85 protein-coding genes and 2 pseudogenes (2 of these 87 running past the window's edge) are annotated in these 115343 nt (G+C 61.3%); 42 read left to right on the plus strand and 45 right to left on the minus strand.

Translation table 11 applies throughout. The features are described from left to right. A protein-coding gene (locus tag HBO09_RS07060; protein ID WP_169996387.1) for a carboxynorspermidine decarboxylase crosses the window boundary here: on the minus strand, positions 1-999 show its 5' portion. 99 nt of this gene lie to the left of the window's left edge; only the first 999 of its 1098 coding nucleotides appear in the window; it begins with the start codon at positions 997-999; the stop codon falls past the left edge of the window. 206 nt (positions 1000-1205) lie between these two features. Between HBO09_RS07060 and HBO09_RS07065 the strand changes: the two genes are divergently transcribed. Together HBO09_RS07065 and metE are read left to right on the plus strand one after the other, a co-directional pair. Continuing rightward, complete coding sequence (locus HBO09_RS07065; RefSeq protein ID WP_169996385.1) at positions 1206-2111, plus strand: DUF4238 domain-containing protein; 906 nt, start codon at positions 1206-1208, stop codon at positions 2109-2111. A 119-nt stretch (positions 2112-2230) separates the two neighbouring features. Next, on the plus strand, positions 2231-4519 hold the full coding sequence (gene metE, locus HBO09_RS07070) for a 5-methyltetrahydropteroyltriglutamate--homocysteine S-methyltransferase (RefSeq protein ID WP_169996383.1): 2289 nt from the start codon (positions 2231-2233) through the stop codon (positions 4517-4519). A gap of 422 nt (positions 4520-4941) precedes the next feature. Here metE and HBO09_RS07075 read toward each other — a convergent pair whose 3' ends face one another. Then, positions 4942-6093: a DUF1624 domain-containing protein gene (locus HBO09_RS07075; protein ID WP_169996381.1), complete on the minus strand. Its 1152-nt coding sequence runs from the start codon at positions 6091-6093 to the stop codon at positions 4942-4944. 133 nt (positions 6094-6226) lie between these two features. Between HBO09_RS07075 and HBO09_RS07080 the strand changes: the two genes are divergently transcribed. After that, entirely contained in the window at positions 6227-6772 is a 546-nt protein-coding gene (locus tag HBO09_RS07080) for a DUF924 family protein (protein WP_169996379.1), read from the plus strand. A gap of 109 nt (positions 6773-6881) precedes the next feature. After that, on the plus strand, positions 6882-7514 hold the full coding sequence (gene yfcF / locus HBO09_RS07085; RefSeq protein WP_169996377.1) for a glutathione transferase: 633 nt from the start codon (positions 6882-6884) through the stop codon (positions 7512-7514). Here the strand turns inward: yfcF and HBO09_RS07090 are convergent. From HBO09_RS07090 to HBO09_RS07100, 3 genes are all read right to left on the minus strand, one after another. Then, positions 7489-7764: a hypothetical protein gene (locus HBO09_RS07090; protein ID WP_169996375.1), complete on the minus strand. Its 276-nt coding sequence runs from the start codon at positions 7762-7764 to the stop codon at positions 7489-7491. The two genes, yfcF and HBO09_RS07090, sit on opposite strands and share 26 nt — an antisense overlap. Before the next feature lie 82 nt (positions 7765-7846). Continuing rightward, complete coding sequence (locus HBO09_RS07095) at positions 7847-8596, minus strand: creatininase family protein (RefSeq protein ID WP_169996373.1); 750 nt, start codon at positions 8594-8596, stop codon at positions 7847-7849. Positions 8597-8640: 44 nt separating this feature from the next. Further along, positions 8641-9339, minus strand: coding sequence for a murein L,D-transpeptidase catalytic domain family protein (locus tag HBO09_RS07100; RefSeq protein WP_169996371.1), 699 nt, complete (start codon positions 9337-9339; stop codon positions 8641-8643). A gap of 37 nt (positions 9340-9376) precedes the next feature. Between HBO09_RS07100 and HBO09_RS07105 the strand changes: the two genes are divergently transcribed. Both HBO09_RS07105 and HBO09_RS07110 read left to right on the plus strand, forming a co-directional pair. Next, positions 9377-10942 carry a L,D-transpeptidase family protein gene (locus HBO09_RS07105; protein ID WP_169996369.1) on the plus strand — a complete coding sequence of 522 codons (1566 nt, stop codon included), beginning with the start codon at positions 9377-9379 and terminating at the stop codon, positions 10940-10942. A 147-nt stretch (positions 10943-11089) separates the two neighbouring features. After that, entirely contained in the window at positions 11090-11473 is a 384-nt protein-coding gene (locus tag HBO09_RS07110) for a type 1 fimbrial protein (RefSeq protein WP_169996367.1), read from the plus strand. Here the strand turns inward: HBO09_RS07110 and HBO09_RS07115 are convergent. Then, the gene (locus HBO09_RS07115) at positions 11464-12666 is read right to left on the minus strand and encodes a PAS domain-containing sensor histidine kinase (protein WP_169996365.1); all 1203 of its coding nucleotides are present in this window, start codon (positions 12664-12666) and stop codon (positions 11464-11466) included. The two genes, HBO09_RS07110 and HBO09_RS07115, sit on opposite strands and share 10 nt — an antisense overlap. Next, positions 12656-13471, minus strand: coding sequence for an alpha/beta hydrolase (locus HBO09_RS07120; protein ID WP_169996364.1), 816 nt, complete (start codon positions 13469-13471; stop codon positions 12656-12658). The genes HBO09_RS07115 and HBO09_RS07120 overlap by 11 nt, the downstream gene beginning before the upstream one ends. A 131-nt stretch (positions 13472-13602) precedes the next feature. On the opposite strand from HBO09_RS07120, the gene HBO09_RS07125 reads away from it, so the two are divergent. After that, positions 13603-14814: a YgcG family protein gene (locus tag HBO09_RS07125; protein ID WP_170060859.1), complete on the plus strand. Its 1212-nt coding sequence runs from the start codon at positions 13603-13605 to the stop codon at positions 14812-14814. A 14-nt stretch (positions 14815-14828) separates the two neighbouring features. Here HBO09_RS07125 and HBO09_RS07130 read toward each other — a convergent pair whose 3' ends face one another. From HBO09_RS07130 to HBO09_RS07145, 4 genes and pseudogenes are all read right to left on the minus strand, one after another. Further along, entirely contained in the window at positions 14829-15320 is a 492-nt protein-coding gene (locus tag HBO09_RS07130) for a GNAT family N-acetyltransferase (RefSeq protein ID WP_169996360.1), read from the minus strand. Positions 15321-15444: 124 nt separating this feature from the next. Next, positions 15445-15882 (minus strand): GNAT family N-acetyltransferase, encoded by a 438-nt coding sequence (locus HBO09_RS07135; protein WP_169996548.1) that lies wholly within the window; start codon positions 15880-15882, stop codon positions 15445-15447. Between the two features lie 117 nt (positions 15883-15999). Beyond that, positions 16000-16227 (minus strand): annotated as a pseudogene (locus tag HBO09_RS07140) (ASCH domain-containing protein); the annotation flags it as partial. Between the two features lie 28 nt (positions 16228-16255). Further along, positions 16256-16858 (minus strand): response regulator transcription factor, encoded by a 603-nt coding sequence (locus HBO09_RS07145; protein WP_169996358.1) that lies wholly within the window; start codon positions 16856-16858, stop codon positions 16256-16258. 113 nt (positions 16859-16971) lie between these two features. Between HBO09_RS07145 and HBO09_RS07150 the strand changes: the two genes are divergently transcribed. Further along, positions 16972-18585 (plus strand): hybrid sensor histidine kinase/response regulator, encoded by a 1614-nt coding sequence (locus HBO09_RS07150; RefSeq protein WP_169996356.1) that lies wholly within the window; start codon positions 16972-16974, stop codon positions 18583-18585. Here HBO09_RS07150 and HBO09_RS07155 read toward each other — a convergent pair. After that, positions 18575-18910 (minus strand): hypothetical protein, encoded by a 336-nt coding sequence (locus HBO09_RS07155; RefSeq protein ID WP_169996354.1) that lies wholly within the window; start codon positions 18908-18910, stop codon positions 18575-18577. The two genes, HBO09_RS07150 and HBO09_RS07155, sit on opposite strands and share 11 nt — an antisense overlap. A gap of 193 nt (positions 18911-19103) precedes the next feature. Between HBO09_RS07155 and HBO09_RS07160 the strand changes: the two genes are divergently transcribed. Continuing rightward, positions 19104-19574 (plus strand): GNAT family N-acetyltransferase, encoded by a 471-nt coding sequence (locus HBO09_RS07160; RefSeq protein WP_169996352.1) that lies wholly within the window; start codon positions 19104-19106, stop codon positions 19572-19574. Here HBO09_RS07160 and HBO09_RS07165 read toward each other — a convergent pair. Next, positions 19555-19713, minus strand: coding sequence for a hypothetical protein (locus tag HBO09_RS07165; protein WP_169996350.1), 159 nt, complete (start codon positions 19711-19713; stop codon positions 19555-19557). The two genes, HBO09_RS07160 and HBO09_RS07165, sit on opposite strands and share 20 nt — an antisense overlap. A 94-nt stretch (positions 19714-19807) precedes the next feature. Here HBO09_RS07165 and HBO09_RS07170 point away from each other — a divergent pair, with 94 nt between their 5' ends. Further along, positions 19808-20137, plus strand: coding sequence for a DHCW motif cupin fold protein (locus tag HBO09_RS07170; RefSeq protein ID WP_169996348.1), 330 nt, complete (start codon positions 19808-19810; stop codon positions 20135-20137). Between the two features lie 272 nt (positions 20138-20409). Here HBO09_RS07170 and HBO09_RS07175 read toward each other — a convergent pair whose 3' ends face one another. Together HBO09_RS07175 and HBO09_RS07180 are read right to left on the minus strand one after the other, a co-directional pair. Beyond that, a complete protein-coding gene (locus tag HBO09_RS07175) occupies positions 20410-20880 on the minus strand; it encodes a copper chaperone PCu(A)C (RefSeq protein WP_169996346.1) in 471 nt (156 codons plus the stop codon). Then, a complete protein-coding gene (locus HBO09_RS07180; RefSeq protein WP_169996344.1) occupies positions 20880-21485 on the minus strand; it encodes an SCO family protein in 606 nt (201 codons plus the stop codon). Before HBO09_RS07180 ends, HBO09_RS07175 begins: the two co-directional genes overlap by 1 nt. Positions 21486-21805: 320 nt before the next feature. Here HBO09_RS07180 and HBO09_RS07185 point away from each other — a divergent pair, with 320 nt between their 5' ends. From HBO09_RS07185 to hemN, 3 genes are all read left to right on the plus strand, one after another. Beyond that, the gene (locus HBO09_RS07185) at positions 21806-22249 is read left to right on the plus strand and encodes a membrane protein (RefSeq protein WP_029292887.1); all 444 of its coding nucleotides are present in this window, start codon (positions 21806-21808) and stop codon (positions 22247-22249) included. 82 nt (positions 22250-22331) lie between these two features. Further along, positions 22332-23657: a coproporphyrinogen III oxidase gene (locus tag HBO09_RS07190; protein WP_170060860.1), complete on the plus strand. Its 1326-nt coding sequence runs from the start codon at positions 22332-22334 to the stop codon at positions 23655-23657. Further along, positions 23644-25029, plus strand: coding sequence for an oxygen-independent coproporphyrinogen III oxidase (gene hemN, locus HBO09_RS07195; protein ID WP_262381189.1), 1386 nt, complete (start codon positions 23644-23646; stop codon positions 25027-25029). The genes HBO09_RS07190 and hemN overlap by 14 nt, the downstream gene beginning before the upstream one ends. Positions 25030-25212: 183 nt before the next feature. Here hemN and HBO09_RS07200 read toward each other — a convergent pair whose 3' ends face one another. Genes HBO09_RS07200 through HBO09_RS07210 form a run of 3 tightly spaced genes read right to left on the minus strand, consistent with a single transcriptional unit; the run spans position 25213 to position 28501 of the window. Next, on the minus strand, positions 25213-26052 hold the full coding sequence (locus HBO09_RS07200) for a metal-dependent hydrolase (RefSeq protein WP_169996339.1): 840 nt from the start codon (positions 26050-26052) through the stop codon (positions 25213-25215). After that, positions 26052-26948: an SDR family oxidoreductase gene (locus HBO09_RS07205; RefSeq protein ID WP_169996337.1), complete on the minus strand. Its 897-nt coding sequence runs from the start codon at positions 26946-26948 to the stop codon at positions 26052-26054. The genes HBO09_RS07200 and HBO09_RS07205 overlap by 1 nt, the downstream gene beginning before the upstream one ends. Further along, positions 26945-28501, minus strand: coding sequence for an NAD(P)/FAD-dependent oxidoreductase (locus HBO09_RS07210; RefSeq protein ID WP_169996335.1), 1557 nt, complete (start codon positions 28499-28501; stop codon positions 26945-26947). Before HBO09_RS07210 ends, HBO09_RS07205 begins: the two co-directional genes overlap by 4 nt. A gap of 300 nt (positions 28502-28801) precedes the next feature. On the opposite strand from HBO09_RS07210, the gene HBO09_RS07215 reads away from it, so the two are divergent. The 10 genes from HBO09_RS07215 to HBO09_RS07260 all read left to right on the plus strand — a co-directional run bounded on the left by HBO09_RS07215 (position 28802) and on the right by HBO09_RS07260 (position 42479). Beyond that, complete coding sequence (locus HBO09_RS07215) at positions 28802-29800, plus strand: alpha/beta hydrolase (RefSeq protein ID WP_262381196.1); 999 nt, start codon at positions 28802-28804, stop codon at positions 29798-29800. A gap of 323 nt (positions 29801-30123) precedes the next feature. Beyond that, complete coding sequence (locus HBO09_RS07220; RefSeq protein ID WP_169996331.1) at positions 30124-31401, plus strand: alkane 1-monooxygenase; 1278 nt, start codon at positions 30124-30126, stop codon at positions 31399-31401. A gap of 145 nt (positions 31402-31546) precedes the next feature. After that, positions 31547-32041 carry an alkane oxidation protein activator PraA gene (gene praA / locus HBO09_RS07225; protein ID WP_169996329.1) on the plus strand — a complete coding sequence of 165 codons (495 nt, stop codon included), beginning with the start codon at positions 31547-31549 and terminating at the stop codon, positions 32039-32041. Between the two features lie 129 nt (positions 32042-32170). Further along, positions 32171-32677, plus strand: coding sequence for an alkane oxidation protein activator PraB (gene praB / locus HBO09_RS07230; RefSeq protein WP_169996327.1), 507 nt, complete (start codon positions 32171-32173; stop codon positions 32675-32677). A gap of 124 nt (positions 32678-32801) precedes the next feature. Further along, a complete protein-coding gene (locus tag HBO09_RS07235) occupies positions 32802-34241 on the plus strand; it encodes an outer membrane protein transport protein (protein ID WP_169996325.1) in 1440 nt (479 codons plus the stop codon). A 302-nt stretch (positions 34242-34543) separates the two neighbouring features. Further along, positions 34544-37069 (plus strand): acyl-CoA dehydrogenase, encoded by a 2526-nt coding sequence (locus HBO09_RS07240; RefSeq protein WP_169996323.1) that lies wholly within the window; start codon positions 34544-34546, stop codon positions 37067-37069. Positions 37070-37201: 132 nt separating this feature from the next. Next, positions 37202-38545 carry a 3-oxoacyl-ACP reductase gene (locus HBO09_RS07245; RefSeq protein WP_169996321.1) on the plus strand — a complete coding sequence of 448 codons (1344 nt, stop codon included), beginning with the start codon at positions 37202-37204 and terminating at the stop codon, positions 38543-38545. Positions 38546-38547: 2 nt separating this feature from the next. Next, positions 38548-39450: a MaoC/PaaZ C-terminal domain-containing protein gene (locus HBO09_RS07250; protein ID WP_169996319.1), complete on the plus strand. Its 903-nt coding sequence runs from the start codon at positions 38548-38550 to the stop codon at positions 39448-39450. After that, the gene (locus HBO09_RS07255; protein ID WP_169996317.1) at positions 39447-40745 is read left to right on the plus strand and encodes an acetyl-CoA C-acetyltransferase; all 1299 of its coding nucleotides are present in this window, start codon (positions 39447-39449) and stop codon (positions 40743-40745) included. The genes HBO09_RS07250 and HBO09_RS07255 overlap by 4 nt, the downstream gene beginning before the upstream one ends. A gap of 30 nt (positions 40746-40775) precedes the next feature. Then, entirely contained in the window at positions 40776-42479 is a 1704-nt protein-coding gene (locus HBO09_RS07260) for an AMP-binding protein (RefSeq protein ID WP_169996315.1), read from the plus strand. Positions 42480-42729: 250 nt separating this feature from the next. On the opposite strand, the gene HBO09_RS07265 is transcribed toward HBO09_RS07260, so the two are convergent. Then, positions 42730-43845: a Gfo/Idh/MocA family oxidoreductase gene (locus tag HBO09_RS07265; RefSeq protein WP_169998645.1), complete on the minus strand. Its 1116-nt coding sequence runs from the start codon at positions 43843-43845 to the stop codon at positions 42730-42732. A 429-nt stretch (positions 43846-44274) separates the two neighbouring features. Here HBO09_RS07265 and HBO09_RS07270 point away from each other — a divergent pair, with 429 nt between their 5' ends. Continuing rightward, complete coding sequence (locus HBO09_RS07270) at positions 44275-45315, plus strand: YCF48-related protein (RefSeq protein ID WP_169998722.1); 1041 nt, start codon at positions 44275-44277, stop codon at positions 45313-45315. A gap of 15 nt (positions 45316-45330) precedes the next feature. Then, a complete protein-coding gene (locus HBO09_RS07275) occupies positions 45331-47706 on the plus strand; it encodes an RND family transporter (RefSeq protein ID WP_169998647.1) in 2376 nt (791 codons plus the stop codon). A gap of 112 nt (positions 47707-47818) precedes the next feature. Here HBO09_RS07275 and HBO09_RS07280 read toward each other — a convergent pair whose 3' ends face one another. Both HBO09_RS07280 and HBO09_RS07285 read right to left on the minus strand, forming a co-directional pair. Further along, positions 47819-52723: a hypothetical protein gene (locus HBO09_RS07280; protein WP_169998649.1), complete on the minus strand. Its 4905-nt coding sequence runs from the start codon at positions 52721-52723 to the stop codon at positions 47819-47821. A 182-nt stretch (positions 52724-52905) separates the two neighbouring features. Continuing rightward, positions 52906-57552: a hypothetical protein gene (locus tag HBO09_RS07285; RefSeq protein WP_169998651.1), complete on the minus strand. Its 4647-nt coding sequence runs from the start codon at positions 57550-57552 to the stop codon at positions 52906-52908. Positions 57553-57705: 153 nt separating this feature from the next. Here HBO09_RS07285 and HBO09_RS07290 point away from each other — a divergent pair, with 153 nt between their 5' ends. The 3 genes from HBO09_RS07290 (at position 57706) to HBO09_RS07300 (ending at position 59485) form a co-directional block, all read left to right on the plus strand. Further along, complete coding sequence (locus tag HBO09_RS07290; RefSeq protein WP_169998653.1) at positions 57706-57993, plus strand: DUF5629 family protein; 288 nt, start codon at positions 57706-57708, stop codon at positions 57991-57993. Next, positions 57980-59143, plus strand: coding sequence for a lactonase family protein (locus HBO09_RS07295; RefSeq protein WP_169998656.1), 1164 nt, complete (start codon positions 57980-57982; stop codon positions 59141-59143). Before HBO09_RS07290 ends, HBO09_RS07295 begins: the two co-directional genes overlap by 14 nt. Before the next feature lie 162 nt (positions 59144-59305). Further along, the gene (locus tag HBO09_RS07300; RefSeq protein WP_092235762.1) at positions 59306-59485 is read left to right on the plus strand and encodes a hypothetical protein; all 180 of its coding nucleotides are present in this window, start codon (positions 59306-59308) and stop codon (positions 59483-59485) included. A 212-nt stretch (positions 59486-59697) separates the two neighbouring features. Here the strand turns inward: HBO09_RS07300 and HBO09_RS07305 are convergent, their stop codons facing one another. From HBO09_RS07305 to HBO09_RS07365, 13 genes are all read right to left on the minus strand, one after another. After that, positions 59698-60303, minus strand: coding sequence for a glutathione S-transferase (locus HBO09_RS07305; protein WP_169998658.1), 606 nt, complete (start codon positions 60301-60303; stop codon positions 59698-59700). Then, complete coding sequence (locus HBO09_RS07310) at positions 60300-63938, minus strand: AAA family ATPase (RefSeq protein ID WP_169998660.1); 3639 nt, start codon at positions 63936-63938, stop codon at positions 60300-60302. Before HBO09_RS07310 ends, HBO09_RS07305 begins: the two co-directional genes overlap by 4 nt. Next, positions 63935-65176: an exonuclease SbcCD subunit D C-terminal domain-containing protein gene (locus tag HBO09_RS07315; protein WP_169998662.1), complete on the minus strand. Its 1242-nt coding sequence runs from the start codon at positions 65174-65176 to the stop codon at positions 63935-63937. The genes HBO09_RS07310 and HBO09_RS07315 overlap by 4 nt, the downstream gene beginning before the upstream one ends. Positions 65177-65431: 255 nt before the next feature. Further along, entirely contained in the window at positions 65432-65734 is a 303-nt protein-coding gene (locus HBO09_RS07320; RefSeq protein WP_169998664.1) for a hypothetical protein, read from the minus strand. Positions 65735-66273: 539 nt separating this feature from the next. Continuing rightward, entirely contained in the window at positions 66274-70152 is a 3879-nt protein-coding gene (locus HBO09_RS07325; protein WP_169998666.1) for an Ig-like domain-containing protein, read from the minus strand. A 180-nt stretch (positions 70153-70332) separates the two neighbouring features. After that, positions 70333-71973: a BatD family protein gene (locus tag HBO09_RS07330; protein WP_169998668.1), complete on the minus strand. Its 1641-nt coding sequence runs from the start codon at positions 71971-71973 to the stop codon at positions 70333-70335. Continuing rightward, positions 71970-73706, minus strand: a complete 1737-nt coding sequence (locus tag HBO09_RS07335; RefSeq protein ID WP_169998670.1) for a VWA domain-containing protein — start codon at positions 73704-73706, stop codon at positions 71970-71972. The genes HBO09_RS07330 and HBO09_RS07335 overlap by 4 nt, the downstream gene beginning before the upstream one ends. Next, entirely contained in the window at positions 73703-74791 is a 1089-nt protein-coding gene (locus HBO09_RS07340; protein WP_169998671.1) for a VWA domain-containing protein, read from the minus strand. The genes HBO09_RS07335 and HBO09_RS07340 overlap by 4 nt, the downstream gene beginning before the upstream one ends. Then, entirely contained in the window at positions 74784-75278 is a 495-nt protein-coding gene (locus HBO09_RS07345) for a DUF4381 domain-containing protein (protein WP_169998673.1), read from the minus strand. The genes HBO09_RS07340 and HBO09_RS07345 overlap by 8 nt, the downstream gene beginning before the upstream one ends. Next, entirely contained in the window at positions 75275-76207 is a 933-nt protein-coding gene (locus HBO09_RS07350; protein ID WP_169998675.1) for a DUF58 domain-containing protein, read from the minus strand. Before HBO09_RS07350 ends, HBO09_RS07345 begins: the two co-directional genes overlap by 4 nt. Positions 76208-76212: 5 nt before the next feature. Beyond that, positions 76213-77172 (minus strand): MoxR family ATPase, encoded by a 960-nt coding sequence (locus HBO09_RS07355; protein WP_003218556.1) that lies wholly within the window; start codon positions 77170-77172, stop codon positions 76213-76215. A 251-nt stretch (positions 77173-77423) separates the two neighbouring features. Further along, positions 77424-77777 (minus strand): hypothetical protein, encoded by a 354-nt coding sequence (locus HBO09_RS07360; RefSeq protein WP_169998677.1) that lies wholly within the window; start codon positions 77775-77777, stop codon positions 77424-77426. Between the two features lie 126 nt (positions 77778-77903). Beyond that, entirely contained in the window at positions 77904-79652 is a 1749-nt protein-coding gene (locus tag HBO09_RS07365; protein ID WP_169998679.1) for a DUF6543 domain-containing protein, read from the minus strand. Positions 79653-80164: 512 nt separating this feature from the next. On the opposite strand from HBO09_RS07365, the gene HBO09_RS07370 reads away from it, so the two are divergent. Next, positions 80165-85024 carry an NAD-glutamate dehydrogenase gene (locus HBO09_RS07370; protein ID WP_169998681.1) on the plus strand — a complete coding sequence of 1620 codons (4860 nt, stop codon included), beginning with the start codon at positions 80165-80167 and terminating at the stop codon, positions 85022-85024. A 298-nt stretch (positions 85025-85322) separates the two neighbouring features. Here the strand turns inward: HBO09_RS07370 and HBO09_RS07375 are convergent, their stop codons facing one another. Both HBO09_RS07375 and HBO09_RS07380 read right to left on the minus strand, forming a co-directional pair. Then, positions 85323-86000: a GntR family transcriptional regulator gene (locus tag HBO09_RS07375; protein ID WP_169998683.1), complete on the minus strand. Its 678-nt coding sequence runs from the start codon at positions 85998-86000 to the stop codon at positions 85323-85325. A gap of 15 nt (positions 86001-86015) precedes the next feature. Further along, the gene (locus HBO09_RS07380; protein ID WP_169998685.1) at positions 86016-86717 is read right to left on the minus strand and encodes a FadR/GntR family transcriptional regulator; all 702 of its coding nucleotides are present in this window, start codon (positions 86715-86717) and stop codon (positions 86016-86018) included. 12 nt (positions 86718-86729) lie between these two features. Between HBO09_RS07380 and HBO09_RS28820 the strand changes: the two are divergent. Beyond that, a pseudogene (locus HBO09_RS28820) lies at positions 86730-86855 on the plus strand (outer membrane lipoprotein carrier protein LolA); the annotation flags it as partial. Positions 86856-86867: 12 nt separating this feature from the next. On the opposite strand, the gene HBO09_RS07385 reads toward HBO09_RS28820, so the two are convergent. Beyond that, entirely contained in the window at positions 86868-88193 is a 1326-nt protein-coding gene (locus HBO09_RS07385) for a C4-dicarboxylate transporter DctA (protein ID WP_169998724.1), read from the minus strand. A 217-nt stretch (positions 88194-88410) separates the two neighbouring features. Here HBO09_RS07385 and HBO09_RS07390 point away from each other — a divergent pair, with 217 nt between their 5' ends. Further along, the gene (locus tag HBO09_RS07390; RefSeq protein ID WP_169998687.1) at positions 88411-89064 is read left to right on the plus strand and encodes a DNA-3-methyladenine glycosylase I; all 654 of its coding nucleotides are present in this window, start codon (positions 88411-88413) and stop codon (positions 89062-89064) included. Positions 89065-89089: 25 nt separating this feature from the next. On the opposite strand, the gene HBO09_RS07395 is transcribed toward HBO09_RS07390, so the two are convergent. Continuing rightward, positions 89090-90523 carry a PLP-dependent aminotransferase family protein gene (locus HBO09_RS07395; protein WP_169998689.1) on the minus strand — a complete coding sequence of 478 codons (1434 nt, stop codon included), beginning with the start codon at positions 90521-90523 and terminating at the stop codon, positions 89090-89092. 163 nt (positions 90524-90686) lie between these two features. On the opposite strand from HBO09_RS07395, the gene HBO09_RS07400 reads away from it, so the two are divergent. The 3 genes from HBO09_RS07400 (at position 90687) to HBO09_RS07410 (ending at position 96383) form a co-directional block, all read left to right on the plus strand. Beyond that, positions 90687-91127 (plus strand): carboxymuconolactone decarboxylase family protein, encoded by a 441-nt coding sequence (locus HBO09_RS07400; RefSeq protein ID WP_169998691.1) that lies wholly within the window; start codon positions 90687-90689, stop codon positions 91125-91127. Positions 91128-91244: 117 nt separating this feature from the next. Continuing rightward, positions 91245-94610: a calcium-binding protein gene (locus tag HBO09_RS07405; protein ID WP_169998693.1), complete on the plus strand. Its 3366-nt coding sequence runs from the start codon at positions 91245-91247 to the stop codon at positions 94608-94610. A gap of 18 nt (positions 94611-94628) precedes the next feature. Continuing rightward, positions 94629-96383, plus strand: a complete 1755-nt coding sequence (locus tag HBO09_RS07410; RefSeq protein WP_169998695.1) for a hypothetical protein — start codon at positions 94629-94631, stop codon at positions 96381-96383. 199 nt (positions 96384-96582) lie between these two features. Here the strand turns inward: HBO09_RS07410 and HBO09_RS07415 are convergent, their stop codons facing one another. The 4 genes from HBO09_RS07415 to HBO09_RS07430 form a co-directional block, all read right to left on the minus strand. Then, positions 96583-97350 carry an SDR family oxidoreductase gene (locus HBO09_RS07415; protein WP_104912158.1) on the minus strand — a complete coding sequence of 256 codons (768 nt, stop codon included), beginning with the start codon at positions 97348-97350 and terminating at the stop codon, positions 96583-96585. 16 nt (positions 97351-97366) lie between these two features. Next, the gene (locus HBO09_RS07420) at positions 97367-98434 is read right to left on the minus strand and encodes a phosphotransferase family protein (protein ID WP_169998696.1); all 1068 of its coding nucleotides are present in this window, start codon (positions 98432-98434) and stop codon (positions 97367-97369) included. A 129-nt stretch (positions 98435-98563) separates the two neighbouring features. Beyond that, positions 98564-99517, minus strand: a complete 954-nt coding sequence (locus HBO09_RS07425) for a 2-hydroxyacid dehydrogenase (RefSeq protein WP_169998699.1) — start codon at positions 99515-99517, stop codon at positions 98564-98566. A gap of 116 nt (positions 99518-99633) precedes the next feature. Next, positions 99634-99843, minus strand: coding sequence for a hypothetical protein (locus HBO09_RS07430; RefSeq protein ID WP_169998701.1), 210 nt, complete (start codon positions 99841-99843; stop codon positions 99634-99636). A gap of 305 nt (positions 99844-100148) precedes the next feature. On the opposite strand from HBO09_RS07430, the gene HBO09_RS07435 reads away from it, so the two are divergent. After that, positions 100149-101426: an HAAAP family serine/threonine permease gene (locus HBO09_RS07435; protein WP_169998704.1), complete on the plus strand. Its 1278-nt coding sequence runs from the start codon at positions 100149-100151 to the stop codon at positions 101424-101426. A gap of 400 nt (positions 101427-101826) precedes the next feature. Here the strand turns inward: HBO09_RS07435 and acnB are convergent, their stop codons facing one another. Next, on the minus strand, positions 101827-104436 hold the full coding sequence (acnB, locus tag HBO09_RS07440; RefSeq protein ID WP_169998726.1) for a bifunctional aconitate hydratase 2/2-methylisocitrate dehydratase: 2610 nt from the start codon (positions 104434-104436) through the stop codon (positions 101827-101829). Positions 104437-104831: 395 nt separating this feature from the next. Between acnB and HBO09_RS07445 the strand changes: the two genes are divergently transcribed. Beyond that, complete coding sequence (locus HBO09_RS07445) at positions 104832-105302, plus strand: DUF1289 domain-containing protein (protein ID WP_029294834.1); 471 nt, start codon at positions 104832-104834, stop codon at positions 105300-105302. A gap of 117 nt (positions 105303-105419) precedes the next feature. Here HBO09_RS07445 and HBO09_RS07450 read toward each other — a convergent pair whose 3' ends face one another. Further along, positions 105420-106283, minus strand: a complete 864-nt coding sequence (locus tag HBO09_RS07450) for a universal stress protein (RefSeq protein ID WP_169998705.1) — start codon at positions 106281-106283, stop codon at positions 105420-105422. A gap of 157 nt (positions 106284-106440) precedes the next feature. On the opposite strand from HBO09_RS07450, the gene miaE reads away from it, so the two are divergent. The 3 genes from miaE to HBO09_RS07465 all read left to right on the plus strand — a co-directional run bounded on the left by miaE (position 106441) and on the right by HBO09_RS07465 (position 109188). Then, the gene (miaE, locus tag HBO09_RS07455) at positions 106441-107043 is read left to right on the plus strand and encodes a tRNA isopentenyl-2-thiomethyl-A-37 hydroxylase MiaE (protein ID WP_029294839.1); all 603 of its coding nucleotides are present in this window, start codon (positions 106441-106443) and stop codon (positions 107041-107043) included. Between the two features lie 149 nt (positions 107044-107192). Further along, the gene (locus HBO09_RS07460; RefSeq protein ID WP_169998707.1) at positions 107193-107900 is read left to right on the plus strand and encodes a winged helix-turn-helix domain-containing protein; all 708 of its coding nucleotides are present in this window, start codon (positions 107193-107195) and stop codon (positions 107898-107900) included. 4 nt (positions 107901-107904) lie between these two features. Then, positions 107905-109188, plus strand: coding sequence for an ATP-binding protein (locus HBO09_RS07465; RefSeq protein WP_169998709.1), 1284 nt, complete (start codon positions 107905-107907; stop codon positions 109186-109188). Between the two features lie 274 nt (positions 109189-109462). Here the strand turns inward: HBO09_RS07465 and HBO09_RS07470 are convergent, their stop codons facing one another. Further along, positions 109463-110254, minus strand: coding sequence for a MipA/OmpV family protein (locus tag HBO09_RS07470; protein WP_169998712.1), 792 nt, complete (start codon positions 110252-110254; stop codon positions 109463-109465). Between the two features lie 223 nt (positions 110255-110477). Between HBO09_RS07470 and HBO09_RS07475 the strand changes: the two genes are divergently transcribed. From HBO09_RS07475 to HBO09_RS07485, 3 genes are all read left to right on the plus strand, one after another. Then, positions 110478-112658 (plus strand): NosR/NirI family protein, encoded by a 2181-nt coding sequence (locus tag HBO09_RS07475; protein WP_169998714.1) that lies wholly within the window; start codon positions 110478-110480, stop codon positions 112656-112658. A 38-nt stretch (positions 112659-112696) separates the two neighbouring features. Continuing rightward, positions 112697-114619, plus strand: coding sequence for a TAT-dependent nitrous-oxide reductase (gene nosZ / locus HBO09_RS07480; RefSeq protein ID WP_169998716.1), 1923 nt, complete (start codon positions 112697-112699; stop codon positions 114617-114619). Positions 114620-114871: 252 nt separating this feature from the next. Further along, positions 114872-115343 carry the start of a nitrous oxide reductase family maturation protein NosD gene (locus HBO09_RS07485; RefSeq protein ID WP_169998728.1) on the plus strand. Its footprint extends 776 nt past the window's final position, so the window shows 472 of its 1248 coding nt (coding positions 1-472); the start codon lies at positions 114872-114874; its stop codon lies beyond the right edge, outside the window.

Consider the following 115343-nt stretch of genomic DNA (forward strand, 5'->3'; position numbering starts at 1 on the left):
GTTGAACCAGTTTTTCTTGACCATGGTGTAGCCTGCCGTGTCGATGAACGACAGTCGATCGCCGATGGCCAGCGGCTGATCAAATTGGTATTCGCCGAAGATGTCCCCGGCCAGGCACGACTTGCCGCACACCATGTACGTGTGCTCGCCGGTGCTTGGCGCCAGCTTGGCGTTGAGGCGATAAATCAGCAGGTCCAGCAAGTGGGCTTCGATGGAGCTGTCGACCACGGCGAGGTTCTTGCCGTTGTACAGGGTGTCGAGCACGGTGACTTCCAGGGAAGCGCTGTTGGTGATCGCCGCTTCGCCGGGTTCCAGGTACACCTGCACGTCGTACTTCTGCGAGAACGCCTTCAGGCGTTGGCAGAATGCATCGATCGCGTAGCCTTCACCGGTAAAGTGGATGCCGCCGCCGAGGCTGACCCAGTTGACCTTGTGCAGCAGCGCACCGAAGCGTTCTTCGATGGTTCCCAGCATCTTGTCGAACAGCTCGAAATCACCGTTCTCGCAGTTGTTGTGGAACATGAAGCCGGAGATCTGCTCGATCACGCCTTCGATCTTCACCGGGTCCCATTCGCCCAGGCGGCTGAAGGGGCGCGCCGGGTCGGCCAGCAGGTAGTCGGAGCTGCTCACTTGCGGGTTGACGCGCAGGCCGCGGGTCTTGCCCTCGCTGCGCTCGGCAAAGCGCTGCAGTTGGCTGATGGAGTTGAAGATGATCTTGTCGCAGTTGGCGAGCATCTCCTCGATCTCATCGTCGGCCCAGGCCACGCTATAGGCGTGGGCTTCACCTTCGAACTTCTGGCGACCGAGCTTGAGCTCATACAGCGACGAGGACGTGGTGCCGTCCATGTATTCCTGCATCAGATCGAACACCGACCAGGTGGCAAAGCACTTGAGTGCCAGCAGCGCCTTGGCGCCGGATTGCTCGCGCACGTAGGCGATCTTCTGCATGTTGGTCAGAAGTTTCTGTTTGTCGATGAGGTAATACGGGGTTTTGATCATTTTTCAGAGCCTGTGGCGGAGCCTGCCAAAAAAGGACAGGCATTGTGCCCGCACTTGGGGCAGATCGAAAGGTTCGTCAGCGGATTTTGCAGGGTAGCGGCCACTGTAGTCTGTCACTATGACTGTTTAACCTCGACGTGGCGCGCAGGGGTGGATGATCCATCTTTGTGTGGCCAGTTTTTACCGTGCGATCAAAGGACTGTTTCATGGCAAAGAAAAAGGGTGTTACGACCAACCTGGCTGGCAAATCGGCCAAGCATAAAAACCACACGGTACCCAAGGGGTTGCTCAAGCAGTGGTTGACGAAGAAAGACGAACAGGAAGGATACTGGGTGCTGGATTGCAACTCGGGCAACGTCCAGTTCCGTAAAGGCGATGGCGCCAGTTTTGCGATCAAGGAATTTCGGTATGTGCCAGTGCGCTATACGCCGGAGGGCACAGCCTATCGGGACGAATGGCTGGAGGATTGGTTCTCACAGGGCGAAAGTGACTTGGTGGTTGTCACGAAACAGCTATCGAGTGGCCAATTCGCAGCAGTAAAAGACAAAGCGCGGGACAATTTCATCACCGCAGCGATCATGCTGGGCTTTCGTAGTGCCTACGAGTTCGATTGTATGGAAATGAAATTAAGGCGTGAAAACCCGGACAGTTCGGATGAGGTAATCGGCCGTTGGGTCGTGGATCACTTTAGAAGCCTGCATGCGGCAAAGCTTGAGCAATTCAAGAACTGGGACTTTGCGCTCCACAGTGGGATGGCTGAGCGGTTGCTGATAGGGGATCGCCCATTGTTTGACATGACGATGAGTGACAGGCAGTTCCAAACCGTCGTGATCCCATTGACGCCAGATCATTTTTTATCGGGTTGCCCTCCAGAGAACCCTGCGCAAATCACTTGGCAACTTAAGTGTGGCCGCGCAGCAGGGGGAGCTGCAATCGGACTCAATAGTATGACGGCGAAACTTGCCCGGCAGTTTGTCGTCGGTGAGCATCAACAGTTACTGGCATTGAGCGATCTATTCACCCAGCAGCAGTTTACCGAGCGCAAGGCCAAGGATGTTTTTCTCGAATTTTCCAAGGAAAAGCACGTGGCCCGAACGCCGGTGAATGAGTAGAAAACTTCGCACTTATCTTCATGAGGAATATTCGTGATCATCTAAAATAAAATGAGTTTGTTTCACTATGACCATCTGCCGACAATAGCTCCCCTATCAACACATTGGAGTTTTTTGTCATGGCAGTCGCTCATTCCCTCGGATTTCCGCGCATTGGACGCGATCGTGAACTGAAAAAAGCGCAAGAAGCGTTTTGGAAGGGCGAGTTAGACGAAGCCGGTCTGCATGCTGTAGGCCGTGAGTTGCGCAAGACTCACTGGGACCTGCAGAAACAGGCCGGCATCGAGCTGTTGCCCGCCGGGGATTTTGCCTGGTACGACCAGGTGCTGACCCACTCGCTGATGTTCGGGGTGATCCCCGAGCGTTTTCGTCCGGCCGACGGCCATGCCACCTTGCACACCCTGTTTGCCATGGCCCGCGGTGTCAGTGACAGTTGCTGCGGCGGCGCCCACGCCCAGGAGATGACCAAGTGGTTCGATACCAACTACCACTACCTGGTGCCCGAATTCAGCGTTGACCAGCAGTTCCATCTGGGCTGGGATCAATTGTTCGAAGAAGTCCAAGAAGCCCGCGACCTGGGGCACACCGTCAAGCCGGTAGTGATCGGGCCACTGACTTACCTGTGGCTGGGCAAGGCCAAGGGCGCTGACTTCGACAAGCTCGACCTGCTCGATCGCCTGCTGTCGCTGTACGGCCAGATCTTCCAGCGCCTGGCGGACCTGGGCGTGGAGTGGGTGCAGATCGATGAACCGATCCTGGTGCTCGATTTGCCCCAGGACTGGAAAAATGCATTTGAGCGCGCCTACAACCTGATCCAGCGTGACCCCCTGAAAAAACTGGTGGCCACTTACTTTGGCGGCCTGGAAGAAAACCTGGGCCTGGCGGCCAACTTGCCGGTCGATGGCTTGCACATTGACCTGGTGCGTGCGCCTGATCAGTACCCGACGATCCTCGATCGCCTGCCGGCCTATAAAGTGCTGTCCCTGGGCGTGGTCAACGGGCGTAACGTCTGGCGCTGCGACCTGGAAAATGCCCTGGCCACCTTGCAACATGCCCATGAACGCCTGGGTGATCGCTTGTGGGTCGCGCCGTCTTGCTCGTTGCTGCATAGCCCGGTTGACCTGGGCCGTGAAGACAAGCTCGACGCCGAACTGAAAAGCTGGCTGGCCTTCGCCGTGCAGAAGTGTGCCGAAGTGGCGGTGCTGGCCCAGGCCATCAATCAGCCAGAAGCCGCGAACGTCGTGGCGGCCTTGGCCCAAAGCCGTGCCGTGCAGGCCGCCCGCGCCGCTTCGCCACGGATCCATAAACCGGCTGTACAAGCGCGTGTTGCGGCCATCACCGCCCAAGACAGCCAACGCCAGTCGCTGTTTGCCCAGCGGATCGCCAAGCAGCGCGTCGGCCTCGACCTGCCGTTGTTTCCGACCACCACCATTGGCTCGTTCCCGCAGACCGCCTCGATCCGCCTGGCACGCCAGTCGTTCAAGGCCGGCAAGTTGAGCGAGGCCGAATATGTCGAGGCGATGCACAGTGAGATCAAACACGCCGTGCAGGTGCAGGAAAATCTTGGCCTGGACGTGCTGGTGCATGGCGAAGCCGAGCGTAACGACATGGTTGAATATTTTGCCGAGCAACTGGATGGCTACGTGTTCACCCGCTTTGGCTGGGTGCAGAGCTACGGTTCGCGCTGCGTGAAACCGGCGGTGATCTTCGGTGACCTGAGCCGCCCGAAAGCCATGACAGTGGAGTGGATCCGCTACGCCCAAGGCCTGACCGACAAGGTGATGAAAGGCATGCTGACCGGCCCGGTGACCATGCTGATGTGGTCATTTCCCCGCGAAGACGTGAGCCGCGAGGTGCAGGCCCGGCAACTGGCGCTGGCGATTCGTGACGAAGTGCTGGACCTGGAAGCAGCGGGTATCAAGATCGTGCAGATCGATGAAGCGGCGTTCCGCGAAGGCTTGCCCCTGCGCCGGGCCCAATGGCAGCACTACCTGGACTGGGCCACCGAAGTCTTCCGCCTGTGCGCCTCTGGTGTGCGGGATGAAACCCAGATCCATACCCATATGTGCTACAGCGAATTCAACGACGTGATCGAGTCTATTGCGGCGATGGATGCCGACGTGATTACCATCGAGACCTCACGTTCGGATATGGAATTGCTGGATGCGTTCGAAGCCTTCGCTTACCCGAATGATATTGGCCCGGGCGTCTACGACATCCACTCGCCACGGGTACCGGACGCCTCGGAAATGGCCAACCTGCTGCGCAAGGCCGCACAGCGCATCCCGGCTGAGCGGCTGTGGGTGAACCCCGACTGCGGCCTGAAGACCCGCGCCTGGCCAGAGACGGAGGCGGCGCTGATTCATATGGTGGCGGCTGCGCGGCAACTGCGGGCCGAACTGGCATAGCAGCAGCTAACCCCAACCCCCCCTGTGGGAGCGGGCTTGCCCGCGAAAGCGGTGGTTCAGTCACTCTCGTTGGTGGAAGTTGCACCGCCATCGCAGGCAAGCCAGCTCCCACCTTTGTTTTGCAGCGTATGCAAAACTCCCTGCCGTACCGAGATCCCCTGTGGGAGCGGGCTTGCTCGCGAAAGCGGTGGTTCAGTCACTCTCTTGGGTGACAGGTCTACCGCCATCGCAGGCAAGCCAGCTCCCACCTTTGTTTTGCAGCGTATGCAAAACTCCCTGCCGCACCGAGATCCCCTGTGGGAGCGGGCTTGCTCGCGAAAGCGGTGGTTCAGTCACCCTTTTTGGTGCCAGGTGCACCGCTATCGCCGGCAAGCCGGCTCCTACAGTTGATGTGCGGTGCCCCTGCAGTTGGATCTCTAGGGTCACAGGTACTTGAGCCACGCAATATCCCGCCGCCGAGCCTTCAGCCCGGCAAACCAGCGTACTGGCAGGTACAACGCCAGCGGCAGCAACAACGCCACCAGCCACACCGATGCTACGTTGTCGAAGCCAAAGTGCGTCCCCTGGTTCAGGCCAAACAGCGCCACGCCCATCACGTACAGCACCTTCAACACATACAAATGCAGCAAATAAAAGAACATCGGCGCCGCGCCGAACACCGCCAGGGTGCCGATCCAGCGTGGTTGCCCGGCGCGTTCGAAGCCCCGCAGCAACAACAGCCCCACCCCCAATGTCAGCGCGAGGAACAGCAGTGAAGGTGGGTATTTGGTGATGTTGAAGAAACTCATCAGCGTCTGCACATGGCTGTCGTACATTTGCCATGGCGCTTCACCGTAGCCATTGATTACGCGCAACACCACAAAGCCCACCAGCGCGCCAACGCCCGCCAGTAACAGATACCGCTGACGCCGCGCCGGCGCCATCGAGCCGGAAAACCACGGGCCGATGCCGTAACCCAGGGCAATCACACCGATCCACGGCAGCACCGGGTACGTCGTGCGCAGGCGCAGACTGTCGCCTACTTCGATCCAGCTGCGTTCGTGCAAGATCGCCCATGGAACGTGCAGCGCCGACCCCGCTGCGAAGTGCACGCCGTCGAGCAGGTTATGCCCGCCAATGATCACCAGTGCCAGGCCGATCAGCAACGGGCGTGGCAACCACACCAGCACGGCGAGGGCGATCATGCTTACGCCGATGGCCCAGATCACCTGCATATAGATGACGCTGGGAGGCAGTTGGAAGGTCCAGGCGAAGTTCACCAGAGTAAATTCCAGCACTACCAGAAACAGCCCGCGCTTGAACAAAAACGCCGAGACGTCACCGCGGCCCTGGTATTTTTCGCCGTACAGAAACGCCGACAGACCAGTCAGCAACACAAATACCGGCGCGCACAAGTGGGCCAGGGTACGGCTGATAAACAACGCCGGCTCCGTAGTGTCGATGCTCATCGGGTCGCTGACTTGCCGGTGCAGCAGAAACGTTTCGCGCACGTGGTCAAGCAACATGAACAGGATCACCAGGCCGCGCAGGGCGTCGATGGAAAGCAGGCGTGAGCGGGGAACAGCGTCAGTCATGAGGCAAGATCGTCGGCGGAAGGGAAGGGTGGTTATCTTATAACATTGATCGGCAGTCGTGGATTTCTGAGTCGGAATCGCACCCTGCGGATGCTAGGGTAGGGCATAGACCTTGACGACCCAGGAGTCATTTATGAGCGACCCGATTGATTTCAAAGCTGTCGTGCAATTCTGGACAGCGGCGGGCCCATCACGCTGGTTCAAGAAAGATGCACAGTTCGATGCCGAGTTCGGCGCCCGTTTCCATGAGGCCCACTTCCAGGCGGCCAGGGGCGAACTGGAATACTGGATGAACGAGCCCGAAGGCGCGCTGGCGTTGCTGATCCTGCTCGATCAATACCCGCGCAATACCTTCCGCGGCACCGCCCATATGTTTGCCACCGATCCACTGGCCAGGGCTTACGCCGCACGTATGATCGACGCGGGGATGGACCGGCTGATCGACCCGGCATTGCGCGCGTTCTGCTACTTGCCCTTTGAGCATTCAGAACAGCCCGATGACCAGCAGCGTTCCCTGGCATTGAACCAACAACTCGATGCTGATACTTACCATTGGGCCAAGGAACATGCCGACATCATCGAGCGTTTCGGCCGGTTCCCCCATCGCAATGGGGCGTTGGGCCGGGTGACCACTGAGGAGGAGCAGGCGTTTCTTAAGGGGGGTGGGTTTTCCGGCTAGCTTGTTAGCGCCGGTTGTATTCCGCCGAGGAATGCCCCCATAAAAAAGCTGCATTGTATTTGTCGCCGCACATCTCGTAGCGTGGCTGTTCACCCAAGGAGATGCCGCCGTGACGAATCTGCCGATGCGCTTGTATGTCGATGTCCTGTTCACTAGCCCGTATGCGATGTCGGTGTTTGTGGCCCTGCAGGAAAAAGGCTTGCCGTTCGAGGTGCACACCCTCGACCTGGATGCGCTGGAGCAGCAGGCGCCGGCGTTTGCCGGGCTTTCCGTGACCCAGCGGGTGCCGACCCTGGAGCAGGATGGGTTTGCCTTGTCCGAGTCGTCGGCGATTACCGAGTATCTGGACGAGGTGTTCCCGGATGTGCCGGTGTACCCCACGCAGCCACGCCAGCGTGCGCGGGCGCGGCAGATCCAGGCGTGGTTGCGCAGTGACCTGCTGCCCATCCGCCAGGAGCGCTCCACGCTGGTGGTGTTTTGCGGGGCCAAGTACGGCCCGTTATCCACCCAGGCCCAAGTGGCGGCGGACAAACTGATTGCGGCTGCGCAGTACTGGCTGGCCGCGGGCGATGACTATCTGTTTGGCCAATGGTCGATTGCCGATCTGGACCTGGCCGTGATACTCAACCGGCTGATCCTCAACGGCGATCCGGTGCCCGCGCCGTTGGTGGCGTATGCCCAGCGTCAGTGGCAGCGGCCATCGGTGCAGGCCTGGGTCAGCCAGGCACGCCCGGCGTTATAGGGCCCAGCGGCCATTCCTGCGCAACGCGGCGATCGAGATCTTCCCAGTCTTCCATGCCCAGCACCCGGGTGGTGTTCAGGCCGCGCAGATAGCCGCGCAGTTGCTGGGCGGCGGCGCAGGCCTGAAGCGTATCGACAGCAGGGGCCTGCAGGACGTTTTCGTATTCGACCAAATAGTCGGCAACGCGCTCGCGAAACTCCGGCAGGACAGCGTTGCGGATGCGATCAAAAGTCTTCTGGTGGGGTTTCATGGTGAGGTCCTTCTTATAGACTTTGTTGTATGTACGCTGACTACTGTAGGAGCCGGCAAGCGGTCTCCTACAGGGGATGGCATCAGTTGGGCATGGCTTCGCCGCTGAATGCATGCACCGCCGCTACCAAACCCTTGGCAGCCAGGGCCACCAGTTCACCGCCTTTTGCCGGGGTTGCCAGGGCCGGGTCCGAACCCATGCGCCCATCCGGGTGGCGGGCGCGGAAGTCCTGGGCCTCGCGGATCGGGCCGGCGGGAGCAATCCGGGGCGAGTACTCGGCTGTCTTGATCGAGTCGGGATAGGCCCACTGGGTAATCGCGATCTCGGAGGGCGTGGCATGGGTGCCATGTCCTGTCGGGAACTGCGCGCGTGCCAGCTCGCCAACGCCTTCCAGGTCCCACCAGTTGCACAGCTTCAAGGCGAAGCCGGCTGGGCGGCGGGCGAAGCTGGCTTCGGCGTATAGCTCGGAAAAGGCCGCTTCAATGGTGGCGATATTGCCGCCATGACCATTGAGAAAGAGGATTTTCTCAAAGCCATGGGCCGCCAGGGAGCGGGTCCAGTCACCAATGGCGGCGATAAACGTCGACGGACGCAGGGAGATGGTGCCGGGGAACCCGAGGTGATGCTGGGCCATGCCGATATTGAACGTCGGGCCAACCAGGATATCGGCGTCTTTTTGCGCTTGATGGGCGATGATTTCCGGGCACATCCAATCGGTGCCCAACAGGCCCGTGGGGCCATGTTGTTCGTTGGAACCGATGGGGATCACCACGGTGCGGCTGCGGTCGAGAAATTGGCCAATCTCGATCCACGTTGACTGGTGCAAAAGCATTTCAGGTCCTCTCTCTGGTCAGGCTCGGCCTGCCAGATACTACCTCAACCGGCGCTGGCGATCTGGCGCGGCTTGCAATTGAGGTAGGCCGAGGACTTGAGCCAGCGCTGGTCGGGGTACCAGGAGAACATGAACTGCCCATCCTTGAGCTTGTCCACCACCTGGCGCGCCACTTGCGGGCGCACGGCGGGGCAGCCCTGGCTGCGGCCGATGCGGCCTTCACGCTTGCTCCACAGCGGGCTGACATAGTCGGCGGCATGGATCACGATGGCGCGGTCGCGGGCCTGGTCATTGAAGCCCGGCTCCAGGCCGTCCATGCGCAGCGAGTAGCCGTGGGTGCCTTGGTAGCTTTCCTGGGTGCGGAACAGGCCGAGGCTGGATTGATGGCTGCCTTCACTGTTGGAGAATTGGGTGGCGAAGTTTTCCCCGGATTTTTGCCCGTGGGCCACCAGGTCGCGCAGCACCAGCTTTTTTTGGCGCAGATCGAAAATCCACAGGCGACGGGCGGTCGAAGGTTGCGAATAGTCGATCACTGCCAGGCGTTCGGAGCGTTCCTGGCCATTATTGACGGCACACTGCATCGCGCTGAGGGCGCTTTTGAGTACGGTGGGATTGAGTTCTGGAGCCGAGCGCGCCAGGCTGCTATACAAGGTATGAGGTTTGGCATTCTCTGCGAAGGCACCCGTACAAAACGCGGCCAGAATGGCGGCGATCAGGCCGAGTCGGCAGTCAATATTCAGCATTTATCGAGCATCTCCGCCGTAGATTGGAGCTAAGCCATTGTTCAAAAAAACTGCATGTTACTTGAGCCTTTGCTTGCTCGTAGCACCATTGGTCGCCACGGCCGATGAAGTGCCGGTCGAGCCGTCAAACCCAGTACAGCTGGCACTTGGGCAGTTGTCGAGTGTCTGCCCCGGTTTAGCCACCCAGTTGGATACGCCAGCCGAGTTGCGGCTGCAGGCTTTTTACCAGCAACAAGGCAATACCGCCCTCTGGTTGGTGGAGGGGCGCCGGCAGGCGTTGCAGGACCAGTTGCTGTTGCTGGCCGACGACGGCCTCGACCCGGCGCATTATCGGCTGCCCGACACGACAAGCACCGGCAATGTGCTGTGTACCGACTTCGAAACCAGTCAGCACTATCTGCAAGCCCTGCATGACTTGCACTATGGCCGTTTGCAGCAGGCCCATTACGAGCCGCTGTGGCATTCCCAGCCGCCGAGCGAGGACCCAGCCCTCGCGGTGCTGGCCCTGGCCAACGCCGGGCTTGCCGACATACCTGCGGCATTCGACCAGGCCAGGCCCAGCGCACAGCTATACCGCAGCCTGCGCACGGCCTACGCCACCCAGCGCCTGCAACCCTTGGCGCAATGGGGCGTGATTGCCGACGGCCCGTTGTTGCGCCCTGGCCGGGACGACCCACGGGTGCCGGCATTGGCCCGACGCCTGGTCAGTGGCGGTTATCTGGCGAGCGTGCCCAAGGGCAATCAATACGCCAATGAGTTGGTGGAGGGAGTGAAGCGCTTCCAGGCCAGCCATTCGCTGCAAGCCGATGGGGTGATCGGCCCGGGGACGGTGGCCGAACTCAACGTCAGCCCGGCGGTGCGGCGCGAGCAACTGCGGGTCAATCTCGAGCGCTTCCGCTGGTTGGCCCAGGACCTAGAGCCGGACGGCATTCTGGTCAACGTTGCGGCGGCGCAGTTAAGCGTCTACCAGGGCGGCGTCCCCGTGTGGCAGACCCGTTTGCAGGTGGGCCGCGCCGAACGGCAAACGCCGCTGCTCAAGTCGCGCATCACGCGGTTGACCCTCAACCCTACCTGGACCATCCCACCGACCATCATGCGCGAGGACAAACTGCCAGCCATTCGCCTGAACCCGGAGTACTTGCGCCAGCAGAACCTCAAGGTGCTCGACAGCGAAGGTCGCGCACTCTCGCCCGAGCAGGTGGATTGGTCGCACCCCGGCAATATTCTCCTGCGCCAGGACGCCGGCCCGCGCAACCCGTTGGGCAAGATTGTCATGCGTTTCCCCAATCCGTTTTCCGTATACCTGCACGATACGCCCAGCCAGCCGTTGTTCAGCAAGGGGCCGCGGGCGTTCAGTTCGGGGTGTGTGCGAGTGGAGCAGCCGATGTTGTTGCGCGATCTGCTGGTGAGCCCGGCTGAAAGGGCGCGTACCGAGGCGTTGCTGGCGACCGGGGTGACCCACGAGTTCCGCCTGGCTACGCCGGTCCCCGTGTTGCTGGGCTATTGGACAGTGCAGGTGGATAGCCAGGGTGCGTTGCTGTACGCGCCGGATATCTATAGCCGCGATGGCGTGTTGTTGAAGGCGCTGGGCGCGGTCCTATAGACGCTCCCGCCGAAAAGCCGCCGGGGATCTGCGCAATATGAGACCCGGTTGGCATCCTTGAAAAAATATCCATCAGATATTTCTTAAACCCTCAAGAAACCAACCAGACTTGCCGACGTGATGGGTACATACCCAGGAGCGTTCAACATGAGCAGTCAAGGTTTGGCAGTCGGTATCAGCCTGTTTTTCGCGCTCGTCAGCGGCAGTGGCCAAGCAGCAACCACCGTGGCCCACGGCGTTATCCAGTTTCGTGGCAGCATCGTCGAGGCAACGTGCACTGCCGGCGGCGGGTCTGGGGCAACGTTGGCACTGAGCGGTTGCCCGACGTTTGCATCCGCAAGCAGCATCAGCGCCCGTGGCGTCGAGCCGGTACCTACCGTCAGAGCGCTGGACCACACAGCGGTCAAGGTCAAGCTGGTGACCGAAACCACGGGGGATGGCCGTTACTTCGATCGGCACTACAGCTTGAACGATGGGGCGGGCAAGCCGTTGCGCTCAGGGGCTTACCTGGTGACGCTGAGTTATCCCTGAAAACCCCGTGACTCCAGGCAGCAAGGATCAAAGGTGGGGGTTGTCGCGTTAGTCTGGAAACAGACGGTAAACGTCGTGCCGCTGCCCACCTGGGAGCTTGCCGTCACATCCCCGCCATGGGCCTTGGCAATTTCCCGCACGATAAACAACCCCAGCCCGACACTGCGCACATCGGTGTCTTGGTCGGTGCCGCGGGTCATGGGTTCAAACAGTACGCTCATCAGCGCATCGTCAATCACCGGCCCATGGTTATGCACCGAGAGGCTGGCGCCGTGGTGATCCATTTGCGAGGTAATGGTGATCGGTTGTTGCAGGTCGCCGTAGGCCACGCTATTGGCCACCAGGTTGCCGATGATTTGCTGCAGGCGGTCGCCATCCAGGCAAGTATCGGCAGCGCCCACGGTGTGATGCACCAGAGTGGCCCGAGGAAAGGCCACCCGCAGCTCATCCACCGCGCACCGGGTCACCTCATGCAGGTCCAGCGCAGTGGGGGTGACGGCTATGCCAACGCCGACCCGCGCCTGGGTGAAGTCCAGCAGGTCGGCGATCATCCGTTGGGCACGCTCCGATGACTGGCCGATATGGCCAATCAATTGGGTTTCCTTGGCGGTGCGCTCGCCCCGGGCGAGGAAATCGGAGGCCATCTTGATCGCGGTCAGCGGGTTTTTCAGGTCGTGGCTGACGATGGCGACCATTTGCTCGGCAAACAGCGCTCGGCGCTGGGCCTTGATATAGGCCTGGTTGAGCTGCGCCTGGGCTTGCTGGAGGGCGGTTTGCGCGGCGGTTTTTTCCAGCAGCAGGGCTTCGGCCAACTTGCGTGCATTGAGCAGCTCGCGCTCGTACTTGTCGCGGTCGGTGGTACCGAACAGCGCCAGTTCGTGCCGCACGCCGCTGGCGTGGTCGCGCTTGATGGCATTGAGCAGGACGGTCACGGTGTGGCCGTCACGATGGCGCAGGTCGAGCTTGACCTCGGTGACGCGGCCTTGTACCTGCATCAATGGGGCCAGATGAGTCTGATGAAAAATACGCCCGCCCATGGTCAGCAGGTCTTGGAAACGCCGCCCGTGCAACTCGGCCACCGCCATGCCCAACCAGTCGCTGAAGCACTGGTTTACCCGCAGGAGCGTGCCGTCTTCGGTGGTGACGGCCAGCGCACAGGCCGCGCCGTCGAACAGCATCTGGTCATTGACCATGGACAACTGCCCATGGCGCCAGGAAGTTATCCATCGCGGCCGCGCAGGCCGGTGCCGCGCTCATATGGGGGCAATGGCCCACATTGTCGATCAGGCAATAGCTGCTGTGGGGCAACGCACGGTGCAGGTACTCGCCCACGCAGACCGGAGCGATCAGGTCATCGCTCGATTGCAGGATCAGTGTGGGGGTGGTGAGGCCGCCGATATCGGCGCGGTTATCCGACAAGAACGTCACCCGCGCAAACTGCTTGGCGATCTCGGGCTCGGTGCGGCAGAAGCTGTCAGTCAGTTCTTCACTGAGGGCCGGTTGCCCCGGCGCGCCCATGATCACCGGGGCCATGGTGCTGGACCAACCCAGGTAGTTGCTGTCGAGAGTGTCGAGCAGCGACTGGATATCTTCGGGTTTGAACCCGCCCACGTAGTCGTCGGTATCGATGTAGCAAGGGGAGGGGCCGATCATTACATGGGCGGCGATGCGCCCGGGGGCGGCGCGGTCGGCGAGGGTGCCGATCATGGCGCTGACCGAGTGGCCGACCAGGATCACCGGGCCGCTGGCGAACCCATCGATAATCTCGTTCAGATCGGCGGCGTAACCGCCCAGGGAGGCATATTTTTCCTTGTGATAGGCCTTCAGGTCGGACAAGCCAGCTCCTACCAGGTCATAGGACACCACGCGAAAACGCTCGACGAAATGGGGCAGCAGGTAATTCCACATGGCCTGGTTGCAGCCAAAGCCATGGGAAAACACCAGGGTCGAGGAACCATTGCCCACTACGTTGACGTTGTTGCGATGTCGAATATCCATGGGCGTGCTCGTAGTGACGTGGTGCTATGAACTTTTGCCGTCAGTTTAGAGAGTCAACCGCATAGGGTCACTAGATATAGCGTTGATAGGGTAAAGTCGGCGCTTTCAGGACGAAACGTCAGGTAACCAGTATGGCGCGGTTTTTACGGCAATCGGCCTGGGGCTTGTTGGTCATGGTGTTCGCTGCGCTGGCCTTGGCGCAAACGGCGCCGTCGCCATGGGGGAACGTGGCGCTGAACCAGCGGGTGATCGACCTGACCCACACCCTGGACACCTCGACCCAGCAGCGCCTGACCGACCAACTCGCGGCGCTGGAACAACGCAAGGGCGCGCAGATCGGCGTAATGCTGCTGCCGACTACGGGGGACGCCGACCTTGAAACGTTCACCACCGATCTGTTGCGCGCCTGGAAATTGGGGCGCAAGGGCATCGACGACGGTATTTTGCTGCTGGTGATCAAGGATGACCGCAAGGTGCGGATCGAAGTCGGATACGGCTTGGAAGGCGTGGTCACGGACCTGTTGAGCCACCGGATTATCGAGGAGCAACTGACCCCGGCGTTTCGCCAGGGCGATTACGCCGCCGGTGTGCAACACGCGGTGGATGCCCTGAGCGTGTTGGTCGAAGGGGGCGACTTGCCAGCGGTGGACGAGTCCAGGGAGACGGTGGATGAGGCTGCGGTGTTGCTGGCCCTGATCCTCGGCGCCGTCGGCGGGGTGCTGCTGGCCTCGGGCAAGTTGCATTGGCGACGCGGTCTGATCGCCGCCCTGCTAGTGACCGTGCTGCTGACCGCGCTGGCCGCAATCAATGGCAAGGCCTGGCCGATCTATGTGCTGGCGCTGCCCTTTTGCATGTCGATCAGCGCGGCCATATTCGGCGCGTTGTGGCAGGCCAAGGTGGTGTTTTATTGCGTACTGGCGTTGATGGCTTACAGCATCGGTCTGGGGCTGGTGGATCACTACCTGGCCGAAGTGTCCTTTATGAACTGGCTGGCCTGGCCGATGGCCGCACTGGTGGTGCTGGGCCTGTACCTGATCCTGTTCGCAGTGATGAGGGCTGCGTGGAAAAACAGCCGGGTGGGGTTTTGCATACAGTCGGTGATGGTGCTGGGAGTGTATGGCGCCGCCGGGTATTTGCTGGAACTGGGGCTTGATGGCTGGTTGTTCGCCTTGCCCATCAGCTCATTCGCGGCGCTGTTCATTTACGGCCAGGGTACGGGCGGATCGGGCACAGGTTCCAGCGACCGCTCAAGTTCAAGTTCCAGTTCCAGCTCAAGCTCCGGTGGCGGGTTTTCCGGTGGCGGTGGCTCCAGCGGTGGCGGCGGGGCTTCGGGGAGTTGGTGAAGCCCGCTGCCGGTTCAGAGCGTCATCACCATTTCATGCCAAGCCATCCCGCCATGATCTGATGCCGAGGGCTGCACATACTGGTAACCCATGCGCGTGTACAACGGCACATGCTGCTCCTTGCACATCAGGTGGATGGCCTGCTTGCCCATTGCACGCATCCGTTGCACAAATTCTGCCATCAATTGCGTGGAATAACCCTTGCCCTGATGCGCCGGGTCCACCACCACCGACATGATCACAACATTTGGCGCATCCGCTGCGTGCCCTACCAACTCCTTGAAGGCTTCATCCGACATCACCACCTCATGGGCGCAACCGCCGTTGATAAAGCCCACCACCTGAGCGTCCACTTCCAGGATCAGGAAGCCTTGGGGGTACAGGGCGATACGCGTGGCGATCTTCTCCAGGGTCGCGGCTTCATCACCTTCGTAGGCGCTGATTTCGATCTCATAGCAGCGAGTGGCATCTGCCGGGGTGGCGTTGCGTAGGGTGAGGGCGGGCATGGCGGTTCCTGGGCTGGGCGGTTGAGCGAGGGGCTGCATGATAGCGGGGTAGGAGCACTGACGAAAATCCCACAAACAAAACCCACCCCTGTAGGAGCCGGCAAGCCGGCTCCTACAGGGGCGTTTAAGTGCGGTGTTTTTCCATGCGGATGTCGCCCTGCGGCAACTGCGCGACCACCCTCCAACCCAGTCGCTGGTAAAACCCATTGGCCCGGCTGGCTTCTGCGGTTTCCAGCCAGATCTGTGGATGGTGCTGGAACAACAAGGCTTCGGCCTGCTGCATCAGCCTGCGGCCCAGCCCGCGCCCTTCAAATTCAGGGCGGATGAACGCAGCAAATACGCAGCCGTCCTCGACATCGGCCATGGAAAACCCGGCCGCCACGCCATCCACCTCGGCGATCCATACGCAGGGCGCTTGTTGCATGGCTTGCTCGATGGCATCAGGGGTGATGCCCATTTCTGTCAGTTGATCGTGGGACAGGTGGTTTTCCGTGACGCTGGTGCGAATGTCGAAGATGACGTTGATGTCCGCCGGGGTGGCGACTCTGATGTGAGGGGGCATGCAGTTCTCGCTGTTGTCCATGAATTCAACCTCGTAGATCCCCCGTGCCGCCAGGGCACTGAAGGGATGTGCGAGCGGCCGTACATCGCTCAGTTCCCAGGCGAGCCAGCCTTCCTCGAAATAGCTGGCACAGGCCGCTGGTACGTCCTCAGGGGTAAATGCACGAACTGCTTTTACCCGCACGACGGCGACGGCAACACCGGCGTCGTCTTCATCGCCATCGGCATGCAGGAAGCGCTCGTTCTCGACAATCAGCAGGTCCTGGGACGGCTCCAGTCCTGGATGCCAGCGGCGGATTTCCAGGGTTTTTTCGCCTGAGGCAATGCGGCTGCCGCTGGGGCGCACGATGGATAGCGCTTTGATGGTACCGCTCCTACAGGGTTGGACTGTATTTGACTGCCGCTGCCGCCCGCGATGGCACGTTCAGGCTTCTCAGCAACCCGGACACATGGATACGCACGGTAAACGGCGAAATATCCAGGGCCTTGGCGATTTCCTTGTTGGTCTTGCCTTGGGCGATCAGCCGCAACACTTCCTGCTGGCGCGCAGTCAGGGTGTGGGTGTCCAGGGGCAATAGCCCCGAGGGGGCGAACTTGACCAGCACTTCGCCCTGGCGGATGGCGAGCAGGGCCTGGCCGATCTCTTCGGGGGCGATGTTTTTGCCGATAAAGCCATCGGCGCCCATTGCCATCACCTGTTCGATCAGCAGTGGGTCATCGACCATCGACACCACGATCAACGTGGTGCGCCGCAGTTGCTGGCGCAGTTCGCCCAGCTGGCTGATGCAAGTCAGCCCGGGGAAGCGCAGGTCGAGGATCAGCGTGTCGACTTCGCCACCGCCCTTGAGCATTTGCAGCACCGTGTCCAGGTCGCCGGCCTGCTCCACGCGAGCCTCGGGCAGCAGGCGTTGCACCGTGCGCAGCATGCCTTCGCGAAACATGGGATGGTCGTCGGCGATGATGATCCGGCATGTCATGGTGTGCTCCTCCCTGGGGCCAGGTTGTCCTGTGGCGTGCTACTTTACCACTCTGTTCACCGCCTGCCTGCCGGGAGCACCGATTCGACGATGACCGTACAAGGACGTTGCCCATGAAGTTCGTGAAAGACGCCGAACTGGACCAAGCCAACCTGCGTATTGTCGTAGCCGGCTGCGCCATGGTCTACATCGGCCTGCTGGGCTTTTTGCCGGGGCAGTCGGTGGCGCATTATGTGCCGGTGATGATCTATATCGGCCTGTTCCTGCTGGCCTCGATTGTGCTGCGCCAGGTGATCGTGCGCTGGCCCGGGCATTACCCGGCGCGGCGGATTTTCGGGATGATCCACGATTACACCGGCACCTCGTTCGGCCTGGTGGTCGGCGGTGAGGCGGCGTTGCCGCTGTATGCGGTGATGGTCTGGGTCAACCTTGGCAACGGCATGCGCTATGGTTCGCGCTACCTGGCGATTGCCACGGGCCTGGCATTGCTGGCGCTGCTGATCGTGTATCGCCTGACACCACTGTGGCAGGCGCAGCCCTTTATGGTGTTGATGCTGATGATCACCAGCACGGTGATCCCGGTCTACGCTCACCTGCTGCTGGAACGCACGCGCAAGGCGTCCGAAGAGGCCATCGCCGCCAATCTGGAAAAGTCGCGCTTCCTGGCCCAGGCCAGCCATGATTTGCGCCAGCCCATTCACTCCATCGGCCTGTTTACCGCGTGCCTGCGCGAAGCACGCTTGGGCGATGAAGAACGGCGGCTGGTGGACAATATCGACCGTTCGCTGCTTAACGTCTCGCAATTGTTCCGCTCCATTCTCGACCTCTACACCCTGGACAATGGCCGCTTGCTCCCCAAGTACCAGGTTGTTCACCTGGGTGAGTTGCTGGCTGACTTGCTGCGCCAGAACGCCGAAGCCGCGCGTTGGGCCGGGGTAGAACTGCGCCTGCGCCCTTGTGCCCACTGGGTGCGGGTTGATCCGGCACTGTTGGCTACCATGGTGCAGAACGTGCTCTCCAATTGCTTCAAGTACGGCGGCCTGCGCCCGGTGCTGGTCGGCGTGCGCCAGCGCGGCGGTGGGCTGGTGGTGGAGATTCACGACCAGGGACGAGGGATTGCCGAGGAGCATCTGCCCCGGGTCTTCGAGGAGTTCTATCGGGTCCGCCACCTGCGCGACAAAGACGTTGAAGGCGTCGGCCTGGGCTTGTCCATCGTCAAGCGCCTGGGACAGTTGATGAACATGGACGTGGGGCTGCGCTCGCGGGTGGGCCGTGGCACCTCGGTCAGCCTGCGCGGTTTGGCCCTGGCGACCGCACCCCATCAACCTGCGGTGCGCGACGATGCACGCCTGGCGGGGCTGCTGACCGGTTTGAAAGTGTGCCTGGTGGAAGATGACCATAACGTACTGCTGGCCACCCAGGCATTGCTGGAGCGGTGGGGCTGCGAGGTGCAGGCCGAATCGAGCGGGCATAACCTGGTCAGCGATTGCGACATCATCGTCGCCGACTATGACCTGGGCAACCATGCCACCGGTATCGAGTGCATCGACCAACTGCGTGCACAGCGCGGCGTGGCGGTGCCAGCGCTGATTCTGACCGGGCATGATGTAGAGAGAATCCAGGCGGCCCTGCACGACCGGCAGATCGCCATTTTGTCCAAGCCAGTGCGCCCCGCTGAACTACGGGGCACCCTGCGCGACCTCAGCCAGGGGCCGGTTACTGGTTAAACGGCGTCAACCCGTTACCCCGGGCGCCCTTGGGTTGGCAGTAGGCGGCGGGTTTCATCAGGCCGAAGCTGGCCACGGCAAACATCCCGCCGCTGGCACCACTAGGCACCGAGCAGTTGTAGTCACCAGAAGCGGTGCTGGCGATGTAATAGGTGGTCATGGAGTCACTGCGGACATTGGAAACACGCTTGACCGGCTCACCCAGATTGGTTTCCGAGAGCGTCTTGAGATGGTCTTCGGTGGGCTTGATATTGCTGCAACCGGCAACGCCGATCATCAGTGCGCCCAGCAGGGCAAGGCGGGTGACAGGGGAGTGCAGTTTCATGGCGCTTCTTCCTTGGGGTTGTTTTGGTTTTTTACACGCGCAACGATCCCTTGCACGGCGGGCTCGACGTGCTGGCGGGGAGCATTGGGGGTGCTGGCGAATATAGCGCCGGGTGCCTGCGGGGTCGATTAGCACAAGTGTGCTAATGGCACCTTGAGGTCACGGCAAACAAGGTTAATTCAGGGAGATTCGAATGCTGCAAATCAGACGCGCCACCGACGACGACGGCGCCATCGCCTTCGAGATCCGCCTGCAGGCCATCCGCAGCCAATGCATCGGCGCCTACACCGCCGAGCAGATGCTGACCTGGACCCGTGGCGCAGCCGAGGACGGTTACACCGCGCTGATGGCCAAGCCGTTCTACCTGGGGTGCGTCGAGGGTGAGCCGGTCGCCACCGGCATGTTGGACCCGGACCATCGGGAAGTCGGCGCGCTGTTTGTCCTGCCCGGTTTTACCGGGCGCGGGTTTGGCGGGCAGATGCTTGAACACCTGGAGCAAGTGGCGCTGGCGTTGGGGATTGAGGAGGTGGTGCTGGACGCGACACTCAATGCCGCTGATTTCTACCGCAGCCGTGGTTATGAAGGCAGCGAGCAGTCCATCTATCATTCGCCTACGGGGCTGGACCTGGCGTGTATCCCGATGGTCAAGCGCCTGTCTGCTTGAACGCCGCACGCAGGCGTTCGATCACGGTCGGCACCGAAAGCCCGGCCGCCTCCGGCAGGTCAGCCACCGAGCTGATTGGGGTCTTGGCCCCCAGCATCAAATAACCGGGCAGGTCGGGCCGGCAGGATACCAAAGGCAACCCCCTGTATCCCAGAAATGGGCGCGATCTGTGTCTTTCGACGGGCGTGTCTTGTGGGTACCGTCATGCCCTTTGCTCTAACGCTGAGGCAATCATGGATCTACTGGCTACCCCTTTTGGCACCACCGACTGGTCGACCGTCGAAGCGCAGTTGCACCCTGGCGAAACCGGCAGCGCCCTATGGCGCACCTGCCATTTCGGCACCACCCGCGTGCGCATGGTGGAATACAGCCCTGGCTACCTGGCGGACCACTGGTGCTGGCGCGGGCATGTGTTGTTATGCCTGGAGGGAGAGTTGCAGACCGAACTGGAGGATGGTCGCCAGTTCACCCTGACGGCGGGGATGAGTTATCAGGTGGGCAATGACAGGGACGGACACCGGTCAAGCACAGCCACCGGAGCCAAGCTGTTTATTGTGGATTGATCAGTCGTACCTCTGCCCAAATGCATCCACCGTGGGGTTTTCAGAGTTCGGTGCCCCAGCAAAATTGAGGGGTAGTGCGGCCACAATTCCCAGCTTCGCTGACATCCCCCTGTGGGAGCGGCGGTGCGACGATTCGACTTGCTCGCGAAAGCGGTGGTTCAGTCACTTCATGGCTGGCAGGTATACCGCTATCGCAGGCAAGCCAGCTCCCACAGTTGATCGGGTGCGGCCAATACTCGGTGGCCAGCAACGCCCCCCTTGTGGGAGCAGGATCAATGGTTCATGTGATGGCCGTCAGCACTGCCCAGGCTGCGGGCCGGGGCCTTGATCTGGATGTCCTGCTTCTGGCCCTTGGCATCTTCCACGGTCAGGGTCAGCGGCACCTGGTCGCCTTCCTTGATCTGGTCCTTCAGGCCCATCAGCATCACGTGATAGCCCTCAGGGTCGAGTTTTACCGCCTGGCCGGCTGGCAGTGCCACGGAGTCCACCGGGCCCATGCGCATGACATCATCCTTCATGCTCATCTCATGAATCTGCACATCCTTGGCCACCGGCGACTTGACGCTCAGCAACTTGCTGTCGCTGTCGGCAGTGAGGGTCATGAACGCACCGCTCGAATGCTGCCCGGCCACGGTGGCGCGGGCCCAGGCATCGCTGACCACGACTTGGGCGCTGGCGTGGGCGGCGAGGCCCAGCAGGGAAAGACCGAGGGCGATGCGCTTGAGGGTGTGGACAGCAGTCATTAGCAGACCTCCATGACGGTGAGCAGGTCTTCTGCGCACTCTTTGGCGTTAAGGGATGCCGACAGGCCCAGGCGCAGGTTGCCGCGGGTGTCGAACACAAAGCTGGTGGCGGTGTGGGACAGGGTGTAGGTATCGCCGGCGGGGATCTTTTCATAAAAAATCCCGAACTCCTTGGCGGCCACGGCGATTTCTTCCGGGGTGCCATAGAGCGCTTCGAAGCTGGGGTCGAAGGCCTTGACGTAGGCGTCGAGCACCTGGGGCGTGTCGCGTTCGGGGTCCAGGGTGATAAAGATCACCTGCATGATTTCGCCGTCGCGGCCCATCAGCTTCTTGGCCTGGGCCATGCGCGCCAGGGTGGTGGGGCACACCGCCGGGCACTGGGTGAAACCGAAGAACACCACCGGCATCAAGCCGCGGAATGAACTCAGGGTGACGGTTTCGCCGGCCGTGTTCTTGAGCTTGAACGTGCGGCCCATGATCTTGTTGCTCAAGTCCTTGCCGTACTTGAAGTTCAGCTTGGGGCTGGTGTCGCAGCCGCTCAGCAGACCCAGGCCCAACAGGCCCATACCGGTGAGGACCTTGCGGCGGGTGAATAACGTACTCATGAAATGGGCGTCCCGTGAAGCGTCTGACGGCTGCGCGTAACAGGTCAGTCAGGCTTTGAAAAGCGGTGAACAGGAAGGCTGGGTAGTCTACCGACCTTGATCGCGCTTGATAATCTGCGACGTTCTGCCACAGGGGCGGTCGCCACCTTATCAGCCAGGGCGCTGATTGAGTCTGTGGCACACTGTCGCAGACACTGGCAAAGGCTCGCCGCACAAGGCTTGGGGCAAATGTTTCAACGATTATCAGGGCCCTTGACCCGCATCAAGGCAACGCGTGTGCGCTGTGGGCACAGTCACGGTACAAGCACCGTGAGGTTCTGATGCTCTATCTCCTATTCCTGCTGGCCCATCTATTCGCCGCGCTGATTTTTATCGGCACGGTGTTCTTTGAAGTGTTGATCCTCGCCAGTGTGCACAAGCAACTGCCGGCCCGCGTCATGCTGCTGGTGGAGCAGGGCATTGGCCGCCGTGCCAGGGCCTTGATGCCGTGGGTGCTACTGGTGCTGTTTGGTGCCGGCATCGGCATGGTCTGGTTGCGTTACCTGCCGGTGCTGGCGACGCCGTCCAGCTCGGCATTCGGCGCGTTGCTGACCCTCAAGCTGATCCTTGCCGCCAGCGTGCTGATGCATTTTTTGCTGACCGTGTGGTTGATGCGCCGTGGGCGGGTCAGCGCGGCTTATCTGCGCTTCGTCCATCTGAGCCTGTTTTGCCATATGGTCGCCATTGTGTTGTTGGCCAAGAGCATGTTCTACATCACCTGGTAAACGTCGGCGCTTGATGCATATCAAGGTGCGCTGTCCGGTCGCACCGCACAATGACCCACCGTAGCCAGACCCGGAGGCCGTCATGCTCACTGTCATTCATCCCGCCCGCGAGTGGCGCCTGCGCCGTGACCAAAGCGTGCTGGACCAGGGCCAGGTCGACATCGGTAAATTTCATACGGGCATCGGCTCCCTTGATTTACTGCGCGCCCTGCGCAGCAGCCGCCAGCGGCAAAGGCCCCTGGCGCTTAACCTGCAGTGGCCGGCGGGCCTGGTGGCGGATGCCTACCTGGGCGCGCTGGAACAGGAAATCCACCTGGTTGGTTGCCACGTGGGCGGCCGGCAACCAGTGGATCAATTCCATCTAGGTGGCGCCACCCCGGCCATTGCCGACCTGCAACGCTTGATGGCGCACCTGCGCAGTCGCCTGCACTTTCTTGATCACGACCAAGGTGACTACAGCCTCGACCTCGACCCGCTGCACACCGACTGGGCAACCATGGGCCTGTTGCGCGACCTGGGTTTTAACCACATCAATATCGGCGTGCCGGACGCCAGTGCCGAGGCCACGCCGTCGGTGGCCGGTTATCAGGACCCGGCGCCGATCCAGTCGCTGATCGACGCGGCGCGCACCTTCGGCTTTCGCTCGGTGAATGTTGACCTGGGCTACGGCCACGCCTGGCAGACTTGCGACAGTTTTGAAGCCAAGTTGGCCAGCCTGATCGCCCTGGAACCGGATCGCCTGCAAGTCTTCGACTATGCCCAGGCTCCACGGCGCTACCAGCAGCAGCCACGGCGTGTGCTGTCGTCGAATGCCGACAAATGTGGCATGCGCCGCATTGCTTTCCAGCGCCTGGAAGATGCCGGTTATCACTACATTGGCCTGGGCCAGTTCGTACGCCCCGACGACGACCTGGCCCTGGCCCAGGAGCGTGGGCACCTGAGCCGCAATTGCCAGGGTTTTACCCGTCATGGCTACTGCGACCATATTGGTTTTGGCCTGGGCGCCATCAGCCAACTCGACACCCTTTATGCGCAAAACACCGACGACCTGGCGCGCTATCGCCAGCAGTTGGACAGCGACCTGTTGCCCACCGCCCGTGGCTGGCGTTGCGAGGCCGGCGACCAGATCCGCCAGCACGTCATGGAGCGCCTGGCCTGTGACCTGGAGTTGGATATCCAGGCCATGGAGCGCCGCTATGGGGTGATTTTTTCCCGCTACTTCTCGGCGATCTGGCCACTGCTGGAGCATTTGCACCAGGACGGCCTGATCGATCTGTCCGAGCGTTTCCTCTGTGTACTGCCCGCTGGCCGGCACCGGGTCGAAGCTCTCTGCGCGCTGTTTGACCGAGCAGGCAGCGTTGTCCCCCCTTGCTCCAACGATGAGACCATCGACCATGAAAGCGTTTGAGTTCAACCGGGCCCTGGTGCAGAAATACGACCGCCCGGGGCCGCGCTACACCTCGTATCCGACGGCGCCGCAGTTTCACTCAGCCTTCGCCCTGGACGATTACCAGCAGGCGGTCGCGGCCAGCAACCATGCGCTGACGCCCAAGGCGTTGTCGGTGTACATCCACGTCCCGTTCTGCCAGAGCCTTTGCTACTACTGCGGCTGCCACAAGATCATCACGCGCAAGACCCACCGCGCCGTGGAATACCTGAGCTACCTCAAGCGCGAAATCCAGATGCAGGCGGCGTTGTTCGATCGCGCGCGGCCCTTGACCCAGTTGCACTTGGGGGGCGGCACGCCGACCTACCTCGACGATGGGCAACTGGCCGAATTGATGGACTGCCTGGCCCAAGGCTTCAGCCTGGATAGCAGCGATCGCCACGAGTTTTCCATTGAGGTGGACCCGCGCACCATCAGCGTCGAGCGGATCCACAACCTGCGCGGGCTGGGCTTCAATCGCCTGAGTTTTGGCGTGCAGGATTTTGATGCCGATGTGCAGGCGGCAGTCAATCGCGTGCAGAGCGAAGAGCAGATCGTGCAACTGGTCTCGGCGGCGCGTGAGGCGCAGTTCAAGTCGATCAGTGTGGATCTGATCTACGGCCTGCCGTTGCAGACTGTGGCCAGTTTCGACGTGACCCTGGGCAAGCTGATTGCCTTGCGCCCGGACCGCGTGGCGGCGTACAGCTATGCGCACCTGCCGACACAAATCCGCGCCCAGCGCATGATCCGCCCCGAAGACATGCCCCCACCCGAGCGCAAGCTGGAACTGCTGGAGCTGACTATTCGCCGGCTGACCGAGGCGGGGTATGTGTATATCGGCATGGATCACTTTGCCTTGCCCGACGACGAACTGGCCCTGGCCCGGGCCAATGGCACCTTGCAGCGCAATTTCCAGGGCTATTCGACCCATGCTGATTGCGACCTGATCGGGCTGGGCGTCTCGGCCATCGGCAAGGTGGGCGACAGCTACAGCCAGAGCGTCAAGGAGCTGTCCCAGTACTACGCACGTATCGACGCCGGGTTGTTGCCGGTGCAGCGCGGCTACCGCCTGAACGCCGATGACGTGCTGCGCCGCGACGTGATCAACGGCCTGATGTGCCATGGGCGCATTGATTTTGCTGGGGTCGAGGCCGGGCATGCGATCCGCTTTACCGAATATTTTGCCCAGGCGTTGTCGCGGTTGGATGAGCAAGTGGCGGATGGTTTGCTGCATATCCAGGACGATGCCGTGCAGTTGCTGCCCCAGGGGCAGTTGATGGTGCGCAGCGTGGCGATGGCGTTCGATGCGTATTTGGGTGGGCAGCAGAAGGGGCAGTTTTCTCGTACGGTCTGACCCGTGCAGTCCCTGATCAAACCGGGGCAACGTAACTTGTCCTAATACCAACTGTAGGAGCGAGCTTGCTCGCGAAAAACTTAACGACAACGCGTTTACCCAGGCAACCCGCGTTATCGTTGACGACCTTCGCGAGCAAGCTCGCTCCTACAGTGGTATTCGGCCATACCCATAGGCTCAGGCTCAGGCCCCGGCAACCGCATTGGTGCGCTCTATCTCTTCGACCAGCTTATCGATCCCTTCCAGCCGCGCGCGGTTGTCGTGATCCCACGGATGAAACCCCGGCTTGAAGTAATGCAGCCATGGCCGCGCCATGCGCGGGAATACGCCCTTGGGCCCGTAGAGAAACTTCAGCATCCGCCAGAACCCTTTCAGATGCCCGCCCGCGCGGCGGTCGGCGATCAGCAGGCGCAGGTGGAAATCAAACACCACCAGCCAGAAAAACACCGTGGTAAACAGCATGGTTCCGGTACGCAGCAGGTAACGCTTGGGTCCTGGCTTGATCACGCTATTCCACACATCAAAGGCCACGGCCTTATGCTCCGTTTCCTCAAGGGCGTGCCAATACCACATCTGTTGATAACCCTTGAGCGAATCACCGAAACGCGTGGGGTCGCTGAGCAGGATTTCCGCGAGCATCGCCGTGTAGTGTTCCAGGGCGATGGTCACTGCCAGGTTGAAGGACGGCGGCAAGTGCTTCTTTTGCAGGTCGAGGATGAATTTCAACCGCCGATCAAGCAGATGGGCGGGCAATCCGGCAGCTTGCAGCAGCTCGTTATAGGCCACGTGTTCACGGCTGTGCATGGCTTCCTGGCCGATAAAACCCTGGATCTCCTTTTTTAACGCCGGATCGTCGATGCGCTGGCGATAGTGGCGCACGCTGTCCATGAAGAACAGTTCGCCTTGGGGAAACAGCAGTGACAGGGCATTGAAAAAATGTGTGATGAAAGGGCCTTGCTCGTGCCAGTCCTTGATGCGTTCGGCGGGCAGGGCAAAATGCAGGTCGCGGCGAATGGGCAGCATTATGGCGACTCCTGTTCAGTGATGGGGTTGGGCAGCGGGGCCTTGCGCTTTTTCGGTGCCATGCGCCGGCTGGCGAACACCACCAGCGCCTGATACGCCGCCGGCAACCAGCGTGCGAGTAAGTCCAGGGCATAGGCATCGCGGCCGATCAATACGCGGCGTTTGTTTTTGCGTACACCTTGCAGAATCACCTTGGCGGCCTGGTCGGCGTCGGTGATAAACAGCTTCTCGAAGTCGGCGCGGGCTTGTTGTTCGCTATGGATCAGGAACCCGGTCATGTTCGCGTCGATCCGGCTGCTGCGGCAGATATCGGTACGGATCCCACCAGGATGCACACAGGTGGCCGAGACGCCGCTGCGTTGCAAATCCAACTCCTGGCGCAGGGCCTCGGTGAAGCCGCGCACCGCGAACTTGGTGGCGTTGTAGCCGCTCATGCCAGGCTGGGCGAACAGGCCGAATACGCTGGAGGTGTTGACCACATGCCCGTCGCCGCTGGCCTTGAGATACGGCAGGAAGGCCTTGGTGCCGTAGACCACGCCCCAGAAGTTAATGCCGACGATCCACTCCAGGTCGGCGTAGTCCACACCTTCCACGGTGCTCGACAAGGCCACCCCGGCATTGTTGAAAATCAAATTGACCTGGCCGTGCTCCGCCGCACAACTGGCCGCCCAATCCTCCACGGCCTGGCGCTCGGAAACGTCCAGCTCGCGGAAGGTCACGCGCACTGGCGCCAGGGTGGCGTGCTGGATCAACTCCACGGTTTGTTGCAGACCCGCCAAGTTCTTGTCCGCCAGCGCCAGGTGGCAACCCTCGCGCGCCAGGGCCAGAGCCAGGGCGCGGCCCATGCCGGACGCGGCACCGGTGATGGCCGCCACGCGGCCATTGAATGACTTCATGACAGGCTTCCTTCTGCGGTGGCATGGGGTGGCGTGACAGGGCGCGGTGTGGCGCCGCCAAGCAGGGGAGTGACGTGATAATCCCGCAGGGCGAACTGGCGGGTGACCTGCTTGAAGCGCCAGGTCGAACCGGGCCACAGCGTGGTGTTTTTGCCGGTGCGCGGGTCGAGGTACCAACTGCGGCAGCCACCGGTGTTCCAGATGGTGCGCTGGAGCTTTTGCTGGATGTGCAGGTTGTAGGCGCTTTCCACCGCCGGCTTGACGTCCACCGTGGCAATTTGTTGGCGGCGCATCTGTTGCAGGGCATCGAGGATGTAGGTGACTTGCGCCTCGATCATCAGAATCATCGAGTTGTGGCCCAGCCCAGTGTTGGGCCCGACGATCAGGAACAGGTTCGGGTAGCCCGGCACGGTGGTGCCTTTGTACGCATGGGCGCCATCGCGCCAGGTGTCCATCAGGTCGATGCCATCGCGCCCGATGATGCAGTCGCGGGGCAGGGGATCGCTGGCCTGGAACCCGGTGCCGAAGATCAGGCAGTCAGCCGGGTGCTTGATGCCATCGGCGGTGATGACCCCGTCGGCTTCGATCCGCAGCACGTTGTCGGTGACCACCTCGACATTGCTGCGCGACAGCGCCGGGTAGTAGTCATTGGAAATCAGCACGCGTTTGCAGCCGATGGTGTAGTCCGGCCGCAGGATTTTGCGCAGGGAAGGGCGCGCCACTTGTTTGTGCAGATGGCGCAGGGCGATTTTCTGCACCATTTTCATCAGCCGGGGGTGCAGCGCAAACCCCACCACCCGGCCTTCCAGGGCCCAGTAAAAGGCACCGCGCACCAGGCGTTGGGTGAACGGCAGGTGTTTGAAGGCCCAGCGTTCAACCCGTGAAATGGGGCGGTCCGGCTTGGGCATGATCCACGGCGGAGTGCGCTGGAACAGGTCCAGGTGCGCCACTTGCGGGGCGATCTGCGGCACGAACTGGATGGCACTGGCGCCCGTGCCAATAACGGCCACGCGCTTGCCCTTAAGCGAATAGTTGTGGTCCCACTGCTGGGAGTGGAAGCGTTTGCCCTTGAAGCTGTCCAGCCCCGGAATATCCGGGAGCGCCGGGCGAGACAAACCACCCATCCCCGACACCAGCACCCGCGCACTGACGTGGCGGCCATTGCTGAACTGCAATTGCCAGCGCTGCAGTTGCTCATCGAACACTGCCCGTGTAAGACCCATGCCAAAACGCAGGTACGGCGCCAGCTCGAAGCGCTGTGCACAGTGTTCCAGGTAGGCGCGGATTTCCGCTTGGGGGGCGAACTGGCGGGTCCAGTCGGGGTTGGGCGCAAACGAAAACGAATAGACATGGGATTGCACATCACAGGCGCAGCCCGGGTAGTGGTTGTCGCGCCAGGTACCGCCCAGGGAATCAGCCTGTTCGGCGATGAAGAAGTCGTCGAGCCCGGCTTGCTTGAGTTTGATCGCCATGCACAGGCCGGCAAAGCCTGAGCCAATAATCGCGATATCCACACAATCTGCCGAACCGCTCGGCTGGGTAGAGGCATTCATAGGGTTTCCCTCGTGGGCTGTGGGCGCCTGACGGGTTTTGACATCGGATGTGCTCCTGTTTTTGTTTTTGGCTTTTAGATAGAACACCATTGCAAAGAAAAATTGAATTTATTATTTTAAAAAAGATTTTAAATAATCTACCTGAAAATATCGCCTACGCTAGAGCCTTGTCCTTTATGTGCGATTTGTCCGACGGACGAGCCTTTACGCACGCAGTTGAAGTCCAGGGTGTGGACGATGGCTGAGGTCCTGACCAATACCGGTCGGATCGCCAGCAGCAGGGAAGCCGAGGACCGAGCTATGGCTGTCGAGTGGGTTGTCGCTGCGGGTGTGTTTATAGCTGCGAGTGCGGCGTTATGGGGCTTGAGTGCCTGGATGACGCGCCGTATAGAAGCGGCTGTTCCAAGTAACGGGCGCTTTCTGGAGGTCGATGGCGAGCGCTTTCATTATGTAGACGAGGGCAAGGGGCCGCCGCTGGTGATGATCCACGGCCTGATGGGCAGCAGTCGCAACCTGACTTATGCCTTGTCTGCCCAATTGCGCGAGCACTTTCGGGTGATCACCCTGGACCGCCCCGGCTCAGGCTATTCCACCCGGCACAAAGGCACCGCTGCCGACCTGCAAAGCCAGGCCCGGCAAGTGGCGACCTTTATCCAGACCCTGGACCTGGGCCAGCCCCTGGTGCTGGGGCATTCCCTGGGCGGGGCGATTTCTCTGGCCCTGGCCCTGGATCATCCCCATGCGGTGTCCGGGCTGGTGCTGGTGGCACCGCTGACCCATCCCCAGCGCATGATCCCCTTGGTGTTTCTATCGTTGGCGGTGCGCCCGGGCTGGCTGCGGCGCTGGGTCTCACGAACGCTGACCGTGCCCATCGGCCTGCTCACCAGCGGCGCGGTGGTCAAGGCGGTGTTTGCCCCCGACCCGGCACCGGCCGACTTCGCCACCCGTGGCGGTGGGATGCTGGGGATGCGCCCCGACAACTTCTATGCAGCCTCCACCGAAATCGGCCTGATCAATGATTACCTGCCGGATATGGTCAAGCGCTACCCCCAGCTACGCCTGCCCATCGGCCTGATTTATGGCTCGCGAGACAAGGTGCTGGACTTTCGCAAGCACGGCCAAGCCCTGGCGGACAAGGTGCCTGGGCTCAAAATGCAGGTAGTCGAAGGCCGCGGCCACATGCTGCCCATCACCGCCACCGAGCGGGTGGCCGCACTGGTGGAGCAGGTGGCCAAGCGCAGCAAACCGGTGCAAAGCGCCACCGTCCTGCACCCGCCATTTGCACTGGCGAGCAAATAATCGTGCACCCCACGGCGTGGTCGAGAGTCGGTAACGCTTGCCCTAGACACCTGACCGAATGGATGAAAAAGAGACTGCTCGGTCACGTAGAAAAGGCCGCGAAAAAGTAGTTGACGACCTAAGGGTTCCGCGCTATTTATTTAAAAAAATATTTCAATATTTATTTTGAAATGATTTTTGAAATGCCTAAGAGCGAATAAAATAATGAAAAAAACGCCTTTTATCGCATGGTTGATTTCAAGTGGCTTTCAGTGCCGCCTGAACCTGTTTGCCTCTTTTGCTTCTCTCTCCCTCCCTGCCGCGCAGAGCGCCCGGAGGCTGCCATGAATCAGACCCTGGCCGCCCCGCACGTCTGGACTGACGGTAAGCGCCACCTGTGGTGGCTCGGCATCATGCCTTTGGCAACCCCTCTGCTGTCTGGCGCGTTGGCCATCACCACCGGTGTACAAGAACTGTGGTGGGTCGGCGTACTGGTGATTTTCGGCCTGATTCCATTGATCGACGGCCTGCTCGGCGAAGACGTCAGCAACCCGCCGGAATCTGCCGTCAGCGGCCTTGAATCGCAGAAGTACTATCGCTGGATCGTCTACACCGGCGTGTTGTTTGTAATCTCCTCCGTGGTGATTACCGGTTGGCTGGCCGTCAGCGGCATCGACTGGATGATCAACGGTGGGCTACTGCAACTCACGGCGTCCATGGACCCGTCGAGCTGGATGGCGCAAACCGCCAGCTTCCTGACTGCCCGGGTGCAACTGCACGGTGAAGTCAGTTGGTTCACCTACCTGGGCATGGCCATGTCCACCGGCGCCGCCACCGGCATCGCGATCAACACCGCCCATGAACTGGGGCACAAGCCGCGCCTGCTGGAGATCGTGTTGGCCAAGATCACCCTGGCGCCGACTTTCTACGGGCACTTCTACACCGAACACAACCGTGGCCATCACGTGCGCGTCGCCACCCCGGAAGATCCGGCCAGCTCGCGGCTGGGGGAAAGCTTTTGGGCGTTCCTGCCGCGCTCGGTGTGGTTCAGCGCGCGCTCGGCCTGGAATCTGGAACGCGAACGTCTGCGCAAGCTTGGCTTGCCAGCCTGGCACTGGAAGAACGGCGTGCTCAGCGCCTGGATGTACAGCGTGGTGTTGTGGGGCGCAATGATCGCCTGGCTGGGTGTGGCAGTGATTCCCTTTTTGGTGATCCAGGGCATCTATGGCTTCTCGTTGCTGGAAGTAGTGAACTATGTCGAACACTACGGCCTTAAACGCCAGAAGTTGCCCAATGGTCGTTATGAGCGGTGTTCGCCGCGCCACTCCTGGAACAGTAACCGTATTGTCACCAATATCTTTCTGTTCCAGTTGCAGCGCCACTCCGATCACCACGCCAACCCGACCCGCAGTTATCAGTCGTTGCGCCACTTTGATGAATCGCCGCAACTGCCCTATGGCTACGCCAGCATGATCGTCTGGGCCTATATCCCTTACTTGTGGCGCCGGCGCATGGATCATCGGGTACTGCGGCACTATTCGGGGGATGTCACCCTGGCCAATATCCAGCCATCCAAACGTTTGAAGATATTGGAGAAGTACGGCAAGACCAGCACCTTCTAATGTGAATCAACCGTTGTAGGGCGCACTCGGGATCTGTGTATCGCGCAGGTTTTATCGCCCACGGTTTACCGGTTTCGAGTGCTGCTTAGTTGCAAGAAAGTTGTTTGACCCTAACAAAAATAAAATCAAGGGAAGGACGTACACGATGCAAACACCTGCCAAGTTCACTACGCATATCGTGCTCGCTGCACTGGGCCTTATCGCCTATCACCAGGCCCAGGCCGCACGTATCGAGCCCGCCGGCAGTGCCTTCACAGCCCAGGGCCCCATCAGCTTTTCCAAGGGCGCGTTGATCAGCGCCGACTGCACCATCAAAGTGGCCGGCAAGGTTGCGGCCGATGGTTCGCAAGTCAATGTCGACAAGGTCGAGTTTGACGGCGGCCTCAAGTGCAGCCGCGTCGAAGCCATCAACTTGCCATGGATCCTGGTGGCCAAGGACACCACCAGCGGCTCTATGTCGAAGATCAGCGTCGACGTGCATGCCTTTGGCCTGGGCGGCAAGTGCGGCCCATCCACCGCCGAAGGCACTTGGGATAACGCCACCGGCAAGTTGGAGGCGGCCAATGTGCCGATTGGCGAAGACTGCAAGATCAAGAGTGTGTCGATCAAGATGCCGCCGACTTTCAAAGTCGTCGAGTAAACACCCGAATTTGTAGCGGTAAATGAATTGAAATTTGGCTGGAAAGGGAAGTTCTGCTGTTTCTCCGTGACCTCTCGATCATGGCCATTACCCCGGCGAAATGACTCGCCATACATGTGAGGAAAAATAATGAAAAGTTTGAAAACCCTCGTTTGTGTAAGTTCGTTTGCTCTGTGCTTTGGCGCGGTTTCGATGGCCAGTGCGGCTTCTATTGTTCGACCAGGTGGTCCAGGGACATTTGAAACACCAACCGCGACTATCACCATCAAGACACCGTCTTCGTTCAACCAACCCATCCAGTGCAACATGAACTTCAAAGGCACGGTCAACGCCGACGGTACCGCCACCATCACCAGCATGGAAAAGCGTGCAGGCGGTAGTGCGCTGTGCGGTGCCCCGAAGATGAAGGGGACCTGGACATTGACCGCTGATTCCGTGTCGACAGGCACCATTACCGGTGTCGGATTCACAGTGGCATCCCTTCCGGCGACAGATTGCGGGCCTAGCCCGGTGCCTGGCATTTGGAGCAATTCGACGAATACTCTGACGCTTTCCACTACTACTGCGCTGAGTGGCGGTTGCACTATCACGTCCATGTCGATCACGCCTGACCCTCTGTTGACCGTTACTCCTTGACCGAACGCCGGTCAGTAAAGGGTTGATCACCCGTTAAAGACAGGTGCCTCGTCAGGGGCACCTGTTGAGCTAAGCCGGATCGGCAAGGCCGAGCCTGGTAGATAAAAATAATAAGGAGTGGAGCATGAATAATAAGAAACAGCAGGCCCAGGCGTTCCTTGGCCTGGCATTGTTGGGGGGACTGATGGCCATGGCTGGTCCAGTCCAGGCGGGTGGTTTCATGACTCCGACCTCCAACACCGCTGGCTGGGGCCGGGCGTTTGGTGGTGGTTCGATGTTCAAGAACGACCCGTCATCGGCCTACAACAACCCTGCTGCAATGGCCTTCGTTGACAAGACCATCTCTCAATTCACCATCAACTACGCAAATATCGACATCAAATACAAAGGATCAGCCTACGACTACTCTGGCCGTCCTATGTCTGAAACGACGCTCGACGAAAACTACAACCCGATTTACAACGATCGTACCGGTAACGGTGGTCAGGCTGGCTTCGAGGCATGGGTGCCGACGTTCTTCATGGTCATTCCGATCAATGACCGTATTGCTTTTGGTATGAGCCAGGTGGTGCCGATGGGTGCCCGTACGACTTATGACCAGGATTGGAAAGGCCGCGACTTTGCAGTGGACACCCGAATCGAAACCGTGGGCCTGACCGGCTCGCTGTCGTTCAAGGTCAATGATGAGTTTTCCATCGGTGGTGGTGCGATTCTCCAGCACACCAAAGGTTTTGTGAGTCAGAACGTCGACTTGTATGCCGCTGCCGCCCAATCGCCGGATTTTGGGATGATTCCGTTCCCTGCGGGCCAGGGCTTCGCCTTGATGCGCGTCAAGGTCGACAACAACTCCCTGGGCTGGTTTGCAGGGATGACCTGGAAGCCCACGGCGCAAGACACCCTGGGTTTGAACTACCACGCCAAAATCAAGAACAAGCTGGAGGGCAAGTACAACATGTACGCCGATCCGGGCTCGGAAGCGCTGATGACCACCCCGGTGGTCGACGGTAAAACCCTGGTCGAGTTGGCTTACCCTGGGCTGAATCTGTATCCGGGTGGTGCCAATGCCTCAACGCAACTGGATGTCCCTGCCAACGCGTCCCTGGACTGGGTACACGGCTTCTCTGACCGCCTGACCCTGGGCGCCAGTGTGACCTGGACCGAATGGTCCTCCTTCGAGGCGCTGACCTTGAAGTCCAATGGCAGCACCATTGTGTCGATCCCGTACAAGTACAAGAACACCTGGATGTATTCGTTCGGCGGCGACTACAAACTCACCGATGACTTCACCGTGCGCGCCGGTGTGGCCTTTGACCAGACCCCAACCCGCAACTCCACCCGTGACCCACGTATCCCGGATGGGGATCGTACCTTCGCCTCCCTGGGCTTTGGCTACAACATCCGCGCCATTCCTGGCCTGAGCATTGACGGCGCGTACTCCCGCCAGTTTGTGGAAACCGTCAAGCTCAAGACCAAGAACGTTGATCGGCTTGGCGCAGGTTCGCTGGATGGCAAATCCGAGGCCAAGGGCGAAGTGGTCAGCCTGTCGGCTACCTACGCTTTCTGATCTGTTGTATCTGCGTAGTGCCTGGGTAAACGCGTAGTCAGCGCATCTTTCTACTGCGTTTACCGGGTGCTGCGCCCATGGGTCGCCCACGCGACCCCTGGTGATTTCCTTGCTCTTCGACATTTCGGCTGACGCGTTCGGCCGTGAATTTTTTCGCCAATGGATTAAATAAAAATTTCAAAACAAAATTTGAATTTAGCTTTTCAAGTTTGTAGTGTGGTGATCAGTCGCAGGCCATACCGGCCTGCTGACCTGCATGCCGTGCCCTGAATAAGTTGCCCTGAATAAGTAGAGGTATCTCCATGGTTATCTGGTTACTGGCGGGACTCGCTGCGGCGACGGCCCTGGCGTATCGACAAGCGGCAGCCACCTTGTGGCTGGGCGCTGGCCTGGCCTGGTTGGCCGGTGGCTATCTGTTCAGTGTGGTCGCAGGGTTTGGCTTGGGCGTGGCGGCGTTGCTGGTGGTATTGCCGGCGCTGCTGCTGAGCATCAAGCCTGTGCGCCGTGCGCTGCTGACCAGCAAGGCCCTGGGCCTGTTTCGCACGATCATGCCGGCCATGTCCGACACTGAGCGCGCGGCCATCGAGTCCGGCACCGTGTGGTGGGACGCCGAGCTGTTCAGCGGCAAACCCAACTGGCAGCGCCTGTTGCAAGCTGCGCCGGCACGCTTGAGCGCCGAAGAGCAGGCGTTCCTCGACAACGAAGTGGAAACCCTCTGCGACATGGCCAACGACTGGGAAACCACCCAGGTCTGGCAGGACCTGTCGCCCGAAGGCTGGCAGTACACCAAGGACGCGGGCTTTCTCGGCATGATTATTCCCAAGCAATACGGCGGCAAGGGCTTCTCCCACTATGCCCATTCGCAGGTGGTGATGAAGCTGTCGACCCGTTGCTCGGCGGCGGCGATTTCGGTGATGGTTCCCAACTCCCTGGGCCCCGCCGAACTGTTGCTGCATTACGGCACCGACGCCCAGCGCAATTACTACCTGCCGCGCCTGGCCCGAGGCGAAGACATTCCATGCTTTGCCCTGACCAGCCCCTATGCCGGCTCCGACGCCGGGGCGATTCCGGACCTGGGCATCGTCTGCAAGGGCATGCATGAAGGCCAGGAAGTGCTGGGCTTCAGCGTGACCTGGGACAAGCGCTATATCACCCTTGGCCCCATCGCCACCGTGCTGGGCCTGGCCTTTCGCGCCGAAGACCCCAACGGCTTGCTGGGCCAGCCCGGTTCGCTGGGCATCACCTGCGCCTTGATTCCCACGTCCCATCCCGGGGTGAACAGTGGTCGCCGCCATTGGCCCCTCAATGCGGTGTTCCAGAACGGCCCGACCACCGGCAAAGACGTGTTTATCCCCCTGGAGTGGGTGATCGGCGGCCGCGAGCAAGTGGGCAACGGCTGGCGCATGCTGATGGAATGCCTGGCGGCCGGCCGGGCGATTTCCCTGCCATCGGCCAACGTCGGCCTGGGCAAGGTGGCGGTACGCGGCACCACGGCCTACGCGGCGATGCGCAAACAGTTCGGCCTGCCGATCGGCAAATTTGAAGGGGTACAGGCGCCTTTGGCACGCATGGCCGGGCACCTGTATGCCTGCGATGCGGTACGCAAGGTATCGGTAGCGTCGTTGGATGCCGGCGAGAAACCCTCGGTGATTTCGGCGATTGCCAAGTACCACGTCACCGAGCGTGCGCGGATCATCGTCAACGATGGCATGGACATCGTCGCCGGCAAGGGCATCTGCATGGGGCCCAACAACTTCCTGGCCCGTGCCTATCAGCAAAGCCCGATCGCGATCACCGTGGAAGGCGCAAACATCATGACCCGTTGCCTGATCATCTACGGCCAGGGCCTGATCCGTTGCCATCCTTACGTGTTCCGAGAGATGGAAGCGGCGCGCAACACCGATAATCGCCAGGCGTTGCTGGCGTTTGACAGCGCCATGTTCGGGCACCTGAGCTTCGTGCTGGCCAATACCGTACGTGCGGCAGTGCATTCCCTGACAGGCGGACGGCTGATTGCCGTGCCTTCCAAGACCGACCCAGCGGTGGCGTCCTACTACCGCCAGGCCAATCGGCTGTCGGTGGTGCTGGCGTTGATTTCCGATATCTCCATGGGCGTGCTGGGCGGTGCGCTCAAGCGCAAGGAAAGCATCACCGGGCGCCTGGGCGATATTCTCTCCCAGCTCTACATCCTGTCCTGCGTGCTCAAGCGCTTTGAAGATGATGGCCGGCCCCAGGCCGATCTGCCGTTGGTCCATTGGTCGGCCCAGGATGCATTGTTGCGGGCCCATGAAGCCTTGGCCGAGGTGCTCGACAATTACCCCTCGAAGCCGGCGGCGGCAGTGATTCGTGGCTTGAGCTTCCCGTTCGGCATTCCCCAGCGCAAACCGTCCGATCGCCTGCTGGCCCAGGTCGCGGAACTGGTGCAGACCCCCGGCGAAAGCCGCGACCGTTTGCTGGCCAACTCCTACATCCCGCGTCCGGAAATCGACAAGCTGGCCTACGGCGAATTGGCGTTCCGCCTGTTGCCACAGGTGGAGTTGATCGAAGGGCGGCTCAAGGCGGCCGTCAAGCAAGGCACCCTCGAACCGATGCCGATCAGCACCACGGCCTTCACCGCCTGGCGCATCAAGGCCCGCGCCCTGGATTTGATCAGCGCGGACGAAGATGCCTTGCTGGCGCGCTATGTGGAGTACGCCGACCACGGCATCCAGGTGGACGACTTCCCGCAGGACTTTGGCTTGCTGGAGGCCTTGCAAAAGCGCCAGCAAACCTTGGAGCAAGCGGCCAAGCCCAGCACCAGAAAACGTGAAAACGCCCCGGTGAACTAAACACCAACACGCGCCCTGTAGGAGCTGGCTTGCCTGCGATAGCGGTGTGTCTGTGCCAAAGATGCAATCTGACACACCGCTATCGCAGGCAAGCCAGCTCCTACAGGGGATTGGGTTTGCAAGGATCGATTTATGAGCGACAGCTATCTCTCTTTTGTTAATTCTCCCTGGGGCCGTCGCCTGGCCCAGACCATTGGCTTGCCACAACCGTTGCCCCTGCAACGCCACCGCAGCGGCCAACAAGGCCTGGCCAACCCGGTGATCATCGCCGGGGCAGGGCGCCTGGCCGAGGAAGTGCGGCGCATCTTCAAGGCCACCGACACCGTGCCGGCCCAGGCCGCTACGCTCAAGGCGCCGTCCACGGTCAAGGTCCAGGGCGCGGTGTTCGATGCCAGCGCCGTGGTCGACCTCAAGCAACTGGACGAACTCTACGAATTCTTCCACGCCAACGCCCCGCGCCTGGGGCAACACGCTCGGGTGGTGGTGCTGGGCACCGCGCCCGAACAGTGCCAGGACTTGCCCCAGGCGATCGCCCAGCGCGCCCTGGAGGGTTTGGTGCGGTCCCTGGCCAAGGAACTGCGGCGGGCGATCACTGTGCAGTTGATCTATGTCGCACCGGGGGCCGAGCAGGCGCTGGAAAGTAGCCTGCGGTTCTTCCTGTCGCGGCGTTCGGCCTATGTCTCGGGGCAGGTGGTGCGCCTGGAAAAACCGGTGGACGGCGCTCCTGTCATCAACTGGGACCAGCCCTTCAGCGGCCGCCGCGCCCTGGTCACCGGCGCCTCACGTGGCATCGGCCTGGCCATCGCCCAGGTGCTGGCCCGTGACGGTGCGCAGGTGGTGTGCGTGGACGTGCCGCAAGCATTGTCACCCCTGGAGCAGGCGGCCAGCAGTGTCGGCGGCCATGCCTGGGCGCTGGACATCACCGCCGCCGATGCGGTGCAGCAGTTGCAGGCTTATGTTGCCGAGCACGGCGCATTTGATGTGGTGGTGCACAACGCCGGGATCACCCGCGACAAGACCATCGCCAAGATGACCGAAGTGGCCTGGCGCAGTGTGCTGGCGGTCAACCTCCAAGCACCGTTGCACTTGAGTGAAGCCTTGCTGCAAGGGCAGGGGCTCAATGCCGGTGGGCGGGTGGTCTGTGTGTCGTCGATCTCCGGGATCGCTGGCAACCTGGGGCAAAGCAACTACGCCACGTCCAAGGCCGGGGTGATTGGCCTGGTGCAGGGCCTTGCGCCGGTGGCAGCGGCGCGGCAGGTCACGGTCAATGCCGTGGCGCCCGGGTTTATCGAGACCCAGATGACCGCGAAAATCCCGCTGATGATTCGCGAAGCGGGGCGGCGCATGAATTCCCTGTCCCAGGGCGGGCAACCTATCGACGTCGCCGAAACCATCGCCTGGCTGGCGCACCCGGCCTCGGGCGGGGTCAACGGCCAAGTGGTGCGCGTGTGCGGCCAAAGCCTGTTGGGAGCCTGAGCATGGACTACGTGACAAAGATTATCGATCCGCCACCGTCGCGCAATCGCCTGCTACTCGACGGCCTGCTGGCGCTGCGCAAACCCAAGCTTGAAGGTGCGCCGACCTTGCCCAAGGAGCGCCTGGTGCGCTCGGCGGTGCCATTGTGCGCCCATGAGATTGCCGCCTATGGCCGGGCCTGTGGCTTTCGGCGTGAGCAAGGTGTGCCGCTGTCCTATCCCCATGTGCTGGCATTCCCCCTGCACTTGATGCTGCTGACCCGCCCCAGCTTCCCGTACCCGGCCAGTGGCATGGTGCATCTGGCCAATCGTATTCGCCAGCATCGGCGCCTGCAGGAGGGCCAGGCCCTGCGCCTGGAAGTGTTTGCCGAACGCTGGGTGGCCCATGCCAAGGGCCAGGCCTTGAGCATCGCCACCCATGCCTACAGCGCTGGCGAGTTGGTGTGGCAAAGCGACAGCCTGTACCTGCGCCGGGATGTGGCCAACCCGGTGGGCGAGCCTTGGGGCGACAGCCTGGCCTTGCCCGAAGAAGCCTTGCGGCGCACTCAACGCTGGGTGCTGCCGGCGGACCTGGGACGACGTTTTGCCAAGGTGTCGGGGGATTTCAACCCGATCCACACCTCGCTGATCGGTGCGCGCCTGTTCGGCTTTCGCCGGGCCATCGCCCATGGCATGTGGACCTTGGGCCGCGCCCTGGCCGCGCAACAACCTCCAGGCGGGCTAGACGTGGCCGAGGCCCATTGCGAGTTCAAGTTGCCGATCTTCCTGCCCGGCCAGGTTGCCCTGTGGAATGCCCCGGCAGACGGCCCCAACCGCGCGTTCGAGGTGCGCAACCCGGCGGGCGACAAACCCCATATGCGCGGCCTGTTTATCTGGCACCCACGTTTTGATGAGAGTCGTCCATGAGTGACTACAGCTTCAGCCCCGCCCCGACGCGCCGGGTGGCGATTGTCGGTGGCAACCGCATTCCGTTTGCCCGTTCCAACACGGTGTACGCCCACGACAGCAACCAGGATTTGCTGGTGGCCGCGCTGCAAGGCCTGGTGGACCGCTACAACCTCCACGGCCTGCGCCTGGGCGAGTTCGCTGCCGGCGCGGTGATCAAGCACTCGCGGGATTTCAACCTGGCCCGCGAGTCGCTGTTGTCCACCACCCTGTCTGCCCAGACCCCGGCCTACGACCTGCAACAAGCCTGCGGCACCGGCCTGGAAGCGGCGCTGCTGGTGGCCAATAAAATCGCCCTCGGCCAGATTGAAGTGGGCATTGCCGGGGGGGCTGACACCACCTCCGACGCGCCCATCGGTATCAACGAATCCCTGCGCCGCACGCTATTGGCGGCGAACCGCGCCAAGGGCACGGGCAACAAACTGCGCAGCCTGTTGCAGGTGCGCCCGTCGATGTTTTTCAAGCCGCTGCTGCCGCGCAATGGCGAGCCGCGTACGGGCTTGTCCATGGGCGAGCACTGCGAAGAAATGGCCAAGCGCTGGCAGATCAAACGCCTGGCCCAGGACGAACTGACCCTCAGCAGTCACCAGCGCCTCGACGCGGCCTATAAAAACGGCTTTTTCGACGACCTCATCAGCCCCTATCGCGGCCTGGCTCGGGACAACAACCTGCGTGCCGATGCCAGCCTGGAGAAACTCGCCAGCCTGGCCCCGGCCTACGATCGGCAGAACGGCACCCTCACGGCCGGTAACGCCACACCCCTGACCGATGGCGCTTCGGTGGTGCTCCTGGCCAGTGAGGAGTGGGCCGCCGCCCGCGGCCTGCCGGTGTTGGCGTACCTGCGTACCGGCGAGACCGCAGCCGTGAATTTTGTCGACGGCAGCGAAGGCCTGCTGATGGCCCCGGCCTATGCGGTGCCACGCATGCTGGCGCGTGAGGGTCTGAGCTTTGCCGACTTTGATTTCTTCGAGATCCACGAAGCCTTCGCCGCCCAGGTGCTGTGTACCCTCAAGGCCTGGGAAGATGCCGATTACTGCCGCGAACGCCTCGGGCTGGACGCGCCGCTGGGCAGCATCGACCGCGCCAAAATGAACGTCAACGGCGGCTCCCTGGGCTGTGGCCATCCGTTCGCCGCCACCGGTGGCCGCCAGTTGGCGGCGCTGGCCAAAGCCATCCACCAGCGGGGTGGCGGGCGCGGCTTGATTTCCATCTGTGCCGCCGGCGGCCTGGGCATTACCGCCATCGTTGAAAAGTAGCCGTACAAAAACAACAACAAGGAGACTGCCATGAACGCTGTGAGCCAGGAACAAACCGAACGTATCTGGTTGAACGCCTACCTGCCCGGGGTGCCCACGGACATTGATGCCGGCATCGAGGATTACCCATCGTTGCGCGAGGTCTTCCTGGAGCACCTGCACAAGTACCGGGATCGTGTGGCCTACGTCAGCATCGGCACCGAGATGACCTACGCCACCTGGCAGGCCCAGGGCATCGCCTTTGCCGCCTGGCTCCAGGCCCAGGGCGTGCGCAAGGGCGATCGCGTGGCCTTGATGATGCCCAACTGCTTGCAGTACCCGATCTGCCTGCTGGGCACCATCCTTGCCGGTGCGGTGGTGGTCAACGTCAACCCGTTGTACACCTCCCACGAGCTCAAGCACCTGCTCAAGGACAGTGGCGCCGAGACCGTGGTGATCTTCGAAAACTTCGCCCACACCCTGGAAAAAGTCGTGGCCGGTAGCACGGTCAAACGTGTGGTCATTGCCGCTATCGGCGACCTGCTCGGCACCTTCAAGGGCGCCGCGATGAACTTCATCCTGCGCCGTGTACAGAAGCAAGTGCCGGCCTTCAAGCTGCCGGGCGCGGTGCGCTTCAACCAGACGCTCAAGCAGGGCCGGGGCTTGACCCATACGCCGGTGCCGCTGGCGCGTGAGGAACTGGCATTCCTGCAATACACCGGCGGGACCACCGGCGATGCCAAGGGCGTGATGCTCAGCCACCGCAATATCATCGCCAACCTGTTGCAGGCCAAGGCGTGGGTCGGCGATCAACTGGACCAGAACCAGCAGGAAACCAACGTCACCCTGTTGCCGCTTTATCACATCTTTTCCCTGACCGTGAATTGCCTGATGTTCATGTGCCTGGGCGGGCGCAACATCCTGATCGCCAACCCACGGGATGTGAAACGGGTGCAGATGATCCTGCGCAAGGAGCGCTTCAACGGGATTGCCGGGGTCAACACCCTGTTCAACGGTTTGCTGGAAAACGCAGAGTTCCGTGCCCGGGACTTTTCCGACCTGCGCCTGGTGATCGCCGGGGGCATGGCCACGCACACCGCGGTGGCCAAGCGCTGGAAAGAAGTCACCGGCCTGCCGATCATCGAGGGTTACGGCCTGACCGAATGCTCGCCGGTGGTGAGCATCAGCCCTATCGATATCTCACGCATGCGCGACATGGAATTTACCGGCAGCATCGGCGTGCCATTGCCTTCGACCTGGGTGCGCTTTATCCGTGAGGACGGCGAAGTGGCCGACATCGGCGAGCAGGGCGAACTACAAGTGCGCGGCCCGCAGGTGATGCAGGGCTACTGGCAACGCCCCAAGGAAACCGCCGAGGTGCTGGATGCCGAGGGCTGGCTGTCGACCGGGGATATCGGGGTGATGAATGAGCAGGGCTTTATCCGCCTGGTGGATCGCAAGAAGGACATGATCCTGGTGTCGGGCTTCAACGTGTACCCCAACGAAATCGAAGACGTAGTGGCGTTGCACCCGGGGGTTGCGGAAGTGGCGGCGATTGGCGTTGAAGATGGGGTGACCGGGGAGAAGGTGAAAATTGTGGTGGTGCGCCGCGACCCGACCTTGACCCAGGAGCAACTGTTGGCCCATTGCCGGGAGTACCTGACGGGGTACAAGGTGCCCAAGTTTGTCGAGTTCCGCATCGAGGAATTGCCCAAGACTACCGTGGGCAAGGTCCTACGTCGGGCGCTGCGTTAAATTGTGGGCTTGCCCGCGATAGCCATCGTTATCTACACAACTTTGCCGCAGCGCATAAATCCTGGCAGAAAGGGGTGTTGTGGCGAGCGGGCTTGCCCCGCGCTGGGCTGCGAAGCAGCCCCAAAATCAGCCGCTACGGTGTATCTGATACACCGCATTCGGCTTACTGGGGCTGCTTCGCAGAAGATCGTCAGTTTCTGAAAGTTGTGTAGATGCCCATGGCTATCGCGGGCAAGCCCGCTCCCACCTTTTAGACCTCGTTCACACAGACCCACCGCTCTTCCCGCGCCGCCATCCGAATCGCCGTCGCCAACCGCTCCACCTCCCACGCCGCCTCAAAATCAGTACCCGCCGCGCCTTGCCCGGCCAGCGCCATGATCAATTCCTGCACCTCCAGGGTCTTCAACTCGTTGTACCCCAACTGATGCCCCGCCGCCGGGCTGAACGCGGCATAGCCGGGCAGGGCGGGGCCGGCCAGTAGACGCTGGAAACTGTCTGCGCCAGCCCGGCATACCCGCAGTTCATTCAAGCGCTCTTGGTCGAAGGCCAGCGTGCCTTGTGTGCCACTGATCTCGAAACTCAAATGGTTCTTGTAGCCACGCTTTAGCCAACTGCTGCTGACGGTCCCGCGCGCGCCGTTGGCAAAGCGCAGCAAGGCATGCACTTGGTCGTCGATCTCGATCGGGCGCATCTCGCTACTGCCAGGGCTGGCAGGGCGTTGACTGTGTACCGTCTGGCTGTCGGCACAAACGTGAGTGACATCCCCCACCAGATACCGCGCCATCGCCAGCAGATGACTGCCGAGGTCCGCCAGGGCACCACCGGCATGCCCAACCTCACAGCGCCATGACCAGGGTGAGGCCGGGTCGGCCATGAAGTCTTCACTGAATTCACCCTGGAAACTGATGATCTGCCCCAGTTCGCCCGCTTCAATCATCTGCCGCGCCAGGATGATCATCGGGTTGTGCTGGTAGTTGTAGCCGACCCGCGTCACCACTCCAGCCTGATGGGCGGCGCGGTGCATGGCGTCGGCTTGCTGCAGGCTGGTCGCCAAGGGCTTTTCGCAATACACCGCCTTGCCCGCCGCCAGTGCGGCCATGGCCATGGGGTAGTGCAGGTGATTGGGGGTGGTGATCGCCACCAGGTCCACTTGCGGGTCATCGATCAACTGTTGCCAGTCGCCATGGGCCTGGGCAAAACCCCAGGCGCTGGCGCAGCGTTGCGCGCGCTCGGTGTCGGCATCGGCCAGGGCCGCCAGCCTCAGCTCGAAGGGCAAGTCAAATACCGTGCGGGCGTTATTGAACGCCAGTGCGTGGGCACGGCCCATGAAGCCTGTACCGATCAGGCCGATTCCGAGGGTGCGCATGGCGGTGGTCCTTGTGATTGTTGTTTTCGGGAAAGCAATTAATAGAATAAAAATTCTTAATCATCAATACATGGAATATAAATATTATTCCTCTGTAGGAGCGAGCTTGCTCGCGAAGGTCGTCAATGATGACGCGGGCTCAAGGCCCCCCGAGGTGTCCTGAGGGTTTTCGCGAGCAAGCTCGCTCCTACAGAGGAATGTACGAAGTCATCATTTCGGCGAATGCGGCTATATTCAGCCAGCAGGCAGAAGGCCTTCAGTTAACAAAAGATAACGTAGCGCCGATTGTCAGACGATTCGAAAGCCCGATAGGATGGCCCCTGCTTCCTCAAGGGGCTCTAGATTGCAGGTTTGCGCACTGCGAACACCCTGGAAGGTGTTACGACCTAACAATAATAAATGGGAGAAAGGTCTATGAGTGAGCCTGTCATGGGTGTGGGTTTTTGCCGCCCGCTCGCGTCGCGCAAGTTCGCGGTGCTGGCTACAGCGCTCTCGCTGCTGGGGGCTGTCGCGGTGTCGACCGCTGCCCAGGCTGCAACCGAAGCCGCAGAACCTGCGGTATTTGCCATTGAATCCCCAAGGGCCGAAAAAGGCCTGATGATCGACGTCGCGCACGCCGGCAAACGCCTGGTGGCGGTCGGTGATCGCGGGCATATCCTCTATTCCGATGATCAGGGCGCCACCTGGGTGCAGGCCAAGGTGCCGACCCGGCAGTTGCTCACGGCAGTGTTTTTCATCGACGACCAACACGGCTGGGCGGTGGGGCATGACGCCAGGATCCTCGCCAGCAGCGATGCCGGGGCCACTTGGACTCAGCAGTTCGAAGACCTTAGCCGCGAGGCCCCCCTGCTGGACGTGCTGTTCAACGACCCCGACCACGGCTTTGCCGTGGGTGCCTACGGTGCGCTGATCGAGACCAGCGACGCAGGCAAGACCTGGACCGATGTCAGCGATCGCCTCGACAACGAAGACCAGTACCACCTCAACGCCATCGCCCAGGTCAAGGACGCGGGCCTGTTTATCGTCGGCGAGCAGGGCAGCATGTTCCGCTCCAGCGATGGGGGGCAGACCTGGGAAAAACTCGAAGGCCCCTATGAAGGCTCGCTGTTTGGCGTGATTGGCACCGCCCAGCCCAAGACCCTGCTGGCCTACGGTTTGCGCGGCAATCTTTTCCGCTCCACCGATTTTGGTGACACCTGGATGCCGGTAGAACTCAAGGCCGCCCGTGGCACCCTGGAATTTGGTCTGTCGGGCGCGACCCTGCTCGACGACGGCACCCTGGTGGTGGTCGGCAACGGTGGCAGCGTGGTGGTCAGCCACGACGATGGCCTGACGTTCAGCGTATTCAACCGCCCGGACCGTATTTCACTCTCGGCGGTGACGGCGGCGGGCAATGGCGACTTGATTCTGGTGGGGCAGGGTGGCGTACGCGTCGCCGAGCCCACTGGCGCCGAACGCAAAAAACAATAAGAAGGCGGGGATAGAATGAGCAGTCATCACAACGATAAAGCGACCTTTCTTGAGCGCCTGATCTTCAACAACCGCCCGGCAGTGATCGTGATCTGCCTGCTGGTGAGCATTTTCCTGTTCTGGCAGGCCACCTTGATCCGGCCGTCCACCAGCTTTGAAAAAATGATCCCGCTGCAGCATCCCTTCATCGAAAAGATGATGGAGCACCGCAACGACCTGGCGAACCTGGGCAACACCGTGCGTATCTCGGTAGAGGCCAAGGACGGTGACATCTTCTCCAAGGAGTACATGGAGACCCTGCGCCAGATCAACGACGAAGTGTTCTACATCTCCGGCGTCGACCGTTCCGGCCTCAAGTCCCTGTGGAGCCCCAGCGTACGCTGGACTGAAGTGACCGAAGAAGGCTTTGCCGGCGGCGAAGTGATCCCGCAGAGCTACAACGGCTCGCCGGAAAGCCTCGACCAGTTGCGCAACAACGTGCTCAAGTCCGGCCAGGTCGGGCGCCTGGTGGCCAACGACTTCAAGTCGAGCATCGTTGATATCCCGCTGCTGGAGTCGTATCCAGACCCGCAGGACCAGGGCAAGTTGCTGGCCCTGGACTACCAGAAGTTTTCCCATGAGCTGGAAGACAAGATCCGCACCAAATTCCAGGAGCAGAACCCCAACGTCCAGATCCATATCGTTGGTTTTGCCAAGAAGGTCGGTGACCTGATCGACGGCCTGATCATGGTGGTGCTGTTCTTCGGCATCGCGTTCGTGATCACCCTGGTGCTGCTGCTGTGGTTCACCAACTGCCTGCGCAGTACGGTCGCGGTGCTGATCACGACGCTGGTGGCCGTGGTCTGGCAACTGGGGTTGATGCACTTTTTCGGCTTCGGCCTGGATCCGTATTCAATGCTGGTGCCGTTCCTGATCTTCGCCATCGGCATTTCCCATGGCGTGCAGAAGATCAACGGCATCGCCCTGCAATCCAGCGAGGCGGACAACGCCCTGACAGCGGCGCGGCGCACGTTCCGGCAACTGTTCCTGCCGGGGATGATCGCGATTCTTGCCGATGCGGTGGGCTTCATCACCCTGCTGATCATCGATATCGGCGTGATCCGTGAGCTGGCCATCGGCGCCTCCATCGGCGTGGCGGTGATCGTGTTCACCAACCTGATCCTGCTGCCGGTCGCGATTTCCTACGTGGGCATCAGCAAACGCGCGATCGCCAAGAGCAAAAAAGACGCCAACCGCGACCATCCGTTCTGGCGCCTGCTGTCGAACTTCGCCAGCCCCAAAGTCGCGCCAATCTCCGTTGCCCTGGCCCTGATCGCCTTCGGTGGCGGCCTGTGGTACAGCCAGAACCTGAAAATCGGCGATCTCGACCAGGGCGCTCCGGAACTGCGCCCGGACTCGCGCTACAACAAAGACAACAACTTCATCATCAACAACTACTCCACCAGCTCCGATGTGTTGGTGGTGATGGTCAAGACCAAGGCTGAAGGCTGCTCGCGCTACGAAGCCATGGCGCCCATCGACCAGTTGATGTGGAAGATGCAGAACACCGAGGGTGTGCAGTCGGCGATCTCCCTGGTGACCGTGTCCAAGCAGATGATCAAGGGCATGAACGAGGGCAACCTGAAATGGGAAACCCTGTCGCGTAACCCGGACGTGCTGAACAACTCCATCGCCCGTGCCGATGGCCTGTATAACAACAATTGCTCCCTGGCGCCGGTGCTGGTGTTCCTCAACGACCACAAGGCCGAAACCCTCGACCGTGCGGTGCATGCGGTGCAGGACTTCGCCAAGGAAAACAACAAGGAAGGCCTGGAGTTCATCCTCGCCGCCGGTAACGCCGGGATCGAAGCGGCCACCAACGAGGTGATCAAGGAAGCCGAGCTGACCATCCTGATCCTGGTCTACCTGTGCGTGGCGACCATGTGCATGATCACCTTCCGCTCCTGGGCGGCGACTCTGTGCATCGTGCTGCCGCTGGTGCTGACCTCGGTGCTGGGCAACGCGCTGATGGCGTTCATGGGCATCGGCGTCAAGGTTGCGACCTTGCCGGTGGTGGCGTTGGGTGTGGGCATTGGTGTGGACTACGGTATCTACATCTACAGCCGCCTGGAAAGCTTCCTGCGTGCCGGTCTACCGTTGCAGGAAGCCTACTACCAGACGCTCAAGTCCACCGGTAAAGCCGTATTGTTCACCGGCCTGTGCCTGGCAATCGGTGTGTGCACCTGGATTTTCTCGGCGATCAAGTTCCAGGCTGACATGGGCCTGATGCTGACCTTCATGCTGCTGTGGAACATGTTTGGCGCCCTGTGGCTGTTGCCGGCACTGGCGCGGTTCCTGATCAAACCCGAGAAACTGGCGGGCCAGAAGGGCAACTCGTTGTTTGCCCACTGATCAGCAATTGATCGAGTGCGGGGTATGGCGAGGGAGCTTGTCCCTCACCAGCCCCGGCACTCAACCAGCACCCCAACCAACGATGGCGATCAACCTGTAGGCGCTGCCTGGATCAAACGACCCGGGGTTGTGAAGCCGGCGCGATGGCTAAAAACAGTTGGTCCTGGGGCGGCGTGAGCAGCACATACACGATTGTCTCGATGGACTCGGCCCCAGGCTCTAGCTGAGCGCGCAGCTGCGCTTGCACGTGTTGTTTGAGCAGGTCTTTTTGTGTGTATTTACGTTGGCTGGCCAGTTTCAGATGGGCCCGGGTGTACTGGGCCGGTGGTGCATCGGCGCTGGCATAATGGAAATGGGCGTACCACAACACGGTGGGAGGCCGCACAGCTTTGTCATACACGGCGTACTCAGTGAAGAAGTCGCCGCTGAGGGTTGGGCGCTGTGGGTCGGCCAGGCTGGTCAGGTTGATATCGATTTCTTTATGGCGCCACAAATAATCGAGGCTTTCCAGCGTCGGCAGTTGCCGTTTGTACGCGGCACTGCAGCGGTTCTGTGCCGTGCGCTGCATGTCTTTGGCGTGTGCCTGGAAGTCGTCGATCAGTGCCTGCGCTGCAGGTTGGTTGAGGTGGTCGCGGGCAATTTCATCGGCCACGACCGTGAGCTGGCGGGCTTGTTCGGTGAGCAGTTGATCCCAGTCGCCCGGGTCGACCGCTTGCCGGGTGCGGGGTGATTCCAGCAGCCGTTGTTGGGTGGCAATGACCTGTTCAATACCTGCGCGTTGTTTGATCAGCGCCTGGCCCTGGCTTTTGAGCGAAGCCAGTGACGTTACCAGTCTCTGGACTTGTGGTGGGGGCGCGGCGTCTTCGTGGATCTCGACCCAAGTGTCGGCCTGCTGGCGGAACGCACTGATGGTTTCGCCGGTCACCCCATCGCTCAGGGTGAGATGCTCGCGATTGATCTGCTCAGTGGCCGGCATGAGGTCGCCGACCAGATAGGTGCGGTTACTGGTTTTGAAAATGCGCTTGGTCGGTGCTTTCGGGCGCAGGTTTTTTGAGCGCGCCTGGTCTACCTCCACTTCTTCCTGTTTGCGCAGTACCGTTTCCAGCTCGTCCTCGGCCAGCATCCGGGCATGCTGCAGTTCCTTGAGCAGTCGCTCGGCCACCGGGTGGACCCGTGCGGGGTTGATGAGTTTGAGGGCGTGCATAGCGATTTCATAACTGCGGTACTGCTCAAGGACCGTGTTGTACACCTGGCGCTGTTCATTGAGGGGATAGCCGCTGCTGCTGCGCACTTCGATGTGAGACAGCAGGGCCTGGGACAGGCGGGTGTAGTGGAGGTGTTCGACATACAGCGCCTCCTGTGGGGACGGCCCCATACGTATCGGTTCAACGGCGATCCACGACAGGGGGATCAGCGCGTTGAGTTTCACACTTTCGGAAAAAAATCTTTGCGGGCGCACGATGGCTGCCAGCAACTCTTCACGTATCGCACGTCCTGCCACTGAGTCTTGCTCCAACGCCTCGAGGATGGTCTCCATCCCATGGGACGCTACGGCCATGCGCTGTTCGGTGTCCGCCAGTTCAATGGTTCTGGCCACGACTTGGTCATAGGGCGCCGAGTCTCCGAGCGCTCTTTCCAACACCATCCGCCTGGCCAGGTCACGCATGGGTTCGCCACGCTCGGTAAAGCGAAGGGCGTCTGCCCACGTGCCCAGAAAGTTATGGACGGCGAACTGTTGCTCCCAGAGTGTTTTCAGTAGTTTTGCGCGGTCGTGGACAGTGATCTGAGACTTGCTGAGCTTTTCCAGCTCCAGGCCTACTTTGGCCAATTCCAGGCGTCGCGGCAGCAAGTCTGTAAAGCGTTCTTCGAGGGTTCCCAGCAGCGTTTCATACTGGGTATAGCGTGTTGCGTAGGTTTGCATCTCGGATTGATGCCGCCTTTGAATGACCGGTTGCTGGGCGGCGCTGGCGTTTTCCAGCGCTCTCCAGATCAGTTTCAGCAGATTACCTTGGCTAATCAGTTCTGCCTTGGCGGAATACATTCGATCCTGGGATTTGTTGAGTTCGAGCAACAGCGGCGTCAGCTCGATATTGAGCGCCCGTGCACGGACCGCCAACTCTTCGACTTTGCGTTGATTCTGCTCGCGCAACAGGGCCAGTTGCTTGGGGCCACCGCCTGCCAGTTTCAGCCCGCGGTCCAGGGTCCAATGGCCGTTGCCGTCGGTTCTGAGCTGGATGCCGGGGTGATCGGGTTTGGTGGGGTCAATAATGAACACATCGCCAAAACCCGGGACGATCTTGACCCGCAGAAACAGGCCCGCCACTGAGGCATACCAGAGGTTGTCGAGCTTGAACAAACCCTTGGCCGGCCCAATTGTCACGGGCTCGGGCGCCGGTTCCGGCCAAGGAATGTTGAACTCCAGCAGTTTTTCCAGCAAACGGGCCGAGGCACTGTCGCTGGCCAGGGAACGGTCAAAGTCCAGCAAGGTGCGGCCGCCGCCCGGTGGCTCGGAGGGCAGGCCAACCCGGCCTCGCTCAATCACGGGTTGTCGTCTGATGGCCTGGCCGGCAGGTCGGCGCAAGGGCAAGCGCGCCTGTGGGGCCACGCGGCTTTCGGCCACGGGCGGGCCCGGGACTTGAGGCGGCAAGCCATGGTGGATCAACACCATGCTGATATTAAGCAGCAGATCGACCCAGGCTTGTTCCCGGGCAATGGGGTCGTTGCTTTCCAGGGCCGGCAGGTCCTGTTTAAGGCTCTGCGCCAGTTGTATGAGCCAGCCGGCGGCCGCCAGCGGTCCGCGTACCAGCATCAGCAAGGTATTGAAGCCCAGTTGCAGCCCTTCGAGAATCAACGCCCAGCGGCTTTCGGCGTTGGATGTCGACTCGCGGTCGGCCTGGTCGAGCAACTGCCGGGCTTCGCAAACAAACAGGTATTCCATCAGTTGACCGCTGTCCAGCGCCTGCTGGATCGGGTCGTTGTGTTCATCCTCGGCATCGGCCAGTGTCGCCGGTTTCGGGACGCGGGGCAGGGGTGGGGAGTCCGCACCCAGACCACTGATGCGCACGTAGTGCGGTTCTTTAAAACCACCGTTGCTGTAAACCACCCGGGCGTCATCCGACAGCCACGCCAGTACGCTCTCCTGGATCGCCCCAGGCTGGGCGATGGCCGCCAGCAGGCTGTCGCGGCTGGCAAATTCGAGCACCGCATCTAGATAGGCTGGACGATAAAGCAGGTGTGGCCCGGACTGCGGGTCGCGCGGTTCGATAATGAACATGTTCTGCGCTACATCGGCCTTGGCGCCGGGTTTGCGTTGAAAGGCCAACGCCCGCATGACGATTTCATCGGTGTCCACCCAGCGATCTGCGCGCTGGGTAGCGACCACGGCGTTGATGCAGCGAACCCCCCTGGCTGTCAGCCCTGCTTCACCTTTGATTTTGTGCTCCAGGGCCTGGGTTTTCAGGTCGATGGGGCGCTGTGCGCAGAATTGACGCTTGCGCTTTTGCGCCTCGGCGGTGTCACTGAGCAACGCCTGTTGAATATAAGCCGGGTAGTTCAGGCCCACATTGACACGCTGGATCAGTTGGAGCAGGTACTCCGGGGTCAGCCACGCCTCAATGGCCTGGCCTGCGGTGTGGCGCACGGTCATGCGGCCAGCGGGCCGTCCTGAGAGGTTTTTCAGGGCCAGATCCACCAGGCTCATGACGACTTTGTCGATGTAGCCGCTTTGCAACGTGCCCACGGGTACATGAAAGGTCAGTTCCAGGTCCTGGGCCCGGTACTTCGATTGCTCAAGGTCGGTGCAGGTGCGCGTGCCGTGCAGGGCCGCGTTGCGCTCCAGGCACAACTGGTGGTTCAAGTGCGCGGCGGCATAGGTGCGAATATCATCCAGCTCATCCAGGTAACCTTCACCCCGCGTCAGGTGCCTGAGGCTGGCCTGCTCCAGCAGGCACTGGCGATAGGCGAAGCGGTCGGCGGGCGAGGCGTCGTGCAGCCAGCCGGGCAGCGCAGCCTGGATCGGCGACAAGGTTTGCGGTGCAGTGACTGGCGAGGCGTCAAACAGATTGGCCGGGTTGGTGAGCGACTCGAACAGCGCCTGCACATCGTCTACCGAGGTGCCGGCCGGCAGTGACAGGGCTGCCAGATCCTCCAGTTGCTGGTTGCAGGCCAGCGCAGCTTGGACCTCGAAAATATCGCCGTCGGGTTCGTACCGGTGCCAGGTGATGGTGTCGGCCAGGAACTGCTGGGCCATGCGCTCACCCCATGCCTGGCCGAAGGCGTCCAGGTTGGCGAAGGACTCGATCCGGCCCGACACGGCATACAGCCATGCACGCGTGCCATTGACCACCAGAACATCGCTGGACTGCACCGTCAGGGTGGTGGCTTCGCGTACCAGGCGCGTTTCCAGGGTGTAGACGTGGAGGGCGTTCTGCGGCCCTGCGAGGCCGGCCCTGGCTTCCCGGGAGGGGTAGTTGGCCAGGGTGCCGAGCACCTGCAGTTGGTGCCTGTCATCGCCGGACTCACGAATGGCCGCGTTTCTCAGTTGACCTTGCAGTACGCCGGCCAGCCATTGCCAGCGGCTGCCACCGGTGTTGCTGTCCTGGCTCCAGTAGGCCGCCAACGCTTCTTGAAAACCGACAAACACAATTGAGGGCAACTCCTGTACCGCGGCTTTGACGACGTTCAGGTCGTAGTCAATGGTGTCACCGTTGCTTGGGGTGCTCAGCCGTGTACCTGTGGCATCACTGAGGTAAGCGTCAAGGTTGTGGCGCGTCGACAGGTCGGGGAAGCTGCCGTCGGCCACCTGTTCGAGTGCCACCTTCAGCAGGGGCCGCAAGGCTCGGCCGCCACCGTCGCGGGGTACTGCCAGGTAAAGATCGGCGGGGGGAATAGATAAGGGAGGAAATTTTTCTGCGAAGGTATCGGCCAGCATTTGGGCGATCACTGAGCGCAAGGAAGGGCGAGTGGAGAAGTGCGCTTGCACTGCATTCTTTACCGGGTTTTCGGTTGGGGCGGGCACAGGAGTTGTCCTTTACGTGAGGTTGGTGTCCCCTCGTAAAGTAATCACAACTGCGCGGCGGATGCGGTAGCGGGTTATCGGCGGGCGACGGGAAGGGGAATGTCCCTGTGGCAAGCCCGCTCGCCACAGGGGAAATCGGCAGTTTCGCAGTCGCCATGCCTATGGGGCAACCCGCCTAAACCCTACCGTTCAAACGACAGAAGCCAACGCTCGGCCAACGCCTTGCCAATCAACCCACGGTGTATGTCTACCACCGCCTGGGTGCCTTGTGCCTTGTCCAGCAGCGTGTAGTAGTTTTGCCGGCGTTGCTCGCGGGTCTTCAGGTGGGCGGCGCTGTAGTCGGTCTTGGGCGTGTCCGCCGCAGGGTAGTGAAAGTGCGCGTACCACAACGGGTATCCACCACGGTCGTTGATCGCGTACTCCTGGATAAAGTCCCGCCGCGCACCGCTCAATTGCAGACGCTCGCCCAGTTTCGCCACGCCGACCTGTCCCTGTGCGAGCAGGTATTCCAGGTTGCCGTGGGTCGGCGGCAATTCCAGGCACAGTTGGCTGCGCAGTGCCTGGCCCCGGGTGCTCAAGCGCGCTGACGCCTGGTGCAGGTCGCTGGCCAGTTTTTGGTCGGCGGCGGTGCGCGCGCTTTCGGCCTGGGCCTGGATCGCCCGGTCCAGTTCGCTGGCCAGCTTGTCGTAGCGCGATGCCTCGTATTGCAGCACCTCTTCGATCTCTTGCGGATGCCGAGAGATTTTCCGGTAGTCCTCGGCCCGGCGCAGGTGGTTATCCAGCATTGCCAGCAACTTGCGCGCCTCGCCCTTGACGACGCTGACTGCACGGGTGGTAAGGGGCGGCGGCGGCGCTGGGGCTTCGATGAATTCGACCCATTCCTCGCCACGTTGCGAATACATGCCCAGCAACTGATTGTTGACCTCGTCTCGTACTTCCACCACTTCCAGGTTGCCGAGGGAACTGACTTGACCGATAAACGTGCCTTTTCTCTGGGTTTTGATCACCCGCTTCACGGGCCTTCCAGCGCTGACAAACGGGCGTCTGGGCGGGCGTCTTGCAGGTTGCGCAGCAGGTTTGACTTCATTGGCCAGGCGCTGGGCGACGTTCTGGTAAAGCGCCTCGATCACCCCGATGAGTTTGTGGGTGTACACCGGGTCGAGCACTTCGGCATCCACGATATTCAGGCCCTGCAGACCGTCCAGGGCACTGCCGTAGTGCTCCATCAGGCTCTCCAGCACACTCATGCGATCGCCCGCTGAAAGCTCCAGGCTGTTGAGTTCACCGTGGGTGCGCACATGCTGCTGCAGGGGCGAGACGATGCTGTCCAGGGCGTTGAACAGCGGGTGGGCGAAGTCCTTGACGATCATGCGCTTCAACCCACGGATCTGCAGGTCCTTGACGGCCAGGGCGGTGATTTCGTTCGGCCGGTCCTCGGTCAGGCGGTTGTATGCCTCGGCACCGCTTGAGCCCAACCCGAATAACTGCTCCAGCATACGCTCCTGAAGTTCGAGCCCCTGGATCGTGCGCTCGTTGACCTCCAGCAACTGCACCAGGAACTGCTGATAGCCGGCCTGATCCCGCAAGATCACCAACCCCAGTGCGGGGCCCTCGACGCCGAAACGCTGATAGGTGCGATAGAGTGCCAGCCGATCCTTTTGCGCGATGATCACCTGTTTGCGACCATTCTTGATGGTGTTTTCCAACAGTGCGAGGGTGTCTTTGAGCGGCAACGGGATGTTGAGCGCCTCGCGTTCCTTGTGGCTATCGAGGATCTGCTGGTACTCGGCTGTTTCCTCCTTGAGCGTGGCATCGAAATGCCGACGGGCATTGGCCAGTTGTACCTCGTTGGGGCGCGGTTGCTGTTCCAGGTCCAGCATGGCGCGCTGCGCCTTGTCCGTGGCCGCGATCCAAGCCGGCTGGAGCAACCGCAAGCGCTCATATTCGGCTTTCAGTGCTTCGACGCGCTGCGCCTTGCGCAGGCGCTCGGCGGCAATACGCTTGGGCGGCATGCCGCCGCGCAGACGCAACCGCGTATCGACCGTCCATACCCCCTGCTCATTGGCCCAAAGGTAGGGGCCGCGCCGCAAGTTGTCGACGACATCGACAATCACCACGTTGGCGTCCTCATCCAGGCTGACCCGGTACAGATCGCCATTGACCACGGCGTACCAACGGTCCTCGATCGCATACAAGCCTTTGCGTGGTCCACTCGATTGCGGCTCGGGCAGTTGGGGCGCGTTGGCAACTTTGAACGATTGCAGGCGTGACAGCTGGTTGGGGGTAAGGCGATGACGGGCCTGGGCGAAGCTGAAATCCAGCGCGGTGTTGTTACCGCGCGCCAACTCCCCCGGCAGTCCTACCGTGCCCTGGCGCACCTGCGCCGCAGGGGGCACTGGCCACGGATCACTTTCACGGCGCCGCAGCGCCGTGCCCAAGGCCTGCTGCCTGAGCAGCGGGTCGGGTACTGACCACGCCTTGGCCGGCGGGAAGTCCAGCAGCAGCATCGCGACGTTGAGCAACAGATCGATCGTTGCCTGCTCCTTGGCGCTGGTGTCGTCGCTGACGATGGTTTGGATGGCCTGGGTGAAACTTGCGTTCATCGCCAGTAACCACCCCACGAGCACCGCCGGGCCGCGCAATGTCGGCAACAGCAGGCTGCCGAACAGCAGACTGGCGCCCTCCATCAACACCTGCCACCGGCTCTCATGGTTGGAGGTCGACTCGCGTTCGGCCTGGTCGACCAAGGCGCGGCTATGTTCGCTGAACAGGTACTGCATCAGCCGCCCGGTCACCAGGCACTGTTGCAACTCTTCGTTGAGCCCAGCGTAGCCCAGGGTTGCCGGCGGCGGCGTGCGTATCGGCGCGAACTCGCTGCCCAGGCCAAAACGCAGATAGTGGGGCTCGCGAAAGCCGCCGTGATCGTAGATCGGTCGCGCACTGTCAGGCAGCCAGGTCAGCACACTGGTCTGCAACGGGCCCGGCTGTGCAATCGCCTCAAACAGCGCCGCACGGTTGGCGTATTGCTGCAAGGACGTGGCGTAGAGCGGCCGATACAGCAGCACCGGGCCTGGGGGGCTCTGGTACTCGATCAGGTACATGTTCTCGACTTTGTCGGCTGACGCATTGGGGCTGCGCAGCAGGGCCAGGTGACGAATCACCACCGTGCGCTGGTCGACCTGCTGGTTGCCGGGGTCGGGCTGCATCAGGGCCGCGACCATGCGTGCGCCTTCTGCATTGATACCGACTTCGTGCTTGAGGCTCAGCTCCAGGGCCAGCAGCGGCAATTGCAACACCTGTTGCTCGCTGAACAGCTTTTCGCGGCGCTGGGCCTGGGGGGTGTCGCTCAACAGCGCGTCCTTGAGCAGCAGTGGATAGTATTTGCCGATGTTGACCCGCTCGATCAGGCCGTCACTGCCCACCACCGCATCGACGGTCAGCCAGGCCGGCAGGGTGTGGGCATGGCGGTGGGTGATCGCCACCTGGCCGCTGGGGCGCGCGGCGAGGTTACGGATCGCCAGGTCCGTGAGACTCATGGGCACCCGCTCGACAATGCCGGCCCCTCCTGGATAGCCGGCAGCCACGGTAAAGGTCAGCAGTACCTCATCGGGATGGGGCAGGGCGGCGCCATCCTGCGCCTGGGGGGCCAGGCGTTGTAACTCACGCTGCAAGGCGTTGACCGTATAGGTACGCAGATCGTCGATGCCGCTCAGGTAAGTCTCGTCGCCGGCGCGTTGCCGGGCACTGGCCAGCTCCAGGCTCAATTGCCGGTAGCGATAGCGCTCAGAGGGCGTGGCGTGGCGCAGCGGATCCGGCATATGGGGGCGCAGGTTGTCGAGGTGGGCGTAAGGGGTTTCGTCGGCATCGAGAAAGTAATGCGCCGGCTCCGTGAGCTCGGTGTACAGGCTTTGCAGGCTGCGCCAGTCCTTGCCCAGGGGCAGCTTGAGAGCGCCGAGGTCTTCCAGTTGTTGATTGAGCAGCAGGCTGGCCTGGTGCTCGAAGATCGAACCCTCGGGCTCGTAGCGGTGAGTGGTGAGGGTCTGCGCGACGAAGCGCGCATTCAGGCGCTGGCTCCAGGCGGTGTTGAACTCGCCCATGGACGCAAAACACTCGACATGGCCGCTGGGCGCACACAGCAGCACCGGGGCCTGGCCATTGGTGGGGCGGGTCAAGACCAGATGCTCCGACAACAGGCGCGTGCTTTGCCCGTTGTGCTCCACCACCGTCTCCAGGCTGTAGGCAATCACCGCCTGTTCGCCGTGGCGGGCGATGCGCTGGGTGCGTTCGGGAAAGCTGACGAGCTGGTCGAGGATTTGTCGCGAGGCTGCATCCAGGCCCGGCTGCTTCAGGCCGCTGGTGCGCAGGGTATTCATCAGCCAATCGCCGAGCCAGCGCCAGCGAGTGACGCCACTGGGGCCGCTGGCATTCCAGTAATCGACCAGTGCGTCTTGCAGCGCGATGGGCAGCAGGGAGGGCAGCTCGCGGATCAGTCCTTCGACCACCTGCATATCGATGTTCTGATTGCTCTCGGGCAGTTTCAAACGCTTGGGAGGTGTTTGCGAGAGGTAAGGCAGTAGCTCGTGACGCTCGCTGAAGTCCAGCTGCGCGCCACTACCCAGATAGTCATGGACCACGCTCATCAGGGGCTTGAACTGCCATCTGCGGCCGGGTTGTGGCTCGGCGAGTTGGATTTGCTGCAGATCGATGACCAGGCTGGGGTAGCGCTCGCTGAGGTTGCGCTGCAACAGTGCCTGGACGGCGGCGTCCAGGGTCTGACGGCTGGCAAATTGCTGGCTGACGGCCTGGGCGGCCAGGGAAACAGGGGGCATGACAGATTCCGTTCTGTGGGGATGATGGAGCCCAACAGTGGCGCTTGTCGCCGGGGTCGAGGCGGTAGCCGGTTACCACGCCTCCACATGGAACGAGAAACAACCCAGGGATTGGCCTATCATCTGTTTTTTTCCAACAGATGACTGAATGTGATGACTGCCGTTAACCTGCCGACTGTCCTTGAAACCAGCAACATGCTCGAAATCGACGGCCTGTATACCTTTGTTTTCACGCTGGACCAAGGCCTGCAGATCACCTGCATGGATGGTCGCGCCGAGAAGCGCTGGAGCTTTACTTCAGAACAGGTATCGGCTGCCGTCTTCGATGAAACTTTGCAAAGCTGGACCCTCACGAGCGACTCGGGCGAGCACCGCCTGGTGTGCATGAGCGGGATCACCGGCAGCAACCACGACGAGGATGAAGACGATGCTGATGCGTAAGTTCTGGCCCTTGCTGATGGCCGGCAGTGTTGGCGCGATGTCGGTCCAGGCCGCGCCAGCCCAGATCCACGAACTGCTGGTGGGCAGTTACACCGCAGGTGCCAGCGAAGGCATCTACCGGGTGCAGTTCGACAGCCGCACCGGGCAATTTGCCGGCACTCCGGTGCTGGCCGCGAAGACGCAGAACCCGTCGTGGCTGACGGTGTCCAGCGACCGCCGGCGCCTGTTCGTGGTCAACGAGAACGGCCCCGGCCAGCAGGACACGGTCGGGCGCGTCAGCAGTTACCGCATCGACCCGGACAACCGCCAGTTGCAACTTATCAACCAGGTGCAGAGCCTGGGCAATGAGCCGACGCACTCCAGCCTGGCAGCCGATGGCCGGTTTCTGTTCGTGGCCAACTACTCCGTGCTGGAAGATCCGGGCGGCAGCCTGGCGATCCTGCCCGTGGATGCCGAGGGCCGATTGGCGGCACCGGTGCAACTGAGCTCCCATCCCGCCAGTGGGGTCAACCCCGAGCGCCAGGCGTCCAACCACGTGCATTCGGTGGTGTCTTCGCCGGATGGCAAGTACGTGTTTGCCAATGACCTGGGGGCCGACAAGACCTTTGTCTATCGCTATGACCCCAAGACCAACCCCGAGCGCCCACTGCTCCCGGCGGCCGTGGTGCAACTGCCGGCGGGCAGCGGGCCTCGCCATCTGCTGTTCAGCGCCGACGGCAAACATGCCTGGCTGACCATGGAAATGAGCGCGCAGATTGCCGTCTTCGACTATCAGGACGGCCAACTGACCCGCACCCAACTGGTGGACATGGCGGCCGGGCAACCGACATCGGACAAGGCCGGCGCGGCGTTGCATGCCTCTGCCGATGGCAAGTTTCTGTATGTCAGCAACCGGGGTACGGCCAATACGCTGCTGGTCTACAGCATCGACCCGGCGACAGCCCAGTTGAAGGAAATCCAGCGCCGCTCCGTGGAAGGCGATCACCCCCGTGAATTCAGCCTCGATCCCAGCGGCAGGTTCCTGCTGGTCGCCAACCAGAAAAGCAACCAGATCGTGGTGCTCGAACGCGACCCCCAGACCGGCCTGCTGGGTAAAACCGTGCAGAAACTGGCGATTGATGCGCCCAGCGACCTCAAGTTCTTGATGTGACAATCCGCCACAGGCTCCGTGCTTCGGGGCCTGTGGTGTTCTATTAATCGTGGTGATATCAGCTACTGTTTCAAAGCATTTCTGCGTTTAACCCCCTCGGCGTAAGTTGGGTTCCAAGGCCTCCACGGGCCACCTGACCAACCGAACACAAGGGTTACCGCCATGAACTTCAATCTCTTCTCGATCATCGCCGCTTCCGCCGTTTCCGCTACCGTTGCCTTGCCAGCCAGCGCCAGCGTGGAAATCAGCAGCAAAAAATCCAGCACCAGCGCCTACACCCAGAAATACCTGCAGCAAAGTGCCAACTTCTACGCGGCGCTGGACCACAAGGTCCAGTCCTGAGCCCTGCTGCTGGTGTTGTGGTAATGGGGCTTTCTGTGGCGAGGGGGCTTGTCCCCCGCTGGGCTGCGCAGCAGCCCCAAAACCATCCCCCTCGGTGTGTCTGACACTCCTCGGTGGGGCTTATTGGGGCTGCTTCGCAGCCCAACGGGGGACAAGCCCCCTCGCCACAACAAACTCCGCTCGCCACAAAAGGGCGGGGCTTAGCCACCGGCCTAGCGCTTGGCCATAACCGCAGTAAACAGCTCAGACGCCAAAAACCGCTCCAGCCACTGTTGCAAACGCGGATAAGGCGTACCGGCAAACCACTCACGATCCACATGGGCAAATTGCCGCACAAACGGCGCCAGCGCCACATCCGCCAGGCTCAGGTGATCGGCCAGCAAGTAGTCGCGCTGCGTCAGCAACACCTCCAGCCTGCGCAAAAACACTTCGCCCTCGGCGCGGTAGTGTTCCATCGGCTGCTCTGGGTAACGCTCGGCGTATTTATAGCGATTCAAATGCACCTTGAAGACCTGGTCATTTTCCTCGATCAGCTGCGCCATCAGCCCCTGCGCCGCTGGATCATCCTTGAGCAACCAGTCATCGGGGTCGTTCTGCGCCAGCGCCCAGCCCATGATCGCCAGGCTTTCGTCGATCACTTGGTCGCCGACCTTCAACACTGGCACCGTGCCCTTGGGTGAGAGGGCCAACATCTCGGCCGGCTTGGCCTTGAGGCTGACCTCGACAACCTGAACCGCCACCGCGCAATAGCGCAGCGCCATGCGTGCGCGCATGGCGTACGGGCAGCGGCGAAACGAATACAGCAGTGCCTCGCTCACTTCACCTCCAGGGTGCTCAAACCATTGCCCTGGCGCTTGACCTGGATCTGCACGGGAATGCGCTCGTGCATTTCCTGCACGTGGGAGATCACCGCCACCTTGCGCCCTTGGGCTTGCAGGCCGTCCAGGGCATCCATCGCCAGTTGCAGGGATTCGGGATCCAGGCTGCCGAAGCCTTCGTCGATAAACAACGATTCGATCTTCAGGGTGCTGGAGGCCATCGACGCCAACCCAAGTGCCAGGGCCAGGGACACCAGGAACGTCTCGCCACCGGACAGCGAGTGCACCGAGCGCAGTTCATCGCCCATTTCCGTGTCCAGCACCAGCAGGCCCAGCATGCTGCCGCCGCGCTTGAGACGGTAGCGGCGCACCAGTTGGCGCAGTTGTACGTTGGCGTGGTGCACCAGTAGGTCGAGGTTGTAGGCCTGGGCGAATTTGCGGAACTTGTCACCGGTGGCCGACCCGATCAGCGCATCGAGCCGGGCCCAGCGCTGCCATTGTTCATAGGCTTTGGCGGTGGTGAGCGCCAGGGTCTGGTTGGCGTCCTGGCGCCGCTGGTCCTCGGCTTGTTGCGCACGCAGTTCGGCGCAGTGTTTTTCGCCGCTGCTGAGTTGCTGGTTGAGGTCGGCCAGGGCGCTGTCCAGCTGTTCGGCATCGAGGTTGCCGTTGTGCAGGGCCTGATGGTCCTTGAGGCGTTGCTCGCGCTCTTGCAGCAGCACCTTGGCCTGTTCGATGGCTTTTTCACTGTGCTGTAACTGCTGGCGCAGGTCGCTGACGCCGGCCTCATCGAAGGCCAACAGGTGTGCCAGGCCCGCGTCGTCCAGCTCCGGATGCTGGGCGCGCCAGTCGTTGATACGGCTGTTCAGCGCCTGCAGCTCGGTGTCCAGGGCATGCTGGCGTTCTTGTCGGGACTTGAGGTCGGCGGCCAGTTGGATCAGTTCGTTGCGGGTGTCCTGCAACTGTTGATTGGCCTGGGTTTCGCTGAGGCGGGCTTGCTCCACGGCTTGATCGAGTTGCTGCTGCCAATGCTCGGCGCTGTCATGGCTGCCCACCAGTGCGCTGAGTGCTTGCTGGGCGGCCTGCTGTTGGGTGGTCAACTGTGCCAATTGCTGGTGCAGCACGTCCAACTGTTGCTGACGATGCTGCTGGCGGTCTTGTTCTTTTTCGATGGCTTGCTGGCGTTGCTGCTGCTCGGCCAGTTCATCCTTCTGGTAGCCCAATTGCTCCAGGCGCTGGCTGATCTGCTGGTCCAGCAGCATGAACGTTGCCGCTGGCTCCGTGCGCAGGCCGGCGAGGGTCTCGGCCGGCAGCAGGCTGGCGAAGGCGTTGAGCTCTTCGTCCAGGCGCTCGCGGTCGCTGGCCAGTTCCCGTTGCTGGTCGATCAACTGCTGGCGGGTTTGCTGGCTGGCGTCCTGGGCGGCTTGCACCTGTTGCTGCAGACGCCCGGCATTTTGTTGCAGGTTGAGCAGGGCGCCCTGGCGCTGTTCGTCCTGGGTGATGCTCTGGTTGAGCTGGCCCAGTTGCTGCGCCAGCCAGGCGCTGCGTTTGCCGCTGTCCTGGTTGAACAAGGCGGCGCTCAACGGATGGGCCTCGAGGCTCGGCGCCAGGGCCTGGAGCTGGCTCGCCAGTTGTTCCTGTTGTTGCAGGAACTCCTTTTGCTGGGCGATCAATCCACCAACTTCACCGCGCAGTTCGGTGAGTTTTTCCTTGAGGCTGTCGACGGCTTGCTGCGCACGGGCTTCTTCGTTTTCATCATGGCGCGTGAGGCTGTGCAGCAGGGCTTCGGGCTGGTGATAGGGATGCTCGACGCTGCCGCACACCGGGCACGGCTGCTCATCCTGCAATTGCCCGCGCAACTCCTCGACACTGGCACTGCGTGCCAGGCGTTGGCGCTCCAATAGCTGCTTGGTCACGCTCAGGGTCTGCTCGGCCACCGTCAGCTCGGCCTTGGCTTGCAGGCCGGTCTGGTTCAGTTGCTCGCGCTGTTGCTGGGCGGTGGCTTGCTTGAGGGCCAGTTCCTGCTGTTGCTGGTCCAGTTGCTGCTGGCTGTCCCAGAGCCGCGTCAAGTCCTCGAAGGCCCGTTGTTGCTTGCGATTGTCCTTGAGCAGGCTGTCGAGCAACTGGATCTGCTCGGCCACGGCGTGGGGTTCGGCGCTGGCTTCCTGATACAGCAGGTCCAGAGCTGTGCGCTGTTGAGTCCATTGTTCGCTGGTGCGGTTGGCCCGTTCCTCAAGCTGCGGCAGTTCGGCCTGGCCTTTGTTCAGGCGATTGCCGATCAGCATCAGTTGCTGCAGGCGATCGCGATAGGCGTTCCAGGCATCACTCAAGGGCGCGAGGGCGGCGCTGCGTTCAAGTTGTGCGGCCAGTTGTTGCAGGCGGCTGGCAACCTGCTGTTGCTGGGTGTGCAAGGCCTCCAGGCTGGCCTGGCCCTCGGCGCAGGCGGCTTGCCCAAGTTGTTGTTGTTCGCTGCTTTGGGCCAGCTCGCGGGTCAGGCGGGCGAGGGTGCTTTGTTCCTCGAAGGCCTGGCGCAGCAACGGCACCGCCTCGGTCTGTTGTTGCAGGGCCGCAGCCAAGGCGGCGTGCGCGCTGGCTTGCTGCTGCTGCAATTGCTCCTGACGCGCGTGCAGGGCTGTCTGCTGCTCAAGGTGCTGGCGGATCTGCGTGGCCAGGGGCTGCAACTGGCCGGTCAATTCGCTGTGCCGCGCAAAATGATGACGCTGCGGCGCCAGTTGCTCCAGGCGGCTCAAGTCCAGGCGTTGCGGGGCCTGGCTGTGCCACGCCTGCTCGGCCTGTTGCAGTTGCTCGACCGCACTGTGCTGGCGTTCCTGCCACTCGCGCAGTTCCTTGAGCCAGGTGTGTTGCAGTTCCAGCTGCTTGAGCTGGGCCTGCTGGGTCTTGAGCTGTTGCTGGGCCGCGCTCAACTGTTGATCCAGCTCGGCGCGGGCCTCGGCCGGCAGCGGCGTGACCCCCGTGGCCTGGTCCTGCAGCAGCTTGTGGGCGTCCTTGGCCTCCCGGGCCTTGATGAACGCGCGCTGCCCCAGTTGGGTGTAGAGCGCGGTGTCGGTGAGCTTTTCCAGCAGTTCGCTGCGCTCGTTGTCGTTGGCCTTGAGAAACGCGCTGAACTCACTTTGCGCCAGCAGCACCGCCCGGGTGAACTGCTCGAAATTCAGGCCCAGGGCCAGTTCCAGCTGGGTCTTGTATTCGGTTTTCTGGCTGGCCAGCAGTTGCTCGCTGTCCAGGTCGATCAGGCTCTGGCGGCTGTGTTGCAGCTTGCCGCTGGCCTTGTCGCGGGCGCGGTTGGCTTCCCAGCGCGCACGGTAGCGGCGGCCATTGACGCCGATAAAGTCGACCTCGGCATAACCACCGCCGGTGCCGCGCCGGATCAGGGTGCGTGGGTCGCCAATGGAGATATCGGTATCGGCATCGGGCATTTTCGCCTGGCCGGTATCGCCCAGGCGCGGCACGGCGCCAAACAGCGCCAGGCACAAGGCGTCGAGCAAGGTGCTTTTGCCGGCGCCGGTGGGGCCGGTAATCGCAAACAACCCGGCGCTGGCCAGGGGCTCGGCGGTAAAGTCGATCTCGAACGGCCCGGCCAGTGAGGCGAGGTTTTTCAGGCGGATGGCGAGGATCTTCATGGCTGTTCATCCTCCTGTTGCACTTCCTGGAGCAGCACGGCGAAATCCTTCAGGGTCTGTTCATCCACTTCGTTGCCATAACTGTCTTGCCAGGCGCGGCTGAACAGTTCCTGGGGGGTGAGTTGGTCGAGTTCGATCAGGCTGTCTTCATCACTGCCGTCGCTGCCGCGTTGACCGGCGTACTCCGCAGCGATGCGCACCAGGCGCACGGCCTTGCCGAGCAGGGCGGTTTCGATTTGCTGGCGCAGGTCCGGTTGCGGTTCGTCGAGGCGCACCCGCACTTCGAGCCAAGGGTGGCGCTGGGTTTCGGCGAGCAGGTCGATATCCGGCAGATCCGCCAGGGTCTTGAGGATATCGGCCAACGGCGCGGCTTCCAGGCGTTGCAGGTCGACCGAGCGCGGAATCAGGAGGGGTTCGACGCTGACCAGCATTTGCCCCTGGAATGTCACATCGAGAATCTGGTGCTTATAGCCGATTTCGGAAAATGACAGCGGAATCGGCGAGCCGCTGTAGCGAATCCGTTCTTCGCCATTCACCTTTTGCGGCTTGTGCAAATGGCCGAGGGCAACATAGCCAATACTTTTGTCGAACAGCTTGGCTGGAAGCGCCTCGGCATTGCCGATGATCAGGCTACGTTCGGAGTCTTCCGACACCGAGCCCCCAGCCATGTGCGCATGGCTGATGGCAATCAGCGCCTGGCCTTTCTTGCGTTTGGCGTTGGCGGCGGCAATCAGCCATTCATGGACCTGGCCGATACCCTGCAGGTAATCGTCACCCAGGTGTGCACCGGTCACTTCTGCCGGGCGCAAAAATGGCAAGGCCAGGCACCACCCGGCGATCTTGCCTTTGGCATCCGGCAGCGGGATCAGCAGGCGTTCGGCATCCAGTTGCCCATCATCGAGCCACAGCACGCGGCCCAACGCATGGGTACGCAAACGGCGCATCAACGGCGCGGGCAGTTCGATACGCGAGCCGGAGTCGTGGTTGCCGGCGATCATCACGATGGTCAGCGTCGGGTTTTGTTCGTGGGCGTTGATGATGAAGTCATACAAGCGCTCCTGAGCCTTGAGCGGCGGGTTGACCGTGTCGAAGATATCGCCGGCGATCAGCAGCACATCGGGGCAATGCTGCTTCAGTTGGCTCAGCAGCCATTCGAGGAAACAGGCGTGCTCGAAGTCGCGTTCCTGGCCGTGGAGGTTTTGGCCAAGGTGCCAGTCGGAGGTGTGGAACAGACGCAAGGCGAACTCCGTGGGGAAGAGGTAAAGAGGGGAGGAGTTTACCTGTGTAGGCGCTGGCTTGCCTGAGAAGGCGGTGGGTCTGTTGAAAAAACTGCCAGCTGACACCCCGCTTTCTCTTCAGGGCTGCACAAATCAAATGTGGGAGCTGGCTTGCCTGCGAAAGCGGTGGGTCTGTTGAAATAGCTGCCAGCTGACACACCGCCTTCGCGAGCAAGCCCGCTCCCACTGGGGTTTTGCGATGTTTGTGAGGTGGCGTTACACCTTGGGTTGCAGGCAGTCCAGCGCGCGGTCGGCCAGGGTTTTGGCCATGTCGATCAAGTGCTCAGTGGCGCCGGCTATGTGGCGTTGGTCGCCGATCAGCCCCTGGGTAGTGCCGGCTGCGGTGGCGGCTGCGCAGCGCAGCAGGTCACAGATTTGCGCCAGAGCGTCTTCGAAGCTGAGGTCCTGGTGTGCGGTGAACGACGGCGGCGAGGCGGGTTGCAGGTAGTGGCTCAAGGCGCGGTCGAAACACTCGCGGTCGGAGGGGCGGCGGGGTGGGTCGGGGACGATTTTGTTCATGCGTAAGCTCCTACTGGGTTGGAAGCCATCTTTTGCCGATCTCACTCGACGAAAGGTGGCAGCTATGTGCGGGGTGAGATACCGGACAGTAGGACCCGGCCAGACCGAAGTCTGCCCGCACACAGCCGCCATAGAGCATGTTGCAGACGGTTGTGGCGCAATGCGCCTACTGGTTTGCGGGATCTCACCCCCGATCGCTGATGTGCAGCGACGGAGCAGAGGCTAGCCAGTGGTGTGAGCAGGCGCAAGGCCGAAGGATTGTCTAGGAAACGTCCTGCAAATTAAAGGGATTTGGTTTGCTGGCCTTTGACAATGCATGACGGGGTATTCCCGGTGAAGCAGATCAAGGGAGGGAGCTGGCTTGCCTGGGATGGCTGTGTGTCAGTCGAAGATGGGGTGGCCGATACACAGTCATGGCCTGAATAAATTTGTACCGTTTTTTAGTGTGTCTAATGAAGTGAAAACGGGACAGGTCTATTAAATAGAGCTGTCCCGTTTTTTAGTTCGAACAACGTTCAATTGCTAGTGATTTGTGATTGCTACGTCCTTTTTGCGCAAATGGTAGCAAGGGCATGTAAGTTTCCATTGTCTGTTTCAAATCGCCATAAGGACGGATAGAAGAAGTAGTAAACTGGTATTGGACCCTCCATGCGGAAAAATACGCCTATCCAAATCCCTCTTTTTTGGCCGGCAGGGACGAAGTACTGTAGGTCTATATCTCTGGAAAAATTGACAATTGTATTTACGGTTGTTCCTCCGACTGAATTGACCCAGTTGGCAGAGGCGGCGCCATACATGTAATGCGAGTTGTGCAATATTTCATAATTTACTATCGTACTTTGTACTGTATAGCTGGCTGTGTTTGCAGCGCTGTCTTTCACGGTAATAGTGACCGTGCCAGCCCTCAATCCCGTGACGGTTCCATTGCTGGCAACGGATGCTATTGCTGGGTTGGAGGATGTATAGGTATAGGGCGGCAAACCACCCTGGGCTGTGCGCTGTTGTGTAAGCCTAAAGCCCTTATTTTGCCAAAGTAATGATGCGGGAACCTGATACAACGTCCCACTAAATGTCATCACACTTGTACCGATGGTCAATGGTGGGTAGCTCACTATCGAATAAGTCGTACTTTGGAAATCAATCGCCTGCGACTTATCCGAACTTCCATCAAACGTGACCTTACATGTCACCGCTATCTGACGACCCGTAGCTAGTTGGCTCAACCAACTACGCACCACCTCCTTATTCACCAACCCATTCGCCGCTTCCGTTGCACTGATCTCCACGCCGTCAAGCACATCCAGATCAGCCACACCCGCACTGCTGCAAGTCAACCACACCCGCTGCTTGGCCGCGCTCAAGCGCCACTTGGCGACAGAGGCGGTGGCATTGCCGCTAAAGGTGTTGAGGTCCAGCGTGCCACCGTTGGCAATGTTGTTGATCAACGGCCGTGGCAAGTTAGCTGGCTGAATGATTTGTACATTGACCTCTTGAGTAAACGAGTCGACCTCCACACCGTTAATTGTCGCGATATACCGTATCGTCACTTTCTTGCCCACGCTACGGGCGATGATTGCCGGGCTGATCAAAAAGTCCACCCGGCCTCCGGCCAGGCCGTCTTTGTCGGCGATATACGGGATATCACCATTGGGCGGTATCCACAGCAGTTTGATTCGATGTGTCGAATTCATACCGGGGTAGGCCGCAGCTACAGAGGCGTTGTTTTCATAGGTCAGCGGGTCGATGGTGATGACTTCACCCGACAGGTTGGCAAATTGCGGCCGTGGCAAGGTCGATGGGATTGCTTGAATGCTGTGCACACGCACGCCAAACAGCACCGCCGAGTTCTTGTCGGCGCTTTCCGACAGGGTTACCCAGAAACGAATGATCAGTTGCGAGCCATCTTTGAGACGACGCAGCTTGTCTACCGGGGTGGGCGGGGAAATACCATTGAGCACCCCGGCCGCCGTGACCAGGTTGGCGGTGTAGGTATCTTCGATGTACGGCGTGTTGTCGTTGTAAGTACCCTCGTAGGTCATCCACATCCGTTGGTTGGGGGCGATAAAGCTCCACTTGGCTATCCGAGTGCGTGCCTCTTCATTCAATTGCGACAACTCCAGTACCATGCTGTCGCCGATACCGTCGATGCTCGGTGTGGGCAGCCCGGTCAACGGTTGCAGTTCCAGGTCCACGACTTGCGACTCATAGACGAAGGTGCCGCGGGTAAAGCGGTATTGCACGCTGACCTGGTTGCCGCCTGGGCGAATGCCCTTGGCCACGATTTCCGGCGGAATAAACGCCCGCACTTCGTTGGTGCCAGGGTTGCCCTGCACTTGCGCGGTGTAGCTGCCGGTGCCGTCGCTGGTCAGCCAGTCGACGTCAATCTGATCGGTGGCGTGCATGGGCATAAACTTCACGATGACCCAGGCACCGGCCACGGCCGCCAGCGGATTGAGCCGATCCGGCAGCAGGGAGGCACCTTCGATGATCGGCCGTTCCAATTGCACACCGACGCCGACCGTGAGGTCGAGGATCTCCGAGCGCACTATCACGCCAGACGGGCCGCCGCGTTGCAGGCTGTAGCTGATGCGCAGGCTGCCGTTGAGGTTGACGTCGACGAGGTTGCGATTGAGTGCAAGCACCAGCGGCTTTCCGGCAGTAGCACTGTTGACCGTGATGATGCCGCTGGCCGAGCCTGCGACAGCGGAACCGAAGACCACCCAGTGCACCTCGTCGCCGCTTTGGGTGCCGGTATACGGCAGGGTCAACAACAAGCTTGCGCCGGGTACGTGGGCGGGGTTGATGTTGTTGCCTTGTGCGTATTGCAATTCAGGGGCGGGCAGAGTGGCCACGCGCTCGCCCACTTGCGCGCCCACTTCCAGTGACTTGCGTATGGCCAGGGCCTGGCCGCCGAAGATGTGCACCGCACCGTCATTCACTAGGTAATAGAAGTAAGCGGTTTTACCTTTGAACCGTTGGAGCACTTGCGAGGCGATGTGGTAACTGCCGCCCTGGGGGCCTGCCAGTTGCGACTCGGTATAGACTTCGTTGCCACCGCCAGGCTCGCGGGTTTCGATCACTAGGGTTTCCAGCCAGTTCGGGTCGTGAGGTTCGTAGAAGGGGATGTGGGCATCAATGTTGTTGTTCGGGTCAATCAGCCCCAGTTCGATCGGTGTGATGCTCACGCCGGGCATGCTCACTGGCGTACCAACCACGGTGACTGTGACGCTGCCCGATTGCTCGAGGAAGCCGCCTGTGGAGGTATGGATCTGGAATGACGCGCGGAAGGAGCCGCCGACGATTTGCTCAATGACCTCGCGGGGTACAGGCACCTCGGTCAGGAACAGGTTGGTCGCGTTCACTGGTGCCAGGGTAAATGTTTTGGTTGAACCGTCGATGAGTGTGGCGTAGAGCGTGACGAAAACTTGGTAGGGCGGGTTGGGGGCGGGGATGACCCGGCCGGTGAAACACGACAGGGCGAATTTTTTTTCGCTTTGGGTATCGAAGTCCACCTGGCTGGACTCTACATCGTCGATCAGGAAGAACGGCGCAGGGCTCAGCGAAGGATCCAGTTCGCTCTGCAGGAAGTAGGGCTTGGAGTACTGGTATTTTTCCCCGGAGAAATTTTCTGCCACATCCTGTACGCGAAAGCGCAAGGTCAACTTACCCTGTAGGCCGCCCTGGTCGATGATGGCCTTGCTGATCCAGATGCGGATTGGTGTGAGCCCTGCGGCCTCTTCAGGGCTGACGATATGGGTGACAATTGCGCCATCCCAGGAGCATTCGATCTTGTCGTTCTTGCGCATGTTTGGATAGGGCTCGATCAAGGCCCAGACCCCGGCTGCCGCATTCTCTTGGTTGATCACTGAGTTTTCTGGAAAACCTTCGATCGACATCACCAAGCGGGTATGCCACTCCACGCCTGGGTCCTGATCGATACCGCCTGGACGGTCTGTCTTGACCAGAACGGTTTGCAGGGGCGAGGTGCTTTCCTGAAAACTGCCGATGCGCATGACCCGACCGTAGAGGGTCACTTCCCCTCTGGGCATGTGTTCTTCATTCACGATCAAGTTATAGCGGGGCTCGTCCTCGGTCGCGGTGTCGCTGGCTGCGGCGCTGACCAAGTTATTGATGTAAATGGCGTAGTAGTCGCCTGAGCTCCAGTTGAACCATTTTTCAAATACCCAGCGCGAGTACGGCATCACCTGGCGAATACCCAGGGCATAGACGGCGTTTTCCGGGTACAGGGCGGTGCCCAGCGGCACGGCGGGGTATTCAGAGTACGGTGGGTCAAGGTCTTCGAATCGGGTGGGCGGGGTTTCAGGGGGGTTGTAGAGGATCAGCTCTTGTGACGGCGACGGCAGCGGCACGTCCTCAGCAGAGGCTTCGTTGGAAGGATCTATCGGTAAATGGGACATTGAAGACACTCCTTGCGGGAAGAAGCGCGCAGGCATCGCGGCGCGCATGAGCAAGGAAAATCAAACACCCGCAAGGGCTGGGCGCCTAGCTGTCAGAATTGACAGTGCCGACGAGTGGTCGTACCGAGTGGGCTTGTAGGCAAGCCCGTTCCCACAGGGTGTCCGTGGGTTGGGTCGCGGTTACTTCGGATACAACGGCGGCAAGCTGGTGCTGTCTGCCACTGGCGCCAGTTCGCGTTCGGCCATCGGGATGGCTTTGATCGCGCGCCACAGGTCTTCGCCCTGCCAGTACTGGCCGCTCTCGCTGTAGAGCGCGCCATTGAGCCCGTCCAGGGCATCCGACAGCGGTACGAACCGCGCCGCCATGTCGGCCAGGGTTTCCGGTTGCTGGCGGGCCCAGGCATCCAGGGCTTGGCGCGTGGCCTGGGGGTCGTTGGCCTGGCTGGCGCGCTTGAGGTCGTCGAGGAGGGTTCGGGGGCTGGGCCCGGTCTGGGCCGCGCGCAGGATCGCCGGCCGTGAGCGGGCCCGCCACCATAGGCCGAAGCCCAGCAGGGTGGTGCAGGCGAAGAGCAGGCTGGTGAGCTGCCAGATCCACAGGCGGCCATCGTCCGGTGCGGTGATCACGGTGGGGGTGGCCGGGGTGTCGACCACCAGGCTCGGGTTGACCGCCACTTCAAGCGTGCGGGCGGGCAGGCTGGTACGTTCCAGGTGGTCCTCGTGGGTGTTCCACCACACCACTTCCACGGCGGGCAATTCCAGGGCGCCGGCGCGGTTGGGCACCAGGGCTTCGCGGTCTTCGCGGCTGCCGATCACCCCGCGTTCGCTGTTCTGGTTGCTCAACACCGGTTGGTCGGGATAGCGCCGCAGGCCGGCGATTTCGGTGCTGGGCAGCGCGGGCAACTGGGCGCTGGCCAGGCCTTCGGCCTTGAGGGTGAGGATGCGGGTCAGGGAGTCGCCGACCTGTACGTTCGCAGGTTCCGGGTTCCAGCTTTCGCCCAGGCTCAGGCTGCGGGCCGGCAGCCAGGGGGCATCGGCTGGGTACAGGGCCGGTTTGGGTTTGACCGTCAACGGGATCTCGGTGGAGTTCACATGCAGCAGCTTGCCAGGCTTGGAGGCCTGGGGCGCAGTCTCCTGGGCGCCGCGTGGTTCGACCATGGTTGCGCTGAATATCTGCGCGGGGATCAGCAATTGCCCGCTGTGTTGCGGGTAGATCCCGTAGCGCATTTCGATCACGCCATGGCGCACGCCGTTGATGACCTTCTCATAGGTGCGTGAATCGCCCACTTGCTCGACCCGCGCATCGGGCAACTGCAAAGGGGCCAGGCTGCTGTCGTCATACAGCGCCACCGAATGGTAGATACGCACGGTCAACAGGGCCTGGGCCTGCACGTAGACCGTGTCCTGGTCGAGGCTGGCTTCGATGAACACCGGTTGCAACTGGTTGTCGCTGTCCTGGCCCAGGGTTTGGTCCACTTGCAGGCTGATTGCCTGGGTCTTGAGTTCACCCAGTTGCAGCGGTGGGATCACCACGGTGCCGGTGGCCTTGGGCTGCAAGGTGATGATCCAGCGGGTGGTGGCGTGGTTGCTGCCGTCGAGGGTGGTGAGCTGGTTGATCTGGCGGGTGCCGCGCACGTCGAACAGCGGGTCCAGGGGCGACAGGTCGGGCTTGCCGAATTGGGTGACGTCGTTGGACTCGATCGTCAGCTCCACCGTTTCCCCGGAATTGACGCGGCTGCGGTCGATACTGGCGGCCAGATCGGCCGCCTGGGCGTGACCGGCCCACAGCGCTAGCAATAAGACAAATGGGGTGCAGCGGCTCATCGAGTCTTGTCCTGATGTTGTTGCTGTTCGTACCAGAATTTGCGTCGCAACAACTCGCCGGGGTTGTCCGGGATCTGTCGCAGCCATTGTTCCAAGGCCTGGCGGTGTTCGTCGCCGAGGCTGGCGTCTGTTGGGCGCAGGGGGGGCGTGGTGGTCTGTTCGTCGCCCAGTTCGCTGCCGGGTACTTCGTTGTTGCCCGCAGGCGGCGGGGGGCCGGCCTGTTTTTCACCGGTGCCCGCCTGGCCTGCGCCCTGGGGCGATTGCTCGCCGCCGCTGGTGTGCTGGCCGTCATCGCCTGGTTGCGCAGTTTGGCCGGGTTGGGCGGATTCGTCATCCCCGTTTTTTTCGGGGGCTGGTGGCTCGGGTTCCGGTTCTTCCAGCAACAGGCTTTCGACAAGGGCTTTGTTTTTCAGGGCTGGCTGCAAGTCCGGCTGGGCCTCCAGGGCCTGTTCATACGCGTCTATCGCCGCTTCCAGCTCGCCAGCGCGGGCCAAGGCATTGCCACGATTGTAGTGGGAGTAGGCATCACTGCCTTCGGCAAAGCGCCGGGCGGCCTCGGCGTAGTTGCCCGCTTCATACAGGGCCACACCTTGCCATTGCGGGTTTTCAAAACGCTCGGCGGCTTCGGCCGGGCGTTTGTGCTTGAGCAGGTATTGACCCTGCTGGTCGGGGCGTAGCCACAGGTCATCAAAGCTGAACGCGTAGCTGGGTTGCGGTGCGGCCAGGAGCAGCAGCGGCAGGCAGAACAGCCAGCCACGGCGCCCGGCGCAGGCGGCAAGCAGCAGCAAGGGCAGCAATAGCCAGTAGCCCTGGTCGGCCCAGGTGTCCAGTTGCAGGCGTTGGCCGTCGTCGCGCAGGTTTTGCGGGCCGTCCAGCAGGCCGAGGCTGCGCAGGTCCTTGTCGTCCAGGCGCGCCTGGCGATAGCGGCCGCCCATTTCACTGGCGAAGGCCTTGAGCGTCGGGCTGTCCAGGCGCGGGATCAGGATCGCGCCTTGCTCATCCTTGAGGAACTCGCCGCTTTCCTGGGTCACCGGCGTGCCTTCACGGCTGCCGATGCCGAGGATCGACAGGCTCGGCGCCTGGCCTTGCAGCAGCAGGCGAATGCCCTGGCGCTCCTGCTTGGACAGCGACGAGCCAATCAACAGCAAACGGCCCTGGCCGAGGCCGCCGTGCTTGAGCAGGTCCAGGGCTTTTTCCACCGCCAGATCGGCGCGATGGCCGGCCTCGGGCATGATCGAGGGGCGCAGGGCATCCAGCAGGTTGCGGCTGGTGGCCAGGTCGTCCGAAAGCGGCACCAGTGTGTGGGCGCTGCCGGCGTACACGACGATGGCAGTCTGCGCATCGCTGCGCGCTTGCAGCAGATCCACCAGCTTGCGCCGCGCCTGTTCCAGGCGGTTGGGCGGACTGTCGGTGGCGAGCATCTCTGGGGTCAGTTCCAGCAGTACTACCAGCGGGTCGGCGGGTTTCTGGCTGATCTGCTCCACCCGTTGCCAGCCGGGGCCAAGCAAAGCCAGGACCGCCAGCAACCAGGCCAGGCCCAGCAACAACCACGGCGACTTGCTTTCCCGACCGTTGCCGCCACTGAGCAGGGCGGCATGAAAGGCCGGTGGCAGGATCATCTGCCAGCGCCCGGCGCGCTTTTGCCGATGCCACAGTTGCCACAGCAACCAGCTGAGCACGGGCAGCAGCAACAGCCACCAGGGACGAAACCAGTGCGGCCATAAAGCGATCATCGACGCCTCCGCAAGCGCAGGCGTTGAAGGCGTTGGCGCCATTGTGGGTGCTGTTGCAGGAAATGGCCCTTGGTCGAGAGTTTATTGAGCAGGCGTTGCAGGGCGTTGTTCGGCCAGCGTTCCTGGATCACCAACAACAGGCTCAGAAACAGCGCCAGGGCCAGCGGGCCACTGTACAGCGCCTGGGTCGGGCGGGCCTGGGTCGGTTGTTGCGCCACGGGTTCCAACTGGTCGAGGGTTTCCTTGATCGCTTGCAGCTCAGCACCGTCATGGGCGCGGAAATACTGCCCGCCGGTAGCTTGGGCGATAGCCTTGAGCGCCGGTTCGTCGAGGTCCAGGCTTGGATTGAGGCCGAGCATGCCCAAGGTTCCGGTCTGCTCAGGGTTGGCGCCGATGCCGATGGGATAGATCTTCACGCCTTCTTCGGCGGCCAGGCGCGCGGCGGTCAATGGATCGATTTCCCCGCCATTGTTGGCGCCGTCGGTGACCAGGATCAGCACTCGGCTTTGCGCCGGGCGTTGGCGCAGGCGTTTGAGAGCCAGGCCGATGGCGTCGCCAATCGCCGTGTTTTTACCGGCAATGCCGATGCGCGCTTCATCCAGCCAGGTGCGCACAGTGCGCCGATCGAAGGTCAGCGGTGCCTGCAGGTAGGCCTGGCTGCCAAACAGGATCAGGCCGACGCGATCACCCTCGCGGCTCTCCAGAAAGTCCCCCAGCAGGTGCTTGACCAGGCTCAGGCGGCTGACGTCTTCGTCCTGCCATTGCATATCGGGAAAATCCATGGAGCCCGACACGTCCACCGCCACCAGCAGGTCGCGGCCACTGGCGGCGATCGGTAGCGGCTCGCCGAGCCATTCCGGGCGGGCGGCGGCGGTCAGCAGCAACAGCCACAGCACCACGAACGGCGCTTGTTGACGCCAACCCGGCAGGTTGATGCGCGCGCGGCGCCGGGCCAGCCCTTCGAGGTCGCCGAGGAAGCTGACCTTCAAGGCCGGCTCGCCACTGTCGGCTACCGGCAGGATCAGGCGCATCACCCATGGCAGGGGCAACAGGGCAAAGATCCACGGCCAGGCGAACTCAAACATGTTTGCGAATCCACGTGTCGACGGCTTGCGTGAGGCCGGCGATGGCCTTGTCGTCGAGTTTGCATTCGGGCTTGTAGGCGCCTTCTACCAGGACCATCCAGCGTGTCAGGCCGGCCGCCGGGCAGCGGTTGTCGAGAAACGCCAGCCATTTGCGTCCATTGAGGGTGTGGCTCTGGCTGTAGGGGTAGTCGTTGCGGCATAGGCGCTTGAGCAGGCCATTGAGCTGCTGCAGCCAGGCGCCGGCCGGCGCACCATCGTAGGGTTTGGGCATCAGCGCCAGTTCCGCGAGGGCGGCGATGCGCAGTGGGTCCAGGGGTTGTTCGGCCCGGGCCAGCGGGCGTTTGCCCGGCAGGAAGCGGCGCAGCCACCACAAACCCCAACCCGCCAGGGGGATCAAGCCCAGCAACAGCCACCAGCCCGGTGCCGGAGGCCAGAACCCGATGGCCGGCGGGGCGATCAGCGGCTGCAGTTGGTCCAGGCTGCTCATGGCTTTTTCACCGGGCGTTGTGGGTTGAGGTACTCGCGCAGTTGCTCGACCATTTCACTCTGGGTGCTCAAGGGCATCAGCAAGACCCGTAGCTTCTGCGCGAGCAATTCCCAACGGGCGATACGTGCTTCGGCCTGGGCCTTGTAGGCCTGGCGCAATTCGAAGTTCAAGGTGTCGATTTCCAGTTGCGCGCCACGTTCGGCAAAGCGCAGCAGGCCGGCGGCGGGCAGGGCGTGGTCCAACGGGTCCGAGACTGGCAGCAGCAATAGGTCGCAATGGCGCGACAACAGGCTCAGTTGTTGTTCGGCGCCTTCGGTCAGGGCACGTTCATCACAGATCACGATCACCAGGCTGCCGGGCCGCAGCACTTCGCGGCCACGGCGCAGGGCCATGCCCAGGGCGTCGGCTTCAGGGCGACTCTCGGTGTTGAGGCTCTGGTTGACCCGCACCAGGCGGTTGAGCAGTTGCAGCAGGCTTTGTTTGCTGCGTCGGGGCTTGATTTCATAGTGCTCGTTATCGCCGAACACCAGGCCGCCGACCCGGTCGTTGTGCCCCAGCGCGGCCCAGCCGATCAGGCTTGCCGCTTGCGCGGCGAGGACCGACTTGAACATCAGCCCGGAGCCGAAGAACAGCCGGCAACTTTGCTCGACCATGATAAAGATCGGTCGTTCGCGCTCTTCATGGAACAGCTTGGTGTGGGGTTCCTGGGTGCGCGCCGTGACCCGCCAGTCGATGGTGCGCACATCGTCGCCGGCTTGGTACACCCGCACCTGATCGAAGTCGACCCCGCGCCCGCGCAATTTGGAATGGTGCAGGCCGATCAACGGGCTGCGCTGGCTCGGCGTGGAAAACAGTTGCACCTCCCGCACGCGATGACGCATCTCGATCAATTCGCTGAGGGTAATACGGATTCCATCGCCGGCGTTCATGGGGCTCAAGCGACGGCAACGACGTCGAGAATGCGTTGCACCACACGGTCCTGGTCGATACCCGCCGCTTCGGCTTCAAAGGACAGGATGATGCGGTGGCGCAACACGTCGAACAGCACCGCCTGGATATCTTCCGGGCTGACAAAGTCGCGTCCGGCCAGCCACGCATGGGCCCGGGCGCAGCGGTCGAGGGCGATCGAGCCCCGTGGGCTGGCACCGTAGGCAATCCACTCGGCCATTTCCGGGTCGAACTTGGCGGGGGTGCGGGTGGCCATGACCAGTTGCACCAGGTATTCCTCCACGGCATCGGCCATGTACAGGCCGAGGATTTCCTTGCGCGCGGCGAAAATCGCCTGCTGACTGACCCGCCGCTCGGGCTTGGTTTCGCCGTTGAGCGCTTCGCCACGGGCCTGTTGCAAGATGCGCCGCTCCACGGCGGCATCGGGGAAGCCGATCTTGACGTGCATCAGGAAGCGGTCGAGCTGGGCTTCAGGCAGAGGATAGGTGCCTTCTTGCTCGATGGGGTTTTGTGTGGCCATCACCAAAAACAGTGGCGACAACTCGTAGGTGCTGCGCCCGACGCTGACCTGGCGCTCGGCCATGGCTTCGAGCAAGGCCGACTGCACCTTGGCCGGGGCACGGTTGATTTCGTCCGCCAGCACCAGGTTGTGGAAGATCGGCCCTTGCTGGAACACGAAGCTGCCGGTTTCCGGGCGATAGATCTCGGTGCCGGTGATATCGGCGGGCAGCAGGTCGGGGGTGAACTGGATACGATGGAACTGTGCTTCGATCCCTTCGGCAAGCTCTTTGATGGCCTTGGTCTTGGCCAGGCCGGGAGCGCCTTCTACCAGCATATGGCCGTCGGCGAGCAGGGCAATGAGCAGGCGCTCGATGAGTTTTTCCTGGCCGAGAATCTGCGTAGAAAGAAAGGTTCGCAGCGCGAGCAGCGCTTCACGATGTTCCATCGATGACGGTTCCTGGGAAGATGAGCCTGGGGCGTGTGAAAAATGCCAGGGCCTGGGGGGCTTACTTTAATGCATTGGAGGGGCTGGCGACTAACGAACCGGGGGGTATTTTTTGGGGTTTGTGGGAAAGGTCTGAGGTTTTTGGCGTCGATGAGGGCCTCATCGCGGGCAAGCCCGCTCCCACATTTGGATTGTGGCGCGTTCAAATGTGGGAGCGGGCTTGCCCGCGATGGCGATTTTGCAGCCGCCAATCAAGGCGTGCGGATGTAAGTGCCGGTGCCCTTGAGAATGTTCTGCAAGGTTTCTTCTACCTCGGCCAGGTCCGATTCCGGTGTGCTGTGCTTGATCTGCAGGTGATCGCTGCCGCCCAGTGCGTCCTTGTCCCCCGCGCCAATCTCCACCAGCAGGGTGGTCGCGCCCAGGGTGATCTTTAAGCCGTCGAGCGTCGAAGGCTCATAGTCCCAGGTGAGCTCCACATCGTCCTCATCCGGATAACGGGACAGCATGAACATCTCGCCCTTGGTGCCGTGGCAGCAGAGCATGGCCATGTTGTTTTCTTCGTCGTCGCACGGGTTGACGAGCAGGTGAGAGGTGGTCAGGTTCATTCAGGAGGCCTAGAGCAATAAGGGCGAATTGGGGCGTAAGTTCACTATTATGGCGTTTTTTGCTCAGGGATGCAGATGACGCCCTGCTCAGGAGTACAGGGCATCATCTACCGGTGAGCGAAAGGGTCAAGTCACAGGGTTAATTTGTGGTACGAACAGCGGGACAACCTTGGATTCTATATAAGGTTTTACTAACGGCGTCACCGTTCTTCCGAGCAAGTCTTTGGTCACTATCTTCACTGCGTTCAAGGACCCAAAGGTGATACGGTCAGTCGCGCCAGGTCGGTTTTTTATATGGTCATCAATACCAAAGCCTATTTCTGTCGCCACTATGCCGCCATCAAAGAGTAAGAGGGCGAAGCCCAAGGGTGGAAAAGCCAATGACAACGGGGCAAGTACAATAAGGGAGCTGTTAATACTCTTGAGCTCTGTCAGCACATTTTTTTTCTTCACGTCGTCGTTGCTGACGTATCCCGCATCCGTGTTGTTATAGGTATAGGCCTCAACACGGCTCTGCACATGTTGGAATGGATCGCCCTCGATGGTTTTACCGCCAAAGGGTTTGTCTTCGGGCCAGTCGGTGTGCAGGCTTGAAAACCTTCCGACTTTTTCAAGGTGAACGTCAACTCCGGACTCCCACACACTGTCCGTGCGATCGCTGAGTTTGAAGTGTTCAGCAAACTGATCGCGTTTTGCCTTGTCCGTCATTTGCTCGGTCAACCATTTGCGCATCATTGTAAGGTTGGCGAATTCATGAATGGGGGACGAGTTGCCTGGAATATAGAGCAGCGTTTTCTGTGTCGTTTTATCTGTCACAGACATGATGCCCGAAGCGACGCGCCCTTCAAAAGCGAGCTCTTTTATGTCCAGTTTGGGATCTTGGGCATAGGCTTGCTGAAAGTCTTTAGCCGTCAACGAGTCGAGGGGTTTATCTGTGCTGATGTTCGTTGCACGCAGCGCGATATCTCGACCTTCCCGTGTCAGCGAGCCCTCTGCAAATTGCTTGTGCGCTGCGCTGGCAAAAGACATCTTGGACAAGGTGGTGTACGTATTTCTGTAGCCGTTCCAGAAGCTATCCAGATTGGCTTTGTGGGATTTGCTGAAACTGGTATCCCACACGTATTCACGGAATGATTTGGGGCTGATAGGGGATTGATTGGAGGCATCGTAGATTTTTTTTCCGGCGCCGGGTTCTACGTAAATCCCTTCATATTGCTGGGTATTGAGTCCTTTCGAATTATTGAGGTAACCATGACGTCCTGAGTTGCGTTGGCTGCCTATTGTCAAGCTATCTACGATTTCGATGGGCGGTGGGTTACTGGCATGTTTGTTGAAAGAGATCTTCGGCAATTGAGGATGGCCAGGGGTGTCTTGTAGGTTTTTTATAGCGGCATCGGTCAGGGATATTTTGCTGACTACAGTTCCAGGATAGGGAGGCGTGTGGCCTCTGACATTGTAGGCAAATGTCATCAGGAAGGTTTTGTCGGGATCAATCCCATATTCCTTTTCGTAATGAAGCCTTATCTGTTCCCGCGTACTCGCACGCCCCTCGGGCGTCTCTACATGGTAGGTAAGGGCGTAGTCTTTAATGCCGAGTTCTGATTGCACCGATTTATCATGCTCGCGAAAAACTTTCAGGTGCGCCGCAATATTTGCATCCTTCCACTGATCGGTCTTGCCAAAGCTATCTTTTTTCCACTTCGCATACTGGGAAATCCACTTGGGATTCTGCAGGGCCTCGCTGTTTGGTGTGAAAGAAACTGGAGTGGAAGGCGCTGCTTCGGGGGCGGTTTTCTGCTCAGGCACCACGGCACTTTGGATGGCCATGTGCAAGGCAAACAGATTGGGGCTGAATTGCGAATAAATGGAATTCATAGCGAGCCTCACTCTTTTATCAGGAATGAGCCGTCCTTGGTGAAGGGGACTGCTTGGAGTACTACCGCCAATACGGGCAGTGCGGTCCTGATTTGATTGGCGAATGTGCAGCAATACACTCCATTGCCAAAAACTATCGGCTCTTGCAACACAGACTATCGATACGCCAACAGTAGGCTTGCGGGTTGATGCGTGGTGTTATCGGCTACCTAGCGTTGACCGAATATGTCGCAGAGGGGCAAGCACGCGTGTCGGCACACTCGTTAAGCTGCTCAACGGATGTGCCTGCCTATTGTGAGCACTGCCATGGCCCTGACCTGCCCGTCGTTCCGTCGCCTGGCCAGTGGCACATCCGATGTGACCTGATCGTCTTGTCCAGCTTCACCCACCTGTCACCCTGATTCGTTTATGGTGCTTATTTATCAGCCTCGACGAACAGCGCTGACGGTCTCCCCGCAAGGGGATAACACGCGACGCTTCCATCAATAACAAGCCCAAGCGGAGTACCACAGATGGCGTTCTTCACCGCAGCCAGCAAAGCCGACTTCCAGCATCAACTGCAAGCGGCACTGGCGCAGCACATCAGTGAACAGGCACTGCCACAAGTGGCGCTGTTCGCTGAACAATTTTTCGGCATCATTTCCCTGGACGAACTGACACAGCGTCGCCTTTCCGACCTGGCCGGTTGCACCCTGTCTGCCTGGCGCCTGCTTGAGCGCTTTGATCACACCCAACCGCAAGTGCGGGTCTACAACCCCGATTACGAACGTCATGGCTGGCAGTCGACCCACACTGCGGTCGAAGTGCTGCACCATGACCTGCCATTTCTGGTGGACTCGGTACGCACCGAGCTGAACCGCCGTGGCTACAGCATCCACACCCTGCAAACCACCGTACTCAGTGTGCGCCGTGGCAAAAAGGGCGAGTTGCTGGAAATCCTGCCAAAAGGCACCCAGGGCGAAGACGTCCTGCAAGAATCGTTGATGTACCTGGAAATCGACCGCTGCGCCAATGCCGCCGAATTGAACGTGCTGAGCAAAGAGCTTGAGCAGGTGTTGGGTGAAGTGCGCGTGGCCGTGGCCGACTTCGAACCGATGAAAGCCAAGGTCCAAGACCTGCTGGCCGGTATCGACGCCAGCCAGTTCGCTATCGACGGCGAAGAAAAAGCCGAGATCAAGAACTTTCTGGAGTGGCTGGTGGGCAACCACTTCACCTTCCTCGGCTACGAAGAGTTCGTGGTACGTGACGGGGCGGATGGCGGTCATATTGAATATGACGCCCAATCCTTCCTCGGCCTGACCAAGTTGCTGCGTGCCGGCCTCACCGCCGAAGACCTGCGCATTGAAGACTATGCCGTGGCCTACCTGCGTGAACCGAGCGTGCTCTCGTTCGCCAAGGCAGCGCACCCAAGCCGCGTGCACCGCCCGGCGTATCCGGACTACGTGTCGATCCGCGAGATCAGTGCCGACGGCAAGGTCATCAAGGAGCACCGCTTCATGGGCCTGTACACCTCGTCGGTGTATGGCGAAAGCGTACGGGTGATTCCGTATATCCGCCGCAAGGTCGCGGAAATCGAACGCCGCTCGGGCTTCCAGGCCAAGGCTCACCTGGGCAAAGAGTTGGCTCAGGTGGTTGAAGTATTGCCCCGTGATGACCTGTTCCAGACCCCGGTCGACGAGCTGTTCAACACCGTGATGTCCATCGTGCAGATCCAGGAACGCAACAAGATCCGTGTGTTCCTGCGCAAAGACCCGTACGGTCGCTTCTGCTACTGCCTGGCCTACGTGCCGCGTGATATCTACTCCACCGAAGTACGCCAGAAGATCCAGCAAGTGCTGATGGATCGCCTGAAGGCTTCGGACTGCGAGTTCTGGACGTTCTTCTCCGAATCCGTGCTGGCTCGTGTACAGCTGATTCTGCGGGTTGACCCGAAGAACCGCCTGGATATAGACCCGGTTCAACTGGAAAAAGAAGTGGTGCAGGCCTGCCGCAGTTGGCAGGACGATTACGCCAGCCTTGTGGTCGAGAGCTTCGGCGAAGCCCACGGCACCAACGTGCTGGCGGATTTCCCCAAAGGCTTCCCCGCAGGCTACCGCGAGCGCTTTGCCGCGCATTCGGCCGTGGTCGACATGCAACACCTGCTGAACCTGACCGAAGCCAAGCCGCTGGTGATGAGCTTCTATCAGCCCCTGGGCCACGTGACCGGCCAGCAGGAATTGCATTGCAAGCTGTATCACGCCGACACCCCACTGGCGTTGTCCGACGTGCTGCCGATCCTGGAAAACCTTGGCCTGCGCGTGCTCGGTGAGTTCCCGTATCGTCTGCGCCACGCCAATGGCCGCGAGTTCTGGATCCACGACTTTGCGTTCACCGCCGCCGAAGGCCTGAACCTCGATATCCAGCAACTCAACGACACCCTGCAGGACGCGTTTGTGCATATCGTCAACGGCGACGCCGAGAACGATGCGTTCAACCGCCTGGTGCTGACCGCCGGCCTGCCATGGCGTGACGTGGCGCTGCTGCGTGCCTATGCCCGTTACCTGAAGCAGATCCGCCTGGGCTTTGACCTTGGCTATATCGCCAGTACCCTGAACAACCACACCGACATCGCCCGCGAGTTGACCCGGTTGTTCAAGACCCGCTTCTACCTGGCGCGCAAGCTCACCGCCGATGACCTGGAAGACAAGCAGCAGCGTCTGGAACAAGCGATCCTCAGCGCCCTGGACGATGTGCAGGTGCTCAACGAAGACCGCATCCTGCGGCGCTACCTGGACCTGATCAAGGCCACCCTGCGCACCAACTTCTACCAGACTGACGCCAACGGCCAGAACAAGTCGTACTTCAGCTTCAAGTTCAACCCCCACGCGATTCCCGAGCTGCCCAAGCCGGTACCGAAGTTTGAAATCTTCGTCTACTCGCCGCGCGTCGAAGGCGTGCACCTGCGCTTTGGCAACGTCGCTCGCGGCGGTCTGCGCTGGTCCGACCGTGAAGAAGACTTCCGCACCGAAGTGCTGGGCCTGGTAAAAGCCCAGCAGGTGAAGAACTCGGTGATCGTGCCGGTCGGCGCCAAGGGCGGCTTCCTGCCGCGTCGCCTGCCATTGGGCGGCAGTCGGGACGAGATCGCGGCTGAAGGCATCGCCTGCTACCGCATCTTCATTTCCGGCCTGTTGGACATTACCGACAACCTGAAAGACGGCGCTCTGGTGCCTCCGTTGAACGTGGTACGCCACGACAACGATGACCCGTACCTGGTAGTGGCCGCCGACAAAGGCACCGCGACTTTCTCCGATATCGCCAACGGCATCGCCATCGACTACGGCTTCTGGCTGGGCGACGCCTTTGCTTCCGGTGGCTCGGCCGGTTACGACCACAAGAAAATGGGCATCACCGCCAAGGGCGCGTGGGTGGGTGTGCAGCGTCACTTCCGTGAGCGCGGCATCAACGTGCAGCAAGACAGCATTACGGTGGTGGGCGTCGGCGATATGGCCGGTGACGTGTTCGGCAACGGCTTGTTGATGTCCGACAAGCTGCAACTGGTCGCGGCCTTCAACCACTTGCATATCTTCATCGATCCAAACCCGAACCCGGCCACCAGCTTCGTCGAGCGCCAGCGCATGTTCGAGCTGCCGCGTTCGGCCTGGTCGGACTATGACACCAGCATCATGTCCGAAGGCGGCGGTATCTTCTCGCGCAGCGCCAAAAGCATTGCCATCTCGCCACAGATGAAAGAGCGCTTTGACATCCAGGCCGACAAGCTGACCCCGACCGAACTGCTGAACGCCTTGCTCAAGGCGCCGGTGGACCTGTTGTGGAACGGCGGTATCGGCACCTACGTCAAGGCCAGCACCGAAAGCCATGCCGACGTGGGCGACAAGGCCAACGACGCGCTGCGCGTCAACGGCAACGAGCTGCGCTGCAAGGTGGTGGGCGAGGGCGGTAACCTGGGCATGACCCAACTGGGTCGCGTGGAGTTCGGCCTCAATGGCGGCGGTTCCAACACCGACTTTATCGACAACGCCGGTGGTGTGGACTGTTCCGACCACGAAGTGAACATCAAGATCCTGCTCAACGAAGTGGTGCAGGCTGGCGACATGACCGACAAGCAACGCAACCAGTTGCTGGCGAGCATGACCGACGAAGTCGGCAGCCTGGTGTTGGGCAACAACTACAAGCAGACCCAGGCCCTGTCCCTGGCCGCGCGCAAAGCCTACGAGCGTGCTGCCGAGTACAAGCGCCTGATGAGCGACCTGGAAGGCCGTGGCAAGCTGGACCGTGCCATCGAGTACCTGCCGACCGAGGAGCAGCTCGTCGAGCGCGCCGCGACCGGCAAGGGCTTGACCCGTCCGGAACTGTCGGTGCTGATTTCCTATAGCAAGATCGACCTCAAGGAAGCCCTGCTCAAGTCCCTGGTCCCGGATGACGACTACCTGACCCGTGACATGGAGACTGCGTTCCCGCCGAGCCTGGTGGCCAAGTTCTCCGAGGCCATGCGTCGCCATCGCCTAAAGCGCGAGATCGTCAGCACCCAGATCGCCAACGACCTGGTCAACCACATGGGCATCACTTTCGTGCAACGACTCAAAGAGTCGACCGGCATGAGCCCGGCCAACGTGGCTGGCGCCTATGTGATCGTGCGTGACATCTTCCACCTCCCGCACTGGTTCCGTCAGATCGAAGCCCTGGATCACCAGGTTTCTGCTGAAGTGCAATTGGCGCTGATGGATGAGCTGATGCGCCTGGGTCGCCGTGCCACGCGCTGGTTCCTGCGCAGCCGTCGCAACGAGCAGGATGCGGCGCGTGATGTGGCGCACTTCGGCCCGCATCTGGCGGCGTTGGGCCTCAAGCTCGACGAACTGCTGGAAGGCCCGACCCGCGAAGGCTGGCAGAACCGTTACCAGGCTTATGTTGAAGCCGGCGTTCCGGAGTTGTTGGCGCGCATGGTTGCGGGTACCACGCACCTGTACACCCTGCTGCCGATCATCGAAGCCGCCGACGTGACCGGCCAGAGCGCCGCCGATGTGGCCAAGGCCTACTTCGCCGTGGGCAGCGCCCTGGACCTGCCGTGGTACCTGCAGCAGATCAGCGATCTGCCGGTGGGCAACAACTGGCAGGCCCAGGCCCGCGAAGCCTTCCGCGATGACGTGGACTGGCAGCAACGGGCGATCACCATCAAGGTTCTGCAAATGGCCGATGCGCCAGAAGACATGGAAGCCCGCGTGGCCCTGTGGCTGGAGCAGAACGCGAGCATGGTCGAGCGCTGGCGCGCGATGATGGTGGAAATCCGTGCTGCGGTGGGTACGGACTACGCCATGTACGCGGTGGCCAACCGTGAACTGCTGGACCTGGCAATGAGTGGTCAAGCGGTGCTGTAATCAGCCGCTAGAGCGCTAAAAACAAAAGCCCCGTATCGCGAGATACGGGGCTTTTTGTTTTCATCCGGTTCAATGTAGGAGCCCAAAAGATGTATCAGATGACCCACCGCCATCGCAGCGGTGCGGCGATCCGACAAGCCAGCTCCCACAGTTGATTTGTGGTGTGGCCAAAATACTCTGCCCGACAAAGACCCCCTGTGGGAGCGGGCTTGCTCGCGAAGGCGGTGGTTCAGCCACATATGCATCGACTGACCCACCGCTATCGCAGGCCAGTTCCCACATGTTGATCGCCACGGGCTTACGAGAGCTTCGACTCCAGGTGATCCAGATACCGGCTCATCATTCCTGCGGCCGTACCCGCATCCCTGCGCTCCACCGCTTCGACAATCTCTGCCTGCTCACGCCAGGCTCCGGTGAACGCTCCTTGCCGCGCAATGACCAGCGAGGTCAACGGCACCAGGCTATTGAGGAACTGCGCCAGCGGTCGGTTCCCCGCAATGGCTGCCAGCGACAGGTGAAACTCCCCAAACAGGCGGATGGCCGGGCCTTGCTGGCCTTGTTCGACGCACGCCCGCTGGCGGGCCACCAGTTCGCGTAGGCGCCGCACCTGCCCAGGGGTGGCCTGTACGCACGCCAGTTGCACCACGGTCACTTCCATCAAGCGCCGCGCCTCAAGAATATGTTTCACCTGCTCGGCATTCGGCGCCGCCACTTGGGCACGCAGGTTGGGGCGCAGGATGATCACTTGCTGTTCGGCCAGGCGTGCCAGGACCCGGCGCAGTACGCTGCGGCTGACACCAAATTCCTGGGCCAGGCCCTCTTCGGTAAAGCGGCTGGTGGGCACGATGCGCTGTTCCAGGATGGCATCGAACAGGCGCGGGTAGAGATCCTCCACCGACGGCCGTTTACCGGCTACCAGGCGCATGGCGGGCGGGGCGGTGACAACGATGTTGCGTTGCAGGGCGTGAGCACTCATGGCCAGTCTCCAAAGTCAGCTGCCGAGATGATCGTCGGGAATGTTCAGGGCCGTGCCCATGCGCTGGCCCTCGTTGAGGATGTGGCGGCGCATTTCGGCGCTGGCCAGGGCGCTGTTCTTGTTGCGGATCGCGCGCACCACGGCTTCGTTTTCCTGCAGGCGTTCGGCCAGGTGTTCGGGCGAGTTGCGCAACACCTGGGCGCTTTGCTTGAGGGCGTTGCTGGTTTGTTGCACCACGTTCTGGAAGATCGGGTTGGAGGTCAGGGCGAACAACTCTTCGTGGAAAGCGATGTAGGCGTTCATCCCCGCTTCACTGTCGTTGGCTTCCAGGGCTTCGCGCATGTCCATCAAGGTCAGGCGCAGTTGCCCGATTTCCTTGCTGGTGATGGACTGGGCCACCAGGCCGACGATAAACGGCTCCAGGGTGTAGCGTAGTTGCAGGATGTCGGCGAGGCTGGCATCGGCCACCGCGTCATGGGCTTGGGGATCGTTGACGCTGGTTTCCAGCACGACCACGCCTTTGCCGGGCATCGAGCGCACCAGGCCGAGGGTTTCCAGCACGATCACCGCTTCGCGCAGGCTGGGGCGGCTGATGCCCAGTTGTTCGGCCAGTTCGCGCTGGCCGGGGAGCATCTCCCCGCGCTGCCATTGGCCTCGCGCCAGGGCGGCGCGCAGTTTTTCTACGACTGAATTGACGACGGTTGAAGTGCTGATCACGTCGTGGGCTCCTTGAATTTAAATAACCCATCAACTGTAGGAGCGAGCTTGCTCGCGAAAATCGTCAACGATAACGCGGGCAGACTGGGTGCGCGCGGTGCCTTGAAGTTTTTCGCGAGCAGGCTCGCTCCGACAGTGTGTGGGGAAGGTTCAGAACTCCTGGTGCGCCGGCAACACCGGCTTCTTGGCCTGGAATGCATACCCTTGCTGCCCTTCCAGCACCTTGTTGGCCCTTTGGATATCAATGTCCTTTTCCCAGCGGGCAATGGCCACGGTGGCCACGCAGTTGCCGATCAGGTTGGTCATCGCCCGGCCGATCCCCATAAACCAATCCACCGCCAACACCAGCACCAGGCCCACTACCGGGATGGCGGGGATTGCGGTGAGGGTCGCCGCCAGAATCACCAGAGCCGAGCCCGGTATGCCGTGGGCGCCCTTGGAGGTAATCAGCGATACCAGCAGGATCGTCAGCAGGTCGGTCATCGACAACGGCGTGCCGGTAGCGTTGGCGATAAACACGATGGCCAGGGTCAGGTAGATCGAGAAACCGTCGAGGTTGAACGAGTAACCGGTGGGAATCACCAGGCCGACAGTGGAACTGCCAATGCCCAGGTGCTCCAGTTTACGCATGATCTGCGGCAACACGGCGTCAGAAGACGCGGTGCCCATCACGATCAGCAGTTCTTCGCGCAGGTATTTGAGCAGCGGCAACATACGCAGGCCCGAGAGGCGCATCACTGCGCCGAGGATCAGTGCGACAAAGGCGATACAGGTCAGGTAGAACAGGCCTACCAGGCTGCCCAGATGTTGCAGTGAATCCAGGCCGTAGGTGCTGGTGGTAAAGGCGATGGCCCCGAATACACCGATCGGCGCCAGGCGCACGATCATGCCCATGATGCGGAAGATCACATGGCTCAACTCATTGATCAGTCGCGAAATGCCCGAGGCTGCTTCACCCACCAGGTTCAGCGCACTGCCAAACAGCACCGAGAACAACAGCACCTGCAAGACGTTGTTGTCGGCAAAGGCGCCGATCACCGAATTGGGGATCAGGTCCATCAAGAACTGGCTGGTGCCCTTGATATGCTGACCACGGTCGGCCAGTTCATTGAGGCCGGCCGAAGACAATTGCTCCAGGTGGATATTGGCGCCGCTGCCGATCCCGGTACTGAAGGCCAGCACCAGACCGAGCACCAGGGCGATGGTGGTGAGGATTTCAAAGTAGATCACCGACTTGAGGCCGATGCGCCCGACTTTTTTCAAGTCGCCGGCCCCGGAAATACCGCTGACCACCACGCAGAACACGATCAGGCCGATCAGCATCTTGATCAGCTTGATAAAGCCGTCGCCCAGGGGTTTGAGCTGTGTGGAGAATTCGGGAAGGGCCAAGCCGCAAGCGATGCCGAGCATCAGGCCTATGACGACTTGCAGGAAAATCGAACGCGAGCACCATCTGAGCATGGGAAGGATCTCTATTCGGTGCCCTGGTGGGTCCAGGGCTTAATTGTTGTGGTCTGACCGGTAAGTCCAGTGCGTGGCCAGTCTACGCTCGGTTTTTTGCAAACTACAAGGGGGAAAGCGGGGGTTTGACGAGACCGGTCTTACCAGTTGCTCGGTAACCCTGATGCTTGAGCGGTTGGCGGCGTGGAATTTTTTTCGCTTATCATCCTAGGCTTGGCTGCTGAGGTGACGCATGGATAAGCCCGGACTGACAACCGACGAAACAGGCCTGACCCGTTGTACCTGGCGTACGGCCGCCGCTGAATACCCCGATTATCACGACCACGAATGGGGCGTCCCGGTTGCCGACGACACTGCGTTGTACGAGAAGATCTGCCTGGAAGGCTTCCAGGCCGGCATGGCGTGGATCACCATCCTGCGCAAGCGCGAGCACTTTCGCCGGGCGTTCGAGGGTTTTGATTTTCGCCGGGTGGCGCAGTACACCGAGGAAGATGTCCAGCGCCTGATGGCCGACCCGGGCATCGTGCGCAATCGCGCCAAAATTCTCTCGACCATCAACAATGCGCGCCGCGCCTGTGAGTTGGTGGACGAGTACGGCTCGTTGGCTGCGTGGCTATGGGCTTTCGAACCTGGGGCCGACGAGCGCCCGGCGCTGGTGGATATGGCCTATTGGACGGGCAACCCCACGTCGCCGGCTTCGGTGCGCTTGTCCAAGGCCTTGAAGAAACGCGGCTGGACCTTCGTAGGACCGACGACGATGTATGCGTTCATGCAGGCGATGGGGATGGTCAACGACCACCTGCAAGGCTGCGCCTGCCGGCAGCCGATCGAAGACCTGCGGCGCCAGTTCAAGCGTCCCCAGTGCTGCCACATCGAAATGGCGTGAGCTAGCCAATCCTCTGGCAACCCCCTCAGTCAATCTGCTGGAGGATATCGCGCACCTTGTCTAGCGCCGGGTCGATATCCAGGGTCTCGATGGCCCCAAAGCCGATCATCAGGCCGCACTGCACCGGTGCCTCATGAAAAAACACATCCAATGGGTACAGCCCGACTTCCATTTGGCGCGCCAGCTCGATCAGCAAGGGAATGTTCACCGGCCTCTTGCACAGCGCTGCCAGGTGGAACCCGGCCACGCTGGGTACGGCTTCGAACCAGGGTGACAAGTCGCCGGCCAGGCGGCTGAGGATGCGCTCGCGGCGGTTAGCGTAGACGGTGTGACAGCGCCGGATGTGCTTGAGCAGGTAACCTTCGCTGATGAACTTGGCCAGTGCCCATTGTGCCAGCGTCGAGGTGTGCTGGTCGGTCAGTTGCTTGGCCTTGACCACTGCGCCATGGATCGCCGGCGGCAGTACCGCGTAGCCCAGGCGCAAGTCCGGCAGCAGGGTTTTGGAGAAGGTCCCGACGTAAGCCACAATGCCGCGCTCGTCCATGCTTTGCAGGGAGTGGGTGGGGCGGCCTTCGTAGCGGAAATCACTGTCGTAGTCGTCTTCGATGACGATCGCGCCCAGTGCCAGCGCGCGAGCCAGTAGCGCCTCGCGACGAGCCTGGCTCATGGGCATGCCGAGGGGGAATTGATGTGAGGGCGTCACATAGATCAGCCGTGTGCCCTGGGGAATCTGGCTGACCTGGATACCTTCGGCATCCACCGGCACGCTGACCACCGTCGCCCCCACGGCCTCGAACATCAAGCGGGCGGGGGTGTAGCCGGGGTCTTCCATGGCGACCAGGCTGCCCGGTTCCAGCACCACCCGGGCGATCAGGTCCAAGGCTTGTTGGGCGCCATTGCACACCACAATATCGGTGTCGCGGCAGTTGACCCCCCGGGAAAACGCGATGTGCCCGGCAATCGCACTGCGCAGGGCCGGCAGGCCTTCAGGTTGGCTATAAAACCCACTGTTCTGGGCCGTGCGGCGCAAGGCGTCGAGGGTACAGCGCCGCCATTCGTCCTGGGGGAACAGGCTGCGGGTGGTGGCGCCGCCGATGAACTCGCAGCGCAAGGTGCCGTCGCGGGTCGGGTGGCGCATGGGCGAGGGCAGTGCCTGCCATTTGGCCAGGTGGGCGGCGCAGGCCAGGTCGGCGGCGTCCTGGCGCCGGGCAGGGCGGTTGGCCTGGCTGCTGACGAAGGTGCCACGGCCGACCTTCCCCACCAGCAGCCCTTCATAGGTCAGCAGCGCATAGGTATCGGAGACGGTCTTGCGCGACACCCCCAACTGCTCCGCCAGCAGGCGGCTGGGTGGCAGTTGCGCACCTGAGGCCAGGCGCCCGGACTGGATGGCCGCGAGCAATTGCCGATACAGCTGTTCGGCCAGATCCTTGCGGCCATTGATGACGACGTGTAGTTCCATGGTGCATCCAGAGGCGGTCAGACTGCGCCCAGATTACCCGCAACCTCAGGGCGCGCCTACGGCCAAGGCGGTCTAGGCATAAAGCGTCACTTTGGCTATAGGGCTGGGGCCTGCGCGGTTTTAAGCTGGCGGCCATCGTCTTTGCCCATCGAGGCCGCCCTCTATGCAACCGCGTCTGGATTACTACACGGCTTCGCCCCAAGCGCTTAAAGGCATGATGGTGCTCGAAGCGACGCTGTTCGAGCTGTCCATCGACAGGCCTTTGCTGGACCTGATCAGGATCCGCGTCTCGCAACTGAACCACTGTGGTTTTTGCAGTGACATGCACGCCATGGCGGCGTTGGCGCGGGGCGAGAGCACGCGGCGCTTGTTGGCGTTGTGTGTGTGGCGCGATTCGTCGCTGTTCAGCCGCCGCGAAAAACTCGCCCTGGAATGGAGCGAGGCCACGGCGCTGCTGGCGTGCGCGGGCGTGCCGGACGCGCTGTTCGTCGCCGTCCGCGCCGAGTTCGGCGAACAGGCCCTGGTGGACCTGACCATGGCGGTTACGACCATCTGTGGTTGGAATCGCCTGGCCGTCGCCTTTGGCCAGTTGCCGCCAGAATAACCCCCCGGGATAAAGATCTACCGCTGCGGCGCTTGTGGGCCGTAGCACCATCGCCCTATGCCAGGCACCTGTTGCCGGCAAACCATATGACCCACGTCATGGCATAGGGAACGACTCATGACTCAACCCGATACACCCGCAGTGGACGCATCCTTGGAACTGGCCGATCTGGACACCCGGCTGGGGGATCTGCTGGTCGGTGTTTTACCCGTTCGCCGTACCGTCCTGGCTGAAATGGGCGCGCAGATAGAGGGCAGGCCCATCAGCGCGCGACACCTGGCTGGGCGCGAGGCTGACCAGACGCTGCTTGATTCGATTCGCTTTGCGGCCCCGGAGCTCAAGGCATTCCTGGGCGCGGACGTGACCGGCAGTGACAACAGCGCTAGCCTGCTGTTCGAGTTCGCCGCATTACGCTCAACCCCGGCCAAGCCGCTGCTTGAGATGGCGCCGGGCCCGGACAGCAGTGACACGATGAGCCGGCTCGACAACTTACTGCGCGCCGTGCAGAACACCAACTTCAATCAGATCCTACAACGTGAAGGCCTGCCCGCCTGGGTGGACACCCCTCGAAGCCGTACCCTGGAAGCAATGGGTACCGGCCTGCAGGTCTATGGCTATTACAGCGCGATCAACGCCTTGGCCCAGGCCATCAGGACCGGTGACATTCGCCAGACCCTGGCCGCCGGTGCCGAGTTGCTCGCCGAGCTGACATCCAACGCGCTGGAGTTGGCCCTGGAGCGCCTGGGCAAGCGCATGCTGGAGAACGGCGGGCGCGTGTTCAAGGGGTTTTGTGCGAGCACCGTAGGCCAATTATTGCGGCGCGGCGCGGGCCTGTTTGCCCAGGTATTAACCCTGCCGTTCGACATCTACAGTGCGGTGCAGTCACTCAAGGACGCGGCGAAGTCCCAGGGCAAGGAGGCGATGGACCACTACGTCAATGCCGGTTTCAGCCTGGCCAGTGCGGCACTGGGCGTGGTGCTGGGGATCGCCGCGCTGGCAGGCTTCAGCTATGCCGGGCCGTTGGGGATTGCCGCGGCCGTCGTGCTGATTCTCGGGGCGCAGATCTACAGCGCGGTACGCCAGGTGGATGACATTGACGACTACATCGAGCTGAGCGTGTCTGAGCGCTTGAGGGCCGGCTGGCTGTCGTTTGCAGGCCGTGAGTTGGACGAGGATGTACGCAACCGCTATCTGCTGGCGAGGATGGAAAAACAGCACGCTGCCTATCTCACCGACGTGGCCGAAAAGTGGATGCGCGGTGCGCTCAAGAGCACCGTACACGCGGTGGTCAATGGTCGGTTCGAGGTGCGCATGATCCCTGTGCGGCAGTGGAAGCACCGTTGGGACGAGGCGGCGGGAGAGCAACCCTATCTGGACAGCACTGCACCGGCCATCCATGACGCTGACGATGTATTCGATGGCTCCCACGCCGGGGTGAGCCAATTGCCCGGTGTGGTACTCGGGGCGCCGTTCACCCATGCAGCGATTCTCTGGCGCCTGGGCGGGGGCAACGACGACATCCGGGGCCTGCTGGAGATGCGCAACATCTTTCAGTTCGGCGCGGGGCACAAACGACTCACCGGTGGGATACGCGATGACCAGTTTGTGTTTGACCTGCCGCCCGATACGCTAGACGCCGCTGCCACCTCCGGTATGGCGAGCGAACTGCACGGTGGCAGTGGCAGCGATACGTTGCATTTGAGCAACCATCAATCGTATGTCGAGGGCATTGAGGGGTTTGCCATCGACCTGGATGCCGGCCGCGTCACCCGGCGCAAAGATGCCGGCCGCAGCGGGCTGTCGAACCAGATCAACCTGGACTCGATCGAGAACGTCGCGACCCCGGCGGGTATGGCCAGTCATGTCAAAGGTTCGGCCCAGGCCAATCTCCTGATCGCCGAAGGCAACAACGACCGGATCGAGGCGGGGGCCGGCGATGACACGATCATCGTCAACGGCGCCGATGCCTGGGTCGACGGTGGGGCGGGCAACGACCGCTACATCATCGCCAGCAACCGAGGCACCGTCACGCTGCATGAGCAGCACTGGCAGGACGACACGTTGATCGAGCTGGGGTGGGAGCTGTCCACCATTGCCGCCTGGGTGATCCAGGACTGCGCATTGGTGATCCGCTCCTTGCGCGGCCTCGACGGCGAATTGCCAGAGCGCCTGGTCAGGATTGAAAACCTTTACCTGCGTGAGTCCGGTGAGCGGCGCCTGGCCCGCCATAACCTGCGCCTGCTGACGGCGGACGGTTACACGCTGGAGCCGGTTCTGCCCCCGTTGTTGAGTGCGCAGGGCGATCAGCCGATCAAGGTGGCTGCCCGCTCGGCCAACCCTGCGCCGACGTTTCAGCGTGTATTGGCGAGCGGCGAATTTGTGGTGCCGTTCGGCCTGTCGACCCGCTGCTTTGTCGAGCGCGGCGCGGCCGAGAAGCGTGCGCGGGTGCGAATCCACGGCGGCACCACCGCCTGTACGTTGTACCTGGACTACAGCACCGAGGAACTGATCGAGGTTATGGCCGGGTATCGCGTGACCCTGCGCAGCCAGAGTGCGGTCGACTCACTGACTTACAGCGATGTGACCTTGACGCTGACCTTCGCGGATGGCGGGCGGTTGGTCCTGGCCGATTTCGCCAGCGACCGCGCGGCAATGCGCACCCATGTCGTTTCCAACATCCGCGCCGCCAGCCTGAAGCTCGACTGTGAGTTCGTGCTGGTCTTCAAGGATGGCGTGTCTTATCGAGTCCAGGCACTGCAACAATCCTACCTGCAAGACCGTGCCCAGCCAGGCTTCAGGGCCTTCGAAGGCCGGCCGGCGTTGGTGGCGAGGGTCGGCACCTATGGGTTTTTCCGGCCGCCGAGTGCCAAAGGCGTATGGCTGCAATCGCAGCCGCAGACCCTGCGTATCCCGGCTGAGCCCCATCGTCAGTCCTACGCGCTGGTGGGGCGCGGGTCGGTATACGCGGTGTACCCCAGCACCGGGGTGACCATTGCCTTGTCGACGCCCGGTGCCCTGGCGAAAACCTCGGATGCGTCCACATGGCTGATCAACACCAGCGGCCTGGATGAGGTCATCGACCACAGCCAGATCAGCCTCGTCGATCACACGCTCAAGGTGGGCAGCGTGACGCTGAACCTGCCAGCGGTCACGGACCCGCAGGTGCCATTGGAGCAATTGAGTGTGCTGACCCTCGAAGGTGATCGGTACGAGATCCGGCTCGATCTGGGCAGCGTTTTCCTGGTGCAACTGGATGCTTCGCGTTACCTGACCATTGCCGATGTCTGGCAGCAACTGCGCCTGCGCCGCCAGTACTCAACCTTGACCGCGCGCCGCTTGCGGGTGCTCGGCGTGCAACTGGCGGACGGCACCGCCAGCGCCATTCATTACGACATGCTGCTCGATCGTTGGGGCGCCGACCTTGAGCCCGCGCGCAACGTGACGTCGGCTGACCTGATGCGTGTAAGTGTGTCACTTAACTAACTCTGGAAAAGGATTTCTATGCAACAGACACCTCATTCCCCCAGGCCTGGGCCATCGAGGCTGGCCGATGGGCTGGCGACTCGCGTCGAGGCGGGGATCGATGCCGGCCTGGTCAGGGATTTCGGCCCCCTGGGCCGCACGCCCCAGGCCGAACATCGGGCGAGCCGCCTGCCGACGTGGGGCTCCGATGCCTCGTTTACCGTACCGCAGATCAGTGACCTGGATGTGCCGGGCCCGATGCCGCCAATGGCCGTACTGGTCCCCGGGGCTCAGCTGTCCGCGCCGAGCGCCGATGGCGTGCTGAGCCACAACGGTCGGACCTATCTTGAGCTGGTCACCCGCGAGACGGTGCTGGCCGTTCGCGACCCGGCCACCGGTGAGTTCCGCGAGCGCGCCCCCCATCAATTGGCCGCCACGGGTGCGCCGCTGCAGCGGGTGGCGGGCACTTCAACCTGGACGAGGAGTGGCGCTGCGGCGCCTGTCCCGCAGGCGATATCGGTCCCGGTCACTGTCAGAGGGCGCCTGGATCCAGTGTGGGATCTGCAGCGGTATGACGTCAGCCAGGCGCGCGGCGTGCCGCCGTTGCCTATGCCAGGAATGCACGACTTTGTGGTGGAAGGCCAGCGTTACTACGTCGATATGCGGTTCGTCTTGAAGGCCTACAAGAGCCAGCACAGTCATATCCTGCAACGCGACGCCAACGGTCGCTTGCGCAACCAGGGTTCAGTGGCCGAAGACGGCATCTTCCGGCTGGGCATGGCGCCATTGACCTATCTGCCTATCGGTGGTGTCACCAGCCGTGTGGAGGTCGATACGGTGCGCAATAAATGGCGGCTGTTCGGCAACGGGGTTGAGCCGATTTATCTGGATACCGGCGGCCATTTGAGCTCATGGGTGCCGGAGCTTCGATTGCGCGAGATCGGCGACATTATTGCGGATGCGCGCAGGGTGTTGGGCTACACCGGAGTCAGCAGCGACATGAGCCAGGGGCTGATGTCGACCATGGACAAACACACCTACCGCTATATGCAGCAATACGCGCGGCAACTGATCGGATTTGATACCCGGGCCATACGCGAGGCGTCGGTGCGGGATCGGGATCGTCTGATTGACGAGCATATCTGGCGCCATGGTTATCCCTATGATCGCCTGCGACAGGCCATCAGCGCCCAGGCCGATGGCCGGGCCTTGCCGGTGGGCATTGCGCAGTTCGACCCGTTGCAGGGCATGGCCACGGTCAGCGCGCGCGAGGGTGGTAGTTTCAATCTCCAGATCGTCAGCCGCCACGACCAACTGCACTACCCCAGGCGTCAACGAAGTGATGCCCATCAAAGGTTATTCGAGCAGTGGAGTGCCCTGAGTATCCAAGCTACGGGACCGCGTGGAAAGGCCAATGAGCTGATGTACCAGCAGATGTTGGTCGACGATGGCTACCAGATTCTTTCAGGAGGCAACTATGGTCGGGGGCAGTACGGTTTTGACCTGGTATTCACGGGGCCGACGGGGGCGGTTTATCTGCTGGAAGCCAAACATAGTCCACCGGGCAACCCGGACCGTTTGTCCCCTGTCAGTATGGCGATGAGGGGTGGGTACTGGCAGATGGAGGACCGCTGGGTAGAAGCGGTGCTCGCCCATTCCGACGTCGCGAAGTCACAGGCAGGGGTTGCCGTCAGACAGGCGCTGAGCAATCAACGGTTATTCAAGCTGGTCGGCGCCACGACATCCAATGGCACTCAATATTTGTTCAAGATTGATATGAGCCCGGTGCGCTGAGGGGGTGTGGCTGGGGGGGGAAGCTGCGGTTGTTGTGGCGAGGGGGCTTGTCCCCCGCTGGGCTGCGCAGCAGCCCCAAAACCTGCTGCCTCGGTGTATCAGATAGAACTCAGGGGGCTTACTGGGGCTGCTGCGCAGCCCAGCGGGGGACAAGCCCCCTAGCCACATAAGCTCCACCTCGTCGCACGAGCCGCGGGTGTCAGGACAGGAAGCCGCCATCGACATTCAGCGACACACCGGTGGTGTAGGTCGAGGCGTCGCTGGCCAGGTAGAGCACGGCGCCGGCCATTTCGCTTGGGTCGGCTACGCGTTTGAGCGGGATCTGCGCCAGGGCCATGTTGAGGATCGATTCGTTCTTGACCAGTGCCGAGGCAAATTTGGTGTCGGTCAGGCCCGGCAGCAGGGCGTTGCAGCGAATGCCGAATTGCGCACATTCCTTGGCGAAGACCTTGGTCATATTGATCACGGCGGCCTTGGTCACCGAGTAGATCCCCTGGAAATGCCCGGGAGAAATGCCGTTGATCGAGGCCACGTTGATGATGCTGCCACCACCGTTTTCACGCATCAGCTTGCCGGCTTCCACTGACATGAAGAAGTAGCCGCGAATGTTCACGTCGACGGTTTTCTGGAAGGCCCCCAGGTCAGTGTCCAGCACGTTGCAGAACTGCGGGTTGGTCGCGGCATTGTTGACCAGGATGTCCAGGCGCCCGAACTGCTCGCGGATCCCGGCAAACACCTGGGTGATCTGCTCCATCTCGCCGATATGGCAAGCAATGGCCGTGGCTTTGCCACCGGCGGCGATGATCGCGTCGGCCACGTGTTGGCAGCCATCGATCTTGCGGCTCGACACAATCACATGGGCGCCTTGCTGGGCCAGCAACTTGGCAATGGCCTCACCGATGCCACGGCTGGCGCCGGAGACAAACGCGATCTTGCCGTCGAGGTCGAACAGGTGGGTCTTGGACATGGTGGTTCCTTGTCGGTCAAAGGGTGGATTTGTTGATCACGTTCAGGCTCATCTGCTCCAGCAGCTTGTTCATCTGGATGAACTGCGCAAAGCGTTTGTCCTGGGTCTGGCCATGGAAGAAGCGGTAGTAGATCTGTTGCACGATGCCGGCCAGGCGAAACAGACCGTAGGTGTAGTAGAAATCGAAATTGTCGATCTGGATGCCTGAGCGCTCGGCGTAGTAATCGACAAACTGGCGGCGGGTGAGCATGCCGGGCGCGTTGCTCGGCTGGCGGCGCATCAGCTGCACAGGCCCTGGGTCGGCGGCTTCGATCCAGTAGGCGAGGCTGTTGCCCAGGTCCATCAGCGGATCGCCGAGGGTGGTCAGTTCCCAATCCAGCACGCCGATGATCTGCATCGGGTTGTTGGGGTCGAGGATCACGTTGTCGAAACGGTAGTCGTTATGCACGATGCTGGAAGTCGGGTGATCGGCCGGCATCTTGTCGTTGAGCCAGGCGCGCACGGCTTCCCATTTCGGGGCGTCGGGGGTCAGGGCTTTTTCGTAGCGATCGCTCCACCCGCTGATCTGGCGTGCCACGTAACCTTCGGGCTTGCCCAGGTCGGCCAGGCCGCAGGCGTGGTAGTCCACTTGGTGCAGTTCGACGAACTTGTCGATGAAGCTTTTGCACAGGGCTTCGGTGCGCCCGGCGTCCAGGCCCAGTTCCGGCGGCAGGTCCGAGCGCAGGATGATGCCCTTGACCCGCTCCATCACATAGAACTCGGCACCGATCACTGATTCGTCAGTGCAGTGCAGGTAGGCCTTGGGGCAGTAGGGGAAGCCGTCCTTGAGTTGATTGAGGATGCGGAATTCGCGGCCCATGTCATGGGCAGACTTGGCCTTGTGGCCAAAGGGCGGGCGGCGCAGGACGAACTCCTGGCCGGGGTACTCCAACAGGTAGGTCAGGTTGGACGCGCCACCAGGAAACTGGCTGATGGTGGCGCTGCCGCTCAAGCCAGGGATATGGGCCTTGAGGTAGGGGTCGATGAGGCTGGCATCCAGTTCTTCGCCAGGGCGAATCTGGGTGGATTGGTCATTGAGCGCCATGCTTATCCCTTCTGCTTATTCTTGAGGCCTTGGACTATTGGCTAATCTAATGCGCACAGCCGACCCGCCACAAGGCTGGCACGGCTTAATAGGTTAGCGTGTTGGATGATAATCAGCGTGCCTGATCGGTCACTTTTCGGGCGGCGGCAAGGCGACTGGCGTGAGTACCGGGCGCCCGGCGAAGTACTCCAGCAGGTTGTCCGCCACCCGTTGCACGGTGTCATGGGCCGCTTCCGGCGACAGCCCGGCCACGTGCGGGGTGAGCACGGTATTGTTGAGGCGCTTGAGGGCGTCGGGTACGTTGGGCTCATCGTCGAACACATCCAGCGCCGCACCGCCGATGCGCCGCAGTTCGAGGGCGCTGATCAGGTCGGCGGTGACGATCACGCTGCCACGGGCGATGTTGACCAGAAAGCCATTGGGGCCAAGGGCATCCAGGGCCTGGCGGTCGATCAGGTGGCGGGTGCCGGGGCCACCAGGCGTGGCGATGATCAGGAAGTCCGACGTACGTGCCAACTCCACCGGCGTGGCGCAGTAGGTGTAGTCCACATCGCTGCGGGGCTGGCGGCTGTGGTAGCTGATCTGCATGTCGAAACCCAGGGCCGCGCGCTTGGCGATCGCCATGCCCACCGCGCCGAGCCCCAGGATCCCCAGGTGCTTGCCCGAAAGTGAGGGGCGCATGACCTTCGGCCATTCACTGCGCCGTACCGCCGCGTCGGCCCGTGGAATGTCCCGTACCAACGAAAGCAACAGCGCCATGGCGTGATCCGCCACCGACGGCGCATTGACCCCGGCCCCGTTGGTCACCACGATCCCACGATTGCTGGCGGCCTGCAGGTCAACCTGTTCGTAGCCTGCGCCGATCACGCAGATGATTTCCAGCAACGGCAGCGCGGCGATTTCCTCGGCATGCAGGCCCAGCGGGCCACGGGTCAGGACCGCCTGGATCTGCCCGCCATGGGTTTCGATTGCTTGTCTGCGTTCGGTTGGGGTAGGGGCGAGGATGACATGCAAGTCGTTGCTTTCGATGATCGACAGGTAGTCGTTGATGGTTTCGACCAGGACCAGAACGGTAACGGGCATGGGAGGGCTCTTCCAGAGGGCTTTGATGGAAGAGAGTATGCACATTTTAGCTGCGACGTCGGCGCCGCGAGGCAGAAAAAGCGCCGGACCAGATGCCCGGCGCTGTTTACGCAGGCTTAACCGATGCGCGGGGTGGGAATCAGCGTGGGGTTGGACGGTCGCGCCCGGTACTCGGTGCCATTGAACGGGAAACTCGGCAGTTCGGGCTGCGTGGGCGCGGGGGCGTTGTTCTGGTTGATTTGAGCCTCGATGTGTTGCGAGACGCTGTCCACCACCAGGCCGGCATTGAAGAAGGTCGAGTAAATATTGGGCAGTACTGCGGTCATGGTTTGCACTCCAGGTACAAAGGGTCAGTAGAATCCACGCGCCCGCGTTACCTCGCGGGGCGCGGGCACTGCGATGCATCCTGTGGGTGGTGGATGCTCCGCAAACGTTCCCGCCTGAATAACTCTTGCAATATAACCACCTCGGATCAGTTGCGCCCGGCAGGCCTCGGCTGGGCTGCATTCGTCAGCTAAGTCTTTGCTTATGCAGGCGAATCCCGGACAATCGCGCCCCTGTTACGGTCGTGGCGCTGCCTGTCAGGTTTTTCTGACTCGCCGCGATCGTATGAAAGCGGAGAACCGAGCGGATGAATGATCAGGCCAATAGCGTCGATGAACGCTACGCAACGACACCTGTAACCCTCACGGGCTGGAGCCGCCAGGACACGACCTGGATGCTTGGCCTGTTCGGCACGGCGATTGGCGCCGGTACTTTGTTTCTGCCCATCAACGCAGGCCTGGGCGGCTTCTGGCCGTTGCTGATCCTCGCGCTGCTGGCGTTCCCCATGACCTACTACGCGCACCGTGGCTTGACCCGTTTTGTCTTGTCGGGGCGTGCGGGCTCGGACATCACCGAGGTGGTCGAAGAGCACTTCGGCATCAAGGCCGGTGCATTGATCACCTTGCTGTACTTCTTTGCGATCTTCCCGATCCTGCTGATCTACAGCGTGGCGTTGACCAATACGGTGGGCAGCTTCATGTCGCACCAACTGCACATTGAGCCGCCGCCCCGGGCGCTGTTGTCGTTTGTGCTGATCCTGGGCCTGCTGGGCGTGGTGCGTTGCGGCGAACAGGTAATCGTCAAGGCCATGAGCCTGATGGTGTATCCGTTTATTGTCGCCTTGCTGTTTCTGGCGGTGTATCTGGTGCCGCACTGGAACGGCGGCATCCTCAGCACCGCCAGCACTGTGCCGGCACCGTCGGCGCTGCTGCACACGCTGTGGCTGGCGATTCCGGTGATGGTGTTCTCGTTCAACCACTCGCCGATCATCTCGGCTTTCGCCGTTGACCAGAAACGCCAGTACGGCGCCCACGCCGAAGAGCGCAGCTCGCAGATCCTGTCCCGCGCCCACCTGTTGATGGTGGCGATGGTGCTGTTCTTCGTGTTCAGCTGCGTGCTGACCTTGTCGCCAAGCCAACTGGCCGAAGCCAAGGCGCAGAACCTGTCGATCCTGTCCTACCTGGCCAACCACTTCGATAACCCGACCATCGCCTTTGCTGCGCCATTGATTGCGTTCGTGGCGATTGCCAAGTCGTTCCTGGGCCACTACATCGGCGCCAGCGAAGGCCTCAAGGGCCTGATCGTCAAGAGCGGCCGCCGCCCGGGTGCCAAGGCCCTGGACCGCATGACAGCAGGCTTCATGCTGGTGGTGTGCTGGATCGTGGCCACCTTGAACCCAAGCATCCTGGGAATGATCGAGGCCCTGGGTGGGCCGATCATCGCCTCGATCCTGTTCCTGATGCCGATGTACGCGATTCGCAAGGTGCCGGCCATGGCCAAATACCGTGGGCAGGCGTCCAATGTGTTTGTCACGGCGGTAGGTTTGGTAGCGATCACGGCGGTGGTGTACTCCCTGTTGAGCTAAGCCTCAAGGTTGTACAGCGCTAAAAGGTGGTTTTGTGTGGGAGCGGGCTTGCCCGCGATAAGCATCGGTATCTACACAACTTTCAGAAACTGACGAACTCCCCCGTGGCGAGCGGGCTTGTCGGAACGCCGCATCGCCCGCGCTGGGCTGCGAAGCAGCCCCAAAAAGCCCCCCGCGTTTATTCAGATAAACCGCGATGGCCGGGTTTAGGGCTGCTTCGCAGCCCAGCGCGGGGCAAGCCCGCTCGCCACAACTGCGCTATCTGCCTGGATTTAGGCGCTGCGGCAAAGTTGTGTAGATACCGATGCCGCGATGAGGCCACAACAGGCCCCACATTTCTCCAGGCATAAAAAAACGCCGCGTACCTTGCGATACGCGGCGTTTTTTATGTCAGCAGACCTTAGGCTTGAACCACCGGAATGTTGGCACTTGCAGCGATTTTACGGAACTCGGCGATCTGGTCGAAGTTCAGGTAGCGGTAGACATCACTGGCCATGGTGTCCAGTTTCGCCGCGTAGCCCATGTACTCTTCGACGGTCGGCAGGCGACCCAGGGTGGAAGCGACTGCCGCCAGCTCAGCCGAAGCCAGGTAGACGTTGGCGCCATCACCCAGACGGTTCGGGAAGTTACGGGTCGAAGTCGACACTACAGTGGAGTTAGGCTCAACACGTGCCTGGTTACCCATGCACAGCGAGCAGCCCGGCATTTCCATGCGCGCGCCAGCCTTGCCGTAGATGCCGTAGTAGCCTTCTTCGGTCAGTTGGTGAGCGTCCATCTTGGTCGGCGGCGACAGCCACAGACGGGTTGGCAGCTGACCCTTGACCTGCTCCAGCAACTTACCGGCAGCGCGGAAGTGACCGATGTTGGTCATGCACGAACCGATGAACACTTCGTCGATCTTCTCGCCAGCTACGCTGGACAGCAGACGGGCGTCGTCCGGGTCGTTTGGCGCGCAGAGGATTGGCTCGTTGATTTCGGCCAGGTCGATCTCGATGATTTCGGCGTATTCGGCGTCGGCATCGGCTTCCATCAGCTCAGGGTTGGCAACCCAGGCTTCCATCGCTTGGGCACGACGTTCCAGGGTGCGCGCATCACCGTAGCCTTCACCGATCATCCAGCGCAGCAGGGTGATGTTGGAGTTCAGGTACTCGGTGACGGAGTCTTTCGACAGCTTGATGGTGCAACCGGCAGCCGAACGTTCGGCCGAGGCGTCGGACAGCTCGAAAGCCTGCTCCAGCGTCAGGTCGTTCAGGCCTTCGATTTCCAGGATGCGACCCGAGAAGGCGTTTTTCTTGCCTTTCTTCTCAACGGTCAGCAGGCCGGACTGGATCGCGTAGTAAGGGATGGCATGAACCAGGTCACGCAGGGTGATGCCAGGTTTCATTTTGCCTTTGAAACGCACCAGGATCGATTCCGGCATGTCCAGTGGCATTACGCCAGTGGCTGCGGCGAACGCGACCAGGCCAGAACCGGCCGGGAACGAGATGCCCATCGGGAAACGGGTGTGGGAGTCACCACCGGTACCCACGGTGTCCGGCAGCAGCATGCGGTTCAGCCAGCTGTGGATGATGCCGTCGCCTGGACGCAGCGATACACCGCCACGGGTCATGATGAAGTCAGGCAGGGTGTGGTGGGTGGTCACGTCGATCGGCTTTGGATAGGCCGCGGTGTGGCAGAAGGACTGCATCACCAGATCGGTGGAGAAGCCCAGGCACGCAAGGTCTTTGAGTTCATCACGGGTCATTGGACCGGTGGTGTCCTGGGAGCCGACGGTGGTCATCTTCGGTTCGCAGTAAGTACCTGGGCGAACGCCTTTGCCTTCTGGCAGGCCGCAAGCCTTGCCGACCATTTTCTGGGCCAGGGTGAAACCCTTGCCAGTGTCCACAGGTGCTTCAGGCAGCTTGAACAGATCGGTAGGGCCCAGACCCAGCTCGGCGCGCGCCTTGTCGGTCAGGCCACGGCCGATGATCAGCGGGATACGGCCGCCGGCACGGACTTCGTCCAACAGGACCGGGGTCTTCATTTCGAAGGTGGTCAGGACTTCATCGGTGCCGTGTTTGCAGACTTTGCCAGCATGCGGGTACAGGTCGATCACGTCGCCCATGTGCATGTTGGTGACGTCGAATTCGATTGGCAGTGCGCCAGCATCTTCCATGGTGTTGTAGAAGATTGGAGCGATCTTGCTGCCGAAGCAGAAGCCGCCAGCACGCTTGTTAGGCACGTACGGGACGTCGTCGCCGAAGAACCACAGCACCGAGTTGGTCGCCGATTTACGGGAAGAACCGGTACCGACCACGTCACCGACGTAGGCGATCGGGAAACCCTGGCCGCGCATTTCTTCGATCTGCTTCATCGGGCCGGTCTTGCCTTGCTCGTCCGGCACGATGCCTTCACGGGCCATTTTCAGCATGGCCAGGGCGTGCAGCGGGATGTCAGGACGGGACCAGGCATCGGGAGCAGGGGACAGGTCGTCGGTGTTGGTTTCGCCGGTGACCTTGAATACGCGCAGGCTGATCTTGTCGGCCAGGGTCGGGCGGTTCTTGAACCACTCGCCGTCGGCCCAGGACTGGATCACTTCCTTGGCGTGCTGGTTGCCGTTCTTGGCTTTTTCCGCGACGTCGTGGAAAGCATCGAACATCAGCAGGGTGTGCTTGAGCTGGGCGGCTGCAACGGCGGCCAGTTCGGCGTCGTCCAGCAGTTCGACCAGGGTCACGATGTTGTAGCCGCCTTGCATGGTGCCGAGCAGTTCAACAGCGCGTTTTTTGTCGATCAGGGGAGAAGAAACTTCGCCCTTGGCCAGGGCAGACAGGAAACCGGCCTTGACGTAGGCAGCTTCGTCAACGCCTGGTGGAATGCGGTTGGTGATCAGGTCAACGAGGAACTCTTCTTCGCCAGCCGGGGGATTTTTCAGCAGCTCGACCAGGCCTGCGGTTTGTTCGGCGTTTAGCGGCTGGGGAACGATACCCAGGGCTGCACGCTCTTCGATATGTTTGCGGTAGGCTTCAAGCACAGTTATTACCCTCATCAGTGGTCCCACGGGACGCTCATCCAGACATGCACGGCACGCATGCGCTCGAGGGCTTTTTGGGCCGTAGAGCCAGCGCTGCCGGCATTTCTCACAGAAGCTGCTTTCAAAGTTTTACGCCTGCAGAACGGAGCTGATGAGGGTTGGTGCTGGTTATTTGAAGGGTAAACAACCAGCGCCAACACCGTTCTGAAGGAACGACTGTGCTCGTGACGCTTTGAAAACAGCTTCCAACGGATTATTTGGCGCCTTACAAGGCCGGATGATTCTACGGCAAAAAAATTCTAAAGGTAAGTTGCCGCAGCAAGTTTGCAGGGTGATGAACCTTAGACAAAGGGCTAACATGGGCCACTGTTTCGCTGATCTGTGCGCTGCCACCCATGTCCAACCAAACCATCAAGACCCCTTGCATCGGCCTGTGCTCCACGGTTTACGGCGATCTCGTGTGCCGCGGCTGCAAGCGTTTCCACCACGAAGTGATCCAGTGGAACGGCTATGGCGAGGAAGAAAAACGTGCCGTATGGCTGCGGCTTGAGCAACTGCTGGTGCAGGTCATGGCGGGCAAACTGGAGGTGTTTGACCCCAAACAGCTGCGTTGGCAGCTGGAGCAACGCAAAATCCGCTTTGTGCCGCACCAGTCCGAATACTGCTGGGCCTACCAGTTGATCGCCCGGGGTGCGCGGGTGATCAACAACCTGGAAGCCTATGGCATGGTGCTGATGCCGGAGTTTCGCGACTGGAACCTGCCAGAACTGCGCGATGCCATTGATCGGGAGTTTTTTATCCTGTCCGAGGCGCATTACCAGCGTTACATCGCCCCCGGCTTCCTCAAGGATGCACTTTCTGGCTGACGCCACCGATCAAAATGTGGGAGCGGGCTTGCCCGCGATGGCGTCCGTTCAGACAGAGCTGTATCAGCTGACCCACCGCTATCGCAGGCAAGCCAGCTCCCACACTCTTGATGTGGGTTATTCCTGGCTGGCCAGCTCTTCCAGGTGATCGATGATGCTTTGGGGCTTGAGCACCAGCACATCGCTCTCCAGCGCATCGAGCACCACTTCCGCCGTATTGCCGATAAGCGCCCCGGAAATCCCGGTGCGCGCCACGGTGCCGATGATTGTGACCGCCGCCCGCAGTTTATGGGCAGCATGGGGAATCAGCACATCGGCCGGGCCTTCTTCGATATGCAGACGACTGTCTTCGATGTCGAATTTGGCCTGGAACGCCTTGCACTGCTCGCGATAGCGGGCCTCGATGGTTTCCTTGAGTTGGAACACCGGATCGGCTGCCGACAGCATGGGCGATGGATGGGCGCTGATCACATGCAATGGGCCCTTGGCCAGGCGGGCAATGTCAAAACCATGATTGATAATGGCGGCGTGCAGGGCTTTATGCTCGTTATCGAGGTTGCCCACGTCGATGGCCGCCAGGATCACCCCGCCGGTCCATGGGGTGGCTGTCTTGACCAACAACACTGCGCTAGGGCAGTAGCGCAATAGCTTCCAGTCCGCTGGCGTCAGCAGGGCCTTTTTCAGCGGGCTGTCGGGGTAGTGCTGCTTGATCACCAGCTTGCAGCCCTCGTCCTGCTGCACCTTGATGATGGTTTCATGCAGGTTGTTGCTCCAGGCCTGTTCGGTGCTGACCTTATAGCCGTCTGCCAACAGTTGTTCCTTCAGCAAGCTCAACAATGCCGAATGCTCATGTTTTTTATCGCATACCAGCAAATGCAGGTGAGCATCGGTCACCTCGGCGATCAGCTTGGCGCGCTTGAGGGCCAGGCTCTCCGAGTGTTCGGGCTCGATGATCACGAGGATTTTGCCAATTTCGTTCATGAGCGGAATCTCCAAGGGTAGAAAGGGCAGGACTTGGAACAACTATAGTTGTTGCCCGGCGTGCGGCATGTTGATGCACATCAAGGCCCGTGACTGGTGGTCTGCAGCGGGGTCGGTATAATCGGCGGCCTTTTGTGATCCTTTGCCCGTGAGCCCGATGAACCTGCCCGAAATCCATGAATTCCTCGGTTGCCGCACCCCCGACGCCTGGGTCCAGGCCGCACTGGCCGACCAGGAAACCCTGCTGATCGACCACAAGAACTGCGAGTTCAAGGCCGCCAGCACCGCATTGAGCCTGATTGCCAAGTACCACTCCCATGTCGACCTGATCAACATGATGTCGCGCCTGGCCCGCGAAGAGCTGGTGCATCACGAGCAGGTCATGCGCCTGATGAAAAAGCGCAAGATCGAGCTGCGTCAGCTGCATGCCAGCCGCTACGCCTCGGGTCTACGCAAGGTGGTACGCAGTCACGAACCGGTCAAGCTGGTGGACACCCTGGTGGTGGGCGCTTTTATCGAAGCGCGCAGTTGCGAGCGTTTCGAAGCACTGGTGCCACATTTGGACGAAGAACTCGGCAAGTTCTACTTTGGTTTGCTGAAAAGCGAGGCGCGGCATTTTCAGGGTTATCTGAAGCTGGCTTATCAGTATGGTGATGCCAAGGACGTTGCCCAGGTGATCGAGCGGGTGCGCGCCGCCGAGCAGGAGTTGATCGAATCGCCGGACGTCGAGTTCCGTTTCCACAGCGGTGTACCGGCCTGATCGTGAAAGACTGCGGGCTATTTGTAAAAAACTCTTAAAAACATGAAGTTTGCGTCGAAGCCCCGCAGTAAGGGGCTTTGCATGCGCTTGTGGAGTGCGGTTGCCCACTATAATGCGCGCACTTCAATCGGCGCGCGCAGTGGAAACTTATGGAAAACTTGGGTCTGGGCAAGGTCCTGCTCGTTGAGGACGATGAGAAGCTGGCAGGGCTGATCGCGCATTTCCTGTCACAGCATGGCTTTGAAGTGCGCGTGGTGCACCGGGGCGATGAGGCCGTGGCGGCGTTCCTGAGCTTCAAACCGAAGATCGTCGTGCTCGACCTGATGCTGCCGGGCCAGAGTGGCCTGCATGTGTGCCGCGAGATCCGCAATGTGTCCGACACGCCCATCGTGATCCTGACCGCCAAGGAGGATGACCTGGACCATATCCTCGGCCTGGAATCCGGCGCCGATGACTACGTGATCAAACCAATCAAGCCGCCGGTACTGCTGGCACGTCTTCGAGCCTTGCAGCGCCGCCATCTGCCGGAGCCGACGGTGCGCGGTTCTTTGGCGTTCGGCCAACTGGCGATTGACCGCAGTTGCCGGGGCGTGAGCCTGGGTGACGAGAAGATCGACCTGACCACCATGGAGTTCGAGCTGTTGTGGTTGCTGGCCAGCAGCGCGGGCAAGATTCTCTCACGTGACGATATCCTCAACCGCATGCGCGGGATTGCCTTCGATGGGCTCAACCGCAGTGTCGATGTGTATATCAGCAAGCTGCGCAACAAACTCAACGACAACCCCCGTGAGCCGGTGTGCATCAAGACCATCTGGGGCAAGGGCTACCTGTTCAATCCGTTTGCCTGGGAGGTCTAGCCAGATGCTGCGCCTGTTTCTGCGTCTGTACATCATCCTGGCCCTGGGGTTGGCGGGGGCGATCTGGTTGGTGAACTACACCTTCGACGAATTGCTGCCCGAAGCCAACGAAACCTACAACCGTGAAGCCATGCGCGGCCCGGCCTACGGCCTGGTGGAGCAATTACGCCCGTTGCCCGCTGGCCCAGCCCGCGCGGCGCGCCTGGCCGAGCTACAACAGCACTATGGCCTGCGCCTGGCCTTGATTGCCCGGGACAGCGCCGGGCTCAAACCCCGCGAGCAGCAGTTGCTGGCTGACGGCAAATTGGTGGTGCGCGGCGATTTCATGGAGTTCATCACCGAAATCGACGGCGGCGCGCAACTGCTTGAGATCAAGCTACCGGTGGAACCACGCTGGCTGTACCTGTGGGCCTATAGCCTGTTGGGCCTGTGCCTGGCCATCGTCCTGTATTTCTGGGTGCGCCCGCACTGGCGTGACTTGGAACATATTCGGCTGGCCGCCCAGCGCTTTGGTAGCAATGACCTGAGTTCGCGCATCCTGTTGCCACGGCGCTCGAGCGTGCGCGAGCTGGCTGGGCACTTCAATCAGATGGCCGAACGCATCGAGCACTTGATCGCCAACCAGCGTGAGCTGACCAACGCGGTGTCCCATGAATTGCGCACGCCGATTGCGCGCTTGTCGTTTGAGCTCGATCAGCTCAAGCAGGAAGCGGACCCGCGCCAGAGCCGCGCACTGATTGGCGACATGTACGCCGACCTCGGCGAGTTGGAAGACATGGTTTCCGAGCTGTTGACCTACGCCAGCCTTGAGCGTGGCGCCACACAGGTCACCCGCGAGAACATCGAGGCCCAAAGCTGGCTCGACAGTGTGATCGGCAGCGTCGCCCTGGAAGCCGAGGCTGAAGGCGTGCAGTTGTCACTGCGCACCTGTGAAGTAGAGTTCATTCAGATCGAGCCACGGTTCATGGCACGCGCCGTGATCAACCTGCTGCGCAATGCCATTCGCTACGCCGAGCGGCGGGTAGAGGTGTCGTTGGTCAAATTCGGCAGTGGCTATGAGGTACGCGTCTGCGATGACGGCCCCGGCGTACCTGAGGATGGCCGGGAGAAAATCTTCCAGCCGTTTATGCGCCTGGACGCCAGCCGCGACCGCCGCACCGGCGGCTTTGGCCTGGGCCTGGCGCTGGTCCAGCGGGTCAGCCAGTGGCATGGCGGGCAGGTGCAGGTGCTGGACTCGCAGTGGGGCGGGGCGTCGTTCCGCATGACTTGGGCCTACACCGAACTGTAGATTTGTACCTGTAGTGGCGAGCGGGCTGTTGTGGCAAGTGAGCTGTTGTGGCGAGCGGGCTGTTGTGGCGAGCGGGCTTGCCCCGCGCTGGGCTGCGGAGCAGCCCCAATAAGTCCGCCGCGTTTCTTCAGACATGCTGCGGTGGCCGGGTTTGGGGCTGCTTCGCAGCCCAGCGCGGGGCAAGCCCGCTCGCCACAACAGCCTGCTCTCCACAACAGCCCAGTCTCCACAGCCACCCACTTGCCACAACAGCCCGCTCACCACAGGCAAATCATCAGAAGGTGTAGTTCAGCACGCCCATCACCGAAGTCTGCATCCTGCGCTCCACAATCGGGCTTTTGCCCGCATCACCCGACAAATACTGCACATCCAGCAAGGTCGAGAATGTGGTGTGCTCGCCTAGGGGCACGCTCCAATCCAGGTTCAACCCCCGGCTGACCATCCCACCCTTGGCGTCATATGCGCGAAAGCGGCTGCGCTGGGCTTGGCCGGTCGTCACGCCATACCAGGTCTGCACATAGTTGCCATCGCCAAAGCGGCTGTTGAGGCTGGCGTCCACGGTGCCGTAGTCACCGTCATACAGATTGGTGCCGATGCTCAACTCCAATGAGGTGAAGGCCTTGCCGCTGTCTTTTTTATCGTCTTGCTCCAAGGCATGTTCCAGGGTCGCGCCCAGGATCGCGCTGCCCAGGGTATAGCTGGCGCTCACCCCAAACTGTGGCCGCGACTTGATGTCGCCCATGCCCTTGAGCCGGTCAGAGCCCAGGCTGGTGCTTTTCTTCTGGTCCTTGCGCGCCGTGCTGGCGCCGACATAGGCGCTGAAACTGAGCTGGTCATCCTCATAACCCCAGCCCAGCCCCTTGTTGGTATCGAGAAAAATCCCCCATGGGCTGACGACGTTTGCGCCCAGCAATGGCGCGGTCATCCGTTCATTACTGCCGCTGTAGCGCGGCAGGTTGGCCGCCCCGGCTTGCAGGCTGTATTGCCAGTCGGTGGCGACTGACAGTTGGGTGCAGGTGAGCAGGCACACAGAGGTGGCAGCGAGGTAGATCGTTCTTGAACGCATAATGGCCTTCGTCGTTCCATGGGAGGCTCGAATCCTAGGGAAGGCGTGGGCAGGGGTCTTTGACAGCTTTGTCGAAAAACTGTCAAAGACTGTTAAACCCTTGGGCTGCCTGCCCAGCGCCCAAACGCCGCACCGCCCCCAGACTTGATTTCAATCAAGGGCTCAATGGCTACCTGCCACCTACCATCGGCTGCATATCCCGGCCGTTGAAGTCAGTGAGCCCATGAACCGCCCCAAGCCCTCGACCCTCGCTACCCTGGCGGCAAGTCCCGTCACCTGGTTGGTTGTTCTGGTTTTATTGTTCAGTCTGGTGGGCCCGGCCCAGGCCAAGTCCTACGGCGCTATTGAACAGCAGCGCATCGACAAGATTTTCCCCCAGACAGACGCTATTTCCGCCCCTGAAGGCAAGTTCAAGGTGCGCACGCTGTCGGCCAACGGCGCGGTGATCGGCTACGTGTTCCAGAGCCTGGATGTGGTGGATATCCCGGCGTACTCCGGCAAACCGATCAACACCCAGGTGATCCTCGATCCGGCCGGGGTGATCCGTGATGCCTATGTGCTGGAGCACCACGAGCCGATCCTGCTGATCGGCATTCCCGAGGCCAAGTTGCATGACTTCACCGCGCGCTACAGCGGGATCAACGTCAAGCAACGGGTGGTGGTGGGGCGCTCCAGCGACAGCCAGGCGGTGACCGTGGATGCGGTGGCCGGTGCCACCGTTACGGCCATGGTGGTCAATGAAGTGATCATGCGTGCGGCCCATGAAGTGGCGGTGTCGCTCAAGCTGATCGAGGACACGGCCAGCACCGCGCAGAAAGTCGCGCTGGTGCGCCCTGATCTGTTCGAGCCCGCCAACTGGGCGCAATTGACCGGCAATGGCGCAGTGCGCCGCCTGCACCTGACACGCGGCCAAGTGGACGATGCCTTCAAGGGCACCGAGGCCGAAGGTGTGGAAGTGGCGGGGCCGGGGCAGGCCGACGAGACCTTTATCGACTTGTATGTGGCGGATCTCAACGCGCCGACCATCGGTCGCAATCTGTTGGGCGAGGCGCAATACCGGGTGCTGATGCAGGGCCTCAAGCCCGGCGAGCAGGCCATTGTGGTGCTGGGCCGTGGCTTGTTTTCGTTCAAGGGCTCGGGCTACGTGCGCGGCGGGATTTTTGATCGGGTGCAGTTGCGTCAGTTCGGCAACGTCATCAGCTTCCGCGATATGGACCACCAGCGCCTGTATGAGGTATTCGCCGAGGGCATGCCCGAGTTCGAGGAAATGTCGGTGTTTATCGTGCGCCCCCAGGCCGCGTTCGACCCAGGCTCAGCGTGGACCCTGGAGTTGTTGGTGCGGCGCCAGACCGGCCCGGTCAGCGGCACCTTCACCAGCTTTGAATTGCCCTACCAGATGCCCGAGGCGTATCTGGAGCGCCCGTTGCCGACCGCCGCCGAACAGGCCGCCATCGACGAAGCCAACCGGCCGATGTGGCTGACGATCTGGTATCAGAAACAGGTGCAAGTCCTGGTGCTGGGCGCCGCCCTGGTACTGCTGACGGTGATTCTGTTTATGCAGGACAGCCTGGCCCGGCGCCCGCGTTTGCTGCACTGGGTGCGTCGCGGTTACCTGCTGTTTACCGTGGTGTTTATCGGCTGGTACGCCCTAGGCCAGTTGTCGGTGGTCAATGTGCTGACCTTTGTGCATGCGCTGTTCCAGCAGTTCCGCTGGGAGCTGTTCCTCACCGACCCGCTGATCTTCATGCTCTGGGTATTCACCGCCGCCAGCATCCTGCTGTGGGGGCGTGGGGTGTTTTGTGGCTGGCTATGTCCATTCGGGGCGTTGCAGGAGCTGATCAACGAGGTGGCGCGCAAGCTCAAGGTGCGCCAGTTCGAACTGCCGTTTGCCGTGCACGAGCGGTTGTGGGCGATCAAGTACCTGATCCTGCTGGGGTTGTTTGGCCTGTCCCTGGAGTCGATGGCCACTGCCGAACGGTTTGCCGAAGTGGAACCGTTCAAGACCGCCATCACCCTGCATTTCGACCGCCAGTGGTGGTTCGTGGCCTATGCCTTGGTGCTGCTGGTAATCAACATTTTCACGCGCAAGGTCTATTGCCGCTATCTCTGCCCGCTGGGCGCGGCGCTGGCAATCCCGAGCAAGTTCCGCCTGTTCGATTGGCTCAAACGGCGCAAGGAATGTGGCGATCCGTGCCAGTTGTGCGCCAAGGAATGCGAGATCCAGGCGATCCACCCCGACGGCCATATCAACGCCAATGAATGCCACTACTGCCTCGATTGCCAGATGACCTGGCACAACGACCACAAATGCCCGCCACTGATCAACAAGCGCAAGAAACGCAACAAGGCCGCACCCACCCCTGGGCAATTGATCCCGGTGGTGCAGGTGGCGGTGCCTGAATGACGGCCTTGGGCACCCACTTTTCCCATCTGGAGCACATCATGAACGACAGCGAATCGAAAAAAACCGGGGCCACTGCGCAACCTGAAGGCATGAGCCGGCGTGGCTTCCTCGGCACCGGCGCCGTGACTGGGGCGGTGCTGGCAGGGGCCTCGGCCATTGGCGGTACGGTGTTCACCCGCGAGTCTTTTGCGGCGGCGGCCAAGGAAGCGAAGTCGAAGATTCATGTGGGCCCGGGTGAGCTGGACCAGTACTACGGTTTCTGGAGCGGCGGCCACCAAGGCGAAGTGCGCGTGCTGGGTGTACCGTCGATGCGCGAGCTGATGCGCATCCCGGTGTTCAACGTCGATTCGGCCACCGGCTGGGGCCTGACCAACGAGAGCAAGCGCATCCTCGGCGAGGGCGCCAAGTACCAGAATGGTGATTGCCATCACCCACACTTGTCCACCACCGATGGCCGCTACGACGGCAAATACCTGTTTATCAACGACAAGGCCAACACCCGCGTCGCGCGGATCCGCCTGGACATCATGAAGTGCGACAAGATCGTCACCGTGCCCAACGCCCAGGCGATCCACGGCCTGCGCCTGCAAAAGGTGCCGTACACCAAGTACGTGTTCTGCAACGCCGAGTTCATCATTCCGCACCCCAATGACGGCCACACCTTCGACCTGCAAGACAAAAACAGCTTCACCATGTTCAACGCTATCGATGCGGAAAAAATGGAAATGGCCTTCCAGGTCATCGTCGACGGCAACCTCGACAACGCCGACATGGACTACACCGGTAAATACGCGGCGGCCACGTGCTACAACTCGGAAAAGGCCTCCGACCTGGGCGGCATGATGCGCAATGAGCGCGACTGGGTGGTGGTGTTCAACATCCCGCGCATCGAGGCGGCGATCAAGGCCGGCAAGTTCATCAACCTCGACGGCGTCAAGGTGCCGGTGGTGGACGGGCGCAAGGGCGACGATGGCAAGGACAGCGAATTCACCCGCTATATCCCGGTGCCGAAGAACCCCCATGGCTGCAACACCTCGCCGGACGGCAAGTACTTTATCGCCAACGGCAAGCTGTCGCCGACCTGCACCATCATCGCCATCGACAAGCTCGACGACCTGTTCAGCGACAAGATCAAGGACCCACGCGGCGTGGTCGTCGGCGAGCCGGAGCTGGGCCTGGGCCCGTTGCACACCACCTACGATGGGCGGGGTTTTGCCTATACCACGCTGTTTATCGACAGTCAGGTGGTGAAGTGGAACATCGCCGAAGCCATCCGCGCCTATGGCGGCGAGAAGGTCAACTACATCAAGCAGAAGCTCGATGTGCACTACCAACCGGGCCACAACCATGCGTCGTTGACCGAAACCCGGGATGCCGACGGCCAATGGCTGGTGGTGCTCAGCAAGTTCTCCAAGGACCGCTTCCTGCCCACCGGCCCGTTGCACCCGGAAAACGATCAGTTGATCGATATCTCGGGCGATGAAATGAAACTGGTCCACGACGGCCCGACCTTCGCCGAACCCCATGACTGCGTAATGGCGCGGCGTGACCAGATCAAGACCAAGAAAATCTGGGAGCGTAACGACCCGTTCTTTGCCGAAACCGTGGCCATCGCCGCCAAGGACGGCATCAAGCTGGAGACCGATAACAAGGTGATCCGCGACGGCAAGAAAGTGCGGGTGTACATGACCTCCATGGCGCCGACTTACGGCCTCACCGAATTTACCGTCAAGCAGGGCGATGAGGTCACGGTGACCATTACCAACATCGACCAGATCGAGGACGTGACCCACGGCTTTGTCATGACCAACCATGGCGTGAGCATGGAAATCAGCCCGCAGCAAACGTCTTCCATCACCTTCATCGCCGACAAACCGGGGCTGCATTGGTACTACTGCAGCTGGTTCTGCCATGCGCTGCATATGGAGATGGTAGGGCGCATGTTGGTGGAGCGCGCTTAACGGCGGGCACCCACCAAAAGTGTGGCGAGCGGGCTTGCCCGCGCTGGGCTGCGGAGCAGCCCCAAACCCGGCGGCCGCGGCCTATCTGAAGAACCGCAGCGGGCTTGTTGGGGGCTGCTTCGCAGCCCAGCGCGGGGCAAGCCCGCTCGCCACAGCAGCCCGCTCGCCACAATAAGCCCGCTTTCACAGGGGATCTGTTTTGATCAAAAGGAATACTCCGTGGCTCGACCCCGCACGTTATTGATCGGGTGTGTGTGGCTGCTATTTTCGGCCACCGCCAGCGCCGCTTTACTGCCCATCACCGACTTACCGTTGGTAGCCGCAGGCCCGCAGCACTGGCGCCTGCCCGCCGGCGATTACCAGGGCTCTTTCAGCATCGACCAACCCCTGCAAATCACCTGCGAACCCGGTGCGGTGATCCACAGCCAGGGCTTGGGCAACGGCTTGCTGATCAGCGCTGCCGACGTCACCGTCGAGGGCTGCACCTTCCTCGACTGGGGCCATGACCTCACCGCAATGAACGCGGCGATCTTCATCCAACCCAAGGCCCACGGCACCTTGATCAAGGGCAACGACATGCGCGGCCAGGGTTTTGGCGTGTGGGTCGATGGCACGGAGGATGTGAGCGTGATCGACAACCAGATCCAGGGCGACCCCACCATGCGCTCCCAGGACCGGGGCAATGGCATCCACCTGTATGCGGTCAAGGGCGCGCGGGTGATTG

The organism is Pseudomonas sp. WS 5027 (genome assembly GCF_012985695.1).
GTDB lineage: Bacteria > Pseudomonadota > Gammaproteobacteria > Pseudomonadales > Pseudomonadaceae > Aquipseudomonas > Aquipseudomonas hygromyciniae.

Coding starts and splice junctions, on each gene's coding strand:
- HBO09_RS07435 (WP_169998704.1), top strand. CDS start 100,149: ATGAATGATCAGGCCAATAGCGTCGATGAACGCTACGCAACGACACCT.
- HBO09_RS07175 (WP_169996346.1), bottom strand. CDS start 20,880: ATGACTGCTGTCCACACCCTCAAGCGCATCGCCCTCGGTCTTTCCCTG.
- HBO09_RS07355 (WP_003218556.1), bottom strand. CDS start 77,172: ATGGAACATCGTGAAGCGCTGCTCGCGCTGCGAACCTTTCTTTCTACG.
- HBO09_RS07125 (WP_170060859.1), top strand. CDS start 13,603: ATGGCGCGGTTTTTACGGCAATCGGCCTGGGGCTTGTTGGTCATGGTG.
- praB (WP_169996327.1), top strand. CDS start 32,171: ATGAAAAGTTTGAAAACCCTCGTTTGTGTAAGTTCGTTTGCTCTGTGC.
- HBO09_RS07190 (WP_170060860.1), top strand. CDS start 22,332: ATGCTCACTGTCATTCATCCCGCCCGCGAGTGGCGCCTGCGCCGTGAC.
- HBO09_RS07145 (WP_169996358.1), bottom strand. CDS start 16,858: ATGACATGCCGGATCATCATCGCCGACGACCATCCCATGTTTCGCGAA.
- HBO09_RS07245 (WP_169996321.1), top strand. CDS start 37,202: ATGAGCGACAGCTATCTCTCTTTTGTTAATTCTCCCTGGGGCCGTCGC.
- HBO09_RS07430 (WP_169998701.1), bottom strand. CDS start 99,843: ATGACCGCAGTACTGCCCAATATTTACTCGACCTTCTTCAATGCCGGC.
- HBO09_RS07465 (WP_169998709.1), top strand. CDS start 107,905: ATGCTGCGCCTGTTTCTGCGTCTGTACATCATCCTGGCCCTGGGGTTG.
- miaE (WP_029294839.1), top strand. CDS start 106,441: ATGAACCTGCCCGAAATCCATGAATTCCTCGGTTGCCGCACCCCCGAC.
- nosZ (WP_169998716.1), top strand. CDS start 112,697: ATGAACGACAGCGAATCGAAAAAAACCGGGGCCACTGCGCAACCTGAA.
- HBO09_RS07460 (WP_169998707.1), top strand. CDS start 107,193: ATGGAAAACTTGGGTCTGGGCAAGGTCCTGCTCGTTGAGGACGATGAG.
- HBO09_RS07255 (WP_169996317.1), top strand. CDS start 39,447: ATGAGTGACTACAGCTTCAGCCCCGCCCCGACGCGCCGGGTGGCGATT.
- HBO09_RS07450 (WP_169998705.1), bottom strand. CDS start 106,283: ATGAACGAAATTGGCAAAATCCTCGTGATCATCGAGCCCGAACACTCG.
- HBO09_RS07090 (WP_169996375.1), bottom strand. CDS start 7,764: ATGAAACCCCACCAGAAGACTTTTGATCGCATCCGCAACGCTGTCCTG.
- HBO09_RS07410 (WP_169998695.1), top strand. CDS start 94,629: ATGCAACAGACACCTCATTCCCCCAGGCCTGGGCCATCGAGGCTGGCC.
- HBO09_RS07110 (WP_169996367.1), top strand. CDS start 11,090: ATGAGCAGTCAAGGTTTGGCAGTCGGTATCAGCCTGTTTTTCGCGCTC.
- HBO09_RS07475 (WP_169998714.1), top strand. CDS start 110,478: ATGAACCGCCCCAAGCCCTCGACCCTCGCTACCCTGGCGGCAAGTCCC.
- HBO09_RS07295 (WP_169998656.1), top strand. CDS start 57,980: ATGCTGATGCGTAAGTTCTGGCCCTTGCTGATGGCCGGCAGTGTTGGC.
- HBO09_RS07160 (WP_169996352.1), top strand. CDS start 19,104: ATGCTGCAAATCAGACGCGCCACCGACGACGACGGCGCCATCGCCTTC.
- HBO09_RS07080 (WP_169996379.1), top strand. CDS start 6,227: ATGAGCGACCCGATTGATTTCAAAGCTGTCGTGCAATTCTGGACAGCG.
- HBO09_RS07395 (WP_169998689.1), bottom strand. CDS start 90,523: ATGGAACTACACGTCGTCATCAATGGCCGCAAGGATCTGGCCGAACAG.
- HBO09_RS07320 (WP_169998664.1), bottom strand. CDS start 65,734: ATGAACAAAATCGTCCCCGACCCACCCCGCCGCCCCTCCGACCGCGAG.
- HBO09_RS07325 (WP_169998666.1), bottom strand. CDS start 70,152: ATGTCCCATTTACCGATAGATCCTTCCAACGAAGCCTCTGCTGAGGAC.
- HBO09_RS07200 (WP_169996339.1), bottom strand. CDS start 26,052: ATGCTGCCCATTCGCCGCGACCTGCATTTTGCCCTGCCCGCCGAACGC.
- praA (WP_169996329.1), top strand. CDS start 31,547: ATGCAAACACCTGCCAAGTTCACTACGCATATCGTGCTCGCTGCACTG.
- HBO09_RS07155 (WP_169996354.1), bottom strand. CDS start 18,910: ATGAAACTGCACTCCCCTGTCACCCGCCTTGCCCTGCTGGGCGCACTG.
- HBO09_RS07250 (WP_169996319.1), top strand. CDS start 38,548: ATGGACTACGTGACAAAGATTATCGATCCGCCACCGTCGCGCAATCGC.
- HBO09_RS07365 (WP_169998679.1), bottom strand. CDS start 79,652: ATGAATTCCATTTATTCGCAATTCAGCCCCAATCTGTTTGCCTTGCAC.
- HBO09_RS07120 (WP_169996364.1), bottom strand. CDS start 13,471: ATGGATATTCGACATCGCAACAACGTCAACGTAGTGGGCAATGGTTCC.
- HBO09_RS07375 (WP_169998683.1), bottom strand. CDS start 86,000: ATGAGTGCTCACGCCCTGCAACGCAACATCGTTGTCACCGCCCCGCCC.
- HBO09_RS07130 (WP_169996360.1), bottom strand. CDS start 15,320: ATGCCCGCCCTCACCCTACGCAACGCCACCCCGGCAGATGCCACTCGC.
- HBO09_RS07370 (WP_169998681.1), top strand. CDS start 80,165: ATGGCGTTCTTCACCGCAGCCAGCAAAGCCGACTTCCAGCATCAACTG.
- HBO09_RS07340 (WP_169998671.1), bottom strand. CDS start 74,791: ATGTTTGAGTTCGCCTGGCCGTGGATCTTTGCCCTGTTGCCCCTGCCA.
- HBO09_RS07425 (WP_169998699.1), bottom strand. CDS start 99,517: ATGCCCGTTACCGTTCTGGTCCTGGTCGAAACCATCAACGACTACCTG.
- HBO09_RS07345 (WP_169998673.1), bottom strand. CDS start 75,278: ATGAGCAGCCTGGACCAACTGCAGCCGCTGATCGCCCCGCCGGCCATC.
- HBO09_RS07210 (WP_169996335.1), bottom strand. CDS start 28,501: ATGAATGCCTCTACCCAGCCGAGCGGTTCGGCAGATTGTGTGGATATC.
- HBO09_RS07330 (WP_169998668.1), bottom strand. CDS start 71,973: ATGAGCCGCTGCACCCCATTTGTCTTATTGCTAGCGCTGTGGGCCGGT.
- HBO09_RS07265 (WP_169998645.1), bottom strand. CDS start 43,845: ATGCGCACCCTCGGAATCGGCCTGATCGGTACAGGCTTCATGGGCCGT.
- HBO09_RS07470 (WP_169998712.1), bottom strand. CDS start 110,254: ATGCGTTCAAGAACGATCTACCTCGCTGCCACCTCTGTGTGCCTGCTC.
- HBO09_RS07310 (WP_169998660.1), bottom strand. CDS start 63,938: ATGAAGATCCTCGCCATCCGCCTGAAAAACCTCGCCTCACTGGCCGGG.
- HBO09_RS07100 (WP_169996371.1), bottom strand. CDS start 9,339: ATGCTGAATATTGACTGCCGACTCGGCCTGATCGCCGCCATTCTGGCC.
- HBO09_RS07235 (WP_169996325.1), top strand. CDS start 32,802: ATGAATAATAAGAAACAGCAGGCCCAGGCGTTCCTTGGCCTGGCATTG.
- HBO09_RS07335 (WP_169998670.1), bottom strand. CDS start 73,706: ATGATCGCTTTATGGCCGCACTGGTTTCGTCCCTGGTGGCTGTTGCTG.
- HBO09_RS07135 (WP_169996548.1), bottom strand. CDS start 15,882: ATGCCCCCTCACATCAGAGTCGCCACCCCGGCGGACATCAACGTCATC.
- metE (WP_169996383.1), top strand. CDS start 2,231: ATGGCAGTCGCTCATTCCCTCGGATTTCCGCGCATTGGACGCGATCGT.
- HBO09_RS07150 (WP_169996356.1), top strand. CDS start 16,972: ATGAAGTTCGTGAAAGACGCCGAACTGGACCAAGCCAACCTGCGTATT.
- HBO09_RS07075 (WP_169996381.1), bottom strand. CDS start 6,093: ATGACTGACGCTGTTCCCCGCTCACGCCTGCTTTCCATCGACGCCCTG.
- HBO09_RS07415 (WP_104912158.1), bottom strand. CDS start 97,350: ATGTCCAAGACCCACCTGTTCGACCTCGACGGCAAGATCGCGTTTGTC.
- HBO09_RS07445 (WP_029294834.1), top strand. CDS start 104,832: ATGTCCAACCAAACCATCAAGACCCCTTGCATCGGCCTGTGCTCCACG.
- HBO09_RS07185 (WP_029292887.1), top strand. CDS start 21,806: ATGCTCTATCTCCTATTCCTGCTGGCCCATCTATTCGCCGCGCTGATT.
- HBO09_RS07420 (WP_169998696.1), bottom strand. CDS start 98,434: ATGGCGCTCAATGACCAATCCACCCAGATTCGCCCTGGCGAAGAACTG.
- HBO09_RS07115 (WP_169996365.1), bottom strand. CDS start 12,666: ATGGTCAATGACCAGATGCTGTTCGACGGCGCGGCCTGTGCGCTGGCC.
- HBO09_RS07350 (WP_169998675.1), bottom strand. CDS start 76,207: ATGAACGCCGGCGATGGAATCCGTATTACCCTCAGCGAATTGATCGAG.
- HBO09_RS07170 (WP_169996348.1), top strand. CDS start 19,808: ATGGATCTACTGGCTACCCCTTTTGGCACCACCGACTGGTCGACCGTC.
- HBO09_RS07240 (WP_169996323.1), top strand. CDS start 34,544: ATGGTTATCTGGTTACTGGCGGGACTCGCTGCGGCGACGGCCCTGGCG.
- HBO09_RS07205 (WP_169996337.1), bottom strand. CDS start 26,948: ATGAAGTCATTCAATGGCCGCGTGGCGGCCATCACCGGTGCCGCGTCC.
- HBO09_RS07360 (WP_169998677.1), bottom strand. CDS start 77,777: ATGAACCTGACCACCTCTCACCTGCTCGTCAACCCGTGCGACGACGAA.
- HBO09_RS07390 (WP_169998687.1), top strand. CDS start 88,411: ATGGATAAGCCCGGACTGACAACCGACGAAACAGGCCTGACCCGTTGT.
- HBO09_RS07220 (WP_169996331.1), top strand. CDS start 30,124: ATGAATCAGACCCTGGCCGCCCCGCACGTCTGGACTGACGGTAAGCGC.
- HBO09_RS07405 (WP_169998693.1), top strand. CDS start 91,245: ATGACTCAACCCGATACACCCGCAGTGGACGCATCCTTGGAACTGGCC.
- HBO09_RS07300 (WP_092235762.1), top strand. CDS start 59,306: ATGAACTTCAATCTCTTCTCGATCATCGCCGCTTCCGCCGTTTCCGCT.
- HBO09_RS07095 (WP_169996373.1), bottom strand. CDS start 8,596: ATGCTTTTGCACCAGTCAACGTGGATCGAGATTGGCCAATTTCTCGAC.
- HBO09_RS07275 (WP_169998647.1), top strand. CDS start 45,331: ATGAGCAGTCATCACAACGATAAAGCGACCTTTCTTGAGCGCCTGATC.
- HBO09_RS07290 (WP_169998653.1), top strand. CDS start 57,706: ATGACTGCCGTTAACCTGCCGACTGTCCTTGAAACCAGCAACATGCTC.
- hemN (WP_262381189.1), top strand. CDS start 23,644: ATGAAAGCGTTTGAGTTCAACCGGGCCCTGGTGCAGAAATACGACCGC.
- HBO09_RS07260 (WP_169996315.1), top strand. CDS start 40,776: ATGAACGCTGTGAGCCAGGAACAAACCGAACGTATCTGGTTGAACGCC.
- HBO09_RS07400 (WP_169998691.1), top strand. CDS start 90,687: ATGCAACCGCGTCTGGATTACTACACGGCTTCGCCCCAAGCGCTTAAA.
- HBO09_RS07285 (WP_169998651.1), bottom strand. CDS start 57,552: ATGCCCCCTGTTTCCCTGGCCGCCCAGGCCGTCAGCCAGCAATTTGCC.
- HBO09_RS07215 (WP_262381196.1), top strand. CDS start 28,802: ATGGCTGTCGAGTGGGTTGTCGCTGCGGGTGTGTTTATAGCTGCGAGT.
- HBO09_RS07180 (WP_169996344.1), bottom strand. CDS start 21,485: ATGAGTACGTTATTCACCCGCCGCAAGGTCCTCACCGGTATGGGCCTG.
- HBO09_RS07270 (WP_169998722.1), top strand. CDS start 44,275: ATGGGTGTGGGTTTTTGCCGCCCGCTCGCGTCGCGCAAGTTCGCGGTG.
- HBO09_RS07065 (WP_169996385.1), top strand. CDS start 1,206: ATGGCAAAGAAAAAGGGTGTTACGACCAACCTGGCTGGCAAATCGGCC.